This is a genomic window from Flagellimonas marinaquae (assembly GCF_023716465.1).
GTDB classification, from domain to species: Bacteria; Bacteroidota; Bacteroidia; order Flavobacteriales; family Flavobacteriaceae; genus Flagellimonas; species Flagellimonas alginolytica.
Genome location: NZ_CP092415.1, coordinates 3,099,018 through 3,214,360, shown reverse-complemented (window position 1 = coordinate 3,214,360; position 115,343 = coordinate 3,099,018). Strand labels below are relative to the sequence as shown.

The following is a 115,343-nucleotide window of genomic DNA, read 5'->3' as shown; positions in this document are numbered from 1 at the left end:
CTAAGTTTAGCTTTGTTAAATTGGATATAACCGACCGTGAAAATCTTCCTAAGTTGTTCAGCAAACATAACATTGGTATTGTTTGCCATTTAGCTGCACAAGCAGGTGTACGGTATAGCATTGAAAATCCAGAAGCCTATATAGATAGTAATATTGTTGGCTTTCTCAATATTTTGGAATGCTGCAGAAACTTTAAAATAAAACATCTTTTGTATGCCAGCAGCTCGAGTGTTTATGGCAATAACAAATCCATTCCATTTAAGACAACGGATAATGTAGATCATCCTGTGAGTTTGTACGCCGCGACCAAAAAAAGCAATGAACTCATGGCCCACACATATAGCCACCTTTACGATATTCCTACTACAGGGCTACGCTTTTTTACTGTATATGGGCCTTGGGGCAGACCCGATATGGCAATGTTCCTTTTTACCGATGCAATACTAAAAGGCAAGCCGATCAAGGTGTTTAACCATGGGAACATGGAACGTGACTTTACCTATATAGACGATATCGTGACAGGTATTGTGCATATTATTGAAGGAGACCTTGAAAAACGATTGAAATTTGGAGAAAAATATAAAGTCTACAATATTGGAAACAATCAGTCTGTAAAATTAACAGATTTTATCAAAGCCATAGAAGAAGAGTTGGGAACAACGGCACAAAAGGAATTATTGCCCATGCAAGATGGTGATGTTCCCAAGACCTGGGCAGATGTGAAGGACTTAATGAATGATTTTAACTATAGACCAAATACATCAATCAAAAAGGGAGTTGCAAGTTTTGTTTCCTGGTACAAAAATTTTTACGGATATAACCACGAGAATCCTTAATAAAAAGATCATTGATCAAAATTTTACGCTAAGGAATACGTTTTATCGTATTTTATCAACGTTGATAGAAAACAAACTCCCATTTCATTTGTTTTAATGAATTTTACGTGAAAAATCGAAATAGACTTTAATGGAAATTAAAAATCTAAACCTAAAAAAGGATTTCAATATTTTAGTAACCGGAGGAGCTGGTTTTATTGGATCAAATCTCTGTGAAGCTATACTTAAAAATGGCAACAAAGTAAGATGTTTGGATAATTTTGCCACAGGTAAAAAAGAAAATATTCAACACCTTATGTCCAATCCAAATTTTGAATTGATTGAAGGTGACATCAGAAATTCAGAAGATTGCAACGAAGCATGCGAAAACATGGATTACGTATTGCACCAAGCAGCTTTGGGTTCGGTACCCCGATCCATTAAAGACCCTTTTACCAGCAACGAAGTTAATGTAGGCGGTTTTCTTAACATGTTGATCGCTTCTCGGGACAATAATATAAAACGCTTTGTTTATGCGGCCAGTAGCTCAACCTACGGTGACTCGAAAAACATGCCAAAAGTAGAAGACATTATTGGCAAACCGTTGTCCCCATATGCAATAACCAAATATGTAAACGAATTGTATGCAGATGTTTTTGCCAAAACATACGGTATGGAGACCATCGGTCTTAGATATTTCAATGTATTTGGCCGAAAGCAGGATCCCAATGGTGCCTATGCAGCAGTAATCCCTAAGTTTGTTATGCAATTAATGAAGCACGAATCCCCGACTATTAATGGTGACGGTAGCTTTTCCCGGGATTTTACCTATATAGACAATGTAATTGAAATGAACATCAGGGCAATTGTCAGTAACAATGTCGATGCTGTGAATACCGTTTATAATGTAGCTTATGGAGAACGTACAACCCTTAACCAACTTGTTGGTCTACTTAAAGAGAACCTGAGTGTTTACGACTCGGAAATATCTAACGTAGAAATTAACTACGGTCCTGAAAGAACCGGAGATGTACCCCATTCCTTAGCGTCGATAGATAAAGCTAGAGAACTTTTAAATTACGATCCTAATTACAATATTGAACAAGGATTAAAAGAAGCTGTTCATTGGTACTGGGAAAACTTGAAGTAACTTTGAGTTTTTGATACTGATTTCCCCAAATTTATTCTAAAAACAATAACAAATGAGATTAACCGTAATTGGTACTGGCTATGTTGGTTTGGTAAGCGGCACCTGTTTTGCCGAAATGGGCAATGAGGTCACATGTATCGACATTGACCAGAAAAAAATAGAAGGCCTAAAAAAAGGTATCATTCCAATATACGAACCAGGTCTGGAACCAATGGTTCTAAGAAATGTTAAGAACGGAACACTTCATTTTAGCACGGATTTATCAAAACACATCAAAAATTGTGACATTGCCTTTATTGCTGTGGGCACACCTATGGGTGAAGATGGTTCAGCCGACTTACAATATGTATTAAAAGTAGCCGAACAAATAGGTCAGAGCATGGACGCTACCTTAATAGTGGTCGATAAATCAACTGTTCCGGTGGGTACTGCGGACAAAGTTCGGACCACTATTCAAAAAGAACTTGATAAGCGCAAACTGAACATAGAATTTGATGTTGTATCAAACCCGGAGTTTTTAAAGGAAGGTGATGCTATCAACGATTTTATGAAACCTGATCGCGTGGTAGTAGGTGCGGACAACCCTGAAGCCACCAAAAAAATGAGACAACTCTACGCTCCATTTTTTAGGAGCAGCATGGATCGATTGATTACAATGGACGTACGATCTGCGGAAATGACCAAATATGTCGCGAACGCTATGCTAGCGACCAAAATATCCTTTATGAACGAAGTCGCAAATATTTGCGAACTAGTTGGTGCCGATGTGAACAAGGTAAGGATCGGTATTGGCTCGGACAGTAGAATAGGCTACAGTTTTATATATCCAGGTAGTGGTTATGGAGGATCTTGCTTTCCAAAAGACGTTAAAGCCTTAAAAAAAACTGCAACGGAGCATGGCTATATTCCACAACTGATAGGAGCAGTGGAAGATGTGAACGATAGGCAAAAACTGGTAGTGGCCAAAAAAATTGCCCAAAGGTTCAATGAAGATCTTAAAGGAAAAACTTTTGCTATTTGGGGACTTGCCTTTAAGCCTCAAACCGATGATATGAGAGAAGCACCCGCCATTTATATTATAAAATATTTAGTGGAAAGAGGTGCCAAAATCCAAGCGTACGATCCCAAAGCAATGAACGAAGCAAAAGAGTTCTACTTAAAGGACCTTGATAATATTAGTTATCACGATTCCAAATATGACACTTTAAACGGTGCAGAAGCTATGGTTTTATTAACAGAATGGAAAGAATTTAGGTCTCCAGACTTCAATGAAATCAAAAAGCGATTGAACAAAGCCATAATATTTGACGGTAGAAACCAATATAACGATACCATATTGGAAGAATTGGGAATCGAGTACCATCAAATTGGCAAAAAAAAATAACAAAACCTGTCAGCAATGCACAAAGGAACAATTTTTGGGTTACCCTCTAAGATTGATAATATCGATTTTCTTCGCGTTTTCGGTATATCAATTGTGGTCCTAAGGCATGCCTTTGCGCCATTTACTGGATCCTGGGATGTTGGAAAATTGTATGGGTTCAATGAGGTTGCCAGTATAATCGGCTCCTACATCTCAACCATTTCCATGCCCTTATTTGTATTTATTTCAGGGTTTTTGTTTAGCTATTTGAGGAATTACCTCAATAAGTACCAAACCTACCCAATCCTAATAAAGAAAAAAACGCGAAGGTTACTTATTCCCTATCTGGTACTCTCCCCTTTGTACATCTATTCCTTTTTGGATTATATATCCTTTTTCGACTTTATCAAATACATATGGTCCGGACCGGGGCATCTTTGGTTCCTTCCCATGATTTTCATTTTGTTTTTGATATTCTACCCTTTGGAATCATTTTTAAAAACAAATATCATACGGGGCTCTTTTCTACTTCTGTTCCTTTTTTCATTGGGCCCCATAACCCACTACATAGGACTTCCCGCTTTGGCCAAAGTTTTCAAGTACATCCCATTTTTTTATTTGGGCTACATGTTCTATTTAAAAAATGACGTCATATCGAAGTATCTTCGGAACAAGTTTTATCTTTTTTTCTTTTTACATTTAGCACTTTTCTTTTTTTTCTATGCTATACTCCCCAATTATGTGGATAATAGAATTTTAAGTAGCCTTATAGCACATTTCAAGCTTATTCCCTTAGGCCTTTTGTCAATAACATTTGTATACATCTTGTTTTCCACTACAAATGGCACTGTCCCAAAAAGTTTGGAGAACATCATTGGCACAATAAACAAGAACAGTTATTACATATATCTAATCCACGAACCTTTATTGAAAATTTTCTATGAAATCGACATTGTCCGGTCTTTACCGATATATCTGGTAATCATTGCCGGTTTCACCATTAGTTTCTTTACCTCACTAATATTGAGTGAAGTAATATTAAAATTTAAGGTTGGAAGACTATTGATAGGCGCTTAAACACAAGAAAATTAAACTTAAAATATGAAAAATAACAACCAAAAGATTGCTATAATTGGACTAGGATACGTTGGCCTACCGTTGGCTCGACTTTTTGCCACCAAATACCCCGTAGTTGGTTTTGACATCAACAAAGAGAGAGTCCAGGACTTACAATCAGGAATTGATGCTACTTTGGAGGTGGAAAATGAAGTATTGAAGCAGGTACTTGTGGATGGAAATGATCCAGAGCAAATTGGATTGTTTTGTACTGATGAAATCGAGAATATTAAAAATTGCAATTATTTTATTGTTACTGTACCTACTCCTGTTGACCGTACAAAAAGGCCTTTACTCACCCCTCTCTATAAAGCAAGTGAAACAGTTGGCCAAGTAATCAAAAAAGGAGACGTTGTCATATATGAATCAACGGTTTATCCAGGAGCAACGGAGGAAGAATGTGTCCCCATATTGGAAAGAATAAGTGGGCTATCATTCAACAAGGATTTCTTTGTAGGTTATTCTCCGGAAAGAATTAATCCAGGCGATAAGGAACATACTGTTGAAAAAATATTAAAAGTTACCTCTGGATCAACACCCGAAGCCGGAAAAAACATTGACACACTCTATGCTTCGGTAATTACTGCCGGGACATATTTGGCCCCAACCGTAAAAGTGGCAGAAGCTGCAAAAGTCATTGAAAACTCGCAAAGGGACATCAACATTGCCTTTGTTAACGAACTGGCCAAAATATTCAACCTTATGGATATAGATACCAGTGAGGTATTGAAGGCCGCCAGTACAAAATGGAATTTTCTACCCTTTAAACCAGGTCTTGTTGGAGGGCATTGCATTGGGGTAGACCCATATTATTTAGCCCAAAAAGCACAACAGGCAGGGTATCATCCCGAAATTATTCTTGCAGGGCGGAGAATGAATGACAGCATGGGTGAATATGTTGCCTCAGAGGTTATCAAATTGATGATTAAAAACGACTTAAAAATAAAACAAACTGATATACTTATCTTGGGAATTACCTTTAAGGAGAATTGTCCGGATGTAAGAAATACCAAAGTAGTGGACGTAGCAAGAAGTCTCCAAAGTTATGGTTTGAATGTTGACATCTTTGATCCTTGGGCCGCCCCTGAAGAAGTACATGAAGAATACGGTCTTACAACTTCACAAAAACTTCCAAATAAAAAGTATAGTGCCATAATCCTAGCAGTTGCCCATAGTAACTATATGGGACTTGACACTGACAGTTTATTGCTAGAAGATGGAGTTATCTATGATGTTAAAGGTGTCTTACGAGGAAAGGCCACCAAATCGTTATAATAAAGGGAAATCGGGCAAATAAAATTTGTGACCTAATGTTTTTATCTTTCTTAAAAACTGGTTTGCACAGAATCAAAGGATTGGCAAAACAACCTTTGGTTCTAAATTTTGCCATTGTAGGAGGACTAACGGTTCTAATGAAACTGTTAGGGTTCTACAAAGAGACCATTGTTGCCTCCACATTTGGGCTTTCCGAGTTATTGGATACCTTTCTAATTGCCATGTTGATACCTACGTTTGTTCAAAACGTGTTTATCAATGCGCTAAAGAACATTTTTATCCCAAATTATATTATTGAACTTAAAAATGGGAATAAACCTTCCCATTTTCAGTCAATAGTATTTATTGTAACCGCTGTTTTCTGTGTGGTCTTTTGTCTTTTAATCGTAGCCTTTTCAGATGTGTTCCTAGATTTACTCTTCCCTAATCATGAGGAAGGATACTATTCCTTGATCAGGAAACAATTGTACATAATACTTCCCTGTATTTTTTTCTGGGGATTCTCCACTTTACTAAATGGATTGCTGGAAATATCCAATAGATACTTTCTATCCAGTGTAGGGGCATTTTTCCAAGTTATCGCCATTATTGTGTGCCTCTCCTTTTTTAAGGAACAAATGGGAAACATGGTCTTGGCCATAGCCACTCTGATTGGTAGTTTCCTTAGTTTCATTTTTGTACTCATCGTGGCCTTGACCTATAAAGAAATCAAACTTTCCACTCCAAAATTGAACTCCAATTCAAGACTCATGATCCGTCAATTACCCCCTAAAATATCATCGGGGCTTCTAGCCGGTCTAAACAATTTTGTAGATCAGTTTTTTGCCGCCCAGTTGGTGGTCGGATCCCTTTCTGCAATTAATTATGGGATAAAAATACCCTCCTTTACCATTAGTATTCTAATGATTGCACTGGGCAAGGTATTGCTACCCCATTTTTCAAGACAATTGAGCGATAATACATTACGAGCTTATTCCCAACTGTTCAAAATGCTTAAACTGTTGTTCCTATGGGCATCAGTCTTGGTAATCATAGGAACCTATTTTTCCTCAGATATCATACGCATCCTTTTTGAAAGAAATGCTTTTGGTCCGGAAGACACCAAAGTTGTAGCCAATATTCAAATCATAGCTTTGATTTATATTCCATTCCATATTTGTACTTTGGTATTGTCCCGTTTTCTGACTAGCATTAATAAAAATACTTTTATGGCGTGGACCTCTCTATTCTGGCTCATTGGAAATATTATCTTGAACAGTCTGTTAATTAAACCATATGGAGTCTATGGATTAGTCATGGCCACAACAATTATTTACATAATAAACAGTTCAATATATATGTTTTATACATACAAACAGTATTCTGATCTAATTAAAACCAAGTAGGGCGTTTATCCAATGATTTTTTTTTGGTTACGTTTAAATTAAAAATTAACACCAGACAAAAAGAGTAAAGCCAGATAATTATGGCAAAAACTATTAGATATATTGCATTAGCGCTAATGCTTTTGAACTTGCCCTCTTTCTTTTTGGCAAAAGTTGGATCGGGTGCGGGAGGCCTTGGCAGTGCCCTAATGTATGCTATACTACTCGTCTACTCAGTAATCGTTAGGAGAGTATCGTTCTTGGGCTTCTTTATAATATTAGGATTAAGCTACTTCCTGATATCAGGAGTTCATCTCTATAGTGGGGAAGAATCTGCCTTTATATACACTTTTATAAAATTCATGATTGTTGTCGTATTTGGTGCGGAAGCTGTCAGATATACAACCAAGAAGGAAATGTTCTATTTGCTGCTCATTGGCGCAATGTCCATTGTACTCAATGCAACCTTTTTCGGGGACAGCTACGGAAGGTATAGTGGTTTTTATTTAGACCCCAATGCTGCTGGATTTATCTGTATAACGGGTTTTGCACTCACATTCGGTCTAAACAAAAGTAAAATAAAACTTTTAGGCCAATTTATTTTCTCACTAGCCGGTTTTTTCACCTTTTCAAGAACATTTATTCTGCTATGGGTCATCTTGATCCTTATATCGTTGATCATAAATGCCAAAAACATTAAAATTGCCCTGATTGGCTTTGTAATAGTAACCCTATTAATTTCTTTTTCAAGCATATTCAAACTCAATACCGTTCGCTTCAACCAGTTAAAATCCATTGTAAGCAGTGAAGAGGTTTCAACCAACGAACTCGGTAAAGGGTCTCGGACCACAACTTGGTCATATTTCTATGACTATATTTATGAAAAACCCGTTTTTGGTAACGGATATGGTTCTTTTCAAGGTAGAGGCCTAAGGCGGGTTGGGCCCCATAATTCCTTTCTTTTGGTCATTGGGGAGTCAGGTATATTTCCTTTTATTGTGTTCATAGGACTTTATGGTTTATTGATTTTTAAAGGGATTCAACTTTTCAGGGAAAGACCTTATTTGTTAATGATGGGGCTTGGACAATTTCTTTTTCTGTTGACCAGTCATAATTATTTTACTTCCACCTATCTCATTTTATCAACCATGTGGATTTATATAAGAACCAAAGAGCTATCAAACGCACAAGAATGAAGTTAGATTTTATCATTGCACATCTTAGAAGTGGTGGGGCCCAAAGGGTTATGGTATTGCTTGCAAATCATTTTAGCAAATTAGGCTATCAAGTAAACATCATCACTTTTAATAAAGGGCTTGCCTTTGATTTGGACGAGAAAATAAATCTGGTCAATCTGCACCACGGAAAGATTCCAAACCATACCTTTCGAAGCCTATACAACCTGATTCTGTATTATAAAAAAAAGAAGAATAGACCTAATCTCGTCATCTCTTTTATTACCCAGTTGAACTTTATCAGCATATTGGCCTCCAAATTCTATGGCATAAAAATTATAGTTTCAGAGCACAGTAACTATCTCAGTGCCCAGAAGCCTGTATTTTTTACACATTTTATCAGAAAATATTTATATATAAAAGCAGACTATCTTACCGTCTTGACTTCCTATGATGTAGATTTTTATAAAAAAATGGGAATCAATGTTACCATAATGCCCAATCCCCTTACTTTTGAAGTAATAAAAGAACTGCCAGCGAATAGAACACGGACAATTTTGGCCATTGGGAATGTGGAAAGATATCACATTAAAGGCTTTGACAATCTATTGGAAATAGCTGCTCCCTTATTAAAGAAATATCCTGATTGGAAGCTGAAAATTGTTGGAGGCGGAGATAGTGGATTACAGTTCTTAAAAGAGAAAGCAAAAGATTATGCCATAGAGGATTATGTTGTTTTCCCTGGTTTTAGAAATGATATAGCGAAAATCATGAACGATTCAGAAATTTTTATCCTAACATCACGACATGAAGGGCTTCCCATGGTACTTTTGGAAGCCATGTCCCAAGGAATGGCATGTATATCCTATGATTGTATAACGGGACCGTCCGACATTATAACCCATGACTATAATGGTATATTGGTAGACAATCAGAACATTCCCGAAATGAGGGCCAATCTTGAAATGCTAATGAACGATAATGCACTCCGGGACAAGTTAAAAAATAATGGTCCAAAAAGTTTAGATCGTTTTAAAATTGAAACCATCGCGTCCAAATGGATCCAACTTTTTGAAAATTTAAATTAATGGGAGTTTTTCGTAAAATATTTCATTTACTTAAAAATTACTACTTCATATTTACTAAGTCTGGGGTAGAGTATGCCAGAAGTCTTGGCGTTACCATTGGAAGTGACTGTAGGGTGTTAACCTCATCTTTTGGGTCTGAACCTTGGTTGATTACCATTGGAAATAAAGTAACCATAACTTCTGGAGTTCGGCTTTTAACCCACGATGGGGCCACTTGGTTATGTGAAGATAAAAAAGGAAGAAGATATTCCTATAAAAAAATAACGATTGGAGACAATGTTTTCATTGGAACAAACTCTATTTTAATGCCTGGGGTAAAAATAGACCATAATGTAATTGTTGCTGCGGGCAGTGTGGTTACCAAATCTGTACCGACCGGAGTAATTGTAGGGGGAAATCCTGCCAAAATCATTGGATCCTACGAAGATTATATATTGAGGGCCAAAGAGGAATATGTTACAAAAGCGGATATGGACTACAACAAATCCAAAAAACAACGAATCAATGAAGTTGTAGACCCCAAATTCAAAGATTATCTAAACTAAATCAATATTCCTTGCGTTGAATATATAACGGTACTTAAAAAATCATACCTCCAGACTACTGAATGATTCGTTCTAAAGCACAATACAAAGAATATCTAATGGCCGATCAAAAGGCCAGAGGAGTCAGGATACAAGGCATTAAATCAAAAATAAAGGATTCCCTGTATCCGACTCCCACCTGGAAATTTCAAAAAAGATTACGAAAACTGGAATACTACACCAATTGTAAAAAAGGGATATTTTCCAAGCTCTATATCAAGTATCTGACCTACAGGTACCGAAAACTCTCTGTTAGACTAAGCTTTTCCATTCCTTTGAATGTCTTTGGGCCCGGGCTTTGCATTTTACATTATGGCACAATTGTTGTCAATTCAAGAGCCAGAATTGGAAAAAATTGTAGAATGGAGGTGTGCGTGAATATTGGTGCTTCTGGAGGAAAAGTGGATGCCCCGATTCTCGGGGACAATGTATATATTGGTCCTGGTGCTAAAATTTATGGCGGTATTCGCCTTGGAAACAATATTGCAATTGCCGCCAATTCTTCGGTCAACAAAACTTTTGAAGAAGACAATATTCTTATTGGTGGGTCCCCTGCCAAGAAAATTAAAGACTTTGATATTAAAACAATCATAAAACATCTCTGACTTGTGAAAATCAAGATAACGTTTATACTTCCTTCATTATCGGCTGGTGGGGCAGAAAGAGTAATGTCATTTGTTGCGCAGAACATTGACCCAGACAAGTTTGAAAGTACCTTGCTCATTACCGGGTCCAATAAAGGAGCTGCATACAAAATCAAGGGCATAAACGTCGTTTTCCTCAATAGTTCTCGAGTTCGTTATAGCGTTCTCTCTATTTTTAAGTATTTAAAAGCCTATAAGCCCAATATAGTGGTCAGTTCAATTGCCCACCTCAATACAAGCTTGGCATTTATTTCCCTTTTTTTTCCAAAGACCAAGTTCATTGGTAGGGAAGCCAATGTTCTAAGTGTTCTAAACCAGTTTAAAAAAGGGAACAATCTGTTCAATTCATTTTTAATTAAGATAAGCTACCGGTTGTTTGATTCGGTTATTTGTCTTTCTGAGGATATGATGGCCGATTTATCTGAAAACTTCGGGGTTCCAAAGTCCAAAATCGCCTTGATCAACAATCCGATCACGGACGACTTTAAGGTGAAGCCCATTATGGAAAATACTTCCAATAAACCCATGAATTTTATAACCGTTGCCTCGCTTAAAAAGCAAAAAGGGCACCTAAGAATATTGTCCATACTATCAAAATTGGATTATCCATATACCTACACCCTAATAGGCAATGGACCACAAAAAGAAGCAATATTCAATGCAATTGAAACGCTAAAACTAACCGGGGAGATTGTCCATGTCCCTTTTACAGACAATGTTTCCGAATATCTTGCAAAGAGCGACTATTTTCTTCAAGGAGCTTATGTCGAAGGTTTTCCAAATTGCCTTGTGGAAAGTTCCGCTGTGGGAACACCAATAATAGCTTTTAATGCACCTGGCGGCCTGAATGAGATTATAGAGCCTGGAGTAAACGGCTATATCGCCAATACCGAAGAAGAATATTTGACTTACTTGAACAAACAGAAAAAATGGGAGCCTTTAAAAGTAAGTCAGCATGTGAAAAACAAATTTTCGAAAGAGAATATTCTTGAGAAATACGAAACTCTTTTTACCCAAATCGTTAAATAATAATCGAATTTGTCCAATTGCGAACGTTGATCGGACCATTCTTCGAAACCCAGAGCACAAATGACCCTAAAGAAAGATGTAGTTGATTGGCTTACCATAGTCTCTCATGATGCCAATGGAGGAGCGGAGCAGACACAAAAGAACATTATATCCTATTTGTGCAGAAATGGAAAAAAATGCCACGTTATAATTTTACGAAGGAAGGATTTAGGCTTCTGGGGCGATATAGAGGACAAATGCAAAATTGTTTATTTTCCTTTTGAATCCCACTCCGTCGGATATCTCTTCCTTTTTCCATACTTACTTTTCCTGAGCACTACAATGAGATTTACCCATGTATTCTCTTCACAGACCCTCATTAATGGCATTATTGGTTTCTACAAAAGAATTGGCATTTTCAGGAATTCAAAAATAATAGTTAGGGAATCCACATCTATTTTTCAAAGGAATTTAAGCCACTTTAGCAGAATAAAATATTTGCTTGCATACAAATTGGGATATCCTTCTGTTGATTTGGTGATATGCCAAACAAACTTTATGAAAGTCGACCTTGTAAAAAGGCTGCCCTTGCTGGAGAAAAAAGTTCACGTTACCGTAATTCCCAACCCAATAGATATAGAGAATATTGAACAGCGGTCTATGGAAAAAATACCTATGACAGAAGTCCACGAATATATAGTGACCGCTGGTAGGCTCATTCCTGAAAAAGGGTACGATATCTTAATTGATTCCTTTGCCAAGATACGTTCCGATCTAGTAGGGTGCAAACTTTATATATTGGGGAGAGGTGCCGAAAAAGAAAAACTACAAAATCAAGTAGAACATCTGGGGCTAAAAGAATCTGTAATATTTATGGGATTGGTTGACAACGTTTACCCCTATTTTAAAAATGCAAAGCTTTGCGTGGTGTCATCAAGAGTTGAGGGGTTTCCCAATGTACTGCTCCAAATGATGTCCCAAAATGAAAACGTGGCAACAACATTATGTGCCGGGGGCATTAGTGAAATTCCCGGCATTTATACCTGTGAAGTTGAAGACCATGAAGCCCTTGCCAAAACTATATTGCATTGTCATGAATCCGACAATTCCGAAAAAAGGCAAATTTTTAACCGTTATTTAGAAAAGAGAGGGTTAGATGCCTTTTTAAAAAGGGTTGAACTTGAATTGGAAGAAGCACTTTCATCTTCAGAACACCATTAGTAAAATTTATTTGTTAATGGATTCCAAGTCTAGGCCATCCCTATTCACACGGAGAATGGCCAAATCTTGTTTCCAATGTATAAAGCCATAATCTAAATAGAATCCATTTCATTGGCCAATTCCAGCATTGTCATGCTTTCAAAGCCGTACTTTTCATGTAAAACCCGGTAATGCTTCAATATTTCTATCAATGAAACAAAGTTTTCTTTAGTGTTGGCCCCAAAATTATGTGGATGCCACCAAAGGTGATACACCTCATTGTTTTTTGCGGCATATGACATCCCATTTTTTATTCTCCGTATTTTTAGTTGCTCCAACAAGGCACCACCCTTTTCTTTATAAGGCCTCAAAAATCTACTTGAAGGAATGTTATATGGCTTTTGTCCTGCCAAATCTGAAATCTTATAGGTGTGTGGGCCGGAAATGTCCACGTAGCAGTCAAAAGTGCGAAAAACTCTCTTTAAAAAAGACGTATCATGTTCGCTTTCGGGGTTTTGAAACCACACTTTCTCGTTACCCCTATAGGCTCTAATCCCATAGACACTGCAGATATCGACATAATCTTTTCTGAACTGATTTCTAGGGAAAACCAAGGATTCTATAACTACACTATTATCTTTTGCAATTCTTAAAGCTGCTTTTATATCTGCCTCAAAATCCGTGGCCGTTTGCCCCTCTTCTTTACAATAAAAATGTGAAAATGTATGGCTCCCTATTTCGTGCTCTGGATAGTTTTTAATCAAATTAATCAAATTAACGGCATAATGATGGAGATCATTTTCATGCTCTTCCTTGACCGAGGTAAAATTATCCAGATATGGCGATAGATTGGAATCCTTGTATTGTGGTTTTTCTTGTGGGGAATACTGTACTAACTCTTCTTTATTTTTAGCGAATAAAAAACCTACCGTTGCAAATGTTGCATGGACGTTGTACTCTTTAAATATGGATAACATTTCCGGTACAATAGTATGTACTTTTGCTATGTTGTTGCCATAGGAAGTTAATGACCTTTTATCCCTAACCCCCCAAAATAACTCAAAATCCAACGATATTATAAATTTTCCTTGTTTCATAATCCTTGGAGAAGCTTCAAATTTAGTTCAAGCATTTCAATATTTTTTTAAAAGAAAGCTGAAATGGTATTTTTTGAATATTGTAATGCTACAATATAATTTTTCATGTGTTGCCTTTAGTTTCTTTTTAAACCTTAACGATGATTTGTTAAAGAAATTTGTAATACTATATATTTTAGTGATACCTTCTTTCCGTATGATATCGTAGCTATGATATCTTAAATAGGGGGCAAGGTTTCTGCCTCGATGTCCTTCTATAGTGAACATATTCAACAAATAGGCTTCTTTATCCCTCAGTTCCAGCACCATTTTGCCAACCTTTATCTGATCGTATGCAGTGAACATAAATGCAGCCACCCCATTTTCATGCATCAAACCAATACATTTTTGGCCTTTATCAAAACCTTCTATCAACCCTCTAATATTGCTTATCCCGTATTTTTTTCCAACTGCCTTCATTTCATCGGCGTCAAAGGATTTAATCGAGTATTTGTCCCTTTCTTTTGAAATCACCGGTTCCGCAACCTCAAAAGTGCCTTCCTGCTCCAAATACAAAAGGTTTATGTCCAATCCAAGCTTAGCAAGCCTATTTCTTATACCGTAAAGAACAAGCCCATACCTTATTTTATTCCAAAACCAATTAACTTTATTCTTCATAGAAGCACTATTTTACCTAAGCGGTACAACGACCATATTTTCCATCGCCAGGTTCCAGATTCATTTGCTTTCTTAATTCAGAGGGTTTCATAACGCTTCTTCCGTTGGCATTGGCTATTAAATGCACCCTTTCCAACAAACTTTGGTTGGTTGCCAGTTTTGACCTAGAGGCATCATACCATATATTGTCCTCCAGTCCTACACGCACACCCCCTCCTATGGCAATCCCTATGGAATTCATTTGTAACTGAGTGTTTCCGATACCGGCCAAACTCCAAAAAGAATTATCGGGTAGGTCTTTTATCATTATACCAGTATGCAACAAGTCTGCCTGTGCGCAGGCAATATTCCCCAAAAGCAAATTAAAATAGTATGGTGGTTCAATCAATTTTTTGTGCTCTAGATATTTTGCGTAATTAATCATCCCGGCATCAAAAACCTCTAACTCTGGCACAATGCCCCTCTCTCTCATTACGCGTGCCAAATCCTGTACCATTTGCGGGGAATTTGTACTGGCAACCTTGTTAAAGTTCAAAGAACTTAAGGTTAAGCTTCCCATATCCGGTTTTAAATTCCCTTCCAAAAAGAGTGCATCGGAGCGTTGCTCAAGCTGATTGAAGTTTCTACCGCTCAGTGATACACAAATCACTAATTGGGTATCAAACTTTCTAATTCCTTCTATGATGTCACCATAAAGCTCCTTTTTATATGTTGGGACTCCCGTCTTTGGATCTCTGGCATGAAGGTGAACCATGGTAATGCCTATTTCCGTGGCTTTATGCACATCTTCTACAATTTCAGAAACACTTACTGGCACATGTGGGGTCATCTCTTTTGTAGGAATCATCCCCGTTGGAGTAAAATTTATAATCAAATTATCAGGCATGGCTGTTGGTTTTAGGGTACCTAAACTAATAAGGAGCTGCGCAATTTCATCTTTTATTGGTTAAAATGCCTTTCATATTAGTTGATCTGTCTCGATTATATGTATAAGAACATAAAATCAAGTATTACATGAGTAAATCTAAAGGACATCCAAAATAAATCCAGCTTATCTTTATTAATTTTGTATAACACCATTTGTAATAATCAAACATTTAATCCGTTCAATAGCATAGTTATTATTCCTACCCCATGAGAGCTTCCACATTCATTATAGTATTAATGCTTATCCCATTGACAATAAGGGGTCAACTTAAGATTAAGGGGAAAGTATTGGAGTACAGTTCTGATGGGACCGAAATGTTTTTATCTGGAATACGGGTATTTTGGTTGGAAAGCAATATTGAAACCAGTACTGATGACAATGGTCAATTTTCAATCCCCTATTCAAGGGAATACAGCAAATTGGTCATTGATTCCCCAAACCATATTTCCGATACCATTGTTGCCAACAGACCGGACCTTGGAAAAATTAGGCTTATAAAACAAGTGTATCTTGATGAGGTAGTGGTTAAAAAGGAAGTGGAACCCCTTCAAAAATCGCTTTTTACAGCGCAAAACGTAATTACGGTAAGTAGCAGGGAGATGCTTAAAGCCGCCTGTTGCAATCTATCGGAAAGCTTTGAGACAAACCCGTCCGTGGATGTCAATGTTTCCGATGCAATTACAGGTGCCAAGCAAATCCAAATGCTTGGTCTTACTAGTCCATACCTCCTATTCACCCAAGAAAATATGCCATTGGTAAAAGGAGCGTCACAAATCTATGGATTGTCATTCATACCTGGATCTTGGATAGAAAGTATTCAGATTACAAAAGGGTCAGGAAATGTTGTGAACGGATTTGAGAGTATTTCTGGACAAATAAACACAGAGGTCGTAAAACCCTTCTTGGATAGAAAACTGTTCCTTAATGTCTACGCCAATAATTTTGAACGCTATGAGTTCAATGCAAGGTACAACCAAATACTTTCCGATAAAATCGCCACGGGTATTTATGTACACGCCAACCTTAGAGATGGCAAAATAGATGATAATTCAGATACATTTTTGGATACGCCTTTGGCAAAACAAATAAACGTAATGAATCGTTGGCAGTACATGGATCCTAAAACGGGGTGGGTAAGTTTTTTGAACATCCAATATCTTGAAGATGAAAAACAGACCGGACAGGTATCTTTTGTCCCAGAAAGGGATAAGCTTACGAACAATGTATGGGGAAGTGAGGTGAAAACAAACAGAATTGACCTTTCCTGCAAGTTAGGGTATGTGTTTCCCGAACTCCCCTACCAAAGTATGGGGCTGCAAATTGCATACAGTAAGCATGACCAAGATTCGTACTATGGCCTCAATATCTATAATATCTTGCACGATTCCTTTTATTCAAATTTTATATTTAATGGAATTTTGGGCAGCACCCAGCATAAGTTTAAAACTGGTATGAACTTTAACCATGATCATTTTAACGAGAACGTCAACACTACTTTCTTTGCGAGGACCGATGAATCGTTCGGGGGCTTCTTTGAATATACCTATGACAGTCTGGAAAAGTTGAGTCTTGTTGCCGGTATGCGTATAGACCACCACAACCGGATAAAAACATTCCTTACTCCAAGATTACACCTTAGGTACTCTTTATGGGAAAAGGCAAGCCTTAGAGCTTCCGTGGGCAAAGGAAAGCGCGCCGCGAACATTTTTGCGGAAAACCAACAGCTCTTCGCTTCGTCAAGGGCAATCAGCATTTTTGGCAACGATGGAACCATTTATGGATTGTCTCCCGAACGAGCGTGGAATTTTGGTGCCGGCTTCATTCAAAAATTTTATTTATGGAACAAACCTTTTGAGTTTTCCCTTGATTTTTATAGGACTGTTTTTAAAGACCAAGTTGTTGTGGATTGGGAAGACCCGAATGTTGTGTCATTTTATAATCTATCCGGAAAAAGTTCTTCAAATAGCGTTCAAGTTGATCTTAACTATGAGCTTTTACAGAATCTTGACATACGGATGACCTATAAGAATTATGATGTTACCTTGGATTATTTGTCTTCGGGAAACCTAGAAAGACCATACCAGCCTTTACACAGGTTTTTTACAAACTTAAGTTATGAAACCACGTTTAATCATAGCGGTGCCCACTGGCGTTTTGATTTCACCTACAATTGGCTGGGAAAGCAACGATTGCCCCGTAGGGCAAACGAAATGCCAACGGTTTCAAAAGTATACTCCACGGACTACGGAATTACCAATTTTCAGGTCACAAGGGTTTTTTCGCATAAATTTGAAGCCTATCTGGGAGGAGAAAACATAGGCGATTTTATCCAAAAGAATCCCATTGTGGGCAGCAACGATCCCTTTGGTCCATTTTTTGATACAACTCAAGTATTTGCTCCTGTTCTAGGGGCAACCTACTATATAGGAATGCGTTTTAAACTATTAACAAAAGAGTTATGAAAAGACTTCTATCCATTTTTGTTTTTTTACTGATCAGTGCAGGGGCCTTACACGCACAGGACAAAAACAAGAAAGATAATTTTGAGGTAAAAGGCAATTGTGGCATGTGTAAAGCCCGGATTGAAAAGGCCAGTATAAAGCTAAAAGGAGTAAAATACGCATCTTGGGATGTTGAATCCAAGGAGCTTTCGGTAATCTATAATGAAGCCAAATGTTCTCTGTCTAACATAAAGGAAGCCATATCAAAGGTAGGTCATGATACTGACGAGTTCACGGCGGATGACAAAGTCTACGAAAAACTGCCGGCCTGTTGCAAGTACCGAGACCCCAATAGTATGCTCATGGATCACTCAATGAAATACTAAGGCAAGTATCCCTGTTGATTTATTCCTTTTTTGACCGAATCCTAAATGTTTTCTTTTCAAGGTCAACATCATATATGATGTAATTATAATGTTCCCCTCCACTGGGGGGGGGGAGGTATTGGGCAAAATTTACTCCTTCAATTCCAAACTGAATCGTCGGATTATGCTTGTCCAATTCAAATAGAAAGAATTTCCCTTCAGAAACACCTTCATTTGGCAACGGGTCAAACCGTTGGGAAAACAGCATCAAATTGGTTACTGTATAGCCGCTTTGATTGGTGATACTCACGGTTGTATTGGTCTGCGCACTATCCAAAGCCGAGCAGCAGCACAAAAACAATAGAGATGATAAGAGTAAGGGCACAATATGGTTCATTACAATTTTATGACTCGCTTTGCCAGTAAAAGTTTTCCTGAATTATCAGTAACACGAACCACATAAACACCTACCTTGAGGCCATATAGCTTATTGATCACAATGGAATTGGTGTTTTGGTACGACTCTTCCTTGACCAACATTCCCATCATATTGAATACTTCTATCTTACAGTCCGTATTCTTATCCAGATTGATGGTTATCTTTTCAGTAAATGGATTAGGGAAGGCCGCTAAGATTACGGGAGAATCATCATTCTCTTCTTCTTCCCATACAATTGGTTTAAGATCGGCAATATAATCGAAAGGATTTTTGGTCCTTGGTACTCTACTAAGCGCTTTTCCTGTTAAAGCTGCCGTTTCTGTGTCTATTTTCATTTCAAATTCGCTTCCAGGTTCGGCAGTAAAGCCGGGCAACAATTCTATTTCGTTCACCGACTCAAATGTACATGCCGTTCCAGCTGGCACAATAAAATTGTCACCTGCCTCTATTCTATATTGATAATAAAAATATTCAACGGGATTATAGGTATTGCTTACAATGTAATTATCCAACTCGGCAAGCTGGTCTTCAGCATAAAATACGCCTAAAGCTCTAGTATCTATTATATCATTGGGGTTGACCAAAGGAAGGGTTTGCCCATCAAAAACATAGGTCCCATCATACCGCAACATAGATTGTGAAAGGTAGAAAGACCCCTGATGTATTTCTTCCCAATCATGCCAAACCTTGTCAACAAAACTGTGGTGGAAATAAAACACAGGGTCTCTTGGAGAAGCAGAAGTAGGCATTACACCACCTGTCCAAATATGTGGACTGGCATGGCCCCTGCCTCTTTCAAAGTCATTTGAAAACTCATAAAAATCAGTTGTTGCCACAAGATTGGCCAAACTTTGCGGAGATATAAGTGTCCCCCCTGGAGAACCTAAACTTCTTCCCAACTCCCAATTCTCATCAAAACTACCCATTAAATCCTCATCCCAAAGAGGGGAATTTACAGATTGGTCCGTAGAAGAATCCCAATATCCTAAACTAATTCTGGGGTTAATATCTTGAATTGCCTGCTCCATTTCAAACATTTGTCTCCTATGCCATGGTAAAAAAATGTCTCTTTCAGGTTCACTCATTAGATTAAAGTGAATGTCCAATCGTGTAGGATCCTCAGTGTTATCAAAATTGAAAAAATCCATATGGAAATCTGCCAAATCATCTATGAGATCTGGTCCTTCCCTCAACAAATAAAAGGCATTTACCAGTTCTGCTTTCTCATAGTCGGTCATTTCCAGATGATTCTTCCTAATACTCTGTCCCTTGCCACTAAAGGCAAATAACCAACAGAAAACAATAATAAATATGTAATGTTGCTTCATTCTAAAGACCTCTTTTTCCTTTAACCCAATTTTTTTAACGATTCTCTCTAACTTCTTTTTCCAACTCCAACAGCCTATCAGTGAAATCTTTTTCAATCTTTTTGTTCTGTAGCTCAAGCTCCTGTATTTTCTTCTCTTGCTGAATGGTGTACAAAGTCAACTCTTCTATCTTCTGTAGCAATTTGGCATTCATCTTCCCAAGATTGATTCCCTCTTTCTCCACTTCATCTGCACTTGGAATATTCAATAAGTGTCCATTGGCCAAAATATGGTCTTCCACCTCTTCCAATGATGGCAAACTATATTGCTTGGTGAAAACAAAATCGGGCCAATTAACCTCTAACTCAACTTTAACACTTTCTGCGATAACACTCCCAGCCACTGCCAACCTATATCCTTGGGTGTCCGTTGCTCCAACGCCTAAATTTCCATCGACGAACAAATCCCGAGCTTGCCAATCAATAGTGGCCAAGTTAGCGTTTAGGGAGGTATAGTCCACTATGCCACTATCTTCGGATGTGACTACATTTTCCGTATTGCTGACACCAGAAACGTTCCCCGCTGCGTCTTCGGCAAAGACCGTAAAATCATAACTTGTACTTGGTGAGAGACCAGTTACATTTAACGCCGTGGTCGTTCCTGTATTGGCAATGCTGACCCCGTCTTGAAAAACCTCATAATTGGTCACGGCGACATTATCCGTGGAAGCACTCCAAGACAATTCAGTACTTATTGATGTGGTATTCGAAGCACTTAGGTCCGATATCACACTTGGGGCCTCTACGTCCACTATACCTGTAGTATTGACCGTTTCCGTGTTACTCGCTCCTGAAACATTTCCTGCAGTATCCTCGGCAAAAACTGTAAAATCATAGCTTGTCCCGGGCGACAGTCCAGTTACATTGAACGCCGTGGTTGTTCCCGTATTGGCAATGCTGACCCCGTCTTGGAAAACCTCATAGTTGGTCACTCCAACATTATCCGTTGCTGCACTCCAAGCCAAATCAGTTGTTGTGGTGGTGGTATTGCTACTGGCCAAGTCCGCAATTGTGCTGGGAGCTTCAGTATCTGGTGGTGGGCTGGTCAATACGGGTTCTATATTACTTACGGTTGACGTATTACCGGCCGCATCACTTGCAATTACCGTGAAGTTATAATTTGTAGCACCAACAAGCCCTGAAACATTAAATTCAATCACTCCCCCAGTGGTTCCTATACTCACATTATCCTGAAAAACCTCATAGTCGGTAACTCCCACATTGTCCCCTGGATCACTCCACGATAGAAAAGCCGTAGTTTCGGTAATTAAGCTCGCTGTCAAATCGGTAACCGCATTGGGTCCTTGGGTATCGGCCAATGTAAGTACGTTGGTTGTATTACTGACCGTAGATGTATTACCCACTGCATCCACTGCAAATACCGTAAAATCATATGCGGTATCCGGAGCAAGACCTATTACACCTAAATTTGTGGTTCCACCTGTAAAACCAATACTGACTCCATCCTGAAAAACTTCATAGTCCGTAACAGCAACATTATCTGTAGATGCATCCCAAGAAAGATCGGCTGACGTCTCCGTAATATTGTTTGACGACAAATTTGAAGGAGCCGTAGGGGCTTCTGTATCTTGATTGACGGGAACAATGGAGACATTGTCCAAATAAATATCCGTACCCGCCAATCCCCTATTATAAAAGCGTAAGGTTTGACTATCTGAATTGGTGGTGAAGGAAATGGTAAATTCTTGAAGCGTTTCATTGGCACTGGAAATGGGAGGACTAATGACAGGGGTAGAGTTGGTAACACCTGCCCAGACTTCAACCTGAATATTCGCACCGGGCCCCTCTGCCAAATACACTTTCATTTCGTAATCAACACCATTGGCCAGTCCAGGAGATATCTGCACCCTGTCATTGGCTCCATCTATACTTGTGCCACGGTACGAATATGTTCCTACAGCCACAATTTCGGTTTCCACTGCCGTTGAACATCCTATCCCCCTTATATCCGCTATAGAGCCCAACGAATTTGATTCGTTGAGAGCAGCAGCTGCATTGGATTGAACAAACTGCTCTTGACCACTAACGTTGACCAAGAAAAATAGAAAGAAAATAAATACCGCTTTTGATTTCATGGTTGGTTGCTTTTGTTGATTTTGGCATGCCATCTTTTGAAAATGGAAAACCATTTTCAAAAATATTACATAAACACAGGGGAAAAATAATACTCTATGAACTACAAATAACTTCTATAAAATACCTATTTTGATGAATTGTCCCCTGCTTTTCTTTCAACCTTGGAGAACTCTACGATCTTCTAGGTGACAGGAGCAAATATTCAGAAATGTATTTAGTAATGTCAGTTATGTCAATATCCTTTATCAGAATTGGCTAATGCGCTTTGACCAAATGTCATAAAATTTATCTTAAGAGCGCCTTATTCAAAGAAATGTCACTACTATTTTTATTGATTTTCCTTCAATTATATACGAGAAATCGTCAGATTTATACACATTTATCGAACTATAATGCTCTGAATTGATATACTGAAACTCACATAGGGGGCGTTTTAGAAAAGTGAGGGCATCGAGCTCTTCTTCCTGTAGCCTTTCAAAATTGGCTACCTCATCCAAACCACCAATCTCTCGAACTTCATACTTGGGCATAGTGCCTTCTTCCGTTGAACTATTTTTCGTTTTGGAAAATTTTTGAGATGAGTCGATCAACCTAGAATAGAACTTTTTCTTCTTGATTTTGGCAGCCAAAACAACCATGTTCGCCTTTATCCTACTTATAAGACTATCGCCAACATACAATACATGATCATTGTAGAAATAGGTATCGTTGCTCCACTCATTTTTATAAGGTAATTCACCCCACATCATGTCATATCTTTCAAATCCATTTTCCAAACACCATTCTATGCATTTCACCATATGTGTTTGGCCCAATCCAAATTTATAATAATCTATATCATAAGATGTTATGGCGCTAACACAAATATTTTGATGGCAAAAAGCAAGAGACATTGAAATAGGCCTATTTCTTTCCAAAACCACATTTAAGCAAGCTTTCTGTTGGAGAATCAATTCAAATACATTGTTCTTGTATTCATTCCATCGTTTCAATCCTTCATGTTCCACACCCTTTTGGGAAAAACGATTTTCAATCATTTCCTGAAAAGCGATGAACAAATTATTATACTCTGTTTCTGTTATTTCACCAAAATAGGACCTGAATTCAATATCAAAACACTTCTCCAGCCTTTTCATTCTTGGCCTGATATTTTTGGCCTTCTTTTTTAAGTGCTTTTTTAAAAAAACGTCAATCGTCTCACATCCATCAAGATTGACTATGAATCCTTTTCTAGATTCAATTGGGATGACTTTGCAATTGGCATTTTCATCTAAAATGGCCTCAAAATAATGGGGAACACAACTTACATATAATACCGAATTTTTTAATCCACTAGGGAAATCCCCATTCCTTATCGAAAATTCGTTATTAATTTTATTCTGAATTTTCGAATAATGGGGGATAATCAAACCCTTTTCAAAAAATTCAAAGTAAAAATTCTTTTTTGAGGGTTTCAAAAACTTAATCATTGTATTGATTTTATCCAGTGGATTAAAACATTCTTGTTATTTGAAAAACTTACCAAGCCATGAGATTAACCAGTTTCTCCCATACAGATTCGACTGTGCACAGACATGGTATCCCAAAAATATGGAACAACAGTAATATAACCCTTACTGATCCATGATAATAAACTCCGACCTCCTGTTCTTGGAATGCTGTTCTTCCGAACAACGTACACCATCCTCACATTCGTTCACCAACTGGGTCTCGCCAAAGGCATCATGACTTATTCTACCGGCGGACACACCCTTGGAAACCACATACTCAACAGTACGTTCGGCACGTCTTTCGGAAAGCCATTGATTATATTTTTTGGTGCCTCTGGAATCGGTATGTGCCGAAACCTTTATCGCCAAATTAGGCTCATCTTGCATAATGGTCACCAATTCATCAAGTAATTCCTTATCTTTTGAGGTCAAGTAGGAAGAATTGAGTTTAAAGTATACTTTGCCCAAGTTGTTGATCTTGTTGCGAAGTTTTGCTCTTCTGGCCTCCTCCGCTTCTTTCTTGGCTTTTTCGGCAGCTGCCAACTCTGCTGCTTCTTTTTCCCGTTGCAAACGCTCGGCCAATAGTCTTGCTTCTTCTGCATCGGCAATAGAATCCTGTACACGTTGTTGTTCTTTTTCCAGCTCTTCCAATAAAGCCAGTTTTTCTTGACCTTTTCTAGAAAGTCCCTTTTCTACCTCGAACCTATAAGCTACACCGAGTGCATGTTGTATATGGTTCGATGCATTTTCGGTATCCATGGCCCATTTTCCTGTTGAGTTGAAATCCAGCCCCCAATGATCGGAAAACCATGTTCTAAAACCAATAACCGCGTTGTATGTTCCCCTGCCTTGGTTGTCGGCATCGGTATATCCCGCGCCAATTCCGATATAGGGATCAAAAAAGCCGGTTTCTCCCAAAATCATATTTAAATCGTAGCTTACCCTAAAATCGAGACCCCAATAGTCAACATCTTCAGGATTTACAACATTATCCACGATGTTGCCTTCTTTGTAACGGTTGTACGACCCTATGGCCTCCAAACCAAGGCCATTTTTAAAATATCGTCCTACGCTTACACGAGATGGATAGGGTACCATGTTCCAACCATCACTTAAATCGAATAGTTCACCAAATTCATCACCGGAGTCATCAACAATGTTGGTACCCAAGGACACCAGCCAATAGCTTTGCACTATGCTGTCCCTTTTGGTCAATTCAAGGTCTTGGGCAAAGGTCAAAGCAGAAAAACTCATGGCAATGACCATCATTGCAGGTTTAGAAATGTTCATTTTAATTGATTTGAGGTTATCAGCCCCAAAGCTAGTTCAAGGTGATAAGAAAGCGAATTTTGCACTTTTAAGTGCGCTTATTTTCGATGAGTAGTAGATTGGTTTTGGAAGAGCCTAATTATCAATCTTTTGAAAAACAACCGCTTTATCGACCAAAGGCATTTTGTATAGATAAAATGGATAGGTAATGGGCTGTTTCCCGATTTTATCCTCTTTTTCCTCTGCTATCAGTTCAACAGCAATTGTAATCGCCTGATCTGATTCTTTTAGCTTGGACAAAACAGGTTTTCGTACATTATTTTGCTCGCCCAAGCATATAATAATGGCCATTTCCGAGGAAAAATCCAAAATTGGCAATGGAAGTCCTGGTTTTCGGGTCTTGTTAATTTGCGAGTAGTATTTGCGCAACGATTTATTGTCGGTAATAATTGTGGTCTCGTAGTATTCTATGTTACTATGGTTATCAAAATCCACCAACTCCATATGCTCTAATCTTTCACCCACGGGAGAATGCCCCTCCTTTTGTGCTTTACAGGAGAACAAACAAACCACTGCTATGAGATAAATATACTTAATGGTCAAAAGGTGTTCTTAAAACGTGATTTATAGGCTTTTTCATAAAGTTCCTCGTACAAGGGCAAGATATGCACAATATCGAACTTGGAGGCTACATTAAAGGCGTTTTCCTTGAATTTCTCCAAGGTTTCATCGTCTTTTAAAATTTGAATCCCCTTGGCCGCCATGGTATCCACATCGCCCACATCTGCCAAAAATCCGGAAACGCCATCAATATTCACTTCTGGAATTCCTCCCGTATTGCTGGAGATTACTGCTACTTTATTGATCATGGCCTCCAAGGCCGCAAGTCCAAAACTTTCGGTTTCCGAGGGCAACAAAAATAAATCGGAAAAACAAAGAATCCTATCTATCTCGTTACTGTTTCCCAAAAACAACACTTTATCCTTGATTCCTAGTTTATCGCAAAGATCTTCTGCCTTTTCCTTTTCCGGGCCCTCACCCACCATGATCAATTTCGCGGGAACCTCTTTTTGGATTTTATGAAAAACCTTTATTACGTCGGGTATCCGTTTTACTTTTCTAAAATTACTGATATGCGTTATGATCCTCTCGTCTTCCTTCGCCATCATAGAGCGTTGACAGTCGGTATAATCCTCACTGTACTTTTTGCTCTCGATAAAGTTCGGGATGACCTCAATGTCCTTTTCGATATCAAAAAGCTTTAAGGTTTCTTCTTTGAGGGCCTCGGATACGGAGGTGACCACATCGGATTTATTGATACTAAAAGTAACTGCAGGCTTGTAGAATGGATGCTTGCCCACCAGTGTTATATCGGTTCCGTGCAAAGTGGTTATCATTGGTATAAAAATACCATATTCCTGAAGCATTTTTTTTGCCATATAACCCGCATAGGCATGTGGGATGGCATAATGTACATGCAATAGCTCTATTCCGTGGAGTTTGATGGTGTCCACCAATTTACTGGACAATGCCAGCTCATACGGTTGATAATGAAACAGGGGATACTCCGGAACATGCACCTCATGAAAATGGATATTGTTTCCCAAAAGTTCCAAACGTACTGGTTGCCGGTAGGTGATAAAGTGCACCTCGTGGCCTCGTTCGGCAAGGGCAATACCCAGCTCCGTGGCAACTACTCCACTACCTCCGAACGTTGGGTAACACACAATAGCTATCTTCATAGGACAAATCTAAGTCAATATATTTAAAACTTAATTGATAATGGAATCATAAATGGCCTGCTGAATTCGGGTCCGCAGTCCTGATTTTATCAATAATGTATTGGTCGCTGTGGGGTAGGTTCTATTGGACAGGAAAACATATACGATCTCCTCATCCGGGTCGGCCCAAGTATAGGTCCCGGTAAAACCGCTGTGCCCAAAACTATTTCTGGAAACACAACCGCAAGTGGGCCCTTTCTCTTCCAACTGCGGCTTATCAAAACCTACGCCACGCCTTACATTCTTATTACAAAAATAGCAGGTATTGAACCGTTTTACGGTACGGGCATTAAAAAAACGTTCCCCACCATAATATCCCCCCTGTAAATACATCTGCATTATTTTAGCCACCTCGTTCGCTGTACTAAAGAGTCCGGCATGGCCTCCTACCCCTCCTTGCATGGCCGCACCCATATCGTGTACGTAGCCCTGAACCGTTTGGTACCTAAAATAATCGTCCTCTTCCGAAGGAACTATCTCGTCCTTGGAAAATTTGTTTATTGGATTAAAGGTAGTTCGTTGCAAGCCCATGGGGGTGTACAAAAACTCATCCACTAATTCATCTATGGGTCGATTATGTTTTTTTTCGATGTACTCTTTAAATACATAATACCCTACATCGCTATACCTATACCTATTGGATTTTAAACTCTGTCTTCCAATTCGGTTATAAATTGAGTCCTTAAATGATCTTGTAAGGTACAGGTGTTCAGCTACTTTGTACGGAAATGCTTCAGATGGGTTTTGCCTGTAAAACTCGTTGGAAGGTTTACGGTCCTTATTTAAGGTATCCAGATAAAAAGCAATCCAGGATGGCAATCTGCCGTAGTGGGATAGAGCCTTTAGAACGGTAACATCCTTTAATTCCGTATCCTCATATTCCGGAATCAAATCTTTGAAGGTGTCGTTCAAAGCAATTTCTCCCTCCTCTTCCATTTTCATTATCATCGGCAAGGTGGAAAGAATTTTGGTCAATGATGCCAAATCATAAATGGACTCTTCCGTAATATCCTTTTCCGATCGGTATGTTGGTTTTCCAAAACTTTTGTTGTAGATAACCTTACCCTTGCGGGCCACAAGTACTTGAGCCCCGGGGAACATTAACGAATCCAACCCATGCTGCACCAAGGTATCCACTTCTGCCAACATTTCGGAACTCATACCCACTCGTTCTGGTATACTGTACCCCAACCGCTGTATTGGTTTTACATCGATCCCTGTGCCCACCGGAAACTCATGGTGTGCGGATACAGGCAACTTTCCGGTTGCTCCTATGGCTCCAAAAATGACTTCCGCCACCTTTTTTTGGGCAATCTCACTATTCTGATAACCCACCACTACACCATCCACCTTATCGAAATTTAAAACGTCCAACATCGCGTATGGTCGTGCAAACAGAGCCAAAATCGTATTGCTGGTCCGCAATCTGGAAATTTCTGCTAACCAAAACAGTTCGTTTTTGGAGAATTTATATCCCTTCCACGGGCTCTCATTGCTTTTATGCAACCCTACGATCACCAAATTAAAATTTGCCAATTCCTTTTTGTACTCCGCAATATCCTTGGCCTTGATATGGGTAACTTTATAAAATCGGTTCAATGCGGTATAAAATGGTGTACCATCATCATCCCCAAAATGGATGTATGCTATTTTTTTATTGTCCAGTTTTTTAATGGGCATTAGGGAAAAATTGTTTTTAGCGACCGTTATGGCCCCCTCAATGGCTTTTTCATAAACCACATCATTCTCCACATGGTTCAGGTCTTCGTACAAGTTTTCCATTTCTACAGGCTGGTAATTGTAGAGGCCCACCTTGTATTTGGCCATTAATATTTTCTTGACGGATTTGGCCAATCGTTCTTCCGAAAAGTCCCCTTTTTTATAAGCTTCTAAAATCTTTTCCTTGGCCTTGACTACCTTTTCAGGCATTAAAAGCATATCATTTCCGGCTAAAAAGGCCTGTAGTTCAACTTCACCTTCGGGGGCAAATTGGGAAACAGCTTTCATATTCAAGGCATCTGTCAGTACCAAACCATTAAACCCCAATTGCTGCTGCAAGACATCGGTAACTATACTTTTGGAAAGCGACGAAGGGTGCCCTTCCCGGTTTTCCAAACTTGGTACACTCAAATGGGCCACCATTGTTGAGGAAAGCCCACTTTTCATCACATTTTTGAAAGGATATAGTTCAATGGAATCCAAACGTTCCAACGACGACATGATCACAGGTAAAGATTTATGGGAATCGGTAGCGGTATCTCCATGCCCTGGAAAATGTTTACCACTTGAGAGCACCCCCATTGACTCCATTCCCCGAACAAACGCCCTACCTTTTTCCGCTACATTTCTTGGATCTTCACCAAAAGATCGATTTCCGATAATAGGGTTTTTAGGATTGTTGTTCACATCCAGATCGGGCGCAAAATTTATATGCACCCCTAAACGCTTTGCATGCTTTCCTATTTGTTGACCTACACGTTCTACTATACTACTATCTTGTATTGCGCCCAATGTCATGTTCCACGGAAACGCATAAGTGGAATCCAAACGCATGGCCATGCCCCATTCCGCATCGGAACCAATGAGCAAAGGAACTTTGGAAACAGCCTGATAATCGTTGGTCAATTTGGCTTGCTGTACGGGACCGCCCACCATAAAAATAACCCCACCAATACCATGTTCCTCCACAAGGTTTTTTACCCTATCTGTGGCCGCTTGGCTTTGATTGGATGCCACACTGGCCATAAACAGCTGACCAATACGCTCTTCCACCGATAAATTTGCATACGTGTTTTCTACCCAAGCCTTTTGAGCCAAAGAATCTTTGACAACTAGGGGATTATACTGCCCATGGGCATGTAAACAAATCAATAGGAATAGGGGAAAGTAAGGGGTTATCCGCATAAATTTCTTGTCTGAAACTCGAACTAAATACCGATAAAAATATTGCATTTCATCGAGGAAAGTATAAAAATTAAGATAAATTAAGAGGGCTACACAAATCTTGAATGCCAACTTTCGCTTGCGGGGACTTCCCAATTCTCAATATATTCCTGTTTTGTGGCAACTAAATTATTGAAAACGATGGTGTTCGCCGACACGGATTTAGCTTTGGCCAATTTTTTAAAATCCTTTAAAGGTTTGTAGGCAATATATTCACCTTGCTTAAAGGAAACATTCATCCGATCTAGCAATTCCACTTTATATTTTTTCTCCAAACTTTGGATAAAATGTACCGAGGCATCAATGGAGCAACCTGAGGCGCTGGCATTGGTCTGATCTAGCCCAATCACCAAAAATCTTTTGTATTTGATCTCAAAACCGGCATGTAAATCACTTCCATGAACGGTCCACTCCTCGAGGAAATCCACCATGCTCTTTTCCAATTCGGCCAACTCTGATTCTGTAAAGCTCCTATTTGCCTGATAAATCCAAATTCTTGAATGATCTGGCAATTCATTAAAATCCACTAGCATATTCTATTCTCTGTCTAAAAATTGATCTTGAACTTATCTTGATCCAACTATTTTACAATCCTTGGGATTTGGCCAACAGTTCGGCCACATCCATAACGGTTACGCTATCTTCCTTTTCGTGCGCTTTTATACCGTCCGTCATCATGGTATTGCAATATGGACAACCTGTGGCAATAATATTTGGATTGGTTTCCAAAGCGTCTTGTGTGCGCATCACATTAATATCCATATCGCCTTTTTCGGGCTCTTTGAACATTTGTGCCCCACCTGCCCCGCAACATAAGGCTGTTTTTTTGTGGCGTTTCATTTCAACTAAATCGGCATTGGTTTTGGCCAGAACTTCACGTGGTGCATCAAAAACGGAATTTGCCCGTCCTAAATAGCAGGGATCGTGGAAGGTTATCCGTTTGCCTTTGTACCCATCACCGGTTATTTGTAAACGTCCGTTGTCCAATAACTCCTTTAGGTATTCGGTATGGTGGACCACATCGTAATTACCGCCAAGTCCCGGATATTCATTTTTTATGGTATTGTAGGAGTGCGGGTCACAGGTTACAATCCTCTTTATTTCGTAGCCATTCAACAATTCTATGTTCATCATGGCCTGCATTTGAAACAAAAATTCGTTACCTGCTCTTTTAGCCACATCTCCTGTAGAGCTTTCTTCGGTGCCCAATACAGCGAAATCAACTTCTGCCTTGTTCAATAACTTTACAAAGGCCCTGGAAATCTTTTTGGCACGATCATCGTAACTACCGGCGGAGCCTACCCAAAATAAAATTTCGGGCTGTTTGCCTTCAGCCATAAACTCTTGCATGGTCTTAACCTTCAATTGTTCGCTCATAGTTTTAGATTTATTCGTTAACCCAGTTTAAACGGTCCATTTGGTTGTAAGGCCATGGTGCTCCGTTATTTTCTATATTGGACATCATATTGTTCAATTCGGTCGGTGCAGCTGATTGCTCCATTACCAAATATCGTCTCATCTCCACAATTATGGACAATGGGTCTATGCTTACTGGGCAAGCTTCCACACATGCATTGCAGGTTGTACAGGCCCATAACTCCTCATGACTGATGTAATCGCCCAGCAATTGTTTTCCATCCGGCACAAACTCCCCTTTGTTCGCATCGATAATTTTACCCACTTCTTCCAAACGGTCGCGTGTATCCATCATAATTTTTCTGGGCGACAATTTTTTACCTGTTTGATTGGCCGGACATTCCGAGGTACAACGTCCACATTCGGTGCAGGTATAGGCGTTTAACAGTTGTACCCAATTCAAATCCGTTACGTCGGATGCTCCAAACTTTTCCGGTTCTGCCGAATCATCTTCTGCAGGTGCGGCAAATGGGTCCGCACTGGGATCCATCATCAACTTAACTTCTTTTGTGACGGATGCCAGATTATTGAATTGTCCCTGTGGCCTTATTTTTCCGTAATAGGTATTAGGGAAGGCCAAAAGTATATGTAAATGTTTTGAGTAGTAGAGGTAATTTAAAAAGGCCAGTATTCCCAATATATGAATCCACCAAGCGGTTCTTTCCACCATGATCAAAGACGACTCCGAAAGTCCCTGCAATAAGGGAGCAATAAACTGACTCACGGGAAAAGCGCCCGCTTTTGCGTAGTGTTCCGCTCCGAGTTGCTGTAGTTGAAAATCTGCAGCGTTCATGGTGAGAAACAAGGCCATCAGAACGAGTTCTATATACAAAATCAAATTTCCGTCCTTTTTGGGCCAACCTTTCATTTCGGGCTTTATAAATCGCTGTATTCTGATTATATTCCTTCTAATCCAGAAAACAACCACTGCTACGATTACCATAAGGGCCAATACTTCGAAGGCCCCTATTAAAAAGTTATAAATGGAACCCAGTGGTGCAAAAATTCTATGGGTGCCCAATAGTCCGTCGAGAATGATCTCCAATACTTCTATATTTATAATGATAAAGCCGACATACACGATAATATGCAGCAATCCTGCTATGGGCCGAACGACCATTTTGGTCTGTCCCAAAGCTATTTTTGCCATATTTTTCCAACGTTGCGGTTTATTGTCACTAACGTCTACATCTTTTCCGAGCTTAATGTTCCTGGACAATTTTTTAACGTTGCGCACAAAAAACCCAATTCCAACAATTAGGGCTATTGCGAAAGCTATATTGGGCAAATATTCCATTATTGATTCTCTTTTTGTTCAGTTGTGTTATTTTCTTCTGCCGGGTCGTTTTCCGGAAGGGTGTACTCCTTTTGCTTTTTGCCAAAAACGGAAACGTTCACATATCGCTTCGGATTTAACCTAAAATCCTGTAAAAGCAGATCCAATTCTCTTGATGCCGCAGCCAAATTATCGTAAAGGGCTTCATCTTTACTTAATTTACCCAAAGAGCCTTCACCATTTTCTATCTTCGACAGAATACCGTTCAATTTTATCACTGTGGATTGGAATTCGGATAGGGTTCCACCCAAATCAGCACTAACCAAAGAATCGGATAATTGAGAAAAGTTGCTGGTTATTTTGCTCACATTTTTTAACGAGCTGTCCAATTGTGTCTTATTATTCTCCAACAATACATTTAAATTATCGGCACTGCCCTTAAATGCCCGTACCAGTTCGTTTAGAGAAACTATGGTTTCCTGTAATTTATTCTTGGTGGGGTCATCCAATATTTGGTTTACGTTCATCAACAAAGAGTCTGCATGGGAAACTGCCCCCTCAACCTTCATTTGGAGTGGTGTTAGCTTCTGCTGGACCAATTCTGTTAAACCTGGTTTTATCTGCGATTTTAAGGTATCACCAGATTTTGCCATGGGTGCCTGATCAAAAACCGGAACGATCTGAACCCCTTTACCTCCAATTATCCCTGTATCAAAAAGTTCGGCCACACTGTTTTCGGAGAATTCGAACTCATTGTTAATGGATATGGTGACCAAAAGCTTACCTGAACTATCCTTGAACTTTATGCTGGTAACGTTGCCTACATTGTAACCGTTAATAGAGACCTGGGTACCAGGCTGCAATCCGCCAACGTTGTCGTAAACGGCGTAAAAAGTTTTGTTGTTTTCAAAAAGCGGAGAGGATTTTAAGTAGCTGAGCCCAAAAATAAAGGCTATGATACCTGCAACTACGATAATCCCAGTTTTTACTTCCCTGGATAGTTTCAAAAGATTCGGTTTATGGTTATAACAAAATTAGGAATAATTTTTACACTTGATCCCTTGTTGCTCAACTACTTTAAAGCTTCGGCTATAGTGACCCGCTTCCCATTTTTATATGCCACAATGTATGAGGTTGTATACCCCTTGGCACCCGCTTCCCGTTTTAATTTCTTCGCTTCATCCAAAGTACCTGCACTTCCAAACATATATCGGAACATATTTTTGTACGGTTCTTTGGATAGATTGTTCAATCCATTAAAATTATCCGGGGTCAATGGAATTGTTTTTCCGCTGGCCATTAACTGAACTTTGAACTCCACACCGGAAGTTGCCACTCTCTTTTCAGTATCGACCTTGGTTTCTTGTATTGTGCCAGATGTTGTACTTGTTTGGTTCTCCTTTGGCTTTTCCTCTTTGTTTTTAATCTCCTCCGGTATGTTTACGGCCACCTCTGTATCCTCAATTTTTGGGGTAGATGTAACCGGTGCCGCATTGAAGCCCATATCCTTTTTATAGGCCAATATGGATTCCGCGATGGCCTTGCCCATTTCGTTCTGTCCTTTTTTCGAGTTTAGATAGCTGCCCTCGTTTTTATTGGTCAAAAAACCAGCTTCAATCAACACGCTTGGCATAAAAGTTTGGTGCAGGACAATAAAACCTGCCTGTTTTACTTTTCTGTCCTTGCGTTTAAGCTTTACCGTAAAATTATCCTGAAGCTTTTTTCCCAAAAGGATACTCTGATCCAAAAACTCTTCTTGCATTATGGTAAGGCCGATCACCGACTCCGGAGAATTGATATCGTACTCGGCATATCGCTGCTCATAATCGTCCTCCAAATAAATAACCGAGTTTTCCTTTTTGGCCACTTCAAAGTTCTGGCGGTTGGCATGCAGTCCCAAGACATAGGTTTCCGTTCCGTAGGCATCCGAGTTGTGGGCATTACAATGCACGGATACAAAAAGATCGGCATTGGCCTGGTTGGCGATCTGGCCTCTTTCGAACAAATCTACAAAAGTGTCGTCATCTCGGGTGTACACCACTTTTATATCCGGATGTTTTTTTAACTCTTCGCCAATTTTGAGCACTATGGCCAATGCTATTTTCTTTTCCAAATAGCCATTGCCTATGTTACCAGGATCATGCCCGCCATGTCCGGCATCCAGTACCACAACGAATTTATCCTTGGTTTCGACCTCGGTGTCATTTTTGTTAAAAGAGGTCAATGGAAGGACCAATAGGAGAAAAAATAAAAATGTCAACCGACTGTTATTCATAAGAACTGAGTAATTAAAGCGTTCCATAATGGTTAAAAATATTGTAATCCCCAATTAGTAGAACAAAAAATATATGTAAGTTTGACCCCTAAACTGGGCCGACTAGCACAAAAATAGGATTTATCACGTTGCAACCAAATAAACATTTTTTACTTTTCCTATTTGTTCTTCTTTGTGGCATAGCAACCTTAAGTGCTCAGGAAGACCTTATTAAGCCTTTGCCCATAAAGGTGTCCAAGGATAGCATTTCCGCTCCTTTATTGCCTTCAAATATTCTAAACGATTCTACTCGGGTGGATTCTACAAGCACAGATTCCGTGCCAAAAAAACAACCATTGTTGTTGGATAAGATCCAGTACAAAGCAAAGGACTATGTTAAATTGAGTCAAAAGGACAACAAGATCTATTTGTACGACGAAGCTGAAATCTACTATCAGGACACAGAATTGAAGGCTGGGGTAATTGTAATGGATTATGTTAAAAATGAAGTATACGCGGGCAGAATGAAGGATTCCTTGGGCAATTATTCACAATTGCCGTTTTTTAAGCAAGGGGATCAGGAAGTTCGGCCAGATTCCATTCGTTTTAATTTTGACACCCAAAAGGCTTTGATCTGGAATTCGCGAACCGAACAACAGGCAGGATTGGGGCAATTGGGAAGTGATGCCATGAAGGTGTACGCCCAAAAAACCAAAAAGGAAAACGATTCGGTCTATTTTATGAGCGAAGGCAAGCTAACCACCTCTAGCGATACAGTGAATCCCGACTATTACATTCGGGTAAGAAAAGCCAAATTTGTACCCAAAAAGAAAATTATCGCAGGTTACAGCAATATGTACATTGCAGATGTGCCCACCCCTATTGCCCTACCCTTTGCTTACTTTCCATTGACCACAGGGAGGGTTGCGGGAATATTGTTCCCTACCTTTGGTAACGACCCCAATAGAGGTTACTTTATCCAAAACGGTGGGTACTACCTTCCTATTAGCGATTATGTGGATTTGAGCATTACCGGGGATTACTACACCAACGGCAGCTATGGCCTACAGGGACAGTCCATCTACTCAAAACGATATAAGTTCAAAGGGAACATAAACATCAGCTACGAAAACTTGATCACAAGTCAAAAAGGCTTCGATGATTATAGTAGAAGTAGCAATTACAATATTCGAATTTCCCATTCACAGGACACCAAGGCCAGCCCCAACTCTCGTTTTTCAGCATCGGTGAACCTGGGGTCGAGCCAGTATTATACCAACTCGCTGAACCAAGTAAACCGAAACAATACACAGACAAACACCTTTGCATCGTCCATTAGTTACTCCAAAACTTTTCCGGAATATCCATCGGTGAATACAAGTTTAACGGTGAGCCACACCCAGAACTCGCGAACACAGGTAATCAATATGTCCTTACCAACATTCCAGGCCAGTATGGAACGTATTTATCCATTTGTAAAACGGGATGAAATCAAAAAAGGCATTTTTGAAAACATCAATTTTCAGTACGATGTCAATGCACAGAACAGCATAACCACGGACGAGGAGAACTTTTTTAAAAGCGGTATGTTCGATGAGGCTCGCATAGGCGCCCGACACAGAATACCCATTGCCACCAATTTTAAATTGGCCAAATATTTAAGTGTGAGCTTAAGCGGAAACTACGAGGATATCTGGACTTTTAAAACCATTAGAAGGCAATATGATTCGGAGGCGGCACAAGTTGTGACCGATACCATTAATGGCTTTGATCGTTTTAACCGATACAGTTTAGGAACAAGTATCGGTACCACCGTATATGGAACATGGAACTTTGGTGAGGACAAAAAAATACAGGCCTTGCGCCACGTAATGCGACCTTCGGTAAGTTATAGTTATACCCCCTCTTTTGAGCAGTTTTATGAATCTTATACAGACGGTGATGGTGAAGAGGTTCAATACACCCCTTTTGAAACGAGCATTTATGGTAGACCATCATTAACCAAGGGAAGCTCTCTGAACTTCTCACTCCAAAACTCACTTGAGGCCAAGGTGCGGGACAAGGATTCCACAGCTACCGAACCACGCAAAGTAAAAATATTGAGCAACTTGACCTTCGGGGCCAGTTACAACCTGGAAGCGGACTCTTTAAGACTGAGTCCGATCAGCATGGTCGGTGCAACCGAAATTATAAAAAATGTACCTATAAATTTTGCAGCTACGTTCGACCCTTATGCCATAGACAATAACGGCCGAAGAATCAACACCTTAAATATAAAAAATGGTGGTGGGCTTGCCCGTTTAACGTCGGCACGAGTGAATACCAGCTTTTCCTTGAACAGTGAAATGTTCCAAAAAGGAGGAGCCAAAGAAAAAAGCGACAGGGACAAACAATCCAGCTTTAGCGACAACCCATTTGCTATGGACGATGTCCGGGGGGATGCCGGTTCGCGTTTTGACAATAGAGGGAGTTCACAAGATAGGAACAAACAAGAAAACGAAGAACAGCCCATATACAACAATAAACTCCCTTGGGACGCCAGATTCACCTATGTTGCATCGTATAACAACTCCAATAGGCAAAGTGAAATCACCAACCACTCGCTAATGTTCTCCGGAAACATTCAGTTAACCCCTAAATGGGAGGTTGGCTTCAACTCGGGATACGATCTAAAGAACAAAGGTTTTACCGATACCCGTTTTGCCTTTAAACGAGACCTTGGTAGTTTTAGGTTAAGTTTTGACTGGACTCCATTTGGCAGATATGAGCGCTGGTATTTCTTTATTGGTATAAAGAGTTCTATTTTGAGCGACATTAAATGGGAGAACAGAAGTCAACGATAAATCATGTTGATATTATTTATCTTCACTAACTAAAACCTTCTTTCAAATGAAAAAAATAATTAACACCCCAAAAGCACCTGCACCCATTGGTCCATACAACCAGGCCGTATTGATCAAGGATACCCTTTATATTTCCGGGCAAATTCCCATTGATCCTTCCACGGGAAAATTGGTCGAGGGAGACATCCAAAAAGAGACCAAACAATCCATGGAGAATTTAAAAGCCATTCTGGAAGAGGCCGATATGAGTTTTGAGCATGTGATCAAGACCTCGATTTTTATTAAGGACATGAACCAATTCGCACAGATCAACGAGGTTTACGGTACTTATTTTAATGCAGATACAGCTCCTGCAAGAGAAACAGTGGAGGTAGCCAATCTTCCCAAGTTCGTAAACGTGGAAATTTCTATGATCGCGGTCAGATAGTTTCGCGATGGAACTCTACAAGACCTTCAATGGGTCTTCTTCGGATCACACCCAGAATTAAATCGTTGCGTTCCAGGCAAGCCGTTAGTTCGTCCCTTAAAAAATGGGCAATACTGCCAACAAAGCTTACGGGAACTTTGGTGGCCAGTTCGTATTGCATTATATAATTGTTAACGAACTGTTGCAATCCCTTTTCTATGACCCCTTTGCAATAAGGATGCTCTTTGTTCTCTATAATAAAACGTGCAAATGTGGCCAAATAGGTGTTAGGGTTGGGTTGTTTGTACAGATGATCTTTAATAACATCTGCATCCAAGTCGTATTCCTTGGCGAATTTCATCCCAAGATCCTGTGGCATTTTATGAAAATAGTAGTCCCTTATCAGTTTTCTTCCAAAAAAGTTTCCACTTCCATCATCCATTAAGATATACCCCAACGAAGTTACCTTTTGGATCAATTGATGACCATCATAATAACTGCAATTGGATCCTGTGCCCAAAATACAGACAATACCTTGTCTTCCAATTTTGGTCGTGGAATAGATTGCGGCATAGGTATCCTCCCTTACCTCTGCTTTGGCATTGGGAAAGAAGTCCTTGAAAATGGACTTTAAAAAATTCTTCATTCTATCGGTACCGCATCCGGCACCATAGAAGTACAACTGACGTACATCCTGTCTGTTTTTGGAAAGCTCAAAATTATTGGCCAATCGATCCTCGATCACTTCTTTAGTCAATACCTCGGGACTTAAGCCTAAAGTTTGGGTAACAAACAATTGTTTACCACTTTCGTCAAGAGCGATCCAATCCGATTTTGTGGCTCCGCTATCCACTATCAAAACCATACGTCTATATTTTATATTAAAATCCTGAAGAGGGGAAATCCCTCTTCAGGACAAGTACTATTTTAGATAAAGATTATAGGCTTGCAGCGTGCAATGCCAAATCAACTAGTTTATTGGAGTATCCAGTTTCATTATCGTACCAAGAAACCACTTTGAAGAACTTGGAATTCAATTCGATTCCAGCGCCTGCATCAAAAATGGAGGTCCTAACATCCCCTACGAAATCCTGAGATACCACCAATTCCTCGGTATAACCAAGAATTCCGGCCAATTCACCTTCAGATGCAGTTTTCATGGCTTTCTTAATTTCTTCGTAAGAGGTTTCCTTTTCCAAACGAACGGTCAAATCCACTACGGAAACATCCGCCGTAGGCACTCTAAAGGCCATACCTGTAAGTTTCCCTTCCAATGCCGGGATTACCTTGGTCACTGCTTTGGCAGCCCCTGTTGATGCCGGAATAATGTTCAATAAAGCACTTCGTCCCCCTCTGTAATCCTTTTTGGAAGGACCGTCCACAGTTAATTGAGTGGCCGTGGTAGCGTGAACAGTGGTCATCAATCCTTCGTCAATACCAAAGTTATCGTCCAACACCTTGGCAATTGGTGCCAAACAGTTAGTGGTACAAGATGCGTTGGAAATAATTGTATCGGTTGCTTTAACATCTTTATGGTTAACTCCCATTACAAACATCGGTGCATCTTTGGATGGAGCGGAAATAACCACTTTTTTGGCCCCTCCGTCGATGTGGCTTTGTGCCATGTCCAAAGTAGTGAAGATTCCCGTACACTCCGCAACTATCTCAGCTCCTACCGCATCCCATTTTAAGTTTTTAGGGTCACGCTCGGCAGTTATTCTGATGGTTTTACCGTTTACGACCAAGTTTCCGTCCTTAACTTCCACGGTACCGTCAAAATTGCCATGTACCGAATCATACTTCAATAAATACGCAAGGTGTTCAACATCCAACAAATCGTTGATTGCAACTACATCTACGTCGCCTCTTTTTACGGTTGCTCTAAATACCAACCTTCCAATTCTACCGAATCCGTTGATTCCAATTTTCAAATTTGACATATTTTCTTTTTTTGTCATTAAAATTATGTTGTCATTATATCTGAAACCCTTATGAGTTCCTCGTCGATCTCCGTATGTGCTTTAATGGCTTCCGCCAAGGGCGTAAGCACCATTTTGGTATCCCTTATCCCTACCATTTGATTGGACTTGCCCTCCAAAAGGCTTTCAACGGCTTTCACTCCCATCCTACTGGCCAGAACACGATCAAAACAAGTTGGGTTGCCCCCTCGTTGCATATGTCCGAGAACGGACACCCTAACATCGTAAATGGGCAAATGCTCCTCTACGTATTCTTTTAGTTCGAATACATTTTTACCGGTTTTATCGCCTTCTGCCACAATTACGATACTGGACGATTTACCGGAGGCCTTGCTGCGTTTTAAGGATTCCAATAAACGCTCCAATCCCAAATTTTGTTCGGGAATCAGAATTTCCTCGGCTCCTGCCCCTACTCCCGCGTTAAGTGCAATATGACCGACATCCCTACCCATTACTTCCACAAAGAACAATCGGTTGTGCGAGCTTGCGGTATCCCGAATTTTATCGATAGCATCGACCACGGTATTTATGGCCGTATCGAAACCTAACGTATAGGAAGACCCCAAAATATCGTTGTCTATGGTCCCGGGAATTCCCATTACGGGAAACCCGTATTCGTCGTTGAACATAAGGGCGCCGGTAAAGCTTCCATTACCTCCAATGACCACAAAGGCATCTATGCCTTCCTTGACCAATTGGTCGTGGGCTTTTTTTCTTCCCTCTTTGGTCCTAAACTCTTCGCAACGGGCAGATTTTAGTATTGTTCCTCCTTTGTTGATAATGTTGTTTACACTACGTGCATCGAAGGTCTTAAAGTCGCCCTCGATCATCCCCTGGTATCCTCTGTAGATACCCACACATTCTATTTTTAGATAAGCACAGGTCCGGACTACGGAACGAATCGCGGCATTCATTCCAGGAGAGTCTCCACCTGATGTAAGTACTCCTATTTTTTTAATTTTTGAAGCCATTCAAATTTTTAAGAGATCAAAGCTAGGAAACTTTATTCAAATTTTGAATGTCTTGATAATATATTTGATTTAAACAAATTTCTCAAACGTTTTCGTAATAAATTAATCAAAAAACTTTGAAAAATATAAATTCTTTTTGGGGTATTAGGGGCGATTTGCAGGCTTTTGTGAAAAGCGGATCAAGCTGTCCTTACCCATGACTTGAGAGGGTTGTTTTTGAGAGGGTGTTTCCTTTATATTTTCCTCTTTTTCTTTTTTGTTGAACACTTTTCGCATCAGTTCTCTAAAGCTATTAAAATCAACCTGATAGGACAGACCAATACCTTGTGTATACCCTTGGCGTTCTGCCAAAAACTGTTGTATCTGGTTTTCCCTATTGAATATTTTGGCGCTCAAGGTCCCTTCATCGTTCAACAATATTTGGACTTCAACATCTCCCGCAACTACAGTCTCGGAAACTCCGCCGACAGGCACCCCTACCCTTCCATTGACCAATATTCGGTCCGAAATCTGCGTGGTCACGGTAACCCCGATACGATCTTCGGTGGATATATCGGCGTTGGGATCGTTATATCCTTGCTCGTAGGATAGACCAAAATTGAGTTTGTCGTTATTGCCGGATAAAATTTGATTGAACAGTCCCGAAGCTGTTTGAATCAGGTTTCCGGTAACCGCTTGTTGATTGATCCCGCCGGATTGAGGGTTCACAAATGTTCCTTGCGCCAACAGAAAAAAGGCGTTACGCTCTTTAATGGTCGGGTCTTGCAATCGATACTCAAGTTCGGATTGCACCACGGAATTGGTCCCTGGGAAGTCAATATCAAAATTAATATTGGGGCTCTCCAGTTCTCCATCCAATCGCACCACAACCTCTGTGGGTATTCTGCCCGTGTACCCGGCGTTGTCCAAAAGAGGGGCCGGGTTGGCATTTAGAGAATAAACGGCTTCCAGGTTCAACTGTGCCGCCAATGGGTCTCTTTCCCAAAGAATGGTGCCCCCGGGCCTAACCTTGAACTTTTTGTCGATAACGCCACCGTATTTAAAATTGTATTCTCCAGTTACGGCCACAAACTCCCCGTACATGTTAAATTTACCGTTGGTATTGATCTCGATCAACAAAATACCCTCCCCTGTTCCCTTTAAGGAACTGCCCGTACTTTGGTCCACTACGATTTCTACTTCGGCCTCGGGTGTGACCGCAAGATCGAACGCCATTTCCAACCCTTGATAATCCTCCAGCACCCGTTCTTCTTCAAAAGAGTTGGATGTTCCTTTTTCTATAAAGTTGATAAAGGAATAGTCGCCGACGCTCGTTACATCGCTCAAGGGTATTTTTAAAGCGGTACCGGCAGCCGTTATTGCATCCACCGAAATGGTAAGGGCGTCCGTTGGCCCATAAATACTACCTGTACCATTTATAAAGCCCGTACCATAGTACAGGGACTCTTCATCATACTCGGTATTTAGGATCATAAAACGATCGTTTTGGGTATCCACGTCGAGGCCAAGGTACCAATCATCAAACCCTGTGTGACTTATAGTACCATCCATGGTCGCAGTGGTCTTTTCTTCCACATCGGACAGCTCTACATTTTCAAAATAAAAGGTTTGATCAAATAAACGTACTTGGGAATAGGGTGCAAAATCGTAATCTACATTAAGGTATGGAATTCCAATGCCCGCATCGTTTAAACTGAGAACGCCATTTATAGAAGGGTTGTTTACATTGCCCGTGATCGTTGCATTTCCGCTCACTTTCCCCCTAATGTTGGAAATTATATCTTCTCCCAAGGGACCAAAGGGTTCCAATGCGAAATCAGAAAAATTGGCCGCAAGGTCCAATTCTTGTTTGTTGTTATAATTGGTTACCTTTCCGTTAATGCTCATCCTTTCTTTGCCACCGTCGTTCAGCCAAGTGCTTACACCAAACTCGGTAAGGTCGTTATTGCCGTAGATGCCTACTTCCAAATCACCCATCCGCATGGTATTCACGCTAAAATCTTTGATGTTGAGGCTGGATGTCGGCAAATATTTCCCATCTTTTTGAAGGATATTGAGAAATCCATCTACTTCACCATCCAACTTTAGACTATCAATGGACGGTGTAATCTTGTTCAAGGAGACCAACTTAAATTGGAGGTCGAGATCTTTGTATGTGGAATCTGCAAACTCGCCTCGCAATCGAATCTGCTCGTTGTTATTGTTGTCCATTACCACATCTTCAATACGAATACTATCCAATGCACTATTGAATATCACCTTGTTTTTTTGATTTCCCTCTTTATTGAGTACCCAGGTATTGCCCTTAAAGCTAACATCGGATCGCTTGAGGCCGATCACTGATCTATTGTTTTGATTAAAAGTGTGGTAAAAATTTAGGTTGTAACTATCATCGTACTCACTTCCGCCTTTAAACTCTGTTCTAAAGAACAGGGTATCCTTTAGTGTAGTGTTGATAAGGCTAAAGTCTTTGATGTCGTAGTACACTGTGGACATATCCTCTACGGAAACGAAGGTGTTGAAGAGTGGGTTCTTATTATCGATTTGCAGCTCTATATTGTCGAACTTGTTACCGAACGCCTCAATACTCGGCGATTTAAAGGTTAGTTTAAAATCGCTTTTATCGGCCTCTATTGCCCCGCGTATAAAGGTATTGGAACCAAAGGCCATTTCGGGGACAAAAACGTCCACGATCTTGTTGTATATCCTAAAGTTAAAATCCAAATATTGACCTTCTGAAATTTGGTAAGGTTGATAGTTGGTGTAAATACTACCAACGGAATTCTGCACCAATTTACCCAATTCGTTTACCTTAAAACTACCGCGCATGTACCCGGTAATAATATCCGGCGAATTGATCTCGATGGTGCGGATGGTATCTTGGGCAAAGGAGGAAACCACGTTAAAATCCTCAAAATAATATGTGTCGTTTATATTTTGATATGTTGTATTGGAAAATCGCAGTTGACCGGCTATATCATCCAAATTGTTGCCCTCGATGTCCATATCTATATGTCCTTTGAATATCGAGATACTGTCGTTGATAAAATTTAATTCCTTGAGATCGGCATAATCGACCGCTGCAACAAAATTGAATTTGTTCTGTCGACTGCCAAAATTGGCCAAGCCTTGAAAATCGAACCTAAAGTTATCGTCGTTGCACAACAGGACACCATCGAACAATTGATTTTTTAATATACCGGTTACCTTTATCTTGTTGTATTCATAATCATTGAACTCGATTTTGTAAACATCACCGGATATTTCCGTATTCAGACTTTCTGCCACGAATCCCTTCCCCTCGACATTCATATCCATGGATGCCATGCCCAAATCTTGATTATCTATAAACTCCCCGAGATTAAAATCTATCAACGATATAAAACCCATATAAGAAGCATCTTCAATGGTCTGTACATTCGTCATTTGAAGATCCACGTAGCAATCCCCTACCGCGGTATTCAAATTAGCTGTTACATCTATGGAGGTTTCTGTTATTTCGGTATCGCCCCGAACGGTAAATTGCCCAAGCTTTTTAACCGATTCGGGAATATTTTGACCCAAAATATTTGGCAATATGCTCCTAAGCTGGTAGTAACTTGATGTTAGATTATCAATTTCCCCTTTTAACACAAACGGTGCTTGTTCGCTAAACATGTTATCGAACCTAAAATCTCCTCGTATTCCAGTATTATCCGTAAACAAAAAGAGGTCTTCCACCTGTAATTGATTGAGGACGCCACTAAAATTTCCGGTAAAGTTGACCACCTTGTCCGCTCCAAATTCATTAAAAAAAGCATTGATCTCGTTAAGGGCTACGGAAGATTCCTTGAAACTCGCATCTATGTTCACTAAATCCACAAAGTTCGCCAAATGTTCTCTTTCGTAGTTAAAGACCAGATTCCCTTTCAGTTCCGATTGCTCGGTGTCTATCAACAAGGAGTCAAAACGCATTTGTTGTTTGGTATAGGTAAATTCGGCAGCCAGTTTTTTAAGTCGAATACCCCGTTTTGCCAAAGTGGAGAGATTATCGATTTTTAAGGATACGTCTGGACCCAAAATCTGAAAATCACGGGCCATGACAGCAATCTCCGAAAAATTCAACACCTCTTCCAACTCTAGATTTTCATCAACAAGTCTAAACTTGCCATTATTGATCTGTATCCCATCCGACGACAGAAAAAATGGAGGTGTTCCCGGGTCTCTTGGCGAGCCATCGTCCAGCTTGTCCACAAAAACGTCCAAATTGGTGTCGGTCTCCCCTTCATAAGTCTTTAGATTAAAGGTAAGTCCGTCCACTTCTATATCTCCAAACTCCATTTTATTGTTGACCATATTCCGCATATTTAAAATGGAAGTGGACAATTTATGGATGTAGATAAGTGTGTCCTGTTGGTAATCTTCTACATAGATGCCCTTTATGCCTGCATTTAAATTGAACAGCGACATACTAATGCGGTCTATACGAATGTTGGTGCCAAATTCCTCGTTCAACGAATCCATGGCGTACTTGCCCAATCTGGTCTGTACAACGGGCAAGGAAAGAACCAGCGATCCCAATACCATGATTAGGATGATGGCCAAAAGCAAACGCAACAGTATTTTACGAAGTTTTTTGATAGGGCTTTTATGTTTTACCTTTGTCAACCAATTTTTGTTCCAAAACCTGTGGAAAATTCTAAAAAATATATTCTTGCCGTAGAATCCTCTTGTGACGATACCTCAGCGGCCGTACTTTGCCATACAAAAGTACTGAGCAATGTGGTAGCCACCCAAGAAATCCACAAGCAATATGGAGGTGTTGTCCCCGAATTGGCTTCGAGGGCGCATCAACAAAATATTGTTCCCGTGGTACACCAAGCCTTGGCCAAGGCAAATATCGATAAAAAACAGCTATCCGCCATAGCTTTTACCAGAGGACCAGGACTCATGGGCTCTCTGCTCGTGGGCACATCTTTTGCAAAGTCGTTGGCCTTGGGGCTCAATATTCCCTTGATCGAGGTCAACCATATGGAAGCTCATATTTTGGCCCATTTTATTGAGGACGAAAGTCAGACCGCGCCCACTTTCCCCTTTTTGGCAATGACCATTAGCGGGGGGCACACACAAATCGTTAAGGTTTCTGATTATTTTGAGATGGAAGTTATGGGCGAGACCCTGGACGATGCGGTCGGCGAAGCTTTCGACAAAAGTGCCAAATTGATGGGGCTACCTTATCCCGGAGGGCCACTTATCGACAAATATGCCAAACTGGGCAATCCAAAGGCATACACATTTCCAAAACCAAAAGTTGATGGGCTTAATTTTAGCTTTAGCGGGTTAAAAACAAGTATTCTCTACTTTTTACAGCGAGAAAACCAAAAAAATCCTGATTTTATTTCCCAGAACATGAACGATATTTGTGCATCGGTACAGTTTACCATCTTGGAAATATTAATGGAAAAATTACAAATGGCCGTAGAGCAGACGGGAATAAAACAAATAGCTATTGGTGGTGGCGTTGCTGCCAATTCCGGAATTCGGGGAAGACTTAAAGATGCCGAGGAAAACTTGGGCTGGCAAACCTTTATCCCTAAATTTGAATACTGTACCGATAATGCGGCGATGATCGGAATCGTGGGGCTCCTTAAATTTTACCGAGGTGATTTTACGGACCAAAGTGTCGCGGCCAAAGCTAGATACGCCATCGGTAGTTAATTAACACCTCTCAAAATGCAACTTTTTTACAACCCCTTGTTGGACAACAGTGCAAAACAATTCATTTTTCCACCGGAAGAGAGCAAGCACATAGTGCGGGTTTTACGAAAGTCGGAAGGAGACATTGTGCAGATTACCAATGGCAAAGGGTATTTGTTCGAAGCGGAGATATTGGTGCCCGATCAAAAAAAATGCAAGGCAAGGATTATTTCAGAAAAAAAATCCATACCCAAACGTTATAAATTGCACATGGTCGTGGCTCCAACAAAAATGAACGACCGTTACGAATGGTTTTTGGAAAAAGCGACAGAAATCGGCGTGGATGAGATTACACCCATAATTTGTGAACATTCCGAAAGAAAGACCGTTAAAATGGAACGGATGGAGCGAGTACTTCAATCTGCCATGAAACAGTCCCTACAAACCGATTTACCCAAATTGAATCCCCCGATTAGCTGCAAAGAATTTTTAGAGAACGATACCGCTCTAGGATACCGGTTCATTGCCCATTGCCAAAATGAGGAAAAAATGGAATTAAAGCGAAAAGTTATCGCGGACAACGACACCACCATACTTATTGGGCCGGAAGGGGATTTTTCCAAATCGGAAATCGACTTGGCCAGAGAAAAAGGCTATGTCCCTATTTCTTTGGGAGCCAATCGACTTAGGACCGAAACTGCCGCCATTGTGGCATGCACAACCGTGGCCATTATTAATAGTTAACGTACAATTCTTTTTTGGGCCGCCCCAAGTATATCTCGATCTTGGTTTTCCACAATCACAATCAAGGTCAAACCATCGTTTTGTTGAACCAGATCCGGAACTTTCAGCGATACTTCATTTTTACGCAATCTTAAGTCCGCCCTTTTTTCCGCGACAACAATATTACTGTTCTTAAGCTTTCTATTTCTATTTTCTCCCCTGTTCACCATCGTTTCCCTCTCGTCAATTACCAATAAGGCCCTTATCCATTTTTGGTCCGGAACCGTTATAAAGTTGTAAGTGAACGAAAGTACACCATCGGACAATGTTGTTTCACATATTTCCACAAGTTTCGCCGAACTATCGAAAGTATGCTCCTGGATCTTCGACTGGAGTATCGATCTATTGGAGCCTACAAAATGCTCCTTCCCGTTTACGACCATTTGAGGGGTGTAGATGTTGCGTTGGTCAAATTTATGGGCATACGCTTTTTGTTTTTCGGTAAAAGCATGGTCGGAAAAAGGATCTTCCCAGCCGATGTAATTCCAATAATCCACATGATAGGACAACGCGATCACCTCTTCTGGGTAATCACTCTTTACTTGATCCAATAGTGCATCGGCAGGCGGGCAACTGGAGCAGCCCTGAGAAGTAAAAAGCTCCAGAACAACTGGATTATTTTTCTTAGCGACTTCTGGCGCAATTTTATTGGCCGTATAAAGTGTATATAAAGACAAGGCAAAAAAGGTAAATGATAGAATTATGGCCTTTTTAATCATGAATGCTGTACTTTTGGTTATATAGTTATTCGTTTTAAGATGGGACAACTTACCAGATCAGTATGTACTTTAACTTTTTTTATGATTACCATGGCATCCGCACAGGAGATTGCCATTCTTAAATACGGTGGTGGCGGTGATTGGTATTCCAACCCAACCGCTGTTCCCAACCTGATAGAATTCTGCAACACCAATATAGGTACCACAATCAAACCTGAACCGGAAACCGTAGAGGTCGGCAGTATTTCACTATTTAAGTTTCCGTTCCTGCACATGACCGGGCACGGAAATGTCTACTTTTCGGATGAAGAGGCGGAAAACCTAAGAACTTATCTTTTATCCGGTGGATTTTTACATATCGATGACAATTACGGCATGGAACCATATTTAAAAAGGGAATTGGCCAAAGTCTTCCCCGATATGCCCTTGGAGGAGCTGGGCGTGGATCATCCCATATTTTCACAAAAGTTCCAGTTTCCCAACGGATTGCCCAAAATACATGAGCACGATGGAAAAAGACCCCAGGCCTTTGGTATTTTTGACGAGGGGCGACTGGTGCTGTTATACACCTTTGAATGCGATCTTGGAGATGGTTGGGAAGACCCCTCCGTGCACAACGACCCGGAAGAAGTTCGCATAAAGGCCCTCCAAATGGGCGCCAACATAATTGAATACGCTTTTAAAAGTTAACACATGAATGCTAAGATAATTGCCAACGGAATACTCAGGGCCGTAGCCATATTGGTCGGAATTGCACTTATTTGCTGGTTTTTCTTTAAAATACAATCCGTTTTGGCCTATTTGGCCATGGCTGCGGTGTTGGCCTTGCTGGGAAGGCCCATTGTTATGTTTTTAAGGAAAAAACTAAGGTTTCCCAACACCTTGGCCGTAGTGGCGACAATGGTGTTTATGATTTCTATTTTTTTGGGCATATTGGCACTCTTTATACCACTGATTTCCGAACAGAGCAAGAACTTATCGCTTTTGGACATTGAAGCGCTTAAAGGCAACCTAAATACACTTTATCTGCAGACGCTGGATTATTTTGGTGCCTCCACAGGTAGTTTTAATAATCTTTTGGATGAATCCCATATCGAAGAAAATGTTTTAAAAGAATTAGATCTCGGCTTTATCCCAAATTTTCTCAACTCCTTTGTAAATCTATTGAGCAATTTTAGTATCGGTTTGTTTTCTGTCCTCTTTATTTCGTTCTTTTTTTTAAAGGACAGTAAATTGATGCAAAATGGAATATTGACTTTTGTTCCGGATAACAAAGAAAGTAACTTGATAAAATCCATAGACAAGATCAACAATTTACTTTCCAGATATTTCGCAGGAATACTTTTACAGTTATTTATCCTCTTTGTAATTTACACGATTGCGCTGTTGATCGTTGGTGTCGAAAACGCCATTGTTATAGCATTTTTGTGTTCGCTGTTCAACATTATACCATACATAGGGCCCATTATTGGGGGAGCTGTTATGATCACCCTTACCATGACCAGTTTTATCGATGCCGATTTTAGTACAGTTATCTTACCAAAAGCACTCTATGTTTTACTTGGATTGACCATAGGTCAGCTCATCGACAATTTCTTTTCACAGCCCTTTATTTTTTCCACAAGCGTAAAGTCGCACCCTCTGGAAATTTTCCTCATTATTATAATAGCCGGTCTTCTATTTGGTGTGGTCGGCATGGTAATCGCCGTACCGGGGTACACCGCGATAAAGGTGATTTTAAAGGAGTTTTTAGCTGAATATTCCATAGTGAAGAAGTTGACTAAAAATTTATAGTATCACTTTGAATAAATTAATACTAAATACTGGTGTACAGGATTTTATAAACAAAAATTTATTGTCTGACATCATGTCAGTTTTACTATCAAAACCTATTTTTGAAGGTATTGGACAAAAAGAATTGGCAGAGCAGATCGAAGCCAAAAAGAAATGTAGGGAAAAGCTGCCCACTTGGTTTAATGCACCAAATATTTATTACCCGAACAAACTTAATATTGAACAGACCAGTTCGGAACTTACTGCAGAATACAAGTCGCAATTGGTCCATGGAAAATCTTTGATCGACCTTACGGGAGGTATGGGGGTCGACAGTTACTATTTTGCGCGAAAGGTCCTTAAGGTTTTTCATTGTGAAATAAATTTGGGATTGAGCACCATTGCTTCACATAATTTTAAAATATTAGGGCAAAAAAATATTACTTGTATTCCCGAAGATGGGATCGATTTTTTAATGCGTTCCGATCATAATTTTGATTGGGCCTATATTGACCCTTCCCGAAGAAGTGATAAAAAAGGAAAGGTATTTTTACTTGAGGATTGCCTGCCAAATGTACCGGGCCATCTAGCTTCGATTTTTAAAAAAACGTCGAACATCCTTTTGAAGACTTCTCCCCTTTTGGATATAAAAATGGGAGTCCAAGCTTTGGGTTTTGTAAAGGATATCTTTGTTGTGGCCGTGCAAAACGATGTCAAAGAATTATTATTTGTTCTGGAAAAAGGATATTCGGGACCTATTCAAATTACTGCCGCGAATATAAAGCCCAACAAAATAGACGAGTTTACATTTTCTTTGGAATCGGAACCACTGACCAATTGCAATTATGCCTTGCCATCCATCTATTTGTACGAACCAAATGCAGCCATTTTAAAGTCAGGTGGGTTTAGGTCGGTAGCCCAAGCGCATGGTGTACATAAACTGCACGTGAACTCCCATTTATACAGCTCGGAAAACCTAGTGGAATTTCCCGGCAGACGGTTTAAGATCCAACAAGTATTGCCCTATTCCAAAAAAACATTGAAAACGCTTTCCTTCTCAAAGGCCAATATTACCATCCGAAACTTCCCCATTTCGGTAGCGGAAATCCGTAAAAAACACAAAATTAAAGAGGGTGGTGACCATTACCTTTTCTTTACCCAAGATCTGGAGGAAAATTTAATCGTTCTGGTCTGTTCCAAAATCTAATCTGGGCATTCCCATTTAAAATTGGCCACCTTATCGTTAGATGCCGCCGATAGATTATAGTGCCACCACTCTGTCCTAATGGACCAGAACCCATGAGCCTCCATGGTCTCTTTCAATAATTTACGGTTGTCGAGAATTTCTTGTGGCAAATCCATATTATCGTGATAGGCCTTTTTTCCAAAGTAATCAAAGTCGGTGCCCATATCTAGCTCCTTACCCTCCATGTCCACCAGTGTGATGTCCACGGCACCTCCCTTGTTATGGATAGATCCCTTATCGGGGTTGGCAACGTATTGAGGGTTGGGAACAATCTCCCACATTTTGTATTGCACGGAATTGGGACGATAACAATCAAAAAACTTGATCTTTACCCCCTTCTCCATAAAATCTTTATTGGCTCTGATCAGAGCCTTTGCCGTTTTTGCACGGGTATAGCACTCAGGGCAATCGTACACTTTTGCTTTTAAAAAATTGTTCTCTGTGGCATAGCGCATGTCGTATGCAAAATCCTCACTAAAATCGGCAAGTCGTACAAAGGTGGTATCCGCTATCCCTTCAAATGTTTTTAAGGTGGTTTTTTTCTGCTCTACAATGGTGTCTTTTGGAATTGTATCCATTACAATCTCTGCATCCGATCGGGTTGAATCGTTTTTGGACACATTGGGTTGCTGCTTGCAGGCCCCAAGAATCAAAACACCCATAAAAATCCAGGAGTACTTCATCTATATCAATTTATCCGTTTTTGTTTGGTGAACCAAGTGTATAAAGAATCCGTAGTGTAGGCCCTGCTCCATGCATTGTGTCCTACTCCTTTGTAACGGGTATACCGTATATCTTGCCCCATGTTTCTCAATTTTTCCACCATCCTGTCAGATTCCTCGACCCCAATTACCTTATCCTCCTCTCCATGGAAAACCCAAATAGGCAAATCTCTATCTATCCAATGTGCATAAGGTACGGGCGCCATGCCACAAACTACCGCCATGGCCGCGAACTTTTCCGGATATTGTGTGGCCATTTCCCAAGCTGCACTTCCTCCACGGCTCAGACCGGTTAGGTAGATCCGTTTTTTGTCCACTCTATTGTTACTTGCCACAGAATCCATAAGTTGGACCACGGCTTGGGTATTCCACCATTTTTTAATGTGCGGGTTTTGCGGGGCCAAGACCAAAAATGGAAATTGCTTGCCCTCCGCCAACATTTTTGGGGGTCCGTTTTTCTTGATCTCACCTATATCCCTTCCCGATTCTCCTCCGCCATGTAAAAAAAGTAGTAGAGGGAACTCCTTATCGGAATCAAAATAGTCCTCTGGGTAGTATAAATAGTATTGTAGGTTTTCTACAGTAACGGCGTCCAGTTCGTCCTGAATTAAATGCGATTGTGCTGCGCACCCTTGCATTAAGAGCAGTAACATGGAACATACCGAAAATTTAAAAATGGACTTACACATTTCTGAAACAAGTTACAAAAGTTTATCCGCGATTTCTTTCCAACTATCGGCTCGTTCAAAATTTGACACATTTACATTGTGGGGCGAAGTAAACATTATGGACCTTCCGGAGAAGGATGCAAGATTTTTACTCCGATCATCAATTAGCACATCGCCTTTTAACACATGCTTATCTCCACATAAAATTCGTTTTTGCCATGAAATAAATGGGAAGTGCTTATCCAACCAATCCGATTTTTCCCTTAGGGACTGCGGAAATTCCATAGCTGCGGATGCTATGTACACATCGTGTTTTTCACTTAAAGCTTTGAGTACCTCTTGGCTATCGGCGATAATACTTAAATCCTTAAAAAAACAATCCCTGTAGGTATGGTCCTTTATTGTTTGCTGATGCTCCTCGGGCACACATTGCCAAACTTCTTTGCCGAAGCAGTCCTCCGCCTTTAATTGAGCATTGAACTCTTTATTATAAATATCTATATGGGCTTGGTATGCATCTGCGATCACCTCGTCCATATCAACAAAAATGGTCATGCCATAATTTTTTGTGAAGTACGGTAATACTCTTCATATTTAAAAACCAAGTTTATCAATGTTTTGTTAAGAGGTGGGCATTGAACCAAAAATGTGTTTTTATTCTAGATAAGTTATTTTTCGCCTCATTTGAATAAATTAATTTTGTAACGCTATAGTCAACTTCACAGAAATACTATTTTAAAAAACTATGATGTTACCCAAAGGAAACTATCCTGAAAAAATATACGTAAATGGTGAAATTTTTTCATCTGAGAATGCCAAAATATCCGTGTTCGATCGTGGCTTTCTATTTGGAGATGGTATTTATGAGGTAATGATGCAGCTGGAAAATGGTATTTTTTACAAGAAAGCCCATTTTGACAGACTCCAGTCCAACCTTAATAAAATTGGCATCGACTATGCCGTAGAGGAGATTGAAAGTGAACTGGACAACCTAATATCGGCCTCGAGTTTAACGGATAAAGCGTGCTTGATCTACATACAGGTTACGCGAGGAATTGCTCCCCGAAAACACTCGTACCCAAAAGGCGTTAGCGCAAGTGTAATGATGTATGCCCTGCCCTATTCGCTTCCGTTGGTCAACCCCACTCACATGAAATCCATACTAACTGCGGATTTTAGATGGCATCGATGCGATATAAAATCCACATCCCTGTTGGGCAATATTATGACCAATGAGTCTGCCGTGAGCGCCAATGCAAATGAAGCTACCTTGGTAAGACAGGGATTGGTCACCGAGGGGTCTCACAGCAATATATTTTTTGTGAAAGATGGCAAGGTAATCACGCATCCGGCCAATGAACATATATTGGCCGGCATTACCAGACGTATTGTTATCGGTCTTTGTAAGGATTTAAACCTTCCTGTAATCGAACAAGCTGTAGCCGAAACGGATATCGAACAAATGGACGAAGCCTTTTTTACGGGCACCACCACACAAGTAGCGTCCATTGCAGAATTGGGAAGGCATGTTTTTTATCGGAACGATCAAGTTGGCGAGGTTACCCGAAACCTACAAAGAGCTTTCTCCGAGCTAAGGAGCAGGGATACGGCACTGGTGGATTTAGGCCTCCGATGAATTATAACTTTAATGCAGTTAAAGGGTTGATTTTCCTTGTATTGCCCTTGTAATCCATTATTTTGATTTCTAATGTTTGTGATGGGTCGTATGTTAATGTACGCGAAGAATTTCCCAAATATGTATTTCCATAGGGGAATTCTATTCTTTGGCCTTTACCATTCTTTTTTGTGATTGTCACAAAAGCATCATTCGTCTGTAAAGTAATTGTTTTTCTTTCTTGGTTGTAGTATCCATATGCTGACATTTTTCCGGAGTTTATACCAATCAAAGCTGCCGAATTGCCATTTTTTAATCGAATCAATGCCGCCCCCTTGGCACTACCAGATAAATTAAGGCCGCTTTTCGAAGATTGGGCCATGGTAAAATTACCTTGCCCATCTCCCAATAAACAGTATCCTATGGATGCATCACTCCGTCCAATAAAAGGTTCTACATCGAATTGGTTCCCGGTAATCATTACATCTAAATTCCCATCGTTGTCAAAATCATCGGTCAACAAACCGAATGCAGGAGAGAATTGGACTTGTATAGGTAAATTTGATATTGTAAACTTTCCATTGCCCAAATTTTCGATATAACTAGATGCAAATTCATAGGCTTTTAACTGGCTTGCATCGTTTAATCCCGCTGCCTCCATTACTTCATCAAAATCTGCACTGGCGTAGGATTGATAGTCTTTGAAACTTCCTTTTAAAGCACTGATCTGGTCGACCAAAATATCTCTTGTATGTATCAAATGTTCTTTTCCCTCCCGGTAACAACTGATCAACGGGTCTATGGTCCCATTTCCATCCACGTCTTTGGTATAAATGGTAAGTGGTTGTTCCGGGGAACATTTAAAATCGCTGTTCAATCCAAAATTACCAACTACATAATCCATGTCTCCGTCGGCATCAAAATCTCCCGAAACTATGCTGTTCCACCACCCATTGGTATATTTTAAACCAGTGGAGTGGGTAATGTCCTCGAACTTTCCTTTTTTGTTTTTTAGGAAAGTGATTTCCATAAACTCCCCTACCACTACCAAATCAAACCATCCATCATTATCAAAATCGGTCCAGATGGCATCGCTCACCATCCCTAGTTCTTGACTGGACAATACTTCTTCACTGACATCGATAAATCTATCCGAATCGTTACGTAGGAGGTAACTTTTAGGGCTTTTGGGGTAAAATCCATTAACCACCCTACCTCCAACGAACATGTCCAGATCTCCATCTTGATCAAAATCGGCCAATTCAACACTGCCGCCCCTCGACTTTCTTTTCAGGAAGGGTTTACAGGTAAAATTTCCACTCCCATCATTATAATAAATAAAATCGGTGTATTCTTGGCGGGCCATTTCCTCAATTCCCCCTCCATCAATAGAAATAAGGTCTAAATCACCATCACCATCAATATCCGCAAATACTACACCCATATCTTCCCTTAAACCGGCACATGTGATTGACTGTTCCAAGAACTTACCATCTCTGTTCTGTATGTAAAGCTTACCTGGTTTCTCTTTTGTTCCTCCAATATAAAAGTCCTCCAATTCATCTCCATTTACATCTCCTACGGTAATCCCAGGTCCTAAATTTGTATTCATTTTTAGTAAGGTGGTCTGTAGTTTAAACTCATCAAAATCATCTTCGACATGTAGGTATTCCATTTCCATTTCCTTAATAATGTCACGAAATATCTTTGGGGAGTCTATTATTGCCCGACTCTTTTCAATTAAGAAGGATTCCGATTCGTCGAGTGTTATTTTTTGATTTGGCTCGATATTGAATAGGGTTTGGATGCCACCACTGTTCCATTTTACAGTTAAGGAATCTATCGTTTTTGAATCACCCAAACCAAAATGCATTTCCGAATCCATGGAGGAAAGGTAGCCTCTTACTGTGGATACAAACTTATACTGCGACTTTCCACCATGATAAATACGGACCTCCGTACCGGTGATATCTTTATTTCCTTTAACCTTAAAGTCCACTTTAAGAAAAGATGAACTGTTTGATGTGGCAAACTCGATAGTATTATTTTTATATATACTCGCAGGGTCGTCTATATTATTGATCACTAGGTCCAGGTCTCCATCATTATCCAAATCGGCAAAGGCCGCACCGTTGGAATATAAGGGCTTATCCAACCCCCAATCGGTAATTTTATCCGAAAAGGTAAGATCACCGTTATTCATATATATATAATTGGCCAATTTAACTTCCGGTAGATTACTGACCCGCTTTAGTTCTCCCTGAATAAGTTCGTCCTCGGTCTGGTATTTTGCGGGTCGCTGTGTATAGGATTGATAATCCAAGTTGGTAATATCTCTCCTGTACCCGTTGGTGATAAAAATATCGTTGAGCCCATCATTATCAAAATCGGCAATCAATGGCGCCCAGCTCCAATCGGTATTATAAATTCCACTGAATTGCCCGATCTCACTAAAAGTCTTGTTACCGTTATTGAGCTGCAATGTATTTCTAACGTATTGCGGGGCATAACCTATGGCCAAATTATGCGAGAAAACATCCAAGCTCGGTTTCATCATGGTTTGTTTTATCCGTTCATTGCTTTTGGGAAACATATCCACGGTTAAGAGTTCGGGTTTTCCGTCGTTGTTCAAATCGCCTACATCGTTACCCATGCCATTGTAGCTAAGATGCCTAAAATAGGTCTTAAGCTGATCGGTAAATGTACCATCACCATTATTGATGAACAAAAGATCATCGGTCAAGAAATCGTTGGAAATGTAAAGATCCAACCAACCATCGGTATTGATATCGCAAACGGACACCCCAAGACCGAATCCTTCCATGTTTATACCAGCCTCAAAGGAAATATCGGTAAACGTGCCGTCTCCATTGTTTCTGTACAACTTATCGGTACTACTGGCACTACCATCGTTCGTTTTATATTTAGAGGTATTTCTATTATAATCCACCAAGGCATTCGTAAGTACGTACAGATCACGGTCACCATCACTATCAAAATCAAAAAAAACAGACTGAACACTGTACCCGGTATCGGCTATGCCATATTCTCTGGCTTTATCCGTAAAGGTCCCATCGCCGTTGTTAACAAACATTCTATTGGCCCAATCCGATTTTTCCCACTCCCGAGTTCCACCCCGACTAACATATATATCCAAAAAACCGTCCTCATTGATATCTGTAAAGGTCACTCCATTGGACCATCCGGTTGAAACTATATTCGAAGATTCACTTATATCCTCAAAAACAAAGTCTCCTTTATTCATGAAAAGCTTATCGGATACCTGATTTCCAGTAAAGTAGATGTCCACTAGACCATCGTTGTTAATGTCACCGATACCAACTCCAGCGCCATTGTACATATATTCAAAACCTACAATGTTCATAGTATCGGTTTCTTGTAACCGATTATTGAAATCTATCTGGGTTGTTCTAGCATCCAATAATTCGAATAATGGTGCCCTTTTTTGATTCTTTGTACAGGCAACTATTAGAAATAAAGATATAATAGTGGTTTTTTTTATTATACGCATTGGTTTTGATTTGGTTGAATTAGTTTCAAACACGAAAGTTTTCCTTTTTAAATCGATTATGTTGGAAAATTCTGAAAAAGGACAATAGGTTATTAAATTTTTATTGGTCTTAAATTATCGCAGATGCTATTTTTAATTAAATCACATTTTTGGTTGTTTTTGTTATAAAAATATAAATGAATATCAAAAAGTGCTCTCGATTTTACCTACCTGAAAACGTTTGATGCCTTTAAAATTGCGATGTTAATAAAAAGTTAAGCCACTTATTGTCATTATCAGCTTCATTAATTGCACATACTCCCTAATTTTTACGAAAACGTTTGAGTACATTGTTATTTTGTTGCATTCATTGCGAATATATCACCTACAAATGTATTTAATTGTGTTTTTCGCATTTTTATTTATTAATTTGCTTTTGTAAATATTATATTTTTTTAACGTTTTTAAAGCTTATTAAATATTTTTTTAGCTTTTTTTTTGGTTTAATAAAAATACCGTTTACAAGTATTGACTAACTAGACAAACATTAACCACTATGATTGAAAACAATTGTTCATGGTCCAAACACGGAAGACCATGTCTATCTCTTACTCTAGGCTTTTTATTGATGTTTTTCAGCAGCACAATGATCAGAGCCCATGAAAATCCTTTTAAGGCAATACAGACTGCCGATCAAACACAAATTACAGGAAATGTGACCGATCAAAATGGAGATCCTTTAATCGGTGCCAATGTTTTGGTACAAGGAACTACCAACGGTACACAAACAGACTTTGATGGCAATTATGTGATAAGTGCCGACAGCAATGCGACTTTGGTATTCAGCTATGTCGGATTCTCTACACAATCAGTGCCGATAAATGGCCGGTCGGTTGTTAATGTTTCCCTTTCGGAGGATGCCAGTCAACTTGATGAAGTAGTAGTGCTTGGTTACTCTACACAAACTAGGGGAGACTTAACCGGTTCCGTAGCTTCAGTGGACCTTTCTGAAGCAACAAAAGCACCCATTGTAAACGCCGCCGAAGCTTTGGAAGGCAGGGTTACCGGTGTGTCCCTGATCAATTCGGGCGTGCCCGGTTCCGCCCCGACCATTCGTATTCGAGGTTTTGGCTCGACCAATGGTAACGATCCATTATTTATTATCGATGGTGTACAGACTACAGATGGTTCTATCTTAAATGCCATTGATCCTGCAGATATTCTTCAAATGAACGTGTTAAAAGATGGTGCGGCATCCATCTATGGGGCAAGGGCTTCCAATGGAGTTGTAATTGTTACCACTAAAAATGGGGGGTACAATATGGAATCTGCCGAGATATCTTTGGATATGTACACAGGTTTCTCAAGAGCATCCAATCTTCCTGGGCTTTTAAATGCCCAACAACATGCACAAATGTTTTGGGATAGTTTCAGCAATGTTGGACAAGCTCCATCCCACGCGCAATATGGAGACGGGGCCTCTCCTGTTGTGCCTTCAACTATCTTGGGTGCTCCCGAACCTGTAAACGCCAGGTCAAGTGGCACTTGGTTTGACGATATCTACAGAAGTGCTCCAACACAGAACATATCCCTACGCATGGAAAATGGAAATGCGGGTGCCAAATACTCAATGACCGCTTCATATTTAAACCGTCAGGGAATACAACTGGAATCGTCCTTTAAAAGAGGGTTGACCAGAGTTAATTCAGAGTTTAAAGTAGGCGAAAAAGTAAGGATAGGGCAGCATTTAAACGTATCTTTTGCCAATAGCAATTCCCCAAAAAATCCAAATACAAGTCTTGGAGGAAGCCCTTTGATGTTGGCTATGAGGAACTCCCCACTTTTACCGGCATATACCAATGCAGGAAACTTTACCGGTACATATTCCAATGCTTTGGATTTATCCAATCCAACCAATCCGGTCGCAGATTTAAAAAGAGCTGGAGATAATTTCTACAAAACATTTAGAATTTTGGGAGACATTTATGCCACTTATGAAATTATCGACGGGCTAACAGCCAAAACTTCGATCGGTGGAGATGCGGAATTACTTAGTACAAGGGCATTTTTGCCAACCAACCCAGAGCATTCCGAGGCTAGGTCCACAAACTCACTTACCGAATCGGATACCGATAGTTACAGCTGGATTTGGACCAATACGTTGAATTACAATAAAACGTTTGGAAAGCACAACGTGAATGCACTGGTCGGTGTTGAGGCATTGGAAGATAGAAGCAAGTTTAAATCTGTAACTGTTACCGACTTCCTATTTGAGACACCTGATTATTATCTACCGGATACAGGTACTGGAGACCCCATCGTAAGCGCCGGAGACAACACCACTTCTCTTTTTTCCGTCTTTGGTAGCGTAAACTATTCGTACGACAACAAATACTACCTAACTGCCACTTTACGTAGGGACAAATCTTCCAATTTTTTAGGAAACAATCAAAGCGACACCTTTCCAGCGGTCAGTGCAGGCTGGTTATTAAGCGAAGAAAACTGGTTTAACGTAGACTGGTTGAACCGCGTAAAGTTCAAAGCCTCATATGGTGAATTGGGAAACCAGCAGGTTCCTGTTGAAGGGCCTACGCTAACCCAAGCAGGTATAGATGTCGGTCAGACCAACTACGCATTTAATGGATCTGGGGCACCGGCAACGGGAGCAATAATTAGAGCCATTGGTAACGAGGGATTACGTTGGGAAACATCGCAAACAAGCAACCTTGGAGTGGAATTGGGCTTTTTGGATAACCGTTTGAGCGTGGAATTTGAATTATTTAAAATAACAACCGAAGATTTAATTGCACAAGACTTGCAATTGATCAGTACTACGGCTCCAGATGCAAATGCCCCTTTTGTAAATTTGGGAAGTATTGAAAACAAAGGGTTTGATCTTGCAATAGGTTATAGAGATCAAACAGAGTCTGGATTCTCCTATGGAGTTGACCTCAATGTTTCTTCATATAAGAATGAAGTAACGGAACTAATCAACAGTCAGCAATTTGGCGACCCTGGATTTAGGGGTGGTGCCATAACCGTAACCGAAGTGGGCGAACCTATCTCCTATTTTTATGGGTTCGATGTAATTGGAATATTTGAAAGCGAATCCGAGGTTGCATCCTCACCGGACCAACAGTTTGAAAACGATGCCGATGGTGTGGGTCGTTTTAAATATAGGGATGTTGATAACAATGGTGTAATCAACGATTCGGATAGAACCAAAATCGGTACACCCCATCCCGATTTCACCTATGGTATCAACCTGAGCCTCGGTTATAAAAACTGGGACCTGTCCGCCTTCTTCTCCGGAGTGCAAGGTAGGGACGTATATAACTATTCCAAGATATTTACGGATTTCCCAACTTTTTTCTTCGGAAACAGAAGTACGCGAGTACTGGATTCTTGGTCTCCGCAAAATACCAATGCAACACTTCCAGCACTTGGAACCTCTGTGGTTAACCGGGAAACAAGCCCTAACTCTTATTTTGTCGAGGACGCATCATACCTAAGATTAAGAAACCTTCAAATTGGATATTCACTTCCTGACACGGTTTTGGATAAATTGGGCATAAATCAAATTCGTTTATACCTACAGGCCTCGAACCTGTTTACCATAACGGATTATAGTGGAATGGACCCTGAAATCCCGATTCTCGTTTCCGATGGATCGGTGGACAACTTAACACAAGGAATTGATACCGCTCCGTATCCCTTGGCTCAAATTTACACGTTTGGCGTTAACTTAAAATTTTAAAAAAAGATGATCAAGAAAATATTAATTATTGCTATACTGATAGGTTCTGCATATTCATGTAAAGATGATTTTACAGAGCAGACCCCGATTGGTGTTCTCTCTGAAGAGGCAACGGCCAATGCCACGGGAGTAGATCTTTTATTGACAGGCGCCTATTCTGCTCTGGACGGAGTTCGACAAAACCAATTGGGCAATGGATTTGCCATAAGCCCGGATAACTGGTGGTGCGATGCCATGTCCGACGATGCCCACAAAGGAAGTACGGACGGGGACCAAGTGGAATTGTTCCAATTGGAAACCTATGATATACAGACAAGTAACCCGTACCTTTTGGGAAAATGGATGTCCCTGTATGCCGGTGTAAACCGCTCCAACGCGGTAATAGCATTGATAGCATCTATAGAAGAGGGAGATTTCTCAGCCCAACTGGCCGAAGCCCGTTTTCTAAGAGGATATTTCAATTTTGAATTGCAAAAGATGTTTGGAAATCCGGCATATATTTCTGAAGAAAATTATGTGAATACTGAGTTCAATCAGCCAAATCCAGGTCCTATTTGGGACCAAGTGGAAGCAGATTTCCAATTTGCTATAGACAATCTACCGGAAACCCAATCGGATGCCGGTAGGCCAACTTCATGGACCGCCAAAGCTTTTCAAGGAAAAACGCATCTTTACCAATCGGATTGGGGAACTGCACTTACTCTGTTCCAGGATGTTATAAACAATGGACCTTACGCTTTAAACACTGAGTTTATTGACAATTTTAATGCAGCTGGTGAAAATTCACAAGAATCTATCTTTGCGGTACAATATGCAGCAGATGGCGGACAATCCCTTAATGGGAACCAAGGCGGAACACTGAACTTTCCCGGAGGTGGCCCCATAAATACCTGTTGTGGTTTTTACCAGCCAACACAGGATTTGGTAAATGCTTTTCAAACGGACGGTAATGGCCTTCCCTTATTGGACACATTCAATCAGACAGATGTAACCAATGACCAAGAGGTTGCTACAGATGAGCCCTTTACTCCTCATACAGGACCGTTGGATCCAAGATTGGACTACACTGTAGGCAGAAGAGGAATAGACTACAACGGATTTGGAATAATGCCCGGCCAAGAATGGATACGAGCAACAGATGCGGATATTTCCGGGCCCTATCTTTCAAAAAAGAACATGTATCAAGCAGATGAACTGGATGCCAGTCAAGGAACAGGTGCTTGGGGACAACAGCATTCCGGACTTAACTACGCTATAATGCGTTATGCGGATGTACTTCTTATGGCTGCGGAAGCAGCCGTTGAAACCGGTGATTTACCAACCGCACTTAATTATGTGAACCAAGTTCGAAATAGGGCTAAAAATTCGTCCTATGTATTAAATGAAGCGGGGGACGCACCAGCCGCCAATTATGAAATTGAACCGTACGGATCCTTCCCTGATGCAGATTTTGCCCGACAGGCAGTCAGGTTTGAAAGAAGACTAGAACTAGGTATGGAAGGTCATCGATTGTTCGATTTGAGAAGGTGGGGTGTATCCGCATCGATATTGAACGCTTATGTCGCCAATGAAGGTAGAACAATTTCAACAATAGAATCAAAAGTTCGGGACTATCAAGCATTCATGGATTTATTCCCAATTCCAGTTACCGCCATCGATTTGAGCGGTGGCGCCTTAAAACAAAACCCAGATTATTAGAGATAGTTAGTTTAATTGAGTTTAGTTTAACGCTTTTCGTTTAATCTGAATGGCCCTGTTTTAAAACAGGGCCATTTTTTGTTCCATACGACGTCAAAATCCAATTTTTCATCCTACGCAGAAATAACTTATAGCTCTTTAGCTAAGAGCGTTACAATCCGTTAAGTCGATAAATCTTGTACATCAACTACTTTATATGCAAGAAAATTAAAATTCGGTTACAAAAGATTAAATTTGAGAGCAACAAATCTTAATAACATTTAACTGCATAAATGCTCCATAACGAAAATATCGAGAAAAAGCATTTTATTATCCCTTTTCTCAATGCCATTTACCCCTTAGGTCCTGAATTAAAATCTTTTTTGTTTACCCATATTAAAACGTGCATTTTCGACAAGAATGAAATAATTAGCAAAGCAGGTGATATTTGCGACAACCTCTACTTTATTAAAAAAGGTATGGTTCGTGGTTACTTTGAAATAGACTCGACCGACATCACCACGTGGGTGGACCTTGAGAATGAAATATTCACATCTATCACAGGTTTTTTTAGGAATGAAATTAGCCAGGAAAACATACAAAGCCTGGAAAAAACCTACTGCGACTATTTAACATTTGAAGATTACAAATATTGTTGCGACAATTTTCCGGAGATGCTCGAAATCAACCGAATCCTAATGGAAGAATATTACATTATGGCGGAACAAAGGGTGTTTTTGGCCAGGATTCCCAATGCAGGTAAACGTCTGGACTTTTTTATGGATGTTTACAAGCCTAAGATAATCGATAGAATTCCTAAAAAGTACTTGGCTTCTTTTTTGGCCATGCGACCCGAAACCTTATCCAGGCTTATGAAAGAAAGAAACTGATCACCCTTTCTTTGTTTTTACGAAAACATCAATAACCTGTTCAACTTCATTGGTTCCATAGTTAGTTCGGTATTTGTTTCCCATAGGTGATTATTGCTTTTAAGTATTAATTATAACAATACATAGATGGGGTTCCTGAATTTTCTTTACCTGTCTCAAATACCTCCAACTCAATTCCGTTTATTGGAACAAGGGTTGACCTGGGAAAGTTTATGGCTTCTTTTGTTATTTTCATAATACTTTAAGTACTGACCCTTCTTTTCTAAAATTAATTGCATAGAATATTTAGCTCTTGATTATTGGATAATGATACAGTTGGTATATTTTGTCCGCTGGCAATTTGAATACAGCTTAATCCTGGATTTCTATCCACCTTTAATTCTATCAAATTTTGATTATTGCCTATGTCTAAATTTGTAAGCATATTACTGAATAAATGTAAGTGGGTTAGACTTTTGTTTTCACTAAGATCAATACTTTGCAACTGGTTGTCAGACACCAACAGGGTTTGTAGTTTTTTATTTGAAGAAATATCCAACGTAATAAGCTTATTCGTTGTTAGCAATACATTTGTAATGTTTATAGCTGCAGTAATATCTAGAAAAATTAAATCGTTGTTGCTGATATGAAGAATTTCTAAAGATGTATTGACCATAGTAAGTTCTTCAATATAATTAAAAGATAAATTGAGATTTTCCAACTTTATTAACTTGGACAATCCAGTTATTGTAGTAAGCTGGTTAGCTGTTAAATCCAGTAATATTGTGTTTGTGTTTTTACTAACATCAATACTTGATAAATAGTTGCCGGCAAGATAAATTTCTTCTAAAAGTATATTATTTCCTAAATCTATTTGTTCAATGTTGTGTTGGTTCGCGACCAATCTTTTCAAGTTTGTGAATCCTTCAATGCCAGATAGATCAGAAATCGCACCGTACTCTAAATTTTCTAAATTCAATTCTTTGACAACTTCCGCATCCGACTTCAACATTTGCTTATTTACAACACCGTCAGTATCTATGCCTTTTGCTATTAATAATTTCTCAAAGCTCGCATCGGGTATTCTTAAGTACGTATTTGAGAATATGTCCTTGGTATCATCATCTCCAGAGCATGATGTACATAAGACCATTATCAATGTTGTGGTGTAAATTAGTATCGTGCGTGTTTTCATATTATGAATTGCTTTTATCTATTATTAGCTGTTCTATTTTTTTAAAATCTGTTGCATTTGGCACGTGTTTAGAACCTTTTAATAAAACAACTTCTTCTAAAGAAGGGAATATCTGCTTGGCTCTTTTTATCATTTTTTTACCGGGGAACATAATGTCCTGCTCTGCCGCAAAAATGGAGATGGGAGTTTTTATGTTCTTTGCCCGATTTTTAGAAATTACAGGTAGCGGCGAAAAGTCCATATTGCAGTTTTGAAATACCGTTGACATAAAGACCAATGCAAAACCATCATATTCGGAAAAAAGTGCGTCCATTACTTTTTTAATGTATGCCTGATTGTTTGTTTTGATGAATTTTTTTAATGGAATAAACATTTTCCATACATTAATAATGGGATTGCCGTTTACAATATAAACGGGTGCAATCAAGAACACTTGTTTGATCGGGGTTTGGTTATACTCCAATGCTTTTAACGCGATCAATCCCCCAAAGGAAAAACCTGCCAAGGTTACATTGGTCAACCGTAGTTTTATAATTACCTCAATAAGCCATTTACCGTAATCCAAAGACTTCATGTCCAATCTGGTCTCAGCGCTTTTATTGGGTTGTGCGAGCACATCTACTGCATACACACAATATTGTGATGCTAAACTAGGGAAGGAATCCAGAATCTGAGGGGCGCAGCCTCCCGTACCATGTATTAAAACAAGTGGTGGCAAGTTGGCGTCGCCGACACATACAACATTGGTCTTGCCAAACTTGGTGTCCACTAATTTTTCTGAATGACCGACATTGAGTTCTTGAAGTTTTCTGTTGTAGAGACTTAATATTTTTGATTTTCCCTCTGGTGATTTAAATAACATAACTTGTTCGTTTTTTAATGCTTTGACCGCGCTAAGCACGTATTGATGATTTATGAATTTACGATAACAATGTTCCCGACTTTACGACCTGTCTCCAAGTATTGATGTGCGTATTTTATTTCGGAAAGTTTAAAAGTATTGTCAATATTGGTGTATAGTTTTCCCTGTTCGAAAAATTGAACCAATTCCTCGAACAACCGTTTTAACTCCTTGGTCTTTTTTACGCCCGTTGCGGCAAACTTTACTTTCTTTGGACACCATAACATATGCCATAGAACCTCAACGTTCAATACCGGTGTCATAAAAAGACCATTGGAACCTATAAGGGTTTTAAAGGTTTTATACGATAATTTTCCAACAGTATCGTAAACAACATCGTATGTACAAGAAAGCTCGTCCAGTTTTACTTTGGTGTAATCCAATACTTCATCTGCTCCCAACGCCAGCACAAAATCAATGTTCTTTGCACTACAGACCCCTGTAACCTTCGCTCCCATTATCTTTGCCAATTGTATGGCTGCGCTTCCCAAGCTCCCCGAAGCACCATTGACCAAAACATGCTGACCCGATTTTATTTTGGCTATATCTTTTAGAAAGTTGTAGGAGGTTAAAAAACCATCGCAAATCGGAGCAGCTTCAGAATGGGATATTGATTTAGGCTTAGGCGCAATTACCAAATCTTCTGACATACATAAATACTCTGCATTACTCCCTTCGCTAAACAATTTTTCGCCAAAAACGACACTGCCTATCCTAAATTTGGTGACTTGCGAACCTACAGCTTCCACAACTCCAGAAAACCCGGTGCCCAAAGCCTTATTTTTTGGCTTGATGAGTCCTAAAAATAATCTGCCAAATTTTGGGACTCCTTGGCGAATCATGGTATCGGCCCTAGTTACGGAAGATGCTTCGATTTTCACTAAAACCTCGTCTGGTTTTGGTGATGGTTTTTCTATATCAACAACCTGGATAACTTCTGGCGCACCGTAGCGGGTAAAAATGGCTGCTTTCATAATTATGATTATATATAGCAAAATTGACGTTAATCAAGCTATTAAACGTTCGTGTTTTATAATCAGAACACTATTCTTCACATGTAGGGAGAGCTGACCACATGAAAGACCAAATCCCAAACAACATGTACAATTATTGCTGCGAGCAAACCACGTTTCCAATATACCCAACCAAAAAAAGACCCTGTTATAAGGTTGCCTATCATCGTAGAACTAACGGTAACCAAGCTAAGACCAGAAAAGCTTTTTGATAATGGTAAATGGATTAAACCAAAAAATACCGCAGATACAATAATTCCCGTCCAAACCACGCTTATCGAAGGCGTTTTTGCTTTTCTAAAAAACTGAATCAAGGCTACGACCAGAGACATTAACCCAAACCGGAACATAATCTCTTCCGTAATTCCTGCTGAAAATGACACAATGGCGTAAAACAGTTTTGAAGGTCTTTCAATAATTATTTCCACAGGAAAATAAGCTCTTGTTACTTTATGGGCCATTAGTAATACAAGTGCCAAGACTACACTATGACCGATAGGAAACAATAGCTTTTTAAAAAAACCTTGATATTTTATATCTGTTGTATCCGAAAAGATATTTTCTATTACCGGTGCTCCCAATTGTGCACTCTTAGCCAACCATAAGCCAATAAGAACCAAAACAACACCCAAAACAAGGCCATAAATACTTGTTTGAACTAAATCCGTAGCAATTGAATCCGATAGTGCTACGCTTGTATCACCAGCTTCGATTTTTAGTCTTTTTAATTCTCTGCTGAATGGAATGTTGACAAGTGTTCCAATTATAAAAAGAATAACCACAACCGATGCAGTTTGGATACGACTTCTCCTATTGGTTCGCATTTTCCTTTGCCAAAATAAATTCTTCAGATCTTTTGATCTGTTCTTCTAGGTCCCATTCAAAGTCTACCCGTTTACGTTTTAAGAATTCCGATATTGAATCCAGCCCCATCTCTGCCCTTCTTTTTTCTAAATTTTCTGGGTCCTTAATGGGCCACAAATTAAGACTCTGAGTTTTTGGATAGTACTTCAGTTGTTGGCCATATATTTGAAGTTCATTTTTATCGGTTGCTATCCGATCCACTGCTCTGACCAAAAAACGAGCTGACAGTTCTTTGTCCTTAACCGCCTTTCGCATTAGGGGCAAGTATTTTTCGCGAACTTCTAAACTAGAATGTTGCAATACATTACAAATAGTTAAGTTGCCCTGTTCACCAATTATTTCTTTACTCGGCCAGCCAATAGAATCTAAAATTTGTAAAACTTTTTTTTCGTTTTTATCATGGTTTTTATGATAAATCTCGTTTTGCTTTTTAAAGGCTTCTGATTCAAAACCTACTGCTCTACCAATAGAATCCCTTAATCGTATTGGTCCTTGCTCCGTTTGCCAAATAGTATCCAAAATAGCTATCAGGTTTTCTTGGGTCTCTTTTTTCGCTGATACTTCTTTGGACTTGGAGGTATTTGTGCATCCCATCACTAACAGTAAACTGGTCATTAAAATAAATTTCATTCTTTTAAAGGTTTTTATGAATATCACTAAGCTTGGATTTATATTTTAAAATATTGATATCCCTGGTTGGAATATTCATATGCCCAAACCAAAATAATTTGGTTAGGGCATACTAGTTGAATATATAGATTACTTATAAATAGATTATTATTGATGTTAGTACTTAAAACTCATTCAATTTAAGAACTATAACCAACTGAACCCTAATCCTATATTAAAGATGGCTGCATCTCTATGTGCATCTCCTTCTAAAGATACACGGCCCAAAACCAATTTGGACTGCACATTAAGTGCGAAGTTTCTCTTTTTATAAATTTCGTAACCTGTACTTGCCATAACGGCACAACCAAAGTTCCAATCGTCATTTATATCCTCTTTAATATCATAAAGTGCTGGCGAATCTATGGCTAAACCAATTCCCCCATGTATCCACCAACGATCTTTTACCCAATACTGTACAGAGGGAATAAAACCTCCAAAATTCCTATCATTGTCCTGAAATTCGTAAATATTTCCTGGCATGGCGACGGTAATGGCGAAATTCTCATTTAACATGTGGCCAAGCTTTAGATCTGGAAAAACAAAGGTTCCCTGGGATTTGTCGAAGGTTTGAATACCAGCACTATCTTCTATACTGATAATACCTCCACCCACTGCGAATTCGATGATAAAACCATTCCTTTTTGTTGTGGTTTCAGCATTTGTGTCTTGAGCATATGTTGTGCTTGATACCAAAGCAAAAGCGGCGCATGCCATGTTTAATAAGATTTGTTTTTTGATTGTTTTCATTTTAATCGATGTCATAATTGTTCGTTTTTTGATTAATGATGTATTTATTGATGAATTATATTTTAATATGTTGATTTAATTTTCTCTAACGATATCGGCTGTAGGCGGTTATGGATTTCACCTTTGTTATTGTCCATATAAATATTCAGCTGCAGCCTCCGCCATCTTTTGCTGATCATGACCTACATTGGCTATTAATTCAAGTTTCCAATTGAATTTCATTCCACTATTTTCCGAAAAATCTTTACAGAACGTATAAAAGTTTTTGCCTCTATCAAGTCGATTTGTCCCTTGCTTATCAGCAGTTTCAGATCGTAAAATTCTTCCTCTTGTTTCGGATTCATTGTCAAGCTCACCAAGAAATAGTACGAGTTTCTTTTTAAAGGATTTTTTCAATCTATTTTGTTGAATTCCTACATTTTCCATTCCAAATGGAAAGCTTATGCCATAATCTGGAAGCGTATATGTTCCGGAATTTGATGCTAGTATCCTATCAGCTTTTGAATTAGGACTGAATAGTGCAAGTCGATGCAATATCTGTCCACCAGCCGAATGCCCGAACATATCATATTTGTTTTGGTTTGAATTTGTACTTTTTTTGATGATCTTGAATAATCTGTCAAAATCATTAAAAATCCAATCCTCTTTATTATTGTTTATATTGAATTCAATAGCGTTTTCGTCGATATGAACTTGATTTGTGCCTTTTTTAAATGAAACACCTTTCAATAAGTTTAAGTCTTTGACAATTCCGCCAAGATGATAGTCGCCATAGTTATATTCTTTTTCAGGGTAAGAAGGTGAAATAATGAGAACACCATATTTTTCTGATGTTTCTATCCATGAATCCCGATAATCATCACCGTTTCTGCCAGCGCCAGGAACAACCATTAGAATTCTTGAATTTCTATTGAAGTTTATGGGCCTATGATAGAAAATGGTGATTGAATCTGCTAGATGTTTTCTACTTCCCTTGATCTTAAAAGAACCAGATCCGTTATTAATAGTGAAGTTCTGAGCCACTACAACTTGAACACTTATAAGAGCAATAAATAATAGTAAAAATCTTTGTTTCATTATTTTATTTTAAAATTTGCCATATTTTCAATTGTCGCGAAGCAATTCCTTTTCTAATAACCTGATCAGGTTTTCCACATCCTTCCTGAGAATCTCGATTAGCGTTAGTTGGTTGACATAATCGTCTCTAGTACTAAGAACACCAGTCCTGAACTTGTATGATTTCAGAATCTTGTCCACATCTTTCCTTAACTGCTTTTGCATAGTAAGTTTTTGTTCTCGGGTTATTTTATCATCCAATCCCAACGCTTGAACCAAGGGTTTATTGACGGACAGGTAATTATAAGGGTCGAACTCATTTCTATCTGTCCAAAAATTGCCAATGTAGTCGTCTTGTTTTACAACTTCTTCCCAATCAATTAGTGCTTTATAATTTCTATCCAGTTGTAGCAAACCATTCTTTATGGAGTCATTGCTAAGTATATTTAAACTACCACTACTTATGAGTTCATTGAACGTATTTTGATTAGGAATTACAGCTTGCCATGAGGTTAATTGAAGATAGTATGGGATAATACGCATTATAGAATCATTATTTCCATTAAATGAGAATTTAATAATGGTGTTGGCCGCTTCGACCTTATTATCCTTTCTGATCCTAACAAGTTCTAAATACTCTTGATCATTTTTTAAGTCTACCAATAAACGATTTAGAAAAGCCAACTCTTTTGTTTCCATTTTAATTTGTTCACTGCGGTTGTCTATTTCTAGTGCAATTAAAATACCTACTACAACAAGAATTATTTCTCCAACAGCATAGATAAGATATTTGCTGACTTTGTTTTCCGTAAGTAACGTTTGTCTGATTCTTCTAAATATTTTTGCCATATCTTATTCTTTTATTGTAATATATGCTAACTCCTTTCAAGTGAAAAGATAACTTTCGCATCCACCCAAAAGATATCTACGTTTTCAAAATCGTCTGAACCTACATTTCTACTGAAGAATAGGTATTTGCCATCTGGCGTTATGCTTGCCGAAGCTTCCCAAGCATTGGTGTTTATTTTATCTCCTAGATTAATAGCATTACCCCAAGAACCATCTTTTTGTTTAAAACTGATATAAATATCAGAATCACCATAACCATCTTCCCTTATAGCATCGAACAATAAATAGGATTCATCTGGAGCTATAAAAGGATGACTTAAAAAAGTTCCTGTATTTATTGCTTTTGGCAAAGCTATTGGCTCTTCATGCTTTCCGTTTATCAGACGTGAATAACGAATTGGAAACGTTGAATCATTCTCTTTATAGGTGTCAAAATAATACGTGCCATTTGTAGATGATGAAAGACGCATAATATACATTGAATCATTACTTACAGTAGGTGGTTCCAGCTTTTTTAATTCAGACCATCCTGATGCTGTTCTTTTTAAATAATTATCCCCTAAATGCATGGTTTCACCATCTGGAGATATCACTGGTCTTCCAATCCATGGAGATGCTATTTCAGATTTTTCCCATTCGCCATTAGTGTCATTATATTTGTATTCATAAAAAGCTGATGTTTTATTTTCCTCTCCTCTTCTAATAAAATAAAACGCCTTCATATCTTTTGAGAATGCACCATCGTACTCATAAATTTCAGTAGATACAAGTCCTGGAGCAAATGGTATAGGCGTTAATCCTGGTGGTTTTTGACCAAGATAAATTCCTTCAAAACTTGCTTCTTTATTAACTTTTGATTTTTGTTCTTTATGGTTACAAGCATTCAGAGCCAATGTTAATGCAGAGAATATTAAATAATGTATCGTTTTCATATATTAAGATTTTTGTTGAACTCCATATTCCAAAGCGGCTCCGATGGCAATCCCTAAAACAAACCATAATTGCATATTTGATGTTATATAGCCCACTATGGTTCCAAGAACAATTCCAATTCCCAGTTTTACGCCTTTTTTACTTTTTTTAGGTTCCATCTTTTCCATGGTTTGTTTTTTCTTGATATCCATTATTAAACAAAGCAACGTTTCACTTTTAAATAGTAAAAGGAAAAGTACAGGGACGTCAAAAATGAGGTTTAAGTGCAATTACAAACCAAATCATTGCCCTTTTACAATAAATTGCTTTTTCTAAGTCCCAAATATTCATTGAAATTATTTTTGGAAGACTTCGGTTTCTTATCAGTCTTTATTTATTCTATATCGTTTCTTAATTTTATACTTTTCAAATAATGCCTTGATTCATTGATTCATGATCCCTTCATCTATTTAAGGTTCTACGGAATAATTAATCTGCAAACTGTACGCGTATCAACGGACTGTTGATTAAGCTTACCAGTGTTTTCACATTCATATGAAAACTTGATGCCACCCCTTCTGAGAATTTTTTGAGTTCCGAGATTTTTACTTGATCGTAATACACACCGTTCAACAGCACTCCTTTGATGCTTTTTGTATTTTTAATATCATCTAAAGGATTTTTATCCAATAAGACCAGATCCGCCTTTTTGCCTATTTCAATGGTTCCGTAACCCTTCTCTACGTTTGAAAAAATTGCAGGAACTATGGTTGCACTTTGCAAAGCTTCTACATTTGATAAACCGCATGAGGTTAATTCGTAGAGTTCATTGTGTAAACTAAAACCTGCAAATACATAACTATCGGTAACATCGGTACCTGCCATGATGGGCACACCCAATTTATGGGCCATAGCCACTTGTTTTTTCGAAGCTTCATAAAACTGTTCGCTTACATTGACTCCTTCATTTTCGATATTCTTTTCTTTGTTGTGGTCTACATCATATTGCCACCAGAGTTTTTTTCTAACCTTAGTTATGTATTTTAAATTTTCATTGTTGGTAAAACTATCTTTATGTGCCAATGCTTCAAACTTTAAGGTCTGTAAAGTTGGGACCCAGTAGGTTTTATTGTTACGCATTACAACCATTAACTCCTTTGCTCGAACACTGTCAAACTGCTTGACCATCTTTTTTTTGGATCTAGAGAAATAATCTTTCCAATTATTGGGACTTTTTAGACTATCGGCTTCGGGAAAACACTCGTACAAAAAAATGCGTCCATGTTCAAAACTCCTTTGGCCAGAGTCCACAGCTTCTTCCAAACTAAGAAACATGGGTTTATGGCCGGCTATATGTAAACCATAGATAGGTGCTTTTTTAGCCAGATCTAAATAAATGTCTTTTGGTAACTGCGCATAAATCTTTATAAAATCTACCTTTTCGTTTTTATAAAATTGTAACAGGGAGTCTACTTGCAAACGGTTCTTCAGTTTAAAAAAATTGGGGGAATTTTCCGGTATTGCTTTTTCACCATCCATTTGATAACTGCTTTGCAATACGTACCTGGGCGAGACTCTAGTGTTATTCTCCAGTTCTTTATTCCACTGTAAACGCTCCTTACTGCCTACCCAATAGCTATCTTTCTCATTCAATTGGCCAGACATATCCCGTACGCCCGTAACGCCATTTGCAATGTAAAGCGGATGGTGCAACCATTCAGAGTGTTGGTTGGAATGGGTGTGCATATCCCATAATCCAGGTATTAAATATTTACCGGTGCCATCTATACGCAATGAATTATCAATGGGTTTAAATGGTACGCTATCTATTCTTGTTATTCTGGAACTTTCTATCAGTACAAATTGATTGTAGGCAGTTTTACCTGTTTCAACATCAACAATATTTATATTATTAATCATTGTTTTAGCATAAACTCTTGGTGTTTGCAATACCGATGTGGGCCATAAGTAAGCACCGGTGATCGTTATGATCGACAGCAATACAAGTACCGCAATTGTTTTAACTAAGTATTTGAGCTTTTTTTTCAAAATTGATTTCCATTGTTACATGGCAATACTAGCTCTAATCGATAAAGTAAAAGTTCCAGATTATAAATCCGAACCAATTTACCGATGGGATTTTAGATAGGCATTAGGTGTTACACCTTCTATTTTTTTGAAGAATGTGTTAAAAACCGTTTTAGAGTTAAACCCACTATCATAAGCTATGGCCATTATGGTCAACCCTTTGTTTTCCTCGAGAAGAATACGCTCTTTAAACTCGTTTATCCTAAAAGTATTGATGTACTCGGAGAAGTTTTTCTGAAACCCCAAGTTCAATAGTTGAGAAACATAATTGGCAGGAAGGTCTAAATAAGATGCCAAATCTTTTAATGATAGGTCTGGATTTAAATACAGCTTATAGTCCATCATAATTTGTTTTAACTCTTTGCTGTACATAGTAACTTCTTTAGTATCCAGTAAGGCTTGTTTGTATTTTTTTTTCTGCTTGTAATTTACATTGTCAGGAATTGCCCTAAGCATAATATCCTTATAATCTTGGTTGTTTTTAAAAGACTTGAGAACAGGGGATGGATTTAACAATAAAACTAAAGGTAAATGGTTGTTAAAGGCTTCTTTTACATATTCCAAAACCTTGTCTTCATTCTCCAATAAAGCATAAACCAGAATTAGGAAAATCAGTGCTTTTTCAACAAGGTCGGATGTTAGGTAACTTTCCAGTTCTTTTATACCATCATCACATTTGGTCCTTTCGCCAAGAACGGCATAGCACATGGTTTTACCTCCTAATTTAGTAAGGTCTTTTATAGAAATGCCCGATAGTGTATTAAAGTAGCTCAAAGCTTCAATCGGCTTGCCCGATAACAATAAACTATTTCCAATATAAATAGGTGGAAAAGGTAAATTAGGGTTTAATTCCAATGCCTTTTCCAAGTAGCGCTTTGCTTTGTCATAATCTTCCTGTAGATAATACAGAAACCCCTTGTAATGATGGTTTATTGAAGAAAAAGGATCCAATTCCAACGCTTTATCTATATAATTTTGGGCAGGACCTAATTTGCCCTCAACAGTTAATAAATTTGAAATGGTCAGGTAAATTTCATCCGTAGGTTGCGTCTCCAAAGCTTTATTTGCATGTTCGTACGCTTTTTTTAGGTTCCAATTTTGCCAACATTCTATCCAGGCCAAATTTAATTGTACTCTAGATGAATTAGGACTTAGGGACCTTGCTTTTTCAAAAAAGGATTGTGCCTTTTGAAAAGCTTCAAATGCTGGCAATAATCCCATGGTTCCCATAAAAGTATAGGCCTGATTAATATCTAAATAAGGGTTTACAAAGTTTGGTGATCTCTCTATAATGCTTTTAAAAATTTCGATGGCCTTTAATGAACTATCATAATCCAATTTCATTAAATAATACCTACCTTTTAAATATTCTCTGTAAACAGGTACAGGGACCTCGTAACGCTCAATTAGTTTATCTTCAATTTCGAGATGACCGATATGCTCGCGTAATTTTTCAGCAATAAAATGACTTATTTCTTCTTGTATCTCGAATACATCTTCCGGGTTTCTATCAAAGACCTCCGACCAAAAATGAAAATCCTCCAAAGTATCGATCATTTGCACCGTAATGCGCATTTTTCTCTTGGATGTTCGTACACTGCCCTCGATAAAAGTCGCCACATTTAGCTTCTCCCTTATCTTTTCCACTGTAACTGTCTTGTTTTTAAAATAAAATGAGGATGTACGTGAGGTAACGGAAAGCTGTTTGATTTTTGCCAATGCATTGATGATCTCCTCCGTTAATCCGTCACAGAAATATTCATTGTTAATATCATTGCTCATGTTAACAAAGGGTAGGACTGCAATGGATTTTTTGTTCATTTTATGTAATGACTAAACTTGGTTTGTTGGATCTTTAGTTACTTCTGCCAAATAAATTGATTCCCCTCTTTTAAAACAACGGCAATTGCTACAACCCAATCGTGGTTTTTAGAGTGATTGTTTTATTATGCTGATGTCAAAACTTCCAAGGCAGCCCATTGGACTATGGCCTTATCCTTTTTAACGTCTTAAAATTAAGTAAATAGTAATTAGCATTTGCTATTCTTGGAATATCTATCTGGAATTTCGTGTACTTCCCAGTACTTATTAAAGAAATGGTATCTCCTTAGGTTATACCCTACCTAACCAAGCAATATCTTAAGTTGTGCTTTAAGTTGAAGGAATAAGGAAAAATAAACCTCAGAAAGATAAACTCGCTGAGGCCCTGTGATGCTTTTTACTTAATATGGTCACAATCCTTGCCTTTAGGCGGTATTTGGGCAGCTTGTAAAGAGGGTTCCAATCGTGTAAACCTCAATAGGTTTTCTGCCAGTTGGTCAACAGCCTTACAATCACAGCCATGTGTTTTTATAAAGTTTTTCATTTCAGTTCTTACTGTAGAACCAAATGAATCGGCGTATGTACTATAGTAACTCTGAAATTTCTGTGAAAATCGTTTGTCGATATGGAGGGTACCCATGTCCCTAGTATTTGAAGAAATTTCCTGACCTGAAAGTGTGGAGGTCTTGAAAGTGGAGCTCAACTGTAAAATATCATAGTCCAAACCTAAAGTCTCCTGGCACTCTGCGGTATAGTTTATGGCAAAAGAAGAATAAAGTTCTATAAAACGTTTAATGGAACTGCCTTCAAAGAAAAGTTCCGCTAAATTCTTACTTCTGTCCTTTTCCTGTAATGCCTCCCATACTGCGTTGAAATCTCCGTGAAAAATCTCCATGTACATGGTTCTTTCCGTCTCATCTACCCCGTCTCGGTACACACCTATCTTCGAAAAGTATGGTTTGGGAAAGTACACAAATCCTTTTTTTCTCAAGGTTGCTATCCGTAATCTTTCCGCCTCTGCCTCTTTTCTGATTCTTTCTTCCTCCCTAACCTTATCAAGGGCAATTTGCGCTTTATAGCCTATATCTTCTGTTAGTTCCCTGCCTGCGGCCAACACCTCGTTTATGGTCGTGCCTTGATAGTCAGAAATTCTTACAAGGGGTTTTAAGCGCCAAGCAAACTCACCTGCGCTTTCACTGTATTTTTTTTCCAACCCTGTCAGTAACATTGGCTTTTGCCTTTTCTCCAATTCACCTGTCAAGATATTGTTTTTAAAGAATATACCTCGTGGATAATGATAAATGTTGAGATGGTTGGGAGAATCTTTCACATAGTCGGCAAAAAGAGGATGTTCAACAATCTTCAACTGTATTTTTTCCACTTGGTCCGGGTGCACAAAGTTTACGTATGTATCCGGATGCGCATAGTTTTTCTTCGCGTATTCGTTCCATTCTTTGTTTTCTACAAACAAGAAAAGGGGATCGTTATAATCCTCAAGAGAGTGGAGTGCCAATACAGCTGGTTTTTTGTCCTTACTGAACCAAAATTGAAAATAGCTTACATCGTTTTCCGTAAACAGTAATGTATAATCATCGACTCCCAGCTGCTCGAGGTTTTGTTTATTGGAAATGCTGCTGTTTTGGGATAGGATGGCCCATGGAATAAAGAAAAGAATACAGAGCTTTTTCATAAATATGTTGGTTATGGTGGTATTCAACATGGTCTTGTTAAACCCATGTAAGATACAATATTATAACTTTCATACAGCTAACGAACGAAGCAATATCATATGAAATAAAACCTATTGGGTTCAGGACTTGATTGTATAAAAGAAACGGAGTTGTATCTAAAAAAATTACCATTCCATTACTGTACGATATTGAGTTCTCTCTAGGGGAATGAACGGATTTATCTCTGCGCCGTGGTTACACAGCAATTATATAGTTTTACGCTCTAAGGTTAATTCAGTGTTTTTCGAATTGGTTCTACTGTTTAAAAAATGAATGAAAGCGTAGTACGGACTGTTCTTGACATTGAGAAATCAATCGTTTTGTTTTTGCCCAACAAACTATCGTATTTTCAAATTTGAAAAACAATTTCAGCAAATTAATTTAAAATTATATGTTGTGATTTTTGTAAACAAGCATGGCATGAATTTGGCCATACCCTTAATCGGAAATTGCTAACTCCATAGAATTCATTAATTGAGAAAGATTTAATTTATAGCGCCAATCGCATGAACAGTTCATGAGTGTTGTTGTCAATACCATCAATTGCTTTCTGAGTAGAGGTTTCATAGGCGTAGCCCAAGTTAAAACCGCTGCTGATGTTGAACAGTACCAGCCCACTTATACTTTCATTATAACGGTATCCGGCTCCAAACTCAAAACGTTCCCCAAAGTCCAGTACACCAGTAAATTCCACTGAAACCGGGGAAGCATCCACATATCGGAGCATTCCTGTGGTCTTGAGGTCCAGGGTCCTCCCCAATAAAAAAGTATAGCCGCCACTTAGATAGGCATGTATACGATCTTCTCCCAAGTAGACCTGACCATTATTTTCTTTTAGGCGTTCGGGAGTCAGTAATCTAGGAGCGGAAAGGGATACAAAGTATCTATCGTGTTTCAAATAGGCACCTGCTCCCACATTTGGGGTAAAACGACTTTCATAGTTGTCTAATGTGGCATCTTGTCCAACACCGTAGGTAATCAGTCCTTCAGTATTGGCATCGTAGGAATTTGCACTACCCTTGATACCAAAATATAATTGAACTTCTTGATTTAACCGGATGGAGTAAGATATGTCTACGGCCATCCAAGTCTGTTGCTCAATAAAGGTCTTGTCATTAAGGATAGAGGCTCCAATACCAATATTATTTCCCAAGGGCATTCCAAAAATAGCACTTTGGCTTTCAGGTGCACCTTCCACACCTGCCCATTGACTCCTTATTCCCAAGGAGAACTCTGTAGCCTCAGAACTTCCTGCATAGGCCGGGTTATAAATGTTCATGTTATAACGAAAAAAAGTATAGTTGGGATCCTGCTGGGCATTGCTCAATAAGGAACAGCCAATAACGGCCACTATGATCTGTATTTTATGAATTAAGTTCATGTCTTTATCTAGTGTTTTTTGTGTTTTGGTTGGTTAATAGTTGATGAATATCCAGCCTTGTAACGGTGGCTGTCCATTGCCCAGGTTGATCACGTATAGGTAAGAGCCCGCGGGCAACAGTTCCCTGTTATTCTTGTAGAATCCTCCCCAGTCGTTGCGGTAGGATTGGGCGGCAAATACTTCATGCCCCCATCGGTTGTAAATACGAACCACATTGTTCGGGTAATTGTCTATCCCGGGGACTATCCAGGTGTCGTTGTTCCCGTCACCGTTAGGGGTAAAAGCTTGAGCAGGGACTAATGCTGGCTTAGCCATTGTATCATCCTCCCTGTCATCATCAATGTCATCTACATCCTCTGGAATACTGGTATTATCCTTGGGATCAGTCCCTTGGTTTTCTTCCACTTCATCCGTGTAACCATCACCATCATCATCATTATCGGCATTGTCACCGGTTCCATCACCATCCGTATCGGTATCCTCGGTCTCGTCCAATGGGAAGGCATCCTCAGAATCAGGTGTTCCGTCATTGTCGTCATCCTCATCGGCATTATCACCTGTTCCGTCTCCGTCCGAATCGGTATCTTCATCGGGGTTCAAAGGAAAATCATCTTCGGTATCAAGTGTACCGTCGTTGTCGTCATCGGTATCTGTACTATTTCCAATACCATCATTGTCTGTATCCAAATCATAATATGTACCGTTCACGAACCCCAAGGGTATGGCCTGATTTCCAGCTTCATCCCTGGCAATGCCATAAAGATCATTAAAGAAGACGATTTCACCTGGCACCAATGGAGTGACCTGAATGTCATAGGCCAATCCTGCGGTCACCTCTTGAAGTGAACCCAAGGTCGCCATTTGTTCCCCGCCTGGCCCTGGTGCAATCAACACTGGATTGGGGGCTAGGTCAAAAACAGGTTCTGAAAACTGTAATCGAATTGTGAAAGGTCCAAAGTATATGGATTCAGCAATCACCAAAGTAGGTACTGGCTCCACAACATCCTTTGTTTTGTTGTCCGTGGCTGGAATCCCTTCGTTGTCATTAATATCGGTAAGCGTTACAGACAGTGTGATATTTCCATCACCAAGACCACTAAGGTCAATACCTGTTATTTGATCGGTTGCGGTGGCAATGGTTCCCGAACCAGTAACATTTGTCCCGCCACCGTTGCTACTGAAGGTATAGTCGTAATCCGCACCAACTTCTGCACCGACAATAGTAAAACTGACGGAAGTTTGATTAGAACTAACTATGGGGTCTTGATCAATGGTTACCGTGTAGCCTACGGGTGCAACATCATCGGTGACGTCAACGGTAAATTCCTTGGCAAAATCATCCGTACCATCATTGGTATTGATTCTGACACTGTAACTACCCTCCACTAATGAGCTATTGGTTCTTAATGTGTTTCCACTGATAGTAAAACTACCGTTATCTGTATCACCAGTTCCCGATACCAACGTGTAGGTATGCGAATCTCCAGCATCAGCATCGGTGGTGGACAATGCACCTACCGTGGCCGATACACCTGTAGCACTCTGCCCGATACTGTTATTATCAAGTGTAATATCGGTTGGAGCAATGTTAACCGCCTGAACCGTGATTTGGAAATTATAAGGCACATTATCTATACCGTCGCTAAGTGTAAGTGCAACGTTGTGGATACCTGCATCAGCATTGGTTGGCGTACCGGTTAATTCAGCCTTGGTTGCTACCCGTGCAATAAGTGTGGTCGTCAATAAGTACAGCTCACCTGCATCGGATATTACTAAATCGTCTGCAAAACCACCGGAAGAAACTGTAAAAAATGTATCAATATCACCGTTGGCACCAATTTTTCGTATCCGTTTGCTCAACCGCTCGGAAATAAAAATTTCATCGTGCTGGTTAATGACCAATCCAGATGGGTCGGCAAAAGTCGCATTGACTGCGGGTCCACCATCACCAGCTTCCGTTCCTGCCCCTTGCGTACCTGCTATGGTTTCAATGGTGTCTGTCGCTAAATCAACCCGCCTGATGATGTCGTTGAATCGGTCGGTAAACACCAAACGCCCTGCACTGTCAAACGCCATACCATGCGGTTGAGAAACTTGTGAGGTTGATGCAGTACCTGTATCACTATACCCCATGGTTCCTGTGCCGACGACACGCGTCCAGTTCGTATCGGGGTCATTGTTGGTAAGGTCAATTTCATAAATACCTCCTCGTGCAGAGGCATACAGCTTAGAACCGCTTGCATTGACCAGCAGCCTTAACATAAACGCTTCCGGCAAATTGGATAGCAGTGTTCGAGCGCCTGTATTATCAATTTTCACGATGTCCGTCTTGGCATAATCTCCTACATACACCGCATCATTGACCACATCATAGGCAATACCTACGGGATTTAGATTCGTGTAAGTTCCATCCCCTTGATACCAGGTTTGCACATTTCCGCTTTCATCAACGTAGCGAATCCCATACTCTTCGGTATCGGTGAAAAACAATTTATTATCACCATGAGCGGCAGTGCCTGTTCGAATAACCGTACTGGAAGCACTGGTCCCATCCGGAGACTGATTCACCCCATCCCCTGTATTGGCGGGCATGGCACCAGTACCTACAAAACTGGTCTGCAGTGTGCCACTGGTAAAGGTCAACCAAGTAGGGACGGTGTTTGCCGTCCAAGTGATCACATCGTTATCGGCATCTGATGCTTTAATATCGTAGTAATACAGTGATTGCGCAGTTGCTGATGTGATAGACGTGGATGTAACGGTCGGGGAATTATTGGGCGGGGAAGCAATAGGTCCATCCAAAGCACTTTCTTCGGGACCGCCCGAATCCGAACCATCACTGGGTGTCACTTGAAAACTGATGTATTTGGCCAAATCATCATTTACCAATACATATGTGTCATTGACGGCTCCGGAAATGGCCGCCTTGTTGGCACCTGCTCCGTCATCGGAGCGATACCATTGATAGGTGGTTCCGCTTTCGGCGTCGCCCTCTTGGTCGTCATAAATATAGCTCCCTGTTAGGGTCTGGCCTACTGTCAAGTTTCCTGAAAAACTTACCGAGGAAACTGTAGGTGCATCATTAATTGCTGCTATCGTAAAACTGAAGGTTTGATTATCTACTGAACCTCCTTGACCATCACTGACATCGAATTGAAAACTATCTGAAGTAGTATTACCTCCATTATGTACATAGTCAATCCTGTTGTTATTTAAATCGTCTTGAGTAAAAGTACCTCCAGCTAATAATGGTGTGGTGTTATTTCTAAGTATACCATTAGAAGGTGTACTATCGAGTGTATATGTAATATCGGTATCTGCTTCTTCCGCATCATCAAAATCTAGTTCGGTACTGGAAATGATATCTGTACCACCCTCACTAAGTGAGGAACCTGTATTTGCGTTTTGGGTTGGGGCGGAGTTTGCCGTTGTATCGTTTGCATTTAACCCTGTGGTTTCATAGGTTTCCGTACCTGAGCAATCGTTGTAAGCATATACTCTAAAGAAATACGTTGTGCTTCCGTCTAAGCCTGAAACCGTAACATTTGGTGAAGCTGAAGTACCAAAATAAACAGGTTGTTGTCCTGCACCATTCCAAGTGACATCTGCTATCGGTTGATTACCATCGCTTGGGGCCGTAAAACTATTAGTGCTATTCAAATAAACAGCATAGCCATCCGCACCACCTGCCGGTGCCGTAAAACTTGACAATGTAAGGCTAGATTCTGTTTCTGTTCCAAATACTGCTAATGTGGGTGCTGCTATGGGTGCTGAGCAGCTAACAGCTTCTCCTACTAGGATATTATTTAATCCGATGTAAGAATTGTTAGTTCCTGACTGTTGACTTATTCTTACCCTGTCTATGTCTTGAAAAGAAATACCTAATTCATCACCCTGATTTACAGTGACAAAAACACTAGTCGTATTTCCTGAAAATGTACCTGTTCCTACAGAACTACCATCTTTAAACCCTTCCACTTCATAGGTAGCCCCATCGTAATTTCCCCAATCATGGAAATCAAATTGTAAAAGAGAAAATTCACTTCCATCCGAGGATTGAATAATCATGCCATCAACGGGAGAACTAACACCGTCCTCATAGGTTAGTTGTCTTAATGTATTATACACTAAAACCTGTAAACCTCCAGTTAGTTTTGTATCCGAAGCATTAACAGCAAAGGTTTGTAAATCAAAAGAATTGATTGAAACAGAACCTAATTCACCATCTGTTGCTAAGTCATTGGAAGCTACATTTCCATCCACAGAGTAGGTAATTGTAGGATTAGTACTTAAATTAACTCCAGCTACACCGGATACATCACTAACATTTAACCCTGTATTCTCATAGGTTTCCGTACCTGAGCAATCGTTGTAAGCATATACTCTAAAGAAATACGTTGTGCTTCCGTCTAAGCCTGAAACCGTAACATTTGGTGAAGCTGAAGTACCAAAATAAACAGGTTGTTGTCCTGCACCATTCCAAGTGACATCTGCTATCGGTTGATCACCATCGCTTGGGGCCGTAAAACTATTAGTGCTATTCAAATAAACAGCATAGCCATCCGCACCACCTGCCGGTGCCGTAAAACTTGACAATGTAAGGCTAGATTCTGTTTCTGTTCCAAATACTGCACTTGTGGCTGCAGCTGTTGGAGCGGAACAGCTAGCTCCAATTGTTGTTATATCAAAAACCAAAGTACCCATTTGACCTAAGGCAAACCCTTGGGCAAAATTTTTATTCTGTAAACCGGATAGTGTAACGCTTGAACCTGTAAAGGATGCAGAAACACCAGAAGTATTAGTTCCAGTAGAAGCTCCGGAATTGAATGAAGCACCGGTAATACTTCCAAAGGCCCCTCCAGAAAAATTAAATGTTATATCATCAACAGTTAGAGTAGTACTATTTCTAGCTCCAAATACAATTTTATTACCGTCTACATCTACATACATATTAGAACTACTACCTATTTCAAATTCTACGTTATAGCCAGGCTGTGCTGGAGTAGCATCAAGTTCATCATCAGAATTATTTACACTTGTTGATGAAGAAAGCTCTACAAATTCAACATTAGAGCCTGACAAACCTTGAGAAAAGGAGGTTTGATGGAAAAGAAAACAATTAAGTGCAAGTAAGAATATAATTTTTTTCATGAGGCTAGTTTTTTGATTTTGATATCTTTAATGTGTGAGCAACATATGGATACTTTTGCCATGTAGATTCTTAATTTATGTTTTGATAGAAATGTTATTTTTTTACAACTTCCCTACGAGTTTTGGTCTTTATTCGAGAAAAATAATTCTTGGAAAATATATTGGTAATTAATTAGGGGAATAGTCAATCTGAGGAAAAATCAAAAGTGTGGTCGTTTTTTTCGTTTGCATGCTGTTTATTAGTTGATTATTGTTCAAACATAAACACGCTTACGAGGTATTTTCCTACTTTTGTTGTCTATTAAATGAAACTTGTTGTAAAACTTTTCTATCCTGATATTACAATTCAAGTCTATGAAGACCATTTGCTATTTTTTTACGCGAGAAATATAAATTTCAAAGAGTCTTCACTCATATGGATATGAATTATCACAATTCATCACAACGCATCCTCCAAGGGACACCGAGGTAAACCTAAAGACATGCAATTGGAGGATTTAACTCTTGTGTTACTAGATGCGCGTGATAAGAATTGGTTTCAGAAGTGTTACATCCAAGCAAAATTAGCATCTTCCCCTTTACACCGAAATGTTTAGAAGCCGTTTTAAGACCAAATCTTTAAAAAATCAAAAACACTATATTCAATAGTTTTCAATTTTAACTTCATTTGACATCAAATAAAATCAAGCATTTATTTGTAAAAAAATAGGCCTCAGAAAGATAAGCTCTCTGAGGCCCTTTGATTACCGGTGATCGCGGAAGGATTCGAACTTCTTCCGCTAACCCTTATGTTTGTTGAGATTGTCCTTGCTTATGTGTTGTAACTAACCGAATTACAGATTACTATAAGTATTCTTCTTTCGTATAAATCAAAATTAATCAATAAATATTAAATAGGGTTAAATCTATTTCCAGATAAAAAAACGTAACCTTTACCATCGTTTATTTGAACTTTATTTTATCTCAGTTAAAAGTTGAATCTAGTTTTTTGTTCTTTCAAACACGCCATTTCTCATACTCATTTCTTTGAAATTCTTGACATAGGACCTAAATGTAATATGGTTTTCATCAATCACATCCAATAATTCTATAATCATTCCTCCATCACCATTCACCATTTTCATTTCATCTGTGAGTTTCATTTTTCTCTTATCGAATTTTTGAACATAGCTACAATCATTTATCCATTTTATGGTATAGTAAACTTCGTCTCCATATTCATTGGTTTCAATTTGACTTGAATCGGTTCTATTTATGGTGTAGTATGATTCTGAATCTTCGGACATGAATATTTTATATGCACCTAATTTGAAATCAGTACAACTTTTAGATTCATAATCATATGAAGTTAAATAGGTTAATAAAATTAAGTAAGGGAGAATTACATATTTCATGATATCGCTTATTTGAACTTTATTTTCTATCAGACTTTTTTAATTGCTCAATCTGCTCTATTAATTGTTTTCTTCTAATTATTCGATATAAGGCCAAACCTAAAAAAATGGTTCCAAAAAATATAGTGGTTGAACCATTTGACAAGCTGGGCACTGGAGCTTTGGCATGGGTTACAGTAGTAGTGCCCAAAATCAAATAATGATAAAGTCCATAAGACAGAAAAAAGATGGCTATAAGTACGAGGCTTGTAGTTAATCGATCAAAATTCTTTCTAATCTTATCTAATCTCTTATCGCTCATCGTTTATTTAAACTTTTCATTTATCAATTTAACAGCTTCTGAAGTTTGCTCTCGATCATAGTTAACCAGATCAACTTTATAACTATGGTCATTGGTGGTCAATTCCAGTCTCCCCTTACCTCTTTTCCATTGCCCAACGCCATTAGCAAGTATTAAATCAACTACAGCAGTAAGTATTCCTGTAAACCAAGGAATTCTTCCTTTGATAAACTTCACACGTTTAAGTTGAGAATATTTCGTTTTGTCAATTAAAACAGAACCCGACTTCTTCATTTCAAATTCATCATGATAGAATACCATCTCTATTCTTGGTGATTGCTGTAAGATAAGAATTTCGTGATTCATCGTTTATTTCAACTGTGCTTTTTAATTAACTTTTCTTTTATCACAATTACTTGATTACATTGCTTACTGGCTTTAATCTTTTAGTTGCTTCAATCTGTCAATTGCATTTTGGTTGTTAGGGTTTAATTCCAACGATTTTTTAAAATTAGAAATAGCATTTTTAAAATCCTTGTTATACAAATAAGCCTCAGCTAAACTATCATATAAATTTGCTGATTTTGGAAATATATGTAGCGCCAACATAAAGACATTAATACCCTGTTCCATTTTTTTGGCATCAAATGACAATCGCAATCCTAATGTATTCAACATACCTTCTTCAAGTTCAAATCCCTGATGCTTGGAAATTGCTTTGTTGTACAACGGAATTAAATCTTGGTAATCTTGTCTGATTGCCAAGTCGTTAAAATCTTTATAATCGAATTTACATGGATTTGCCTGCTTCATTTTTCTTGAAATCAATGCATCAGAAAATCCATTTTCAACAGGTCTATTTTGAATGAAATCATTTGCCGTTTTTTCCTTTTTCAGTATGGCGTTCAAAAACTCCAAAGTGTGTTCACTTAAAAGTCTATAAGATGTCATAATCTTGTCATCACTTTTATCTTGCCTTTTGTCTCTATTTGCAAATAAAACACCAAACGAACTAAAATAGGAATGAGTTAGGTCGTGAAACCTATAACTATAAGCATTACTGTATTTTAAAGAATCGTACAATTGGAACTTGTAGTTCAATTCTTCAGGAATTTTATCACTAATAAGAACACTTTTTGGAATCTCTTTTTGAGCAAAATGAATATAAGGAACGGTAAACTTATCTAAATTAAAGTATGGTGATTTTTCCAAGACTTGGTAATTGTACCTTTCGGTTCCATCCAAACTTACAAATGCACTTATGTTCTTATTTTTCATAACCGTTATTGCGCTTGCCAACCCACCAAAACTAAATCCCATTAACGCCACTTTTTCAATATCAATATTCTTATATCTGTGAATTTCTTTTAGAAGGAATTCCACATCTCTTGATTGTGTTTCCATATCTTTTGTAGTTCCGCCTTCCAACCATCGTGTATCGGTCCCTCTTGAAGGGCTTGACATCACCACAAAACCGTTGCTGGCTAAATATTCGAATAACGCAAAGTTCTCAATTGATGAGGCTTGATAACTTGGCGCATAAACTACAACAGGAAAATTTCCGTCTAAAAATGTTGGATTAGAAAAGGCACTTACTATTTCCGAAAGATGGGCCTTGTTTTGTGGTGTGTTCCATAGATAGGGAAACCAATCCAGCAAAAAATAGTTCGGTAAATTTTTCCATTCTTCCTCTTCTTTTAAGATTTCTAAATAATCTAAAACGCTTAGCTGTTGAGGACTACTATCTTCTATTTTAGCAGGATACCAAACACTAATTGGAATTGGCCTATCTATATGTTGGTTGTTAAACTCATTATGGATTCGATAGGTTCTTGTACTGTCTTCAATTACATAATGATTGAAACCTACTTTGTGTTTACCGGCTTTAAGGCCTATTCCTTGTAGTGATGTCTGTCCATATGTTATAGTTGACATCAGGATGGCAATAATGAATATTGTTAATCTCATTTTTCTAAGAATTAGTGTTCATAAAAGATACTTGCTTTTATTATTGCTACTGGTCTTCAGGTTACATAAACTTGTTTATCGTTTTATTGAACTTTTGTAATTATTATCTCTCTTGCAGAAGCTACGAAGTTTGTATTTTCTTTTAACCATAGATCAAAATCATGCGAGCCAATATTTATCAAATAAGGAACCCCACCTCCATGGTATTCAGCAAAAGGATAAAACTTAATCCAATTGTCCTGTTGGTTTTTATAAAAAATGAACCAGTTTTCAGAATCTGTTTTTTCTTTCTCCAGTTCCAGTGATTGAACTAAATCTTCTTTAAACCCATAGAACTCAAATTACTTATACTTCATCGTTTATTTGAACTTTTCTTTTTCTTATTCTATTTTGATTGGACAGAATTGATACAAGGCAACCGACCATAGGTGCCGTTTTTACTAAAAAGTTTAAATGCCTCCATATACAGTTCTTCTGTTTCTATTACAACTTTAAGAAGTTCTTCATCCTCACTATTTTCAAAACAATATTTAGCTCTTCCATTGATATATTGATTGTTTGAAGTTAAGTTTAAAAAAACCTCTTCATCAATATTCCATTTGCCTTGTCTGTCTTTTTTATTTAATAACTCACCAACAATTCCTGGCACCAAAACTTCATGGTTCTCTTTAAAAACAAGGGCATTTAAAGAGATTTTCTCACCAATGTCTTTTCCTTTATAGGCTATATCTTCAATTGTCCAGACTCCAACAAATAGATTTGCCGAATTCCTAGAACATGAAGTCATCATAAATGACAAGACACTTATTACAATCAAAAGCTTAGTTACCGATATTTTCTTGGGTCTTCTCATCAACCTATTACATACCTGTATTTATCGTTTATTTGAACTTTTTATGATATAGGAACTGATTAAAAATAGCATTTTAATTTAACCGTCTTTTTATTTCGACCTCAAGTTCATTTAATGATTCTATTGTAATAGGTCTGAAACTTTCCCACTTATCCTCAAATTCGCTATAACAATGGGCAACCATATTATCGAAAATTTCTTTGGTTATATTGGGGTTTTCCAAATTTCTTATGCTGTCAACCTCTTTTTCCATTTTACGCCTATAGGTCTCGAGCAAGTCAAATTTGGCTTGTCCAATTCGTAAATCGCCTAAATGAGTGGTATCTGAAACGGTTGATTCTAAAGTTGAGAAAGTAGTATGAGATCTAAACAATATTGGTTTTTCAACATTGTATCGAACACTTAATCCAACTTTAGTGTACATAGTAAATGAAGTTTTGGTAGAATCGTATTTAAAATCGGTCCATCTCAGTTTATCCTTTTCGGACCAAATAATTTTATCTTGCAAAGTCTCCTTTTCCATTTCATCAAATGGGTTTGATTTTCTTTTGTAATGTATTCCCAACATGCAAATAGAAAATCCAATAATAACGATTTTCAAAGTTTTCGTCATGCAAGTTTCAATTGTTATAACATCGTATAGCTTAATTGTTTATTTGAACTTTATTGAGTTTAAACTATTAAATATTAATATAATATAAGGAGTTACTCAAACACCAATGAATAAATCCAAATTACTAGAACCATTATTAATCCTATTATCAATCTATGTTCTTTAAATGAAGCATTAGACCTAATTAGTTTACGCTTGATTAAAACATAATAGATTAACCCAGTGATGGCGAAAATAGATGTCAACCAAATATCAAAATTGCCAGCCATCGTTTATTTGAACTTTTGACAAAGTTTTGAACACTATTTGACTTTTTGATTAAACCTGTACGATTCCTTACCGTTGGTAACTAGAATAACATAATCTCCCTTTGGTAAACCTAAATAGCAGTTACTTTTTTTTTCCAAAACTTCATAAATGTCCATCGGCACGGCATTATTTATATTTTCACCCCTTTTAAATGCCATTACAAAAACTGGATATGTTATGTTTAATCCAGTTAAATTAACTTCAGTTTTTTGATTACCATTGGTGAATATCCATTTGGGTCTACCATTCAAATACTTGGTGTTTGGGTGAAATATAGCTATATCGGACCAAGCTTTTCCCCTTGTATAAGGATATGGCTTGTTTTCCTTGTCAATTAAAACCGTTGGTTCATTAGGATGTATTGTCTTCAATAATCTGTTGTTCAATTTAGGGTCACTTTTTTCACTGTAAATAACTTGATTGATTGTTAAAGGGTTGATTCCCGTATATTCCTTAAGTCTTCCCGCCATTGCTTTTTCCCATGAACCATGTACTCCTTCAAGTGAATGGTCAAAACCACAGTGAATTAAAAATTTCTCATCTTGATGCTTGGACATTTCATTGTATATGTTTTTTGCCTGTTCTATTTCTCGAGGTTTTCCATTTACATCCGATGTCTGTTCATAAGCAAAGACATTATAACCTATTTCCAGAGCCTCTCTGACCAAGTTCCCAAATTGTGGTTCAACAATATACCACCCTGTATTTTGAACAGGGTATTTTCTTTCCATTAATAATGTATCTAGATATTCTCCATTACTGAGGGCCTCCAGGCCTAGATTTTTATAGCCTAAATCGTATAGGTCTTTTAAAATGGATTTGGTGAAAAACCTGTGATATGAACTATGGTGAGCTTCATTTATTATTACCATATGAGTTTTTTGGGCTTCTTTAATAATATATTCTTTTGCAGAAACCTTTTGGTAAATGGAATTGATAGAATCATTTTGTTCTTTGGTATAACTTTTACTAACAGTGCCCATCGCCAAATCCCAATGTCTCAATGCATTTCTGTAATCACCTTTTTTAGCGTAATCAGCTGCAGACATCTGAAATTTCCAAGAAGTAGTGTCCTTAGAAACATTGTCCTCAATTTCTGTCGAAAATTTATATTCGGATTTAAAATCAATCTTTTGTGGAACGCTCTTTCCTATTGTACAGGAAATTAGAATTGCGATAACAATGAAAATGGAAAGAGGTTTGTTCATTATTGCTTGTGTTTTTTCAATCGTTTTTTTGAACTTTAGTAATTCATTTTCTATAAATCAATCAGCATTAACTCCCTTTTTACATTTACAAATTTTCAAAGAGAAACACTCTGGTTGCAGTAATATGTGTACTTTGGGATTTCATAAGTAAATGAATTTGTTGACTCGTATCATCAATCTTAAATGATATATTGAAAACATCATTGAAAATTTTGTTATTGGTGTCAAACTTAATTTTGATTTCAGTTTCCTCTTAAATCATCACCCAATTATACTTTTCACTTTTGCCAACTTCGCCATTAATTATTGGCGGTTTGAATTTCAAATTGCCATCAGTATTAAATGAAAGGATGGCTGCTATCTTCTGAAGTATAATCATAATCGTGATGTTCAATTTTATTCAAAATATAGCTGCCTTCGATTGCAGATACGATTTTCTCATCTCTTGATCTACAACCAAGAAGGCAAATTAAAAAAGTTACAAGCACTATATGTTTTGGTTTCAGACGATTCCTCGTTGTTTATTTGAACTCTAGACTGTTTAGTTTATTCAATTCCATATTTTTTAGCAACTTCCATTTGTTCTTTCTTGTCCGCTAAGTCCACACCTACCTGACTTCCGAATATTTGATAGCCATATTTAAACGAATAAATTCGGTCAATAAGCATTTTAAATGGTGTTTGATTCAGCTCATTTTCATCAACAGCATTCTGGACAACAGGCAAATACCTTTCCATCATTTCCAAATTTGAATGTTGGATTACAGCCCACATTACAGCATCATACTTATCACCGACCAATGATTTTCCTATGTAAGTTTGGTTGACCTGGAAAAGAGAGTCAATCAATATCTGATTCTGGATATCAAGCGGATATTGTTTTTCCATGTCTCTTAATTTCCGATACTTTTGGTCGTCTTCTCCAATTTTCTTTATTGTAGAAACAAGTTTTATGTTCAATTGATTTTTGTTAACATAGTCAGAAAAGTCAAATTTGGAGTCTTCTTTTGGCAAAGCCCCGCAATTCTTGATCAATGAATCATAAAGTTCTTTGGAATCCTTGTAAAAATTCACATCCTTCTTATAGGCTGTCAAATACTCACAACCCTTCTCAGATTCACTCATTTTTTTTAAAGAAATCTCCCATGTCTCTTTTTTTTCGTTTAAGGCATATAGAGCAGTGGTGATATTCAAGTAATCGGCTGCATTGAATTTATAATTGTCACTTTCGAGTTGTTTTTTTGTGTTAGTGACAATCATTTCTCCAAATGAAAAATTTTTATCGGACACACCTTCCTTTTGAGTGGGTTCGTAGGCAAGGAATTTAGACTCAAAATTATCATAATTCCAACCTCCTGATTCGGAATCTTGGCCAGAAACAAAAAGAATATAAAACAAAAATAGTGGTAGAGTCAATCTTCTTTTTTGCATGGTTAAGTGCTTACAGAGCTTTAAAATACATATTATTCTTACAAATCAAGCAATTATTACTTTTTGATTTTCTCTTTATGCTTCTTGCAATAAGCTTTGTCTAAAGTTTGTTTCTTGTCCCAAAACAGATTTCCACATTCAATACTCTTTCATCTGCCTTAGTGCGCCAAATATTTATAGAGCGTCTTTTTGGAACCAACATCAATGAGTTTCATGATCTCCTCTATGCTCAGTTTTTTGTCCCTATAGTATCTTTCCGCCAACAAAGCCTTGTTCAATGCCTGTTTACTGAGACCAGGCTTCCGACCAATTTTCAATCCACGTCTTCTTGAGCTTTCCATTCCTGCCCGTGTACGTTCAATGATAATATCTCTTTCCAAATTGGGCAACCGAAGCAAATAAGTTGAAGATAAACCTGCCGTGTGGGGAAGTGGTATCAATGAAATTTTCCTGAATGCTTTTGAAGTGGATTCCCTTCTTTTCAAAATCTTCGATGAGTTTAGTGAGATGAGAAAGGCTTCTGGCGATTCGGTCCAGTTTATAGACTACAAGAGTGTCACTTTCACGTAAAATGGATAAAAGTTCATCCAGACCCTTTCTTTCCGCTTTTGCTCCAGATGAAATATCGACATAGATGTTCTTGGGTTTGATTCCTTCCCTCAAAAAGACATTAACATGCAAATCGTGTTTCTGTGATTTTGTGCTCACTCTTGCATAACCGAACTTCATCTTAGGGGTAAAAAAGGGTCTAAATGGGAAACCAATTAAGTGCACGGAAAAAGGAAACTCTTTGGAATCAGTGGACTCGTTTTACCTTGAAAGTTCAATAAAACGGTGGTTTAAAAATCCTTGTCACATTATGAAATTTGAGATCAAAGCGAACGCAACGAAGTGGAGTGCTGCAAGCCCCAAATCTTGCCACTAACTAATACTACTGAGCTAGGTAAAATTTGACCTGTTAGACTTCTTGAAACCCATTTTTCCATTAAAAATTTACTGGTTTTACTGGGCTGAACAGCTTTTTCCATTAAAAATGTTAATTGTTCCAAGAATCATTACAATCATAAATTAAGGAGAAAAGACTCCTTCATTGAAAGCACCAAAGTTCAGTTTTTAAGCTAAAAATTCATTGGTTTCATTGGGCTGAGAGCATTTTTAGGCTAAAAATGAACTAAATAGAATAAATTGAACTTCCGCAAAATCCCTTAAAATACCGGCTTTTACAAAGGAAAATGAATCGATAGCGCTGCGCCAGCACGCTATCCTCTTGCTCTTCATTTTTTCTTTGCCAGCAAAGAAAACATAAATAGCCACTTTCAATAAGAAGTATTGAAGTCTCTAATTATTCTAAATAGAGTATTGCACCCTATTCCAATTTTACTTTACGCTTTTCTTCCCGAACGCTATAAAATTGCAACAGGGACCACGTGCAAAAGTTGGAGGTAAGAATTGGGACTTTTGACCCGTCTTGGTTTGAATGGAATGAATTCAGGATTCCTGATCAATGGTCAAAATTTCCAAACCTTTCCTTTGCAATATTTGTTTCTGACATCTTTTTGTCCAGTATGATATCCAGTCCGTCCATGTCCTCACTTATCTTTCTGTCTAGCACCCGTGCATAGACCTGGGTGGTGGCCAATTTGGTATGTCCTAATATTTTGGAAACCGTCTCAATAGGAACCCCATTACTTAAAGTAATAGTTGTGGCGAAAGTATGTCTGGCCATATGGAAGGTTACATTTTTTGTGATGTCACATGCATCCGCAATTTCCTTTAAATAACTGTTTAATTTTTGATTGGATATTCTGGGGAACAGTTTTTCAGAATCCCGTTTAGGATGATATTGATATCGTTTAATAATAGACAATGCTGGACCAACCAATGGAAGCTTAAAGCTATTTTTGGTCTTCATCCTTTTAGTACTTATCCAATACTTTCCATCTATCCCCAATACCAGGTTATCTTCAGACAAGTCCATAATATCGCAATAGGAAATACCTGTATAACAACTAAAAACAAATAAGTCTTTCACAATTCGCAAACGCTCAATCCCTGTAAAATAATCTTGAATTTTTTGAAGTTCTGATAAAGTCAAAAACGCTCTTTCCTTTCTTTCCATCCTGATCTTGAACTTTTGAAATGGATCCTTATCAATCCATTCATTGTCAACGGCGATCCTTATCATTTTACGTAGGCGTTGAATATGCTTCATCGCACCATTGTTTGAAAGGTTTCCATGATGGTTTATTGGGTGTAATTTGCGTAGATAGGTTTCAAACCCAACAATAAATTGATGATTAAGTTGTGATAATTTGTAATCATTACAATTGTATTGCTTCTTTATGTACTTTAATAAGTATTTCTGACAGGTCTTGTAATGACTTAGAGTGGCTTTACAAAGAATATGAGCATTGTGAGTGTTGTGATACTCGAACAAATTCTTTAAAGTAAACTCACTCACATCTTCTCCAAAATAGTGAGCCTTGACCATCTGCGGAGTTATATGGGGCGTTCTAGATCGAAGTTCACGATAGCATTGGAATAGCTCTGTTTCAACTTCCATCAGATAAGTATTGATTTCTTGAGCTTCTTTTGTTCGCCCCAGAACCTTCGACCCCTTACTGTCCCATATCTCTTTTGGGATAGTATACTTTAAACTCATGTTAGCCCTTTTCGAATCAACGGTGATTCGAGCATAGATCTTTGCCGTGTTATCACTCCTCCGGGAAGTGCTTATCCAGAAACTGATTGAAAATGTTGACCGAGTTCTCATAGGTTTTGTGTTAAATTGAACGATAATTACCTACGAAAGTCAAATACTAAGCAATTGTAATATAGCTAATTACATGCTTATACGGTTAACACTTTGAAGAAAAAAATTTACTAACCGAATTACAAACCAAAACATACCAAATCAAACCAATTCAAACAAGTGCTTAAAAACATTAAAACCTTGCAAATCAATAAGATATGCAAGGTTTTGGTTTTGTTTGAACTCTATAAGTGATCGCGGAAGGATTCGAACCTTCGACCGTCTGCTTAGAAGGCAGATGCTCTATCCAGCTGAGCTACGCGACCTAAGTTTGCGGGTGCAAAGATACTAATGTAACCGATTGTAAAAAATATTTTTTTAATTTCTTGGTTTTTTTCTGCCCAATCAGCTTGATCAATCCAGGTCTCCTTTATTGAAACCCTATCTTTTTCAGTCCTTTATGGCTTATTTTTATCACTTCCAAAGGCTTTTTGTCCCAAGTCATATCTTGTTCAACAAAGTAGTTTTCCATACCCGAAGCATTTTTTTTCTTCAAAATTCTACTAAAATCGATGGTTCCTTCGCCAACTGGGGCAAATTTACCCTCTTTGTCCATATCCTTCACATGCCATAGTTTGAATCTACCCGGGTACTTTTCAAAATAAGCGACCGGATCGGCCCCTGCCCGGGTTACCCAATATAAATCCATCTGAAAGTTTACATAGTCGGGGTCGGTATTCTCCAAAAGATAGTCGATAGGTACAACCCCATCTTCATTCTCCTTATACTCAAAATCGTGGTTGTGGTACAATAATTTTAAGCCGACCTCCTCACACTTCTTACCAAGGGTGGTCAAAATAGTGGCGAGATCCTCAACAGATCCATCCATTCCCATGGTCATGCTTTCACGGTCAAAGGTAAACATGCCCATTGGCGGAACAGGAATGGTAAAATACGTAAAACCAGCCGCCTTGGCATCCGCAATCTGTTGGTCCGCATTTTCCATAGTCACTCCTCCCATGTGCGTGCTTACAGGCCTTAAACCAACACGGTCTAAGTAGGTTTTAAATGCTTGAGGTTCCATATCGTAAAATTTCCCATGGTCGTAACCTGCAGCTTCAATATAGGCATATCCGGCATCAGCCACTTTCTGTAATGTTGCTTTAGCATCTTCCCCCATATCGTCCCTAACCGTATAAAGGGCCAATCCACCAAAATTATCTTGTGCATAACTTGGCGCTGCAGATAGAACAATCGCAATTATGAGCAGTATGATTCGATTCTTGTGTACCATAACAATATTCAGTTTGTTTATTAAAATTCTTATACAATATAGGGCAATACACATAATATTTTTAAAAGATATTGTGATTTTATGCTTGACGAATACCTTCCTGCTGACCAGAATAAGTATAGATACCATTTTGTATGTGAAAAGAATGGGTTATCTTATTCATCCAAAGCCAACTAAGATGACCAAAAAACTTTTTTTTGTCTGTAGTGCAACCTTGCTTTTATTTTCCTGCCTACAGAACAATAAAACAAACCACAAAATTCAAGTATCTTTTGACCAAGCGGCAAGTGAGCTAAGCAAAGATGGCCGCTTACTTCTAATGCTTTCAACGGACGATAGCAAGGAACCACGTTTTCAAATTAATGATGGGTTAAACACACAACTCATTTTTGGGATGAACGTAGAGGGTATGGAACCCGATGAAACCTTCACTTTTGATGAATCCATATTTGGGTACCCCTACCCAAGTTTATCCGATGTACCACCTGGAGAATATAATGTACAGGCGCTATTGCACGTGTATGAAACTTTCAATTTAAGTACAGGGCATACGGTAAAACTGCCCATGGACAATGGGGAGGGCCAACATTGGAATACCTCTCCCGGAAACCTGTATAGTAAACCTTTTAAAATTACGGTTAGAGAAAACGGTATCGAAAATATTTCCATCGTAATGGATCAGGAAATCCCCCCGATTCCCGAGCCGGAAGACACCGATTGGATAAAACATATCAAAATAAAATCCGAAAAATTATCGGAATTCTACGGGAGGGATATGTATCTGGGTGCACATGTACTTTTGCCCAAAGGTTTTAATGAACACCCAGAGGCCAAATATCCGTTAATGGTTTTCCATGGACATTTTCCAAAGGATTTTGGCGGATTTAGGACCACCCCGCCCGACCCCAATTTAGAACCCGAATATTCTGCACGGTTTGATTTGGAAGGCTACAATATTATACAGCAACAAGAAGCCTATGATTTTTACAAAAGATGGAACGAGCCAGACTTTCCCCGCTTCTTGATCATTGAAATTCAACACCCCACCCCCTATTATGATGACTCCTACGCGGTAAATTCAGCCAGTCAAGGCCCCTATGGCGATGCCATTACCTATGAACTCATACCATATATCGAAAAAGAGTTCAGGGGTATGGGAGAAGGTTGGTCACGATTTTTGTACGGAGGTTCCACTGGTGGTTGGGAGGCTCTCGCGGTTCAAGTAAAATACCCGGATGAATATAACGGTTGTTTTGCTGCCTGTCCCGACCCCATAGATTTTAGAGCGTATTGCCTCACCAATATTTATGAGGATGACAATGCGTATTACTACGATTCGGCACATAAACAACTGGAGGTACCCTCCCATAGGGATTATCTGGGCGACATTCAATCCACCTTAAAACAAGGCAATCATTTGGAACTGGTGCTTGGCGACAAATCCCGATCTGGGCAACAATGGGATATTTGGGAAGCGACATATTCCCCTCAAGGGGAAGATGGTTATCCGGTAAGGATCTGGGATAAAATGACCGGGGATATTGACCACGAAGTTGCCGAGTATTGGAAAGAAAACTATGATCTAAGACACATACTGGAACGCGATTGGGAAAAACTGGGCCCTAAGCTTAAAGGCAAAATACATATTTATTGCGGCGATATGGACAATTACTATTTAAACAACGCCGTCTATCTCATGGAAGATTTTCTTGAGAACACCACAGAGCCCTTTTATGATGGCGAAGTGCTGTATGGAGACCGCGCTGAGCATTGTTGGAACGGCGACCCCAATGAGCCCAATGCCATTAGCCGTTTACGATACAACTCCATGTATGTACCAAAAATTATGAAACGAATTGCCGAAAGTGCTCCGCAAGGCGCCGATTTGAGCAGTTGGAGGTACCCGTAAAAAACTTTTACCCATCCAAGAGCAATGCTAATGCATAATATTTAAAGTAATTGATGCTTTATGGTTTATCAAATGGTCAATAAATATAAGATAGCATATTACTTGTCCAAAAAATTGAACAAACCTCAATATTGGCCAAGAAATAAAACAATGAGTGACAAACAGTTTTTAAAGTGAAGTTTAAAGAGCCTTAATGCATTACTTATGTGGGTCTCAACGGTTCTGATAGAAATATCCATTTCCAAGGCAATTTCCTTGTTATTGTACCCTTGAACACGACTTAAATAAAAAACTCTACGGCACTTGTTGGGGAGTTTCCCCATCGTTGTTAGAAAGAGTTCTTCGGATTCCAAGTAATCCATATGTTCTTTTACCCCATCTACAGCAGGCCGAGCTTCCAAAACTTGTTCGGAAAAAACTTTCCTCTTTTCCAATTTCACGTAGTTAATGGCTCTATATTTGACACCTCTGAAAAGATAGGCCTCGATTTGTTCGATTTTGACCGTTTCGGTTTTTTCCCAAAGACTTATAAATATTTCCTGTACAAGATCTTGGGCCACTTGATGGTCATCCACAAAACTATGTGCATAAAGATATAGTCGTTTCCAATAGCTGTTAAAAATCTTTTCCAGTGCTTTTTCTTGGCGATTCTGGAGTGCATTTATGAGCAGTTTTTGGTTTTCCATCAGCTGGGGCAGCTTGGTTATGTATTGAGCTTCGCAATCAAATTTATCGTCTGATCGTGAATAAATTTGTAGTTGTAGATTATGCTATTGTTATCAAAAAAAACTCCAGGACAAGACATAGCCGTCCTGGAGCTTTATCATTGCTAAACTACCAATTTGGGTTTTGCGTTAGATTCGGGTTCAATTGCAGTTCCTGTATCGGAATAGGTAAAAGATAATCCCTGTCTTCATTAAAACTTCTGGTGTTGAATTCTGGTAGTGGATCTATTAAGTTATCCGCACTTAAATGAATATCTGCGCCCAACTTAAAATATTTTGCGCCTGCAATTTGATCGGCAGGTGCATCACCTTCGTAGATTACAGTATCGATGGAACCATTGCCGTCCAAATCGTACTCCCCTGCCCCCGGCAAATAAATTCCGCGCAGTGGCAATGTTATGGATTGGCCTATCTTCCACCGTCTAATATCGTTCCAACGATGTCCTTCCATATAAAGTTCTATTCGGCGCTCCCGTCTAATTTCCAATAACAATCCTTGATTGGCACCGCTAACGTTGGGATAGATCATTGCTTGGTAATCATCAGGGTCAGCATTGGAATCATCCATGGACAGACCGGGCATACCTACACGATTTCTTAGTAGTCCGATCGAACGGTCCAGATCATCTTGTGTAATGTTCCCTAATTCCGCTTTTGCTTCGGCAAAGTTTAATAGTACCTCTGCAAAACGAAATACGGGCAGATCATTGATATTTTGATTGATACCATCGGAATTGGAACTGGTCACAAACTTGGTAATATGATACCCTGTTATTGAAAATGACAGGTCCGGGGGCAAGGCCGTACCCTCACCCACCCTACTATATCCGGGGGTACGAATGGTCTGTGCCAACCTTGGGTCGCGATCTACTGTTTCATCGGCAAAGGAAACGGCATTAAAATCGGCTTGATCGGTAAAACGGGAACCGTCCGAATTTAAATATGAATTTACCACACTTTTTGGCATTCCCGGTCTTCCTTGTGACCCTGTCAAGGTATAATAATTGGCACGGTGCCCGTTGGTAAGGGGTTCCGTATATTCCCGTGCCAAGATCACCTCTGTTGTTTGCGCTGTTTCAGCTCTGAACAAATCCGCATAATCTAAATTTGGGTTTCCGGTACTATAGAGTGAATAAACACCGGTGTCCATCAACTCTTCCGATGCATCAGCGGCCGCTTCCAGATATTTCTCATATCCGGATATACCGTGGTATTTTTCGAAAGTTCCTTCAAATAAGGCTACTCTGGATTTTAAGGCGAGGGCCGTAAATTTACTCACTTCGTAAGCATATTGTTCATCACCCATGTTGTTTATGGCCCAATCCAAATCTTCAAGGATCTTGTCAACTACAAATTGTCTGCTATCCCTGGCCTTGTAAAGTCCTTCGTCGTCGGCCTCCATAGTGGTATCGTACCATGGCACGTCGCCAAAGTTTACGACCATTCCAAAATAATAATAGGCCCTAAAAAACCTGGCAACTCCTCCAAATCTGTTCTTGGCCGCTTCATCCTCACACCGCTCATAGTTTTCCAAGAAATAGTTGATGTTGCGTAAATTGCCCCAGTTCCAACCTCCACCGGTAGCAGGTACGATTCGCGCCCCGATCATTAGATCGCTCAAGGTGTTGTGAACAATGTCACCACACTGGCTGTCGTAAGTAAAAATCTCGTTTCTAGCGGTGCTGTTGGGTAACATTAAATAGAAACCATTGGTGTACAATTCTAGGTCGGAAGCCGTAAGAAAGAAGCTTTCTTCGCTTACATCTGAAATTGGATTTTTGTCCAAATAATCATCACTACAGTTGATAAAAAACAGACTGCTTAAACTTAACAATGTAATATATAATCGTTTCATCGTCATTTTTTGATTTAAAATTGAATGGATAGGCCCAATGAATAGGTTTTGGACATAGGTGCTTCCTGACCTCTTGAATCGTAGGCATAAGAGCCAGAAGGAGCATTCAAGTTAACTTGATTACTAGCAATCTCCGGATCTATATAGTCGGTCAATTTGGTAAAAGTCAAAATGTTCTCCCCACTTAGATATAGCCTTACCTTTTTAACCGGTAATCTGTTCAATACGGATTGTGGTAGATTATATCCAACGGTAAGGTTCTTTAACCTTAGGTACGATATATCCTGTAGATAGCGATCGTTGGTATTTCGGAGTGAGTTCCGTGTACTTAGTGCTATATAACCAAATCCTCTTGGATAGTAGGCGTCAGGGTTATCTGCCGACCATATATTATTGGCCAGGTCTTTACGCACAAAAGATGCATATGGGCGACTATAGGGACCCCAGAATAATTGCGAATTATAACCAGGGTACCAATCTTGTTTGCCAACCCCTTGAAAAAATGCGGAAATGTCAAAACCTTTCCAACTGGAGGCTATCTTAAAGTTGTACAGATATTGCGGAGCCACATTGCCCACAATTTTTTGATCCCCTGGATCATCAAGGGTATTGGTACCTGCATTGACCACACCATCACCATTTAGATCGGTATATTTTACGTCTCCGGGCTGTAGCCCTCCCCTTGGGGTTATCCTTGGGCTAACATAGGATTGGTCCACATGGGCGGCAATTTCTTCCTCGGACTGGAAAAGTCCCTCAATTTCATATCCCCACAAGTCTCCGATCTTCATGCCTTCATAAAATGAATTTAAAAGGTTTTCCGGATTATCAAATCTGGTGATCGTAGTTTCCGAATTGGAAAGACCTGCGCTAAAACTAAATTGCAATGGTGATCCTCCGACTACAAAGCTATCGGAGTATGCAACAGAAAGTTCGAACCCTTTTGTCTCCAAATCCGCTGCATTTTCCTGTGGAGCAGCTGCCCCCAATGTTGCAGGGAGTACTTGCCCCGCTGTCAACATTCCCAAGGTTTCCCTTTTAAACCAGTCGAAATTGGCGGTTACCTTATTTTTGAACAATCCCAAATCAAGTCCAAAATCCAAGGTTCTGACTTCTTCCCAAGTTATCTCTACCGGATTTAGAGATGGAGACGAAATATACTCCAAAGGACTTCCATTTAAGGAGAATGCTTGGTTAGCAGATCGGCTCAATACAGGTTGGTAGGCATAAGGGTCAACTTCTTGATTTCCCAAGGAACCATAGGAAGCTCTTAATTTTAATTGACTAATGGTAGGGTTGAGGCCTTGCATAAAACTTTCGTTATGTATGGCCCAAGCTGCGGATACCGATGGAAAAAAGCCCCATCTAAAATCAGAGGGGAATCTGGAAGTACCATCGTACCTTCCGTTCAGTTCTAAAAAGTACTTACTATCATAATCATAGGATAACCTTGTATATACGCCCTGCAACGCCCATTCAAAGGCACTGCCCGTGGCATTGTCCGCAGTGGTTCCCAATCCAAGAGAATTTAGTTTGTCGGATATTAAACCCTGAGTACTTGCCTGTATTGTTTTGCTGTACATGGATTCCTGACCAAATCCTGCCATTATATCTACTTGGTGCTTTCCAAATCGATTCTTATAATTGGCATAGATATTAAAGGCATCATAATCGGATGTAGTATTATACTCCGTTAATTGATCTACTCCCATATTCTCAACCTCACCGACATAAATACTCCATGGAACCATAGTGGAACGCTGATATATGTTCTGGTTCATTTTCCTATAGGCATAACTTGCCTTAAGGGTAAAGCCATTGAAAGGTGTCAACGTAGCGGTGATGATATTGGAGAATTCCGAATCCTCTGTCTCTTGCTTGGCCCGACCATATAACAAAGAGGCGTACAACCCATCTCCGGCGGCATAATTGTTCAATTCGCTTCTATAAAAATAGGTGCCGTCCGGATTCGTCGGGGCGTACCAAGGCATTGCATGGTTGTACACTAGGTAGTTCCAGTAATTGCCATGCCATCCACCTCTGTATCCGCCATGCTGCAGATCATTGAACCGGTTATATTGCATATTATCCGTTAAAGTGACCCAATCATTCAGTTTAAAATCGACTTTTGCCCTATAATTTTCCTTTTTGAATTCATCTTTTTGGACTTTCAGGATACCGGTCTCTCGATAGTTTCGATAAGAGAAATATCCTTTCAACTTCTCTGTACCTCCACTTATTGATGCATTATAAATATGCGAAGGCCTGCTTTTTCTAAAAAAAGTATTCCACCAATTTGTTTTGGCATAGTGCACATATTGCTCTCTACCGTTTCTTGTATCCGTGATCACACGTGCCAATGAAGGATTAGCCGATACTTCCTGAAGTGCGGCAAGATCACTTTCGGTATATCCGGAATAGGATGCACCGCTATTGGCCTGGAAAAACCCATCGGCAATTTGAATGGCCTCATACGGGTCCGTTACAAAGTCTGTATTGGTGGTTACTTGGCTAAATGCAGTAGTCGTTTCCAGACTAACGGTAAGATCGCCCTGTTTTGCTTGTTTTGTAGTGATAAGAACAACACCAAAAGAAGCACGGGCCCCGTAAATAGCTGCGGCACCCGCGTCCTTCAAAACACTGATGTTCTCTATATCGTTTGGATTGATATCGTTTATATCCCCTTCTACACCATCTATTATGATCAAAGGCTCTCCCCCGTTTATGGACGTAAAGCCTCTAATATTAATATTTGGGGTATCTGTTGGGCGTCCGTTCGACCGCGTAATGGTGAGTCCCGGGGTTACTCCCTGCAAGGCAACTGCAGCATTGCTCAAAGGACGTTCGGCCAATGCCGACACATCTACCTTGCTTACGGCCGCACTGAGCGATTCCAAGGTCTTCTCTCCATATCCGATGACCACTACCTCATCGAGTTCCTGATTGTTGGCAGTCATCGTTATGGACACATTATCCACCCCAGCCAATATGGTGTAGGTCTGGGTTTCCATTCCTATGTAAGAAAACTCGAGAACTTCACCGCTAGCTGCACTTATCTCAAAATTTCCATCGAAATCCGTGATTATGCCCTTGTCCGTTCCAAGCACTTTTACATTGGCTCCCATCAATGGTTGTCCATTGTCATCCTTTACGGTTCCACGAATTGTTCTTTGTAATGATCTGGCCTCTTTTTTTGGGAGTACAAATACAGTAATGTTGCTTTTCTGGATCTGATAACCAAGTCCGTAAACCTTGGCCAAATGGTCCATTACATCGGTAAGGGGCCTGTTCTTAAAATCGACATTGATTTGCTGATCGATGTTCTTTACTTCGCTATTGTAAATAAAACTTACCGTAGCCTGCTCTTCGATACGATCAAAAATATCCATTAGACTTATCCGATCTTGTTTTAAGCTAATGGTGTTAAAACTTGCCGGTCCGGCTTGTGCGGGCATGGCAAAAAAATGGAATGTCCATAAAATCATGAACACTTTCATAATGTTTCTGTTGAAAAAATATAGTAATTTTGGTTTCATTATTTCATACTATGTATTTGGTGAATATGTAGTTTTTATCGAGCCTTTTCTGTTGGCGCAGGAGAGGCTTTTTTTAATTTTGGCTTTAGTTCATTGGCACAATGGTTTATTTATGGTTTTGCTTTTTATAGGTGATTTTTGTTCCAGTAAGCAATTCCAAACTATGGAGTGTCTCATCTAGTTTTGGGTCTATAAACTTACCTGTTATCGTCTGTTGTGTTACTTCTCCATTTGACTCGATCTGAAGTTCCACATTGAACCAGCGCTCCACTATCTTCTGCGCTTCTTGCAATGAATGATCGTTCAATTTCAAAATATTCTTCATCCAAGAAGTATCATTATCCGTCTTTTGGGTCAAGACACTATATATTCCGGTCTTGCTATTGTACAACAATTGTTCATCGGGTTTTAAAATTGCCAATGTTCCGTCCTTACCATCAACTTGTACAGACCCTGTTTTAAGGCTTACCTTAATTTTTTCGCTTGTGTTATAGGCATTTATATTGAATGTAGTTCCCAGTACTTTTGTTGTTAGACCAGCTGCAGAAACTAGGAAAGGTTGATCCGGATTGTGTTCTATTTGAAAAAATGCCTCTCCTTTTAGGGTAACCTGTCTTATGTCGGTATCAAAAAAGCTTGGATAAGAAATACTGCTCCCGGCATTTAAGGTAACTGTGGAACTATCTGGCAAAACCACCTCTTTTCTTTCACCAAATCCGGTAGCTATAGTGATGACCTCAGCGCGATCAAACTTAAACTCGTTCAACAAAGTGGCTCCCAACGCAATGATCAACGCCAATGATGCGGCAATTCGAACAAAATTTAAGTTCGTTCTTTTTCGTCCGCTAGTTTTTTCAACTTTTCCAAGATGAACCAATAGCTGCTGAAAAATGGTCCTTCTCACCTCTTGTTTCTTTCTAGGGGTTAGCACCTTTTCTTCGTAATGGCGGTAGTGTGATTCAAGCTCATTTTTTTCGCCTGTACTAAGGTCACCGTTCAAATGCTTATCGACTAGCTCGTGAAACCGCTTCTGATGATCCATCATATTTGTTTTTCGGTCTTTTGGGGAAAGTCAAAAAAAAAGACCTTTACACGTATGGTGAAAGGTCGTTCTGTGTGGTTGTTAACGATTATTTCATACCGGGTTTATTTGCTTAACAATGAACTAACATTTTAAGCTGTCGGTCTTTTACATATCCTCGCTTTTTATGGTTTGGATATAAGTATTACCGAAGTTGTCCGTTACCTCAATTGTGATCTTATCCAGATTTTCGCCAGGTTCAAAAAAGAACATATGATCACTTTTTGCTGGTTCTACCCATGGTCTTCTTTCTGGCAAGAGCTTACCAAGGTGCAATTCTATGCTCATTGGGTCGGTAGCATCAACTTTATGGATATGGGATTTGCGATCTCCGTTTTCGTACCAGCAAATCTTCCAGTCAGGGTTCCAGTTCCATATATTTAGGGCACAGGAGTTTGGGAACTCGGGATGGCTTCCTCTTTTATAAAACCTGAATTGATGATCCATCGATTCGCCTACCGATTTGTATTTCCAAGTTACCTCGCTTCCGCGCATTTGATATACTCCATATCCGTTGGGTGTTCCATCACTGCAAATAGGTCCGCTCCACCAAGCACCGCACACGGCCCCATGCACATGTTCAAATCGATTTGATTCGGGATAATTGGTATTTCGATGGGTATGCCCAGAAAGTATATGTACCTTAAAAGGTGCCAAAAGTTCGTACAAGTGTTCTTTGTTCTTTACTCCAGAGGCAACGGGTATATGTGTACACACGACTACCGTACTGCCCTTTTCTATATGGCCAAGGTCTTGTTCCAACCAAATCAACTGGTTTTCCGTTATATACCCTATGTACTCCTTATTATTACCTGTAAAGAAAACATCATCCAAAACTACGTAGTGGATCTCCCCGCGGTTAAACGAATAGTAGGTTGGCCCAAAAAGCTTGTTAAAGGTACTTGTTGATAGTTCATCGCTCCGGACACCTAAATCCATGTCATGATTTCCAACTACTTGGAAAAATGGAACCCCCATCTGCATAACGGCATTATTGTAATCCTTGAAAAGATCTAACCTATCGAACACCAAATCCCCGCACCCTACACCAATTGTATTGGGATCATTTAGGCTTTTAATGGTATCCACTATATCTGGAGTGGATATTTCCAAAAGTTGTGCGGCCTCATACTCGTTCTGGATCTGGGGATCCGCCAAAAGTAGCAGACTATGTTTATCATCACTCTGCCCAAGAGGTTTAAGCTGGAACAAGACCTCCATTTTATGGTTTGCAGGATCAATTGGAAAAAAATAGGAAGCCGATCCATTGCTCAACTGATCTATTTCGTAACCCGCGGGCATACTTAAAAACACAAATGGTTGATGGGTTGTGCTCAAAAACTCAAAATACCCGTTCTTATTGGTCAAACCTGTAGTATTTCCGTCCGACACGACCACATTTCCAATGCCTTTCCCGTTAGTTGCCACCCTGCCTTTTATGCGGATCGGATTTTTACGTTCAATAATCGGACTCCATCCAAAAGCAGGGTACAATCCCAATAACGAAACGGCTCCTGCTGTCCATCCAAGCTTTTTTACAAATGATCTACGGTTTTCCATGATTTGTTGTTTTTAGGTTACTAGTAATGAGTCAAAATTTTAAGGAAGAACACGTAATTCCAACTCCATAAAAGTGCCAATAATAGCAATTGTTAATTTTTATTTAACCTTGGGATTGGAGCAAGACCCTTTGCATGCTCGCAAATTCTTGACTACTTTACAGATAAAATCCAAAATATACCGGATTTCACATTCAACTCTTTAAGAGAAGATAAACCCAAAATCAATGAAAAATGAAAGTCACAGAAAAACAAAATGAGCGTATTGCAAATATGACATTTGCCTCGGTCTACCCGCATTACCTATCCAAGGTAGAAAAAAAAGGCAGGACCAAGGATGAGCTAATTACGGTAATTGAATGGTTAACAGGATTCAATGAAGAAAAATTACAGAAATTAATAGATGATAAAACCACCTTCGAAATTTTTTTTAAAGAGGCAAAATTGCATCCAAATGCTGGATTGATCAAAGGAGTTATATGTGGATATCGAATAGAAGAAATAGAGTTTCCTTTAACCAGGCAAGTACGATATTTGGATAAATTGGTAGATGAACTGGCAAAGGGCCGTAAAATGGAAAAAATCTTACGTAAAGTAGTTTAAGTCTTTATCGGTACAAATTAAATCTCTAAAAAAACATCAACGTTCATTCACGGATTTTGTAGATTTGAAAACCATTCAGCCAATGACCAATACAAAATCCATAGCCGTATTGCCCTTTGTCAATATGAGTAATGACAAGGACAATGAGTATTTCTGTGACGGAATCACTGAAGAAATTATAAATGCACTGACAAAGGTAGACCAGCTCAAGGTAATCGCCCGAACTTCTTCTTTTGCGTTCAAGGGAAAAGATGTGGATGTTCGAGATATCGGGAGTCAATTGGGCGTGAATACAATTCTGGAGGGCAGTATTAAAAAATCACAGGACAGGGTCAGGATTACAGCACAATTGATCGATGTTGAAGATGGAACCCACTATTGGTCCAAAAGGTTTGATAGGGAGTTGATCGATATTTTTGATCTGGAAGATGAAATAAGTTTGGCCATTGCCGAAGAAGTCCGAAACAATTCCGGACATTTTGAAATCCAAGAGCATTTAGTCGAGAAGCCTACTACCGATATAAACGCCTACCAATTGTTTTTAAAAGGACGTTCCTTGCAGTTGCAATGGACACCGCAGAGCATTAAAGAGGCTATATCCTATTATGATCAGGCAATTGCTGTGGATAAAAATTATGCCAAGGCTTACTACGCAAATTTGCAATGCTATGGCCTAATGGCAATGTGGGGCTATATACCTTATGAAAAAGGTATTGAATTGGCCATAAACAACCTATTAATAGCCAAGGAGCTAGACCCCTCTCTACCCGAATATCCATTATCTTATGTTGGTAAATTTTTTTGGGAAGAATGGGATTTTAAAAATGCTTTTATCCACATCAACAAGGTTCTGGAAATTAATCCCAATCATATAGATGGTTTGGAAGCCATGGCAGAGTTGTTCATGGCACTCGGTTTTTTTGAGGAGGCCCTAAACTATGCGAACAAACTTTTAGAGGTAGATCCGCTTTCAGCGAACAATCATTATACCTTAGCTCATATCTATTATTACAAAAACCAGTGGGAAAAGGCATTGGAAGCCGTCAATTATGCACTGATACTTAATCCTGAACTGGAGTTGGCACATCATTTAAAATGCTTTTGTTTGATATGGCTAAACAAAAGACAGCACTTTCTAGAGTTTATTCACAACACATCTTTGTTAGCGGAAAAAAAACTATTGTTCGAGCTTATCAATGGAGAACAAATGGAAGTTCCCGCCAAAATAATTGAAAAATGGTCACAACGAGACGACAAAGAAACTATGCTGGTCCCGTACGATGTGTTTATTTTAAGTAATTCGCACCACAAAGAACTTGCTTTTTCTCGATTAGCAGAAATGATCGATCAGAGGCGTGGTCAAATTATAAACTACAGACAGGAACCTTTTTTGCAGCCATTGCACAAAACAAAGGGATTTGACGAACTGCACCGTTCCAACCTATCCATTTCAGATATCAAACCCCAAACGGAGGAGGAGGAAGAAGAAAAATCGATCTCAACAATTTTGAGTGATGCTCAAATAAAAAGTTTAAAAGAAAAGCTGCTTACCTATTTTAAGGAAGAGGAACCATACTTAAATCAACAATTAAGTTTAAAGTTTGTTGCCGAGTTTTTAGGATTGAACACCAATAAAATGTCATTTCTGATCAACCAGGCGTTTCATACTAATTATAACGATTTTGTTAACTCCTACCGCTTAAACCATTTTAAAACCATAGCGCAAGACCCTAAAAATTCACATCTTACCATACTTGGATTGGCCTACGACAGTGGTTTTAATTCCAAAAGCGTATTCAATACCTACTTTAAAAAAATGGAAGGCATGACTCCTAGGGCTTGGATGAAAGCCAGTCTGTCCTAAACTCTCCCTACTTCGTTTCAGATTATAATTTAGAACGATTGGCATATCGATCCGGTGAATCTTTGCCCTAAAATCAATAATCTAAAAACGAACAGTTATGACAACATTACACAAATTCTTAGTCCCATTGGCAATTAGCACGGTCATGCTTTTTACATCTTGCTCAAAAGATGACGACAATAGCACACCTACAGTTGATTACACCACCGTTGAAAATTTATTAACCGAGAGCGACTTTAAAGGCTATGCCATTATCACAAAAAATGGTAATGATTTGGTACGGCAGGGTTTTGGGTTGGCCAATGAAAATACTGCATTGCCACAAGATTACGATCTGGCCTACCGAATTGGTTCGGTAAGCAAAACATTGACGGCCGCTGCGGTTGTTCAGTTAAAACGTGATGGTCTCATCTCTGGTTTTGATCAAACCCTGGATGAGTTCGATATTGAATTTCCAAACGGTGACCAAATTACCCTTGCCCATTTATTATCGCACCAATCGGGTATTCCTGATTATCAATTAATAATTGAAGATGCCTACGAACAAGGCGAAACTTTGGATGAAGAAGATATTTACGGAGTCATTATCGAAATGATCGATGAAAACGGACTCAATTTTGTACCGGGCGAGGGAAAGGAATACTCAAACTCGAACTTTTTGATTGCCGCCATGTTGATTCAAGAATTATCGGGAACCGCCCATCACGAATACATTGAGCAAAACATTTTGCTTCCTTTGGAAATGGAAACCACCTACAAAGGTTCTGACCAAATTGATACCGACATCCATGCCCAAGGGTACAATAATGGCAACATCAATAGCACATATCCTATGACCATTGCATTTGGTGCAGGTGATTTTAGCAGTACGCCAAGGGATATGGAAACTTGGACCAACGCCGTAAAAACAAACTGGTTTACCGAAACTGAAAAAGCCGAAATATTTGCCCGAGACATACCGAGTGGTTATGTGGATTTTGGCCTTGGTTGGTTTACGACCCAAGAGGGCAATACCACCATGTATTGGCACGGCGGGGATATCAATGGGTACTGGAGCATGATCGGTTTTATACCAAAATATGATGCTACCATTGTACTATTAAGCAACCAGCAAGATGATACAGGAGCGCAACGCAATACCATTATCCAACAATTATTGACGAACGAGTTCGATTAATATAACCCTCTACATATATTGACAATGAAACATACCAACGTATTATTGGCAGGCGCCACAGGGTATTTAGGGACTTACTTATTAAAAGAATTGATTGCAAAAGAAAATCAGGTAGTAGCCATTGTCCGTAATCCTGAGAAACTAAAAATCACCGATGAAAATTATTTAGAGCTTAAACAAGCCGAGATTACCAAACCGGAATCCTTGCGGGACATTTGTAAAGGTATTGACACGGTAATATCAACCGTTGGCATTACCCGGCAAAAAGACGGCCTTACCTATATGGATGTAGATTATAAGGCCAATATGAATTTATTGGAAGAAGCCAAAAAAGCCCGTGTAAACCACTTTGTTTATGTTTCTGCAATCGATGGGGACAAATATAGAGACCTAAAAATTTTCGAGGCCAAGGAAAAGTTTGTCGATGCCCTTAAATCTTCCGGACTGGACTATACAATAGTAAGACCAAATGGATTTTTTTCGGATATGAAAGACTTTTTACACATGGCCAAATCCGGTCGGGTGTACGTGTTCGGGTCTGGCAATCAAAAATTCAACCCAATACATGGTGAAGATCTGGCGAGGACCATTGTAAATTCATTGGACGAACAACCTAAAGAATTGACCATTGGAGGACCCGATGTGCTTAGCCTGAATGCAATTGGAGAACTGGCCCTGACCGCATTGGACAAACCCGTAAAAATCGTTCATTTACCCGATTGGTCGAGAAAACTTACCATCTGGTTCCTCAGAACCTTTACCAGTGTAAAAACCTATGGCCCGATCGAGTTCTTTTTGACCTTAATGGCAGAGGACCATATTGCACCAACTTATGGAGAACATCGCTTAAAGGAGCATTACATTGAAGTGGCCAAAACCCTGAAAGATTAAACTGAACCTGCCATGAAAACTTGGGAAAAAGGGATATTAATTATTGTATCGGGTTACTGCGCAATGCATTTAGCCATCGTTATGCAAATAGTACCACATCATATTGTATGGGGCGGTAAAATCGATTCCATTGAAAAACTTTTCGTATTGGAAGGATTTGCATTGGCAACAATGCTATTTCTAGGGATAGTCCTAGCTATGAAAAACAAGATTATAAAACCTATTTTTACGGATAAGGTAATAAAAAGGATACTATTGGTATTTTCGGTGTTTTTTATATTGAATACCCTTGGTAACCTTATGGCAGAAACCAATATTGAAAAAGTCCAGGCCGTTATCACCCTGTACTTGGCCTTTGCATTGTTCAAATCATCAAAACAAATTGAAACTTTATGAAAATTCCTGACCCAAATACGGTTTACCCATTGGCGAATTACAAAAATCTATGTTTTTTAAAAAACTACATCAACAACCCTAACATAGTAGTTGGTGATTATACCTATTACGATGATTTTGAAGATGTAGGCAATTTTGAGAAAAACGTAAAATATCATTTTGATTTTGTTGGGGACAAGCTCATTATCGGTAAGTTTTGTATGATCGCATCGGACGCCACTTTTATAATGAACGGGGGCAATCATTTAACAGAAGCGACATCTGCGTACCCTTTTGCCATTTTCGGCGGTGCTTGGCAAGATGCCATGAAAGACAAAAGTTACCCGACCAAAGGGGACACGGTTATCGGGAATGATGTATGGATCGGGCACGGTGCAACCCTTATGCCAGGGGTAAAAATTGGTGATGGAGCCATTATTGCCACGAAGGCTGTAGTCACAAAAGATGTGGAACCCTACACTATAGTTGGCGGAAATCCAGCGAAAAAAATAAAAAAGCGTTTTTCCGAGGATATCATCTCAAAACTATTGGAACTGCAATGGTGGGATTGGGATATTGAAAAAATCACCCAAAATGTACATAAACTCACTAGGGGTCCAGAGACCTTGCTCTAAACCATAAAGCTATCTTTTGCAAAAAGGCCCAACAGGTTAAATGTTGGGCTTTTTTTATGCTTTCCCCATGCTAGTTCTCATCGTGTCAATAAAAGAAAGTAGAGACTCCAGGACTCAAACAAAAAAAGGTTTGAAATCATAATTCAGTACGATTGGCCTTCCGTTCAGGGATTTCTTTGCATCATCAAATTAAGTAATCATACATCAAAAAACGAACAGTCAAACAATTATCAAAAATGAAAAAACTAATTATCATCTGCCTAACACTTTGTACTTTCAATGCTTTTGCACAGGACAACACCGAATCATTGAACAATAATGGTTCGGCGTTCAAATACAGGGCCAGCTTTCCGGCAATTATCTTGGCCAACATTGGTGAAGGAGGACAAAGAACCAACACCCAGCACATTGAGCTTCACGTAAAGCGCGAATTGGATTCAAAGAACATCATTGGGGTCAAATTCGCTACTTGGAGGTTGTTTCAGCCCATGGGCATTCAATGGTGGGATGGCCTTTTGGACAAAATAGATTCTGAAACTGAGTTCTATCCCGGTTATCTGAGGGAAACAGGCATAGGAATATCGTACCAACGCATGCTCTGGAAAGGATTGTTCGCCTCGGTGGAAGTATTGCCCCAATACAAAACGTATTTGGATTTGAACGACAAAAAAATAGCGAACGGCTTTAAGCTCTATACCTCGTATCACCTTGGTTATCACATTGCTTTTGGCAAAAAGAAACGCATATTTATAGAACCTCAGATCCATTGCCAAAACTGGATGTTCGATACCAACACCCCGGAGGCATTTAAACAATTGGACAATAAATGGAAATCCTATTTCCTTTTTGAGCCCAACCTGTATGTGGGGATAAAATTTTAATTTAAAGAACGATCAAACCATTTTTATAATTAGCAATATGAAAACTATACTTTCAGGTTTAATACTATTGATGGGATTTTCCTGCCTTGGCCAACAAACTACAAACAAGGACATCGAAACATTGTTTTATGCCCAATTGGAAAGAGAGAATGTACACAATGCCTTTTTGCAGGTGTACTCCAAATCCAAAGGCATCGACATTCAATTGGCCGATAACGATAACGGTTCAGAAAACCCTTTGTCCATAGACAACCCCATTTATACGGCCAGCATCACTAAAATGCTAACGGCCACCGCCATTGGTATTTTAAAGGATGGCAAGAAGTTGGATTTTGAAGACAAGATATACCGGTACCTTCCGGAGCAATTGATGAAGAACCTTCATGTGTTTGAAGGTAAAGCATACTCCAAAGACATTACAATTGCCCATTTATTGCAACACACTTCAGGTTTACCGGATTATTTTACCGGCACCACAGTTGATGGAAGTCCGAATGTTATCAATCAATTATTGGTCGATACGAGTAAATCTTGGTCTCCTCAAGAAATGATCGAGTTTGCCAAAGAAAAGATGGTGCCCCATTTTGTCCCCGGGCAAGGCTATCATTACACCGATACGGAATATGTTCTTTTGGCCCTGATCATTGAAAACGTAAGCGGCACCACTTTAGATCGGTTCTTTCAACAGTTCATTTTTGAACCTTTGGAAATGGATGCCTCTTATATCAATTTAAAATCAGCTCCCATAAAAAACCCATTGCCCATGGCCAAATTTTATGCTGGTGATATTGCTTTATCGTCCATTCAAAGTTTGAGTGCCGACTGGGGCGGTGGTGGTCTGGTGTCCACGACCCAAGATCTTATCCAATTTCTAAGAGCCTTTCAAGACGATAAAATCGTAAAAAAAGAAACCCGTTTGGCCATGCAACATTGGGTGCGCGAAACCAAGGGAATGGAATATGGTTTTGGGATACGAAAAGTATCTTTCAAAAACCTTTTTGATACCGATACAAAATTGGAAATTATAGGTCATACTGGCAGTACCGCCTCTTTTTTATGGTACTGTCCTCAACTGGATACGTATATTGCAGGTACCTTGAACCAATTGGAAGCTTCAAGGAGCATACCGCAATTGGTGTTCGAAATACTTACCTTAATTGAAAATAAATAGTCGTATGGGGACCCTACACAAAGTATTGATTTATTTTTTGATTCTTATCATCTCTACAGTATTGAATATACTGTTTGCCCAAACAGCTGACAAAATAGATTGGCAAGAGGATCTTAAAACATACAGGTCTTCGTTGGAAGAAAGACACATCCATCTTTTTCATTCGGTGACCGAAGGGGAATTTACCAAGGAGTGGAACGCTATTTACGACCGTGTCGATAATTTGGGCGATTTTCAAATCATTCTGGAACTAATGCGGTTAACAAGACTCGTGAATGATGGCCATACGGCTGTATCGTTAAGAAATGTGCCCATACATCGGTTTCCTTTTGAGGTCAAATTTATAGATCAGGGATGGTATGTAATAAAGGCGGACAAATCATATGAAAACTTGTTGAAACTAAGATTGTCCGCCATTGATGGCGTTCCGATCGAAGAAGTTATGGCCAAGGTTTCCGAAGTGGCCCAGTTTGTGGAAAACGAATACTCACAAAGCATCAGGACAGGAAGTTATATGAATATCAGCGAATTGCTCTTGGCGCTTGACATTACTAAGAACGAACAAGAAGCCGTGTTTACTTTCCTAGATCCAGATAATACGGAAGTAAAAATAACATTGGAGGCCATAGATGAAGCTTCATACCATAAAACAACGGATTTTGTTCATGTAAGCAGCGGAGTGCCCGAAATAACCAAACCATACAACCCCAAATTCCGCTATTTGTGGTACGCACCTATCCAAGGTACCAAGGCTCTCTATATTAATTTTGAAAGCTACCCGAC

Annotated in this window: 93 protein-coding genes and 1 tRNA gene (2 of these 94 cut by a window edge); 35 read left to right on the top strand and 59 right to left on the bottom strand. The window is 39.1% G+C overall.

What is annotated here, in order from left to right; genetic code table 11:
* The 12 genes from MJO53_RS14200 to MJO53_RS14150 all read left to right on the top strand — a co-directional run.
* A protein-coding gene (locus MJO53_RS14200) for an NAD-dependent epimerase (protein WP_252079581.1) crosses the window boundary here: on the top strand, positions 1–836 show its 3' portion. Its footprint begins 205 nt before the window's first position; only the last 836 of its 1,041 coding nucleotides appear in the window; its start codon lies off the left edge, out of view; its stop codon occupies positions 834–836.
* Between the two features lie 130 nt (positions 837–966).
* Positions 967–1,965: an SDR family oxidoreductase gene (locus tag MJO53_RS14195; protein ID WP_252079580.1), complete on the top strand. Its 999-nt coding sequence runs from the start codon at positions 967–969 to the stop codon at positions 1,963–1,965.
* Between the two features lie 52 nt (positions 1,966–2,017).
* The gene (locus tag MJO53_RS14190; protein WP_252079579.1) at positions 2,018–3,349 is read left to right on the top strand and encodes a UDP-glucose dehydrogenase family protein; all 1,332 of its coding nucleotides are present in this window, start codon (positions 2,018–2,020) and stop codon (positions 3,347–3,349) included.
* 15 nt (positions 3,350–3,364) lie between these two features.
* Positions 3,365–4,405: an acyltransferase family protein gene (locus MJO53_RS17015; protein ID WP_420485533.1), complete on the top strand. Its 1,041-nt coding sequence runs from the start codon at positions 3,365–3,367 to the stop codon at positions 4,403–4,405.
* A 24-nt stretch (positions 4,406–4,429) separates the two neighbouring features.
* Positions 4,430–5,719, top strand: a complete 1,290-nt coding sequence (locus MJO53_RS14185) for a nucleotide sugar dehydrogenase (RefSeq protein WP_252079578.1) — start codon at positions 4,430–4,432, stop codon at positions 5,717–5,719.
* Positions 5,720–5,754: 35 nt separating this feature from the next.
* Positions 5,755–7,104: a murein biosynthesis integral membrane protein MurJ gene (gene murJ, locus MJO53_RS14180; RefSeq protein ID WP_252079577.1), complete on the top strand. Its 1,350-nt coding sequence runs from the start codon at positions 5,755–5,757 to the stop codon at positions 7,102–7,104.
* Between the two features lie 80 nt (positions 7,105–7,184).
* The gene (locus tag MJO53_RS14175) at positions 7,185–8,279 is read left to right on the top strand and encodes an O-antigen ligase family protein (protein WP_252079576.1); all 1,095 of its coding nucleotides are present in this window, start codon (positions 7,185–7,187) and stop codon (positions 8,277–8,279) included.
* Positions 8,276–9,346, top strand: a complete 1,071-nt coding sequence (locus tag MJO53_RS14170) for a glycosyltransferase family 4 protein (RefSeq protein ID WP_252079575.1) — start codon at positions 8,276–8,278, stop codon at positions 9,344–9,346. The genes MJO53_RS14175 and MJO53_RS14170 overlap by 4 nt, the downstream gene beginning before the upstream one ends.
* Positions 9,346–9,891 (top strand): acyltransferase, encoded by a 546-nt coding sequence (locus MJO53_RS14165; protein WP_252079574.1) that lies wholly within the window; start codon positions 9,346–9,348, stop codon positions 9,889–9,891. The genes MJO53_RS14170 and MJO53_RS14165 overlap by 1 nt, the downstream gene beginning before the upstream one ends.
* 62 nt (positions 9,892–9,953) lie before the next feature.
* Positions 9,954–10,535: a serine O-acetyltransferase gene (locus MJO53_RS14160; protein WP_252079573.1), complete on the top strand. Its 582-nt coding sequence runs from the start codon at positions 9,954–9,956 to the stop codon at positions 10,533–10,535.
* Between the two features lie 3 nt (positions 10,536–10,538).
* Positions 10,539–11,603 carry a glycosyltransferase gene (locus tag MJO53_RS14155; protein WP_252079572.1) on the top strand — a complete coding sequence of 355 codons (1,065 nt, stop codon included), beginning with the start codon at positions 10,539–10,541 and terminating at the stop codon, positions 11,601–11,603.
* Positions 11,604–11,663: 60 nt separating this feature from the next.
* Positions 11,664–12,803 (top strand): glycosyltransferase, encoded by a 1,140-nt coding sequence (locus tag MJO53_RS14150; protein WP_252079571.1) that lies wholly within the window; start codon positions 11,664–11,666, stop codon positions 12,801–12,803.
* 92 nt (positions 12,804–12,895) lie between these two features.
* On the opposite strand, the gene MJO53_RS14145 is transcribed toward MJO53_RS14150, so the two are convergent.
* The 3 genes from MJO53_RS14145 to MJO53_RS14135 are packed head-to-tail and all read right to left on the bottom strand — an operon-like array spanning position 12,896 to position 15,422.
* Positions 12,896–13,879, bottom strand: a complete 984-nt coding sequence (locus tag MJO53_RS14145; protein ID WP_252079570.1) for a polysaccharide deacetylase family protein — start codon at positions 13,877–13,879, stop codon at positions 12,896–12,898.
* A gap of 36 nt (positions 13,880–13,915) precedes the next feature.
* Positions 13,916–14,536, bottom strand: a complete 621-nt coding sequence (locus tag MJO53_RS14140; RefSeq protein ID WP_252079569.1) for a hypothetical protein — start codon at positions 14,534–14,536, stop codon at positions 13,916–13,918.
* Between the two features lie 16 nt (positions 14,537–14,552).
* Positions 14,553–15,422 (bottom strand): 3-keto-5-aminohexanoate cleavage protein, encoded by an 870-nt coding sequence (locus MJO53_RS14135; protein WP_252079568.1) that lies wholly within the window; start codon positions 15,420–15,422, stop codon positions 14,553–14,555.
* A 248-nt stretch (positions 15,423–15,670) separates the two neighbouring features.
* On the opposite strand from MJO53_RS14135, the gene MJO53_RS14130 reads away from it, so the two are divergent.
* Positions 15,671–17,926 carry a TonB-dependent receptor plug domain-containing protein gene (locus tag MJO53_RS14130; RefSeq protein ID WP_252079567.1) on the top strand — a complete coding sequence of 752 codons (2,256 nt, stop codon included), beginning with the start codon at positions 15,671–15,673 and terminating at the stop codon, positions 17,924–17,926.
* On the top strand, positions 17,923–18,291 hold the full coding sequence (locus MJO53_RS14125) for a heavy-metal-associated domain-containing protein (protein WP_252079566.1): 369 nt from the start codon (positions 17,923–17,925) through the stop codon (positions 18,289–18,291). The genes MJO53_RS14130 and MJO53_RS14125 overlap by 4 nt, the downstream gene beginning before the upstream one ends.
* A 19-nt stretch (positions 18,292–18,310) precedes the next feature.
* Here the strand turns inward: MJO53_RS14125 and MJO53_RS14120 are convergent, their stop codons facing one another.
* The 13 genes from MJO53_RS14120 to MJO53_RS14060 form a co-directional block, all read right to left on the bottom strand.
* Positions 18,311–18,667, bottom strand: coding sequence for a hypothetical protein (locus MJO53_RS14120; RefSeq protein ID WP_252079565.1), 357 nt, complete (start codon positions 18,665–18,667; stop codon positions 18,311–18,313).
* A complete protein-coding gene (locus MJO53_RS14115) occupies positions 18,667–20,037 on the bottom strand; it encodes a tyrosinase family protein (RefSeq protein WP_252079564.1) in 1,371 nt (456 codons plus the stop codon). Before MJO53_RS14115 ends, MJO53_RS14120 begins: the two co-directional genes overlap by 1 nt.
* A 34-nt stretch (positions 20,038–20,071) precedes the next feature.
* A complete protein-coding gene (locus MJO53_RS14110) occupies positions 20,072–22,171 on the bottom strand; it encodes a fibronectin type III domain-containing protein (protein WP_252079563.1) in 2,100 nt (699 codons plus the stop codon).
* 306 nt (positions 22,172–22,477) lie between these two features.
* Positions 22,478–23,641, bottom strand: a complete 1,164-nt coding sequence (locus MJO53_RS14105; RefSeq protein WP_286037767.1) for a GNAT family N-acetyltransferase — start codon at positions 23,639–23,641, stop codon at positions 22,478–22,480.
* A gap of 144 nt (positions 23,642–23,785) precedes the next feature.
* Positions 23,786–24,952 carry an OmpA family protein gene (locus tag MJO53_RS14100; protein ID WP_252079561.1) on the bottom strand — a complete coding sequence of 389 codons (1,167 nt, stop codon included), beginning with the start codon at positions 24,950–24,952 and terminating at the stop codon, positions 23,786–23,788.
* A 114-nt stretch (positions 24,953–25,066) separates the two neighbouring features.
* The gene (locus MJO53_RS14095) at positions 25,067–25,534 is read right to left on the bottom strand and encodes a hypothetical protein (protein WP_252079560.1); all 468 of its coding nucleotides are present in this window, start codon (positions 25,532–25,534) and stop codon (positions 25,067–25,069) included.
* On the bottom strand, positions 25,531–26,673 hold the full coding sequence (gene bshA, locus MJO53_RS14090; RefSeq protein WP_252079559.1) for an N-acetyl-alpha-D-glucosaminyl L-malate synthase BshA: 1,143 nt from the start codon (positions 26,671–26,673) through the stop codon (positions 25,531–25,533). Before bshA ends, MJO53_RS14095 begins: the two co-directional genes overlap by 4 nt.
* A gap of 30 nt (positions 26,674–26,703) precedes the next feature.
* A complete protein-coding gene (locus tag MJO53_RS14085; RefSeq protein WP_252079558.1) occupies positions 26,704–29,616 on the bottom strand; it encodes a glycoside hydrolase family 3 N-terminal domain-containing protein in 2,913 nt (970 codons plus the stop codon).
* 89 nt (positions 29,617–29,705) lie between these two features.
* A complete protein-coding gene (locus MJO53_RS14080; RefSeq protein WP_252079557.1) occupies positions 29,706–30,188 on the bottom strand; it encodes an ABC transporter ATPase in 483 nt (160 codons plus the stop codon).
* Positions 30,189–30,240: 52 nt separating this feature from the next.
* Positions 30,241–31,032 carry a (Fe-S)-binding protein gene (locus MJO53_RS14075; RefSeq protein ID WP_252079556.1) on the bottom strand — a complete coding sequence of 264 codons (792 nt, stop codon included), beginning with the start codon at positions 31,030–31,032 and terminating at the stop codon, positions 30,241–30,243.
* A 10-nt stretch (positions 31,033–31,042) separates the two neighbouring features.
* The gene (locus MJO53_RS14070; protein ID WP_252079555.1) at positions 31,043–32,368 is read right to left on the bottom strand and encodes a (Fe-S)-binding protein; all 1,326 of its coding nucleotides are present in this window, start codon (positions 32,366–32,368) and stop codon (positions 31,043–31,045) included.
* Positions 32,368–33,354 carry an MlaD family protein gene (locus MJO53_RS14065; RefSeq protein WP_224837165.1) on the bottom strand — a complete coding sequence of 329 codons (987 nt, stop codon included), beginning with the start codon at positions 33,352–33,354 and terminating at the stop codon, positions 32,368–32,370. The genes MJO53_RS14070 and MJO53_RS14065 overlap by 1 nt, the downstream gene beginning before the upstream one ends.
* Positions 33,355–33,419: 65 nt before the next feature.
* Positions 33,420–34,622 (bottom strand): N-acetylmuramoyl-L-alanine amidase family protein, encoded by a 1,203-nt coding sequence (locus MJO53_RS14060; protein WP_252079554.1) that lies wholly within the window; start codon positions 34,620–34,622, stop codon positions 33,420–33,422.
* Positions 34,623–34,750: 128 nt separating this feature from the next.
* Here MJO53_RS14060 and MJO53_RS14055 point away from each other — a divergent pair, with 128 nt between their 5' ends.
* Both MJO53_RS14055 and MJO53_RS14050 read left to right on the top strand, forming a co-directional pair.
* A complete protein-coding gene (locus tag MJO53_RS14055; protein WP_252079553.1) occupies positions 34,751–37,444 on the top strand; it encodes a putative LPS assembly protein LptD in 2,694 nt (897 codons plus the stop codon).
* Positions 37,445–37,490: 46 nt separating this feature from the next.
* On the top strand, positions 37,491–37,871 hold the full coding sequence (locus MJO53_RS14050; protein ID WP_224837162.1) for a RidA family protein: 381 nt from the start codon (positions 37,491–37,493) through the stop codon (positions 37,869–37,871).
* On the opposite strand, the gene MJO53_RS14045 is transcribed toward MJO53_RS14050, so the two are convergent.
* The 4 genes from MJO53_RS14045 to MJO53_RS14030 form a co-directional block, all read right to left on the bottom strand.
* Positions 37,864–38,715: an N-acetylglucosamine kinase gene (locus tag MJO53_RS14045; RefSeq protein ID WP_224837161.1), complete on the bottom strand. Its 852-nt coding sequence runs from the start codon at positions 38,713–38,715 to the stop codon at positions 37,864–37,866. The genes MJO53_RS14050 and MJO53_RS14045 overlap by 8 nt on opposite strands.
* 73 nt (positions 38,716–38,788) lie before the next feature.
* Positions 38,789–39,790, bottom strand: a complete 1,002-nt coding sequence (gap, locus tag MJO53_RS14040; protein WP_252079552.1) for a type I glyceraldehyde-3-phosphate dehydrogenase — start codon at positions 39,788–39,790, stop codon at positions 38,789–38,791.
* Positions 39,791–39,813: 23 nt separating this feature from the next.
* Entirely contained in the window at positions 39,814–40,800 is a 987-nt protein-coding gene (gene pfkA, locus MJO53_RS14035) for a 6-phosphofructokinase (RefSeq protein WP_224837159.1), read from the bottom strand.
* Positions 40,801–40,944: 144 nt separating this feature from the next.
* Entirely contained in the window at positions 40,945–45,366 is a 4,422-nt protein-coding gene (locus tag MJO53_RS14030; protein ID WP_252081248.1) for a translocation/assembly module TamB domain-containing protein, read from the bottom strand.
* 63 nt (positions 45,367–45,429) lie between these two features.
* On the opposite strand from MJO53_RS14030, the gene tsaD reads away from it, so the two are divergent.
* Together tsaD and MJO53_RS14020 are read left to right on the top strand one after the other, a co-directional pair.
* Positions 45,430–46,497, top strand: a complete 1,068-nt coding sequence (gene tsaD / locus MJO53_RS14025; protein WP_252079551.1) for a tRNA (adenosine(37)-N6)-threonylcarbamoyltransferase complex transferase subunit TsaD — start codon at positions 45,430–45,432, stop codon at positions 46,495–46,497.
* A 15-nt stretch (positions 46,498–46,512) separates the two neighbouring features.
* The gene (locus MJO53_RS14020; protein ID WP_252079550.1) at positions 46,513–47,220 is read left to right on the top strand and encodes a 16S rRNA (uracil(1498)-N(3))-methyltransferase; all 708 of its coding nucleotides are present in this window, start codon (positions 46,513–46,515) and stop codon (positions 47,218–47,220) included.
* On the opposite strand, the gene MJO53_RS14015 is transcribed toward MJO53_RS14020, so the two are convergent.
* Positions 47,217–47,978, bottom strand: coding sequence for a DUF1223 domain-containing protein (locus tag MJO53_RS14015; protein WP_252079549.1), 762 nt, complete (start codon positions 47,976–47,978; stop codon positions 47,217–47,219). The two genes, MJO53_RS14020 and MJO53_RS14015, sit on opposite strands and share 4 nt — an antisense overlap.
* An 81-nt stretch (positions 47,979–48,059) precedes the next feature.
* Here MJO53_RS14015 and MJO53_RS14010 point away from each other — a divergent pair, with 81 nt between their 5' ends.
* From MJO53_RS14010 to MJO53_RS14000, 3 genes are all read left to right on the top strand, one after another.
* Positions 48,060–48,668 carry a DUF4159 domain-containing protein gene (locus MJO53_RS14010; protein WP_252079548.1) on the top strand — a complete coding sequence of 203 codons (609 nt, stop codon included), beginning with the start codon at positions 48,060–48,062 and terminating at the stop codon, positions 48,666–48,668.
* Positions 48,669–48,671: 3 nt separating this feature from the next.
* Complete coding sequence (locus tag MJO53_RS14005; RefSeq protein WP_224837154.1) at positions 48,672–49,772, top strand: AI-2E family transporter; 1,101 nt, start codon at positions 48,672–48,674, stop codon at positions 49,770–49,772.
* A 73-nt stretch (positions 49,773–49,845) separates the two neighbouring features.
* On the top strand, positions 49,846–50,958 hold the full coding sequence (locus MJO53_RS14000; RefSeq protein ID WP_313791020.1) for a THUMP-like domain-containing protein: 1,113 nt from the start codon (positions 49,846–49,848) through the stop codon (positions 50,956–50,958).
* On the opposite strand, the gene MJO53_RS13995 is transcribed toward MJO53_RS14000, so the two are convergent.
* Genes MJO53_RS13995 through MJO53_RS13985 form a run of 3 tightly spaced genes read right to left on the bottom strand, consistent with a single transcriptional unit; the run spans position 50,955 to position 52,942 of the window.
* The gene (locus MJO53_RS13995) at positions 50,955–51,680 is read right to left on the bottom strand and encodes a M15 family metallopeptidase (protein ID WP_252079546.1); all 726 of its coding nucleotides are present in this window, start codon (positions 51,678–51,680) and stop codon (positions 50,955–50,957) included. The genes MJO53_RS14000 and MJO53_RS13995 overlap by 4 nt on opposite strands.
* A gap of 5 nt (positions 51,681–51,685) precedes the next feature.
* Positions 51,686–52,372, bottom strand: coding sequence for a prolyl oligopeptidase family serine peptidase (locus MJO53_RS13990; RefSeq protein WP_252079545.1), 687 nt, complete (start codon positions 52,370–52,372; stop codon positions 51,686–51,688).
* Positions 52,373–52,420: 48 nt separating this feature from the next.
* Positions 52,421–52,942, bottom strand: coding sequence for a 5' nucleotidase, NT5C type (locus MJO53_RS13985; RefSeq protein ID WP_252079544.1), 522 nt, complete (start codon positions 52,940–52,942; stop codon positions 52,421–52,423).
* A gap of 190 nt (positions 52,943–53,132) precedes the next feature.
* Here MJO53_RS13985 and MJO53_RS13980 point away from each other — a divergent pair, with 190 nt between their 5' ends.
* A complete protein-coding gene (locus tag MJO53_RS13980; RefSeq protein ID WP_252079543.1) occupies positions 53,133–54,023 on the top strand; it encodes an aminotransferase class IV in 891 nt (296 codons plus the stop codon).
* Position 54,024: 1 nt separating this feature from the next.
* On the opposite strand, the gene MJO53_RS13975 is transcribed toward MJO53_RS13980, so the two are convergent.
* The gene (locus MJO53_RS13975; protein WP_252079542.1) at positions 54,025–57,534 is read right to left on the bottom strand and encodes a VCBS repeat-containing protein; all 3,510 of its coding nucleotides are present in this window, start codon (positions 57,532–57,534) and stop codon (positions 54,025–54,027) included.
* A gap of 535 nt (positions 57,535–58,069) precedes the next feature.
* Here MJO53_RS13975 and MJO53_RS13970 point away from each other — a divergent pair.
* The 3 genes from MJO53_RS13970 (at position 58,070) to MJO53_RS13960 (ending at position 63,837) form a co-directional block, all read left to right on the top strand.
* Positions 58,070–61,270, top strand: coding sequence for a SusC/RagA family TonB-linked outer membrane protein (locus MJO53_RS13970; RefSeq protein WP_252079541.1), 3,201 nt, complete (start codon positions 58,070–58,072; stop codon positions 61,268–61,270).
* A gap of 6 nt (positions 61,271–61,276) precedes the next feature.
* The gene (locus MJO53_RS13965) at positions 61,277–62,968 is read left to right on the top strand and encodes a RagB/SusD family nutrient uptake outer membrane protein (protein ID WP_252079540.1); all 1,692 of its coding nucleotides are present in this window, start codon (positions 61,277–61,279) and stop codon (positions 62,966–62,968) included.
* 272 nt (positions 62,969–63,240) lie between these two features.
* A complete protein-coding gene (locus MJO53_RS13960; RefSeq protein WP_252079539.1) occupies positions 63,241–63,837 on the top strand; it encodes a Crp/Fnr family transcriptional regulator in 597 nt (198 codons plus the stop codon).
* 268 nt (positions 63,838–64,105) lie between these two features.
* On the opposite strand, the gene MJO53_RS13955 is transcribed toward MJO53_RS13960, so the two are convergent.
* The 29 genes from MJO53_RS13955 to MJO53_RS13820 all read right to left on the bottom strand — a co-directional run bounded on the left by MJO53_RS13955 (position 64,106) and on the right by MJO53_RS13820 (position 96,298).
* Positions 64,106–65,011 (bottom strand): hypothetical protein, encoded by a 906-nt coding sequence (locus MJO53_RS13955; protein ID WP_252079538.1) that lies wholly within the window; start codon positions 65,009–65,011, stop codon positions 64,106–64,108.
* Between the two features lies 1 nt (position 65,012).
* A complete protein-coding gene (locus MJO53_RS13950; protein WP_252079537.1) occupies positions 65,013–65,873 on the bottom strand; it encodes an alpha/beta fold hydrolase in 861 nt (286 codons plus the stop codon).
* Positions 65,874–65,923: 50 nt separating this feature from the next.
* Complete coding sequence (locus MJO53_RS13945; RefSeq protein ID WP_252079536.1) at positions 65,924–66,886, bottom strand: NAD(P)-dependent alcohol dehydrogenase; 963 nt, start codon at positions 66,884–66,886, stop codon at positions 65,924–65,926.
* Positions 66,887–66,963: 77 nt separating this feature from the next.
* Positions 66,964–67,707 carry a CPBP family intramembrane glutamic endopeptidase gene (locus tag MJO53_RS13940; RefSeq protein WP_252079535.1) on the bottom strand — a complete coding sequence of 248 codons (744 nt, stop codon included), beginning with the start codon at positions 67,705–67,707 and terminating at the stop codon, positions 66,964–66,966.
* A 28-nt stretch (positions 67,708–67,735) separates the two neighbouring features.
* Positions 67,736–68,419, bottom strand: a complete 684-nt coding sequence (locus MJO53_RS13935) for a DUF6624 domain-containing protein (RefSeq protein WP_252079534.1) — start codon at positions 68,417–68,419, stop codon at positions 67,736–67,738.
* Between the two features lie 186 nt (positions 68,420–68,605).
* Positions 68,606–69,208, bottom strand: a complete 603-nt coding sequence (locus tag MJO53_RS13930) for a hypothetical protein (protein WP_252079533.1) — start codon at positions 69,206–69,208, stop codon at positions 68,606–68,608.
* 126 nt (positions 69,209–69,334) lie between these two features.
* The gene (locus MJO53_RS13925) at positions 69,335–70,285 is read right to left on the bottom strand and encodes a hypothetical protein (protein ID WP_252079532.1); all 951 of its coding nucleotides are present in this window, start codon (positions 70,283–70,285) and stop codon (positions 69,335–69,337) included.
* A 27-nt stretch (positions 70,286–70,312) separates the two neighbouring features.
* Positions 70,313–71,113: a DUF6090 family protein gene (locus MJO53_RS13920; protein WP_252079531.1), complete on the bottom strand. Its 801-nt coding sequence runs from the start codon at positions 71,111–71,113 to the stop codon at positions 70,313–70,315.
* A gap of 26 nt (positions 71,114–71,139) precedes the next feature.
* Positions 71,140–72,045: a hypothetical protein gene (locus tag MJO53_RS13915; protein WP_252079530.1), complete on the bottom strand. Its 906-nt coding sequence runs from the start codon at positions 72,043–72,045 to the stop codon at positions 71,140–71,142.
* A 3-nt stretch (positions 72,046–72,048) separates the two neighbouring features.
* Positions 72,049–72,204 carry a hypothetical protein gene (locus tag MJO53_RS13910; RefSeq protein WP_224837137.1) on the bottom strand — a complete coding sequence of 52 codons (156 nt, stop codon included), beginning with the start codon at positions 72,202–72,204 and terminating at the stop codon, positions 72,049–72,051.
* Positions 72,205–72,514: 310 nt separating this feature from the next.
* Complete coding sequence (locus MJO53_RS13905) at positions 72,515–73,945, bottom strand: amidohydrolase family protein (protein ID WP_252079529.1); 1,431 nt, start codon at positions 73,943–73,945, stop codon at positions 72,515–72,517.
* Between the two features lie 207 nt (positions 73,946–74,152).
* A complete protein-coding gene (locus MJO53_RS13900; protein ID WP_252079528.1) occupies positions 74,153–75,895 on the bottom strand; it encodes a tetratricopeptide repeat protein in 1,743 nt (580 codons plus the stop codon).
* 436 nt (positions 75,896–76,331) lie between these two features.
* Positions 76,332–77,624, bottom strand: a complete 1,293-nt coding sequence (locus tag MJO53_RS13895) for a hypothetical protein (protein WP_252079527.1) — start codon at positions 77,622–77,624, stop codon at positions 76,332–76,334.
* Between the two features lie 530 nt (positions 77,625–78,154).
* Positions 78,155–79,045 (bottom strand): type IX secretion system membrane protein PorP/SprF, encoded by an 891-nt coding sequence (locus MJO53_RS13890; RefSeq protein WP_252079526.1) that lies wholly within the window; start codon positions 79,043–79,045, stop codon positions 78,155–78,157.
* Positions 79,046–79,078: 33 nt separating this feature from the next.
* A complete protein-coding gene (locus tag MJO53_RS13885) occupies positions 79,079–84,196 on the bottom strand; it encodes a gliding motility-associated C-terminal domain-containing protein (protein WP_252079525.1) in 5,118 nt (1,705 codons plus the stop codon).
* Between the two features lie 980 nt (positions 84,197–85,176).
* Complete coding sequence (locus tag MJO53_RS13880; RefSeq protein WP_252079524.1) at positions 85,177–85,590, bottom strand: hypothetical protein; 414 nt, start codon at positions 85,588–85,590, stop codon at positions 85,177–85,179.
* A gap of 19 nt (positions 85,591–85,609) precedes the next feature.
* Positions 85,610–85,891: a hypothetical protein gene (locus MJO53_RS13875; RefSeq protein WP_252079523.1), complete on the bottom strand. Its 282-nt coding sequence runs from the start codon at positions 85,889–85,891 to the stop codon at positions 85,610–85,612.
* 3 nt (positions 85,892–85,894) lie between these two features.
* Positions 85,895–86,236, bottom strand: a complete 342-nt coding sequence (locus MJO53_RS13870; protein WP_252079522.1) for a hypothetical protein — start codon at positions 86,234–86,236, stop codon at positions 85,895–85,897.
* Between the two features lie 72 nt (positions 86,237–86,308).
* Positions 86,309–87,838, bottom strand: coding sequence for a prolyl oligopeptidase family serine peptidase (locus tag MJO53_RS13865; protein ID WP_252079521.1), 1,530 nt, complete (start codon positions 87,836–87,838; stop codon positions 86,309–86,311).
* A gap of 83 nt (positions 87,839–87,921) precedes the next feature.
* Complete coding sequence (locus MJO53_RS17010) at positions 87,922–88,134, bottom strand: Imm27 family immunity protein (protein WP_420485545.1); 213 nt, start codon at positions 88,132–88,134, stop codon at positions 87,922–87,924.
* 89 nt (positions 88,135–88,223) lie between these two features.
* Positions 88,224–88,691: a hypothetical protein gene (locus MJO53_RS13860; RefSeq protein WP_252079520.1), complete on the bottom strand. Its 468-nt coding sequence runs from the start codon at positions 88,689–88,691 to the stop codon at positions 88,224–88,226.
* A 73-nt stretch (positions 88,692–88,764) separates the two neighbouring features.
* Positions 88,765–89,115, bottom strand: coding sequence for a hypothetical protein (locus tag MJO53_RS13855; protein WP_252079519.1), 351 nt, complete (start codon positions 89,113–89,115; stop codon positions 88,765–88,767).
* A 491-nt stretch (positions 89,116–89,606) separates the two neighbouring features.
* On the bottom strand, positions 89,607–90,821 hold the full coding sequence (locus tag MJO53_RS13850) for a hypothetical protein (protein WP_252079518.1): 1,215 nt from the start codon (positions 90,819–90,821) through the stop codon (positions 89,607–89,609).
* A gap of 546 nt (positions 90,822–91,367) precedes the next feature.
* Positions 91,368–92,111 carry a hypothetical protein gene (locus MJO53_RS13845; RefSeq protein ID WP_252079517.1) on the bottom strand — a complete coding sequence of 248 codons (744 nt, stop codon included), beginning with the start codon at positions 92,109–92,111 and terminating at the stop codon, positions 91,368–91,370.
* 299 nt (positions 92,112–92,410) lie between these two features.
* Complete coding sequence (locus tag MJO53_RS13840; protein ID WP_252079516.1) at positions 92,411–92,593, bottom strand: hypothetical protein; 183 nt, start codon at positions 92,591–92,593, stop codon at positions 92,411–92,413.
* Between the two features lie 16 nt (positions 92,594–92,609).
* Positions 92,610–92,981, bottom strand: coding sequence for a recombinase family protein (locus MJO53_RS13835; protein WP_252079515.1), 372 nt, complete (start codon positions 92,979–92,981; stop codon positions 92,610–92,612).
* 772 nt (positions 92,982–93,753) lie between these two features.
* Entirely contained in the window at positions 93,754–95,025 is a 1,272-nt protein-coding gene (locus MJO53_RS13830) for a site-specific integrase (RefSeq protein ID WP_252079514.1), read from the bottom strand.
* 231 nt (positions 95,026–95,256) lie between these two features.
* Positions 95,257–95,330: transfer RNA gene (locus tag MJO53_RS13825), tRNA-Arg, on the bottom strand.
* 104 nt (positions 95,331–95,434) lie between these two features.
* A complete protein-coding gene (locus MJO53_RS13820; RefSeq protein WP_252079513.1) occupies positions 95,435–96,298 on the bottom strand; it encodes a sugar phosphate isomerase/epimerase family protein in 864 nt (287 codons plus the stop codon).
* A gap of 178 nt (positions 96,299–96,476) precedes the next feature.
* Here MJO53_RS13820 and MJO53_RS13815 point away from each other — a divergent pair, with 178 nt between their 5' ends.
* A complete protein-coding gene (locus MJO53_RS13815; RefSeq protein ID WP_252079512.1) occupies positions 96,477–98,207 on the top strand; it encodes an alpha/beta hydrolase-fold protein in 1,731 nt (576 codons plus the stop codon).
* A 125-nt stretch (positions 98,208–98,332) separates the two neighbouring features.
* Here MJO53_RS13815 and MJO53_RS13810 read toward each other — a convergent pair whose 3' ends face one another.
* From MJO53_RS13810 to MJO53_RS13790, 5 genes are all read right to left on the bottom strand, one after another.
* Entirely contained in the window at positions 98,333–98,893 is a 561-nt protein-coding gene (locus MJO53_RS13810) for an RNA polymerase sigma-70 factor (protein ID WP_224837129.1), read from the bottom strand.
* 148 nt (positions 98,894–99,041) lie between these two features.
* Positions 99,042–100,787 carry a RagB/SusD family nutrient uptake outer membrane protein gene (locus tag MJO53_RS13805; RefSeq protein ID WP_252079511.1) on the bottom strand — a complete coding sequence of 582 codons (1,746 nt, stop codon included), beginning with the start codon at positions 100,785–100,787 and terminating at the stop codon, positions 99,042–99,044.
* Between the two features lie 14 nt (positions 100,788–100,801).
* Entirely contained in the window at positions 100,802–104,284 is a 3,483-nt protein-coding gene (locus MJO53_RS13800; protein WP_252079510.1) for a TonB-dependent receptor, read from the bottom strand.
* A gap of 145 nt (positions 104,285–104,429) precedes the next feature.
* Positions 104,430–105,368, bottom strand: a complete 939-nt coding sequence (locus MJO53_RS13795; protein WP_252079509.1) for a FecR family protein — start codon at positions 105,366–105,368, stop codon at positions 104,430–104,432.
* Positions 105,369–105,512: 144 nt separating this feature from the next.
* Positions 105,513–106,964: a calcineurin-like phosphoesterase C-terminal domain-containing protein gene (locus MJO53_RS13790; RefSeq protein WP_252079508.1), complete on the bottom strand. Its 1,452-nt coding sequence runs from the start codon at positions 106,962–106,964 to the stop codon at positions 105,513–105,515.
* Positions 106,965–107,197: 233 nt separating this feature from the next.
* On the opposite strand from MJO53_RS13790, the gene MJO53_RS13785 reads away from it, so the two are divergent.
* The 9 genes from MJO53_RS13785 to MJO53_RS13745 all read left to right on the top strand — a co-directional run.
* Positions 107,198–107,566: a DUF2200 domain-containing protein gene (locus MJO53_RS13785; protein ID WP_224837124.1), complete on the top strand. Its 369-nt coding sequence runs from the start codon at positions 107,198–107,200 to the stop codon at positions 107,564–107,566.
* An 82-nt stretch (positions 107,567–107,648) separates the two neighbouring features.
* Positions 107,649–109,430: a tetratricopeptide repeat protein gene (locus MJO53_RS13780; RefSeq protein ID WP_252079507.1), complete on the top strand. Its 1,782-nt coding sequence runs from the start codon at positions 107,649–107,651 to the stop codon at positions 109,428–109,430.
* A 97-nt stretch (positions 109,431–109,527) separates the two neighbouring features.
* Positions 109,528–110,607, top strand: a complete 1,080-nt coding sequence (locus MJO53_RS13775; RefSeq protein ID WP_252079506.1) for a serine hydrolase domain-containing protein — start codon at positions 109,528–109,530, stop codon at positions 110,605–110,607.
* Positions 110,608–110,631: 24 nt separating this feature from the next.
* Positions 110,632–111,498, top strand: a complete 867-nt coding sequence (locus tag MJO53_RS13770; RefSeq protein WP_252079505.1) for an SDR family oxidoreductase — start codon at positions 110,632–110,634, stop codon at positions 111,496–111,498.
* A 12-nt stretch (positions 111,499–111,510) separates the two neighbouring features.
* The gene (locus tag MJO53_RS13765; protein ID WP_252079504.1) at positions 111,511–111,894 is read left to right on the top strand and encodes a hypothetical protein; all 384 of its coding nucleotides are present in this window, start codon (positions 111,511–111,513) and stop codon (positions 111,892–111,894) included.
* Entirely contained in the window at positions 111,891–112,508 is a 618-nt protein-coding gene (locus MJO53_RS13760; RefSeq protein ID WP_252079503.1) for a CatB-related O-acetyltransferase, read from the top strand. The genes MJO53_RS13765 and MJO53_RS13760 overlap by 4 nt, the downstream gene beginning before the upstream one ends.
* Positions 112,509–112,744: 236 nt before the next feature.
* A complete protein-coding gene (locus MJO53_RS13755) occupies positions 112,745–113,389 on the top strand; it encodes a hypothetical protein (RefSeq protein WP_252079502.1) in 645 nt (214 codons plus the stop codon).
* A gap of 37 nt (positions 113,390–113,426) precedes the next feature.
* Positions 113,427–114,560, top strand: a complete 1,134-nt coding sequence (locus tag MJO53_RS13750) for a serine hydrolase domain-containing protein (protein ID WP_252079501.1) — start codon at positions 113,427–113,429, stop codon at positions 114,558–114,560.
* A gap of 4 nt (positions 114,561–114,564) precedes the next feature.
* Positions 114,565–115,343 carry the 5' portion of a S41 family peptidase gene (locus tag MJO53_RS13745; RefSeq protein ID WP_252079500.1) on the top strand. The gene runs 475 nt beyond the window's last position, so 779 of the gene's 1,254 nt are visible here — the first part of the coding sequence; the start codon lies at positions 114,565–114,567; the stop codon falls past the right edge of the window.

Excerpts from the sequence above, each read along its gene's own strand:
- MJO53_RS14195 (WP_252079580.1), top strand. The coding sequence starts at position 967 with ATGGAAATTAAAAATCTAAACCTAAAAAAGGATTTCAATATTTTAGTA.
- MJO53_RS14190 (WP_252079579.1), top strand. The coding sequence starts at position 2,018 with ATGAGATTAACCGTAATTGGTACTGGCTATGTTGGTTTGGTAAGCGGC.
- MJO53_RS17015 (WP_420485533.1), top strand. The coding sequence starts at position 3,365 with ATGCACAAAGGAACAATTTTTGGGTTACCCTCTAAGATTGATAATATC.
- MJO53_RS14185 (WP_252079578.1), top strand. The coding sequence starts at position 4,430 with ATGAAAAATAACAACCAAAAGATTGCTATAATTGGACTAGGATACGTT.
- murJ (WP_252079577.1), top strand. The coding sequence starts at position 5,755 with ATGTTTTTATCTTTCTTAAAAACTGGTTTGCACAGAATCAAAGGATTG.
- MJO53_RS14175 (WP_252079576.1), top strand. The coding sequence starts at position 7,185 with ATGGCAAAAACTATTAGATATATTGCATTAGCGCTAATGCTTTTGAAC.
- MJO53_RS14170 (WP_252079575.1), top strand. The coding sequence starts at position 8,276 with ATGAAGTTAGATTTTATCATTGCACATCTTAGAAGTGGTGGGGCCCAA.
- MJO53_RS14165 (WP_252079574.1), top strand. The coding sequence starts at position 9,346 with ATGGGAGTTTTTCGTAAAATATTTCATTTACTTAAAAATTACTACTTC.
- MJO53_RS14160 (WP_252079573.1), top strand. The coding sequence starts at position 9,954 with ATGATTCGTTCTAAAGCACAATACAAAGAATATCTAATGGCCGATCAA.
- MJO53_RS14150 (WP_252079571.1), top strand. The coding sequence starts at position 11,664 with ATGACCCTAAAGAAAGATGTAGTTGATTGGCTTACCATAGTCTCTCAT.
- MJO53_RS14145 (WP_252079570.1), bottom strand. The coding sequence starts at position 13,879 with ATGAAACAAGGAAAATTTATAATATCGTTGGATTTTGAGTTATTTTGG.
- MJO53_RS14140 (WP_252079569.1), bottom strand. The coding sequence starts at position 14,536 with ATGAAGAATAAAGTTAATTGGTTTTGGAATAAAATAAGGTATGGGCTT.
- MJO53_RS14135 (WP_252079568.1), bottom strand. The coding sequence starts at position 15,422 with ATGCCTGATAATTTGATTATAAATTTTACTCCAACGGGGATGATTCCT.
- MJO53_RS14130 (WP_252079567.1), top strand. The coding sequence starts at position 15,671 with ATGAGAGCTTCCACATTCATTATAGTATTAATGCTTATCCCATTGACA.
- MJO53_RS14125 (WP_252079566.1), top strand. The coding sequence starts at position 17,923 with ATGAAAAGACTTCTATCCATTTTTGTTTTTTTACTGATCAGTGCAGGG.
- MJO53_RS14120 (WP_252079565.1), bottom strand. The coding sequence starts at position 18,667 with ATGAACCATATTGTGCCCTTACTCTTATCATCTCTATTGTTTTTGTGC.
- MJO53_RS14115 (WP_252079564.1), bottom strand. The coding sequence starts at position 20,037 with ATGAAGCAACATTACATATTTATTATTGTTTTCTGTTGGTTATTTGCC.
- MJO53_RS14110 (WP_252079563.1), bottom strand. The coding sequence starts at position 22,171 with ATGAAATCAAAAGCGGTATTTATTTTCTTTCTATTTTTCTTGGTCAAC.
- MJO53_RS14105 (WP_286037767.1), bottom strand. The coding sequence starts at position 23,641 with ATGATTAAGTTTTTGAAACCCTCAAAAAAGAATTTTTACTTTGAATTT.
- MJO53_RS14100 (WP_252079561.1), bottom strand. The coding sequence starts at position 24,952 with ATGAACATTTCTAAACCTGCAATGATGGTCATTGCCATGAGTTTTTCT.
- bshA (WP_252079559.1), bottom strand. The coding sequence starts at position 26,673 with ATGAAGATAGCTATTGTGTGTTACCCAACGTTCGGAGGTAGTGGAGTA.
- MJO53_RS14085 (WP_252079558.1), bottom strand. The coding sequence starts at position 29,616 with ATGCGGATAACCCCTTACTTTCCCCTATTCCTATTGATTTGTTTACAT.
- MJO53_RS14080 (WP_252079557.1), bottom strand. The coding sequence starts at position 30,188 with ATGCTAGTGGATTTTAATGAATTGCCAGATCATTCAAGAATTTGGATT.
- MJO53_RS14075 (WP_252079556.1), bottom strand. The coding sequence starts at position 31,032 with ATGAGCGAACAATTGAAGGTTAAGACCATGCAAGAGTTTATGGCTGAA.
- MJO53_RS14070 (WP_252079555.1), bottom strand. The coding sequence starts at position 32,368 with ATGGAATATTTGCCCAATATAGCTTTCGCAATAGCCCTAATTGTTGGA.
- MJO53_RS14060 (WP_252079554.1), bottom strand. The coding sequence starts at position 34,622 with ATGAATAACAGTCGGTTGACATTTTTATTTTTTCTCCTATTGGTCCTT.
- MJO53_RS14050 (WP_224837162.1), top strand. The coding sequence starts at position 37,491 with ATGAAAAAAATAATTAACACCCCAAAAGCACCTGCACCCATTGGTCCA.
- MJO53_RS14045 (WP_224837161.1), bottom strand. The coding sequence starts at position 38,715 with ATGGTTTTGATAGTGGATAGCGGAGCCACAAAATCGGATTGGATCGCT.
- gap (WP_252079552.1), bottom strand. The coding sequence starts at position 39,790 with ATGTCAAATTTGAAAATTGGAATCAACGGATTCGGTAGAATTGGAAGG.
- pfkA (WP_224837159.1), bottom strand. The coding sequence starts at position 40,800 with ATGGCTTCAAAAATTAAAAAAATAGGAGTACTTACATCAGGTGGAGAC.
- MJO53_RS14030 (WP_252081248.1), bottom strand. The coding sequence starts at position 45,366 with ATGGTATTGGGATCGCTGGTTCTTTCCTTGCCCGTTGTACAGACCAGA.
- tsaD (WP_252079551.1), top strand. The coding sequence starts at position 45,430 with ATGTTTTACCTTTGTCAACCAATTTTTGTTCCAAAACCTGTGGAAAAT.
- MJO53_RS14020 (WP_252079550.1), top strand. The coding sequence starts at position 46,513 with ATGCAACTTTTTTACAACCCCTTGTTGGACAACAGTGCAAAACAATTC.
- MJO53_RS14015 (WP_252079549.1), bottom strand. The coding sequence starts at position 47,978 with ATGATTAAAAAGGCCATAATTCTATCATTTACCTTTTTTGCCTTGTCT.
- MJO53_RS14010 (WP_252079548.1), top strand. The coding sequence starts at position 48,060 with ATGATTACCATGGCATCCGCACAGGAGATTGCCATTCTTAAATACGGT.
- MJO53_RS14005 (WP_224837154.1), top strand. The coding sequence starts at position 48,672 with ATGAATGCTAAGATAATTGCCAACGGAATACTCAGGGCCGTAGCCATA.
- MJO53_RS14000 (WP_313791020.1), top strand. The coding sequence starts at position 49,846 with ATGTCAGTTTTACTATCAAAACCTATTTTTGAAGGTATTGGACAAAAA.
- MJO53_RS13995 (WP_252079546.1), bottom strand. The coding sequence starts at position 51,680 with ATGAAGTACTCCTGGATTTTTATGGGTGTTTTGATTCTTGGGGCCTGC.
- MJO53_RS13990 (WP_252079545.1), bottom strand. The coding sequence starts at position 52,372 with ATGTTACTGCTCTTAATGCAAGGGTGCGCAGCACAATCGCATTTAATT.
- MJO53_RS13985 (WP_252079544.1), bottom strand. The coding sequence starts at position 52,942 with ATGACCATTTTTGTTGATATGGACGAGGTGATCGCAGATGCATACCAA.
- MJO53_RS13980 (WP_252079543.1), top strand. The coding sequence starts at position 53,133 with ATGATGTTACCCAAAGGAAACTATCCTGAAAAAATATACGTAAATGGT.
- MJO53_RS13975 (WP_252079542.1), bottom strand. The coding sequence starts at position 57,534 with ATGCGTATAATAAAAAAAACCACTATTATATCTTTATTTCTAATAGTT.
- MJO53_RS13970 (WP_252079541.1), top strand. The coding sequence starts at position 58,070 with ATGATTGAAAACAATTGTTCATGGTCCAAACACGGAAGACCATGTCTA.
- MJO53_RS13965 (WP_252079540.1), top strand. The coding sequence starts at position 61,277 with ATGATCAAGAAAATATTAATTATTGCTATACTGATAGGTTCTGCATAT.
- MJO53_RS13960 (WP_252079539.1), top strand. The coding sequence starts at position 63,241 with ATGCTCCATAACGAAAATATCGAGAAAAAGCATTTTATTATCCCTTTT.
- MJO53_RS13955 (WP_252079538.1), bottom strand. The coding sequence starts at position 65,011 with ATGAAAACACGCACGATACTAATTTACACCACAACATTGATAATGGTC.
- MJO53_RS13950 (WP_252079537.1), bottom strand. The coding sequence starts at position 65,873 with ATGTTATTTAAATCACCAGAGGGAAAATCAAAAATATTAAGTCTCTAC.
- MJO53_RS13945 (WP_252079536.1), bottom strand. The coding sequence starts at position 66,886 with ATGAAAGCAGCCATTTTTACCCGCTACGGTGCGCCAGAAGTTATCCAG.
- MJO53_RS13935 (WP_252079534.1), bottom strand. The coding sequence starts at position 68,419 with ATGAAATTTATTTTAATGACCAGTTTACTGTTAGTGATGGGATGCACA.
- MJO53_RS13930 (WP_252079533.1), bottom strand. The coding sequence starts at position 69,208 with ATGAAAACAATCAAAAAACAAATCTTATTAAACATGGCATGCGCCGCT.
- MJO53_RS13925 (WP_252079532.1), bottom strand. The coding sequence starts at position 70,285 with ATGAAACAAAGATTTTTACTATTATTTATTGCTCTTATAAGTGTTCAA.
- MJO53_RS13920 (WP_252079531.1), bottom strand. The coding sequence starts at position 71,113 with ATGGCAAAAATATTTAGAAGAATCAGACAAACGTTACTTACGGAAAAC.
- MJO53_RS13915 (WP_252079530.1), bottom strand. The coding sequence starts at position 72,045 with ATGAAAACGATACATTATTTAATATTCTCTGCATTAACATTGGCTCTG.
- MJO53_RS13910 (WP_224837137.1), bottom strand. The coding sequence starts at position 72,204 with ATGGAACCTAAAAAAAGTAAAAAAGGCGTAAAACTGGGAATTGGAATT.
- MJO53_RS13905 (WP_252079529.1), bottom strand. The coding sequence starts at position 73,945 with ATGATTAATAATATAAATATTGTTGATGTTGAAACAGGTAAAACTGCC.
- MJO53_RS13900 (WP_252079528.1), bottom strand. The coding sequence starts at position 75,895 with ATGAGCAATGATATTAACAATGAATATTTCTGTGACGGATTAACGGAG.
- MJO53_RS13895 (WP_252079527.1), bottom strand. The coding sequence starts at position 77,624 with ATGAAAAAGCTCTGTATTCTTTTCTTTATTCCATGGGCCATCCTATCC.
- MJO53_RS13890 (WP_252079526.1), bottom strand. The coding sequence starts at position 79,045 with ATGAACTTAATTCATAAAATACAGATCATAGTGGCCGTTATTGGCTGT.
- MJO53_RS13885 (WP_252079525.1), bottom strand. The coding sequence starts at position 84,196 with ATGAAAAAAATTATATTCTTACTTGCACTTAATTGTTTTCTTTTCCAT.
- MJO53_RS13880 (WP_252079524.1), bottom strand. The coding sequence starts at position 85,590 with ATGAAATATGTAATTCTCCCTTACTTAATTTTATTAACCTATTTAACT.
- MJO53_RS13875 (WP_252079523.1), bottom strand. The coding sequence starts at position 85,891 with ATGAGCGATAAGAGATTAGATAAGATTAGAAAGAATTTTGATCGATTA.
- MJO53_RS13870 (WP_252079522.1), bottom strand. The coding sequence starts at position 86,236 with ATGAATCACGAAATTCTTATCTTACAGCAATCACCAAGAATAGAGATG.
- MJO53_RS13865 (WP_252079521.1), bottom strand. The coding sequence starts at position 87,838 with ATGAGATTAACAATATTCATTATTGCCATCCTGATGTCAACTATAACA.
- MJO53_RS13860 (WP_252079520.1), bottom strand. The coding sequence starts at position 88,691 with ATGAGAAGACCCAAGAAAATATCGGTAACTAAGCTTTTGATTGTAATA.
- MJO53_RS13855 (WP_252079519.1), bottom strand. The coding sequence starts at position 89,115 with ATGTACACTAAAGTTGGATTAAGTGTTCGATACAATGTTGAAAAACCA.
- MJO53_RS13850 (WP_252079518.1), bottom strand. The coding sequence starts at position 90,821 with ATGAACAAACCTCTTTCCATTTTCATTGTTATCGCAATTCTAATTTCC.
- MJO53_RS13840 (WP_252079516.1), bottom strand. The coding sequence starts at position 92,593 with ATGGAAAGCTCAAGAAGACGTGGATTGAAAATTGGTCGGAAGCCTGGT.
- MJO53_RS13835 (WP_252079515.1), bottom strand. The coding sequence starts at position 92,981 with ATGAAGTTCGGTTATGCAAGAGTGAGCACAAAATCACAGAAACACGAT.
- MJO53_RS13830 (WP_252079514.1), bottom strand. The coding sequence starts at position 95,025 with ATGAGAACTCGGTCAACATTTTCAATCAGTTTCTGGATAAGCACTTCC.
- MJO53_RS13820 (WP_252079513.1), bottom strand. The coding sequence starts at position 96,298 with ATGGTACACAAGAATCGAATCATACTGCTCATAATTGCGATTGTTCTA.
- MJO53_RS13815 (WP_252079512.1), top strand. The coding sequence starts at position 96,477 with ATGACCAAAAAACTTTTTTTTGTCTGTAGTGCAACCTTGCTTTTATTT.
- MJO53_RS13810 (WP_224837129.1), bottom strand. The coding sequence starts at position 98,893 with ATGGAAAACCAAAAACTGCTCATAAATGCACTCCAGAATCGCCAAGAA.
- MJO53_RS13805 (WP_252079511.1), bottom strand. The coding sequence starts at position 100,787 with ATGAAACGATTATATATTACATTGTTAAGTTTAAGCAGTCTGTTTTTT.
- MJO53_RS13800 (WP_252079510.1), bottom strand. The coding sequence starts at position 104,284 with ATGAAAGTGTTCATGATTTTATGGACATTCCATTTTTTTGCCATGCCC.
- MJO53_RS13795 (WP_252079509.1), bottom strand. The coding sequence starts at position 105,368 with ATGATGGATCATCAGAAGCGGTTTCACGAGCTAGTCGATAAGCATTTG.
- MJO53_RS13790 (WP_252079508.1), bottom strand. The coding sequence starts at position 106,964 with ATGGAAAACCGTAGATCATTTGTAAAAAAGCTTGGATGGACAGCAGGA.
- MJO53_RS13785 (WP_224837124.1), top strand. The coding sequence starts at position 107,198 with ATGAAAGTCACAGAAAAACAAAATGAGCGTATTGCAAATATGACATTT.
- MJO53_RS13780 (WP_252079507.1), top strand. The coding sequence starts at position 107,649 with ATGACCAATACAAAATCCATAGCCGTATTGCCCTTTGTCAATATGAGT.
- MJO53_RS13775 (WP_252079506.1), top strand. The coding sequence starts at position 109,528 with ATGACAACATTACACAAATTCTTAGTCCCATTGGCAATTAGCACGGTC.
- MJO53_RS13770 (WP_252079505.1), top strand. The coding sequence starts at position 110,632 with ATGAAACATACCAACGTATTATTGGCAGGCGCCACAGGGTATTTAGGG.
- MJO53_RS13765 (WP_252079504.1), top strand. The coding sequence starts at position 111,511 with ATGAAAACTTGGGAAAAAGGGATATTAATTATTGTATCGGGTTACTGC.
- MJO53_RS13760 (WP_252079503.1), top strand. The coding sequence starts at position 111,891 with ATGAAAATTCCTGACCCAAATACGGTTTACCCATTGGCGAATTACAAA.
- MJO53_RS13755 (WP_252079502.1), top strand. The coding sequence starts at position 112,745 with ATGAAAAAACTAATTATCATCTGCCTAACACTTTGTACTTTCAATGCT.
- MJO53_RS13750 (WP_252079501.1), top strand. The coding sequence starts at position 113,427 with ATGAAAACTATACTTTCAGGTTTAATACTATTGATGGGATTTTCCTGC.